At 71.6% G+C, this 85,770-nt stretch carries 74 protein-coding genes and 6 pseudogenes; 42 read left to right on the top strand and 38 right to left on the bottom strand.

Annotated features, from left to right (window positions below):
• Positions 1 to 113: 113 nt before the first annotated feature.
• Both ACI2K4_RS34685 and ACI2K4_RS34680 read right to left on the bottom strand, forming a co-directional pair.
• Complete coding sequence (locus ACI2K4_RS34685) at positions 114 to 908, bottom strand: class I SAM-dependent methyltransferase (protein WP_404517406.1); 795 nt, start codon at positions 906 to 908, stop codon at positions 114 to 116.
• Positions 908 to 1,672, bottom strand: coding sequence for an SDR family oxidoreductase (locus tag ACI2K4_RS34680; RefSeq protein WP_404517405.1), 765 nt, complete (start codon positions 1,670 to 1,672; stop codon positions 908 to 910). Before ACI2K4_RS34680 ends, ACI2K4_RS34685 begins: the two co-directional genes overlap by 1 nt.
• 260 nt (positions 1,673 to 1,932) lie before the next feature.
• On the opposite strand from ACI2K4_RS34680, the gene mshA reads away from it, so the two are divergent.
• A complete protein-coding gene (gene mshA / locus ACI2K4_RS34675) occupies positions 1,933 to 3,318 on the top strand; it encodes a D-inositol-3-phosphate glycosyltransferase (RefSeq protein WP_404517404.1) in 1,386 nt (461 codons plus the stop codon).
• Entirely contained in the window at positions 3,315 to 3,866 is a 552-nt protein-coding gene (locus ACI2K4_RS34670) for a YbjN domain-containing protein (protein ID WP_404517403.1), read from the top strand. The genes mshA and ACI2K4_RS34670 overlap by 4 nt, the downstream gene beginning before the upstream one ends.
• A 218-nt stretch (positions 3,867 to 4,084) precedes the next feature.
• On the opposite strand, the gene ACI2K4_RS34665 is transcribed toward ACI2K4_RS34670, so the two are convergent.
• On the bottom strand, positions 4,085 to 4,552 hold the full coding sequence (locus ACI2K4_RS34665) for a hypothetical protein (RefSeq protein ID WP_404517402.1): 468 nt from the start codon (positions 4,550 to 4,552) through the stop codon (positions 4,085 to 4,087).
• A 1-nt stretch (position 4,553) separates the two neighbouring features.
• Here ACI2K4_RS34665 and ACI2K4_RS34660 point away from each other — a divergent pair, with 1 nt between their 5' ends.
• Positions 4,554 to 4,904, top strand: coding sequence for a hypothetical protein (locus ACI2K4_RS34660; protein ID WP_404517401.1), 351 nt, complete (start codon positions 4,554 to 4,556; stop codon positions 4,902 to 4,904).
• 366 nt (positions 4,905 to 5,270) lie between these two features.
• Here ACI2K4_RS34660 and ACI2K4_RS34655 read toward each other — a convergent pair whose 3' ends face one another.
• Together ACI2K4_RS34655 and ACI2K4_RS34650 are read right to left on the bottom strand one after the other, a co-directional pair.
• Positions 5,271 to 6,533: an MFS transporter gene (locus tag ACI2K4_RS34655; RefSeq protein ID WP_404517400.1), complete on the bottom strand. Its 1,263-nt coding sequence runs from the start codon at positions 6,531 to 6,533 to the stop codon at positions 5,271 to 5,273.
• A 93-nt stretch (positions 6,534 to 6,626) separates the two neighbouring features.
• Positions 6,627 to 7,925, bottom strand: coding sequence for an MDR family MFS transporter (locus tag ACI2K4_RS34650; protein WP_404517399.1), 1,299 nt, complete (start codon positions 7,923 to 7,925; stop codon positions 6,627 to 6,629).
• Between the two features lie 140 nt (positions 7,926 to 8,065).
• On the opposite strand from ACI2K4_RS34650, the gene ACI2K4_RS34645 reads away from it, so the two are divergent.
• Positions 8,066 to 8,824, top strand: a complete 759-nt coding sequence (locus ACI2K4_RS34645; protein WP_404517415.1) for a phosphoglyceromutase — start codon at positions 8,066 to 8,068, stop codon at positions 8,822 to 8,824.
• 89 nt (positions 8,825 to 8,913) lie between these two features.
• Here ACI2K4_RS34645 and phoU read toward each other — a convergent pair whose 3' ends face one another.
• Positions 8,914 to 9,573, bottom strand: a complete 660-nt coding sequence (gene phoU, locus ACI2K4_RS34640) for a phosphate signaling complex protein PhoU (protein WP_404517398.1) — start codon at positions 9,571 to 9,573, stop codon at positions 8,914 to 8,916.
• 283 nt (positions 9,574 to 9,856) lie between these two features.
• On the opposite strand from phoU, the gene ACI2K4_RS34635 reads away from it, so the two are divergent.
• Positions 9,857 to 11,083 (top strand): sensor histidine kinase, encoded by a 1,227-nt coding sequence (locus ACI2K4_RS34635; protein ID WP_404517414.1) that lies wholly within the window; start codon positions 9,857 to 9,859, stop codon positions 11,081 to 11,083.
• A 31-nt stretch (positions 11,084 to 11,114) separates the two neighbouring features.
• Positions 11,115 to 11,798 (top strand): response regulator, encoded by a 684-nt coding sequence (locus ACI2K4_RS34630; protein ID WP_396811816.1) that lies wholly within the window; start codon positions 11,115 to 11,117, stop codon positions 11,796 to 11,798.
• A 60-nt stretch (positions 11,799 to 11,858) separates the two neighbouring features.
• Here the strand turns inward: ACI2K4_RS34630 and ACI2K4_RS34625 are convergent, their stop codons facing one another.
• Both ACI2K4_RS34625 and ACI2K4_RS34620 read right to left on the bottom strand, forming a co-directional pair.
• On the bottom strand, positions 11,859 to 13,124 hold the full coding sequence (locus tag ACI2K4_RS34625; RefSeq protein WP_404517397.1) for an MFS transporter: 1,266 nt from the start codon (positions 13,122 to 13,124) through the stop codon (positions 11,859 to 11,861).
• Between the two features lie 149 nt (positions 13,125 to 13,273).
• Positions 13,274 to 14,128 carry a hypothetical protein gene (locus ACI2K4_RS34620; protein WP_404517413.1) on the bottom strand — a complete coding sequence of 285 codons (855 nt, stop codon included), beginning with the start codon at positions 14,126 to 14,128 and terminating at the stop codon, positions 13,274 to 13,276.
• Between the two features lie 131 nt (positions 14,129 to 14,259).
• On the opposite strand from ACI2K4_RS34620, the gene ACI2K4_RS34615 reads away from it, so the two are divergent.
• Both ACI2K4_RS34615 and ACI2K4_RS34610 read left to right on the top strand, forming a co-directional pair.
• On the top strand, positions 14,260 to 15,204 hold the full coding sequence (locus tag ACI2K4_RS34615) for a hypothetical protein (protein ID WP_404517396.1): 945 nt from the start codon (positions 14,260 to 14,262) through the stop codon (positions 15,202 to 15,204).
• 141 nt (positions 15,205 to 15,345) lie between these two features.
• Positions 15,346 to 16,146, top strand: a complete 801-nt coding sequence (locus ACI2K4_RS34610; RefSeq protein WP_404517395.1) for a sugar phosphate isomerase/epimerase family protein — start codon at positions 15,346 to 15,348, stop codon at positions 16,144 to 16,146.
• 144 nt (positions 16,147 to 16,290) lie between these two features.
• On the opposite strand, the gene ACI2K4_RS34605 is transcribed toward ACI2K4_RS34610, so the two are convergent.
• Entirely contained in the window at positions 16,291 to 16,896 is a 606-nt protein-coding gene (locus tag ACI2K4_RS34605; protein WP_404517394.1) for a CGNR zinc finger domain-containing protein, read from the bottom strand.
• A 372-nt stretch (positions 16,897 to 17,268) separates the two neighbouring features.
• Between ACI2K4_RS34605 and ACI2K4_RS34600 the strand changes: the two genes are divergently transcribed.
• From ACI2K4_RS34600 to ACI2K4_RS34575, 6 genes are all read left to right on the top strand, one after another.
• Entirely contained in the window at positions 17,269 to 18,186 is a 918-nt protein-coding gene (locus tag ACI2K4_RS34600; protein ID WP_404517393.1) for a proline dehydrogenase family protein, read from the top strand.
• 172 nt (positions 18,187 to 18,358) lie between these two features.
• On the top strand, positions 18,359 to 19,636 hold the full coding sequence (locus ACI2K4_RS34595; protein ID WP_404517392.1) for a hypothetical protein: 1,278 nt from the start codon (positions 18,359 to 18,361) through the stop codon (positions 19,634 to 19,636).
• 517 nt (positions 19,637 to 20,153) lie between these two features.
• On the top strand, positions 20,154 to 20,366 hold the full coding sequence (locus ACI2K4_RS34590; RefSeq protein ID WP_121157347.1) for a helix-turn-helix domain-containing protein: 213 nt from the start codon (positions 20,154 to 20,156) through the stop codon (positions 20,364 to 20,366).
• Positions 20,367 to 20,617: 251 nt separating this feature from the next.
• Positions 20,618 to 20,719, top strand: coding sequence for a 30S ribosomal protein bS22 (locus ACI2K4_RS34585; protein ID WP_020520584.1), 102 nt, complete (start codon positions 20,618 to 20,620; stop codon positions 20,717 to 20,719).
• A gap of 117 nt (positions 20,720 to 20,836) precedes the next feature.
• Positions 20,837 to 21,940 carry an NAD-dependent epimerase/dehydratase family protein gene (locus tag ACI2K4_RS34580; RefSeq protein WP_404517391.1) on the top strand — a complete coding sequence of 368 codons (1,104 nt, stop codon included), beginning with the start codon at positions 20,837 to 20,839 and terminating at the stop codon, positions 21,938 to 21,940.
• Positions 21,937 to 22,842: a lysophospholipid acyltransferase family protein gene (locus ACI2K4_RS34575; RefSeq protein ID WP_404517390.1), complete on the top strand. Its 906-nt coding sequence runs from the start codon at positions 21,937 to 21,939 to the stop codon at positions 22,840 to 22,842. The genes ACI2K4_RS34580 and ACI2K4_RS34575 overlap by 4 nt, the downstream gene beginning before the upstream one ends.
• Before the next feature lie 56 nt (positions 22,843 to 22,898).
• Here the strand turns inward: ACI2K4_RS34575 and ACI2K4_RS34570 are convergent, their stop codons facing one another.
• The 4 genes and pseudogenes from ACI2K4_RS34570 to ACI2K4_RS34555 form a co-directional block, all read right to left on the bottom strand.
• Positions 22,899 to 23,999 (bottom strand): hypothetical protein, encoded by a 1,101-nt coding sequence (locus ACI2K4_RS34570; RefSeq protein ID WP_404517389.1) that lies wholly within the window; start codon positions 23,997 to 23,999, stop codon positions 22,899 to 22,901.
• On the bottom strand, positions 23,996 to 24,871 hold the full coding sequence (locus ACI2K4_RS34565) for an HAD family hydrolase (protein ID WP_404517388.1): 876 nt from the start codon (positions 24,869 to 24,871) through the stop codon (positions 23,996 to 23,998). Before ACI2K4_RS34565 ends, ACI2K4_RS34570 begins: the two co-directional genes overlap by 4 nt.
• A 386-nt stretch (positions 24,872 to 25,257) precedes the next feature.
• A pseudogene (locus tag ACI2K4_RS34560) lies at positions 25,258 to 26,121 on the bottom strand (DUF5667 domain-containing protein); the annotation flags it as partial.
• 255 nt (positions 26,122 to 26,376) lie between these two features.
• Entirely contained in the window at positions 26,377 to 27,348 is a 972-nt protein-coding gene (locus tag ACI2K4_RS34555; RefSeq protein ID WP_404517387.1) for an ECF subfamily RNA polymerase sigma factor, BldN family, read from the bottom strand.
• A gap of 592 nt (positions 27,349 to 27,940) precedes the next feature.
• On the opposite strand from ACI2K4_RS34555, the gene ACI2K4_RS34550 reads away from it, so the two are divergent.
• Both ACI2K4_RS34550 and ACI2K4_RS34545 read left to right on the top strand, forming a co-directional pair.
• Entirely contained in the window at positions 27,941 to 28,204 is a 264-nt protein-coding gene (locus ACI2K4_RS34550) for a glutaredoxin family protein (protein ID WP_404517386.1), read from the top strand.
• A 30-nt stretch (positions 28,205 to 28,234) separates the two neighbouring features.
• Positions 28,235 to 28,888 carry an HAD family hydrolase gene (locus tag ACI2K4_RS34545; protein ID WP_404517385.1) on the top strand — a complete coding sequence of 218 codons (654 nt, stop codon included), beginning with the start codon at positions 28,235 to 28,237 and terminating at the stop codon, positions 28,886 to 28,888.
• Here the strand turns inward: ACI2K4_RS34545 and ACI2K4_RS34540 are convergent.
• Together ACI2K4_RS34540 and ACI2K4_RS34535 are read right to left on the bottom strand one after the other, a co-directional pair.
• Entirely contained in the window at positions 28,873 to 29,535 is a 663-nt protein-coding gene (locus ACI2K4_RS34540) for a response regulator transcription factor (protein WP_404517412.1), read from the bottom strand. The genes ACI2K4_RS34545 and ACI2K4_RS34540 overlap by 16 nt on opposite strands.
• Positions 29,536 to 29,660: 125 nt before the next feature.
• A complete protein-coding gene (locus tag ACI2K4_RS34535) occupies positions 29,661 to 30,953 on the bottom strand; it encodes a sensor histidine kinase (RefSeq protein WP_404517384.1) in 1,293 nt (430 codons plus the stop codon).
• A gap of 389 nt (positions 30,954 to 31,342) precedes the next feature.
• On the opposite strand from ACI2K4_RS34535, the pseudogene ACI2K4_RS34530 reads away from it, so the two are divergent.
• The 5 genes and pseudogenes from ACI2K4_RS34530 to hemB form a co-directional block, all read left to right on the top strand.
• Positions 31,343 to 32,095 (top strand): annotated as a pseudogene (locus tag ACI2K4_RS34530) (redox-sensing transcriptional repressor Rex); the annotation flags it as partial.
• Positions 32,096 to 32,166: 71 nt separating this feature from the next.
• Positions 32,167 to 33,516 (top strand): glutamyl-tRNA reductase, encoded by a 1,350-nt coding sequence (locus ACI2K4_RS34525; RefSeq protein WP_404517383.1) that lies wholly within the window; start codon positions 32,167 to 32,169, stop codon positions 33,514 to 33,516.
• Complete coding sequence (gene hemC, locus ACI2K4_RS34520) at positions 33,513 to 34,478, top strand: hydroxymethylbilane synthase (protein WP_404517382.1); 966 nt, start codon at positions 33,513 to 33,515, stop codon at positions 34,476 to 34,478. Before ACI2K4_RS34525 ends, hemC begins: the two co-directional genes overlap by 4 nt.
• The gene (locus ACI2K4_RS34515; RefSeq protein ID WP_404517381.1) at positions 34,475 to 36,055 is read left to right on the top strand and encodes a uroporphyrinogen-III synthase; all 1,581 of its coding nucleotides are present in this window, start codon (positions 34,475 to 34,477) and stop codon (positions 36,053 to 36,055) included. The genes hemC and ACI2K4_RS34515 overlap by 4 nt, the downstream gene beginning before the upstream one ends.
• A gap of 73 nt (positions 36,056 to 36,128) precedes the next feature.
• Positions 36,129 to 37,115 carry a porphobilinogen synthase gene (gene hemB, locus ACI2K4_RS34510; RefSeq protein ID WP_404517380.1) on the top strand — a complete coding sequence of 329 codons (987 nt, stop codon included), beginning with the start codon at positions 36,129 to 36,131 and terminating at the stop codon, positions 37,113 to 37,115.
• 24 nt (positions 37,116 to 37,139) lie between these two features.
• On the opposite strand, the gene ACI2K4_RS34505 is transcribed toward hemB, so the two are convergent.
• A complete protein-coding gene (locus tag ACI2K4_RS34505) occupies positions 37,140 to 38,171 on the bottom strand; it encodes a GNAT family N-acetyltransferase (protein ID WP_404517411.1) in 1,032 nt (343 codons plus the stop codon).
• An 83-nt stretch (positions 38,172 to 38,254) separates the two neighbouring features.
• Positions 38,255 to 39,805: a murein transglycosylase gene (locus tag ACI2K4_RS34500; RefSeq protein ID WP_404517379.1), complete on the bottom strand. Its 1,551-nt coding sequence runs from the start codon at positions 39,803 to 39,805 to the stop codon at positions 38,255 to 38,257.
• Between the two features lie 56 nt (positions 39,806 to 39,861).
• Here ACI2K4_RS34500 and ACI2K4_RS34495 point away from each other — a divergent pair, with 56 nt between their 5' ends.
• Both ACI2K4_RS34495 and ACI2K4_RS34490 read left to right on the top strand, forming a co-directional pair.
• Positions 39,862 to 40,080, top strand: a complete 219-nt coding sequence (locus tag ACI2K4_RS34495; RefSeq protein WP_404517378.1) for a zinc ribbon domain-containing protein — start codon at positions 39,862 to 39,864, stop codon at positions 40,078 to 40,080.
• Positions 40,081 to 40,305: 225 nt separating this feature from the next.
• Positions 40,306 to 43,170, top strand: coding sequence for an NB-ARC domain-containing protein (locus ACI2K4_RS34490; protein WP_404517377.1), 2,865 nt, complete (start codon positions 40,306 to 40,308; stop codon positions 43,168 to 43,170).
• A 168-nt stretch (positions 43,171 to 43,338) separates the two neighbouring features.
• Here the strand turns inward: ACI2K4_RS34490 and ACI2K4_RS34485 are convergent, their stop codons facing one another.
• Positions 43,339 to 43,875, bottom strand: coding sequence for a phospholipase (locus ACI2K4_RS34485; RefSeq protein ID WP_404517376.1), 537 nt, complete (start codon positions 43,873 to 43,875; stop codon positions 43,339 to 43,341).
• 352 nt (positions 43,876 to 44,227) lie between these two features.
• On the opposite strand from ACI2K4_RS34485, the gene ACI2K4_RS34480 reads away from it, so the two are divergent.
• Entirely contained in the window at positions 44,228 to 45,244 is a 1,017-nt protein-coding gene (locus tag ACI2K4_RS34480; RefSeq protein WP_404517375.1) for a potassium channel family protein, read from the top strand.
• Positions 45,245 to 45,302: 58 nt separating this feature from the next.
• Here ACI2K4_RS34480 and ACI2K4_RS34475 read toward each other — a convergent pair whose 3' ends face one another.
• From ACI2K4_RS34475 to ACI2K4_RS34465, 3 genes are all read right to left on the bottom strand, one after another.
• On the bottom strand, positions 45,303 to 46,337 hold the full coding sequence (locus ACI2K4_RS34475) for a 2-oxoacid:ferredoxin oxidoreductase subunit beta (RefSeq protein WP_404517374.1): 1,035 nt from the start codon (positions 46,335 to 46,337) through the stop codon (positions 45,303 to 45,305).
• Positions 46,330 to 48,177: a 2-oxoacid:acceptor oxidoreductase subunit alpha gene (locus ACI2K4_RS34470; RefSeq protein WP_404517373.1), complete on the bottom strand. Its 1,848-nt coding sequence runs from the start codon at positions 48,175 to 48,177 to the stop codon at positions 46,330 to 46,332. The genes ACI2K4_RS34475 and ACI2K4_RS34470 overlap by 8 nt, the downstream gene beginning before the upstream one ends.
• A gap of 449 nt (positions 48,178 to 48,626) precedes the next feature.
• A complete protein-coding gene (locus tag ACI2K4_RS34465) occupies positions 48,627 to 50,099 on the bottom strand; it encodes a hypothetical protein (RefSeq protein WP_404517372.1) in 1,473 nt (490 codons plus the stop codon).
• A 168-nt stretch (positions 50,100 to 50,267) separates the two neighbouring features.
• On the opposite strand from ACI2K4_RS34465, the gene ACI2K4_RS34460 reads away from it, so the two are divergent.
• Both ACI2K4_RS34460 and ndhC read left to right on the top strand, forming a co-directional pair.
• Positions 50,268 to 50,486 carry a helix-turn-helix domain-containing protein gene (locus ACI2K4_RS34460; protein ID WP_404517371.1) on the top strand — a complete coding sequence of 73 codons (219 nt, stop codon included), beginning with the start codon at positions 50,268 to 50,270 and terminating at the stop codon, positions 50,484 to 50,486.
• A 30-nt stretch (positions 50,487 to 50,516) separates the two neighbouring features.
• The gene (ndhC, locus tag ACI2K4_RS34455; protein ID WP_404517370.1) at positions 50,517 to 50,897 is read left to right on the top strand and encodes an NADH-quinone oxidoreductase subunit A; all 381 of its coding nucleotides are present in this window, start codon (positions 50,517 to 50,519) and stop codon (positions 50,895 to 50,897) included.
• 98 nt (positions 50,898 to 50,995) lie between these two features.
• On the opposite strand, the gene folP is transcribed toward ndhC, so the two are convergent.
• On the bottom strand, positions 50,996 to 51,865 hold the full coding sequence (folP, locus tag ACI2K4_RS34450) for a dihydropteroate synthase (protein ID WP_404517369.1): 870 nt from the start codon (positions 51,863 to 51,865) through the stop codon (positions 50,996 to 50,998).
• Between the two features lie 128 nt (positions 51,866 to 51,993).
• Here folP and ACI2K4_RS34445 point away from each other — a divergent pair.
• From ACI2K4_RS34445 to ACI2K4_RS34430, 4 genes and pseudogenes are all read left to right on the top strand, one after another.
• A pseudogene (locus ACI2K4_RS34445) lies at positions 51,994 to 52,338 on the top strand (DivIVA domain-containing protein); the annotation flags it as partial.
• Positions 52,339 to 52,811: 473 nt separating this feature from the next.
• Positions 52,812 to 53,309 (top strand): SRPBCC family protein, encoded by a 498-nt coding sequence (locus ACI2K4_RS34440; protein ID WP_404517368.1) that lies wholly within the window; start codon positions 52,812 to 52,814, stop codon positions 53,307 to 53,309.
• A gap of 56 nt (positions 53,310 to 53,365) precedes the next feature.
• Positions 53,366 to 53,923, top strand: a pseudogene (locus ACI2K4_RS34435) (DNA-3-methyladenine glycosylase I); the annotation flags it as partial.
• Positions 53,924 to 54,086: 163 nt separating this feature from the next.
• Positions 54,087 to 54,659, top strand: a complete 573-nt coding sequence (locus ACI2K4_RS34430) for a hypothetical protein (protein ID WP_404517367.1) — start codon at positions 54,087 to 54,089, stop codon at positions 54,657 to 54,659.
• A gap of 20 nt (positions 54,660 to 54,679) precedes the next feature.
• Here the strand turns inward: ACI2K4_RS34430 and ACI2K4_RS34425 are convergent, their stop codons facing one another.
• Positions 54,680 to 55,471, bottom strand: a complete 792-nt coding sequence (locus ACI2K4_RS34425) for an enoyl-CoA hydratase-related protein (protein WP_404517366.1) — start codon at positions 55,469 to 55,471, stop codon at positions 54,680 to 54,682.
• 5 nt (positions 55,472 to 55,476) lie between these two features.
• Positions 55,477 to 56,295 carry a PaaX family transcriptional regulator C-terminal domain-containing protein gene (locus ACI2K4_RS34420; protein WP_404517365.1) on the bottom strand — a complete coding sequence of 273 codons (819 nt, stop codon included), beginning with the start codon at positions 56,293 to 56,295 and terminating at the stop codon, positions 55,477 to 55,479.
• 190 nt (positions 56,296 to 56,485) lie between these two features.
• On the opposite strand from ACI2K4_RS34420, the gene ACI2K4_RS34415 reads away from it, so the two are divergent.
• From ACI2K4_RS34415 to ACI2K4_RS34405, 3 genes are all read left to right on the top strand, one after another.
• Positions 56,486 to 56,653, top strand: a complete 168-nt coding sequence (locus ACI2K4_RS34415; RefSeq protein ID WP_007455245.1) for a DUF3117 domain-containing protein — start codon at positions 56,486 to 56,488, stop codon at positions 56,651 to 56,653.
• 155 nt (positions 56,654 to 56,808) lie between these two features.
• Complete coding sequence (locus ACI2K4_RS34410) at positions 56,809 to 58,368, top strand: leucyl aminopeptidase family protein (protein ID WP_404517364.1); 1,560 nt, start codon at positions 56,809 to 56,811, stop codon at positions 58,366 to 58,368.
• 146 nt (positions 58,369 to 58,514) lie between these two features.
• Positions 58,515 to 59,357: an MBL fold metallo-hydrolase gene (locus tag ACI2K4_RS34405; RefSeq protein ID WP_404517363.1), complete on the top strand. Its 843-nt coding sequence runs from the start codon at positions 58,515 to 58,517 to the stop codon at positions 59,355 to 59,357.
• A 9-nt stretch (positions 59,358 to 59,366) separates the two neighbouring features.
• Here ACI2K4_RS34405 and ACI2K4_RS34400 read toward each other — a convergent pair whose 3' ends face one another.
• Positions 59,367 to 59,957 carry an O-methyltransferase gene (locus ACI2K4_RS34400; RefSeq protein WP_404517410.1) on the bottom strand — a complete coding sequence of 197 codons (591 nt, stop codon included), beginning with the start codon at positions 59,955 to 59,957 and terminating at the stop codon, positions 59,367 to 59,369.
• A 305-nt stretch (positions 59,958 to 60,262) separates the two neighbouring features.
• Here ACI2K4_RS34400 and ACI2K4_RS34395 point away from each other — a divergent pair, with 305 nt between their 5' ends.
• A complete protein-coding gene (locus ACI2K4_RS34395) occupies positions 60,263 to 61,588 on the top strand; it encodes a S1C family serine protease (protein WP_404517362.1) in 1,326 nt (441 codons plus the stop codon).
• A gap of 75 nt (positions 61,589 to 61,663) precedes the next feature.
• The gene (locus tag ACI2K4_RS34390) at positions 61,664 to 62,125 is read left to right on the top strand and encodes a preprotein translocase subunit TatB (RefSeq protein ID WP_404517361.1); all 462 of its coding nucleotides are present in this window, start codon (positions 61,664 to 61,666) and stop codon (positions 62,123 to 62,125) included.
• A gap of 127 nt (positions 62,126 to 62,252) precedes the next feature.
• Here the strand turns inward: ACI2K4_RS34390 and ACI2K4_RS34385 are convergent, their stop codons facing one another.
• The 3 genes and pseudogenes from ACI2K4_RS34385 to ACI2K4_RS34375 form a co-directional block, all read right to left on the bottom strand.
• Positions 62,253 to 63,404 (bottom strand): Mrp/NBP35 family ATP-binding protein, encoded by a 1,152-nt coding sequence (locus ACI2K4_RS34385; RefSeq protein ID WP_404517360.1) that lies wholly within the window; start codon positions 63,402 to 63,404, stop codon positions 62,253 to 62,255.
• A gap of 401 nt (positions 63,405 to 63,805) precedes the next feature.
• A complete protein-coding gene (locus tag ACI2K4_RS34380; RefSeq protein ID WP_404517359.1) occupies positions 63,806 to 64,399 on the bottom strand; it encodes a DUF1003 domain-containing protein in 594 nt (197 codons plus the stop codon).
• Positions 64,400 to 64,514: 115 nt separating this feature from the next.
• Positions 64,515 to 65,774, bottom strand: a pseudogene (locus tag ACI2K4_RS34375) (magnesium transporter MgtE N-terminal domain-containing protein); the annotation flags it as partial.
• A gap of 33 nt (positions 65,775 to 65,807) precedes the next feature.
• Between ACI2K4_RS34375 and ACI2K4_RS34370 the strand changes: the two are divergent.
• Positions 65,808 to 66,677 carry a PhzF family phenazine biosynthesis protein gene (locus ACI2K4_RS34370; RefSeq protein ID WP_404517358.1) on the top strand — a complete coding sequence of 290 codons (870 nt, stop codon included), beginning with the start codon at positions 65,808 to 65,810 and terminating at the stop codon, positions 66,675 to 66,677.
• Between the two features lie 297 nt (positions 66,678 to 66,974).
• On the opposite strand, the gene ACI2K4_RS34365 is transcribed toward ACI2K4_RS34370, so the two are convergent.
• Complete coding sequence (locus tag ACI2K4_RS34365; protein ID WP_404517409.1) at positions 66,975 to 67,445, bottom strand: hypothetical protein; 471 nt, start codon at positions 67,443 to 67,445, stop codon at positions 66,975 to 66,977.
• A gap of 238 nt (positions 67,446 to 67,683) precedes the next feature.
• On the opposite strand from ACI2K4_RS34365, the gene ACI2K4_RS34360 reads away from it, so the two are divergent.
• Positions 67,684 to 71,952, top strand: coding sequence for a GH92 family glycosyl hydrolase (locus ACI2K4_RS34360; RefSeq protein WP_404517408.1), 4,269 nt, complete (start codon positions 67,684 to 67,686; stop codon positions 71,950 to 71,952).
• Positions 71,953 to 72,058: 106 nt separating this feature from the next.
• On the opposite strand, the gene ACI2K4_RS34355 is transcribed toward ACI2K4_RS34360, so the two are convergent.
• Positions 72,059 to 72,823 carry an HAD family hydrolase gene (locus ACI2K4_RS34355; RefSeq protein WP_404517357.1) on the bottom strand — a complete coding sequence of 255 codons (765 nt, stop codon included), beginning with the start codon at positions 72,821 to 72,823 and terminating at the stop codon, positions 72,059 to 72,061.
• A 136-nt stretch (positions 72,824 to 72,959) separates the two neighbouring features.
• Between ACI2K4_RS34355 and ACI2K4_RS34350 the strand changes: the two genes are divergently transcribed.
• From ACI2K4_RS34350 to ACI2K4_RS34340, 3 genes are all read left to right on the top strand, one after another.
• Positions 72,960 to 73,928 (top strand): DMT family transporter, encoded by a 969-nt coding sequence (locus ACI2K4_RS34350; RefSeq protein ID WP_404517356.1) that lies wholly within the window; start codon positions 72,960 to 72,962, stop codon positions 73,926 to 73,928.
• Between the two features lie 230 nt (positions 73,929 to 74,158).
• A complete protein-coding gene (locus tag ACI2K4_RS34345; protein ID WP_404517355.1) occupies positions 74,159 to 76,393 on the top strand; it encodes an APC family permease in 2,235 nt (744 codons plus the stop codon).
• A 113-nt stretch (positions 76,394 to 76,506) separates the two neighbouring features.
• Positions 76,507 to 77,019: a pyridoxamine 5'-phosphate oxidase family protein gene (locus ACI2K4_RS34340; protein WP_404517354.1), complete on the top strand. Its 513-nt coding sequence runs from the start codon at positions 76,507 to 76,509 to the stop codon at positions 77,017 to 77,019.
• A 143-nt stretch (positions 77,020 to 77,162) separates the two neighbouring features.
• Here ACI2K4_RS34340 and ACI2K4_RS34335 read toward each other — a convergent pair whose 3' ends face one another.
• Together ACI2K4_RS34335 and ACI2K4_RS34330 are read right to left on the bottom strand one after the other, a co-directional pair.
• Positions 77,163 to 78,500 carry a hypothetical protein gene (locus ACI2K4_RS34335; RefSeq protein ID WP_404517353.1) on the bottom strand — a complete coding sequence of 446 codons (1,338 nt, stop codon included), beginning with the start codon at positions 78,498 to 78,500 and terminating at the stop codon, positions 77,163 to 77,165.
• A gap of 305 nt (positions 78,501 to 78,805) precedes the next feature.
• Positions 78,806 to 79,687: an SDR family NAD(P)-dependent oxidoreductase gene (locus ACI2K4_RS34330; RefSeq protein WP_404517352.1), complete on the bottom strand. Its 882-nt coding sequence runs from the start codon at positions 79,685 to 79,687 to the stop codon at positions 78,806 to 78,808.
• 87 nt (positions 79,688 to 79,774) lie between these two features.
• Here ACI2K4_RS34330 and ACI2K4_RS34325 point away from each other — a divergent pair, with 87 nt between their 5' ends.
• The gene (locus ACI2K4_RS34325; protein WP_404517351.1) at positions 79,775 to 80,728 is read left to right on the top strand and encodes an HpcH/HpaI aldolase/citrate lyase family protein; all 954 of its coding nucleotides are present in this window, start codon (positions 79,775 to 79,777) and stop codon (positions 80,726 to 80,728) included.
• 115 nt (positions 80,729 to 80,843) lie between these two features.
• On the opposite strand, the gene ACI2K4_RS34320 is transcribed toward ACI2K4_RS34325, so the two are convergent.
• The gene (locus ACI2K4_RS34320) at positions 80,844 to 81,524 is read right to left on the bottom strand and encodes a DUF4190 domain-containing protein (protein WP_404517350.1); all 681 of its coding nucleotides are present in this window, start codon (positions 81,522 to 81,524) and stop codon (positions 80,844 to 80,846) included.
• 191 nt (positions 81,525 to 81,715) lie between these two features.
• Between ACI2K4_RS34320 and ACI2K4_RS34315 the strand changes: the two genes are divergently transcribed.
• Complete coding sequence (locus tag ACI2K4_RS34315; protein ID WP_404517407.1) at positions 81,716 to 82,561, top strand: SDR family NAD(P)-dependent oxidoreductase; 846 nt, start codon at positions 81,716 to 81,718, stop codon at positions 82,559 to 82,561.
• A 34-nt stretch (positions 82,562 to 82,595) separates the two neighbouring features.
• Here the strand turns inward: ACI2K4_RS34315 and ACI2K4_RS34310 are convergent, their stop codons facing one another.
• The 5 genes and pseudogenes from ACI2K4_RS34310 to ACI2K4_RS34290 all read right to left on the bottom strand — a co-directional run.
• Entirely contained in the window at positions 82,596 to 83,171 is a 576-nt protein-coding gene (locus ACI2K4_RS34310) for a DUF4190 domain-containing protein (protein ID WP_404517349.1), read from the bottom strand.
• Positions 83,172 to 83,262: 91 nt separating this feature from the next.
• Positions 83,263 to 83,943, bottom strand: coding sequence for a TetR/AcrR family transcriptional regulator (locus tag ACI2K4_RS34305; protein WP_404517348.1), 681 nt, complete (start codon positions 83,941 to 83,943; stop codon positions 83,263 to 83,265).
• Between the two features lie 92 nt (positions 83,944 to 84,035).
• Positions 84,036 to 84,443, bottom strand: coding sequence for a CoA-binding protein (locus ACI2K4_RS34300; RefSeq protein ID WP_404517347.1), 408 nt, complete (start codon positions 84,441 to 84,443; stop codon positions 84,036 to 84,038).
• 25 nt (positions 84,444 to 84,468) lie between these two features.
• Positions 84,469 to 85,517 (bottom strand): annotated as a pseudogene (locus tag ACI2K4_RS34295) (Rv2578c family radical SAM protein).
• A gap of 65 nt (positions 85,518 to 85,582) precedes the next feature.
• The coding region (locus tag ACI2K4_RS34290; protein ID WP_404517346.1) for a substrate-binding domain-containing protein at positions 85,583 to 85,770 on the bottom strand (188 nt) is incomplete at its 5' end.

The following is an 85,770-nucleotide window of genomic DNA, read 5'->3' as shown; positions in this document are numbered from 1 at the left end:
CTCTTCCGACCCTGCGGCCGACGATCGCTGCGAACCTCGAACATCACAACCCCTGACACGATCAGGCGTTGCAACGATCCCTAGAACCCGAGGCGATAACAAGGGGCCCTTCCTTACCCCGGGGCGACGGTGGGCCAGGGGACGGTGATCTCGCCCAGGCGCCAGCGGGCGGGGCGGTCGAGTACGGGCCAGCCACCGGCCCGGACCGCCTCGACCGTACGGAGCCAGCGCTGGCGGGGACCGAAGGTGGCGTACGGCGCCGCGTCCCGCCACCCGTCCTCCAACGCCCGCAGCAGCGCGTGCACCCCGGTCCCGGGCACGTTGTGGTGGATCAGTGCCTTCGGCAGCCGTTCGGCCAGCGCCGCCGGGCTCTCCAGGGTGCCGAGCCTCGGTGCCAGGGTGAGCGACCGGGGTCGACCCGTGCGGTCCACCAGCAGCCAGGTGGCGAGCCGCCCCAACTCGTCGCAGGTGCCCTCGACGATCAGCCCGTCCGGGGCGAGCGCGTCGGCCATCGTCCGCCAGGCGTCCGCGACCTGTGCCTCGTCGTACTGGCGCAGCACGTTGAAGACCCGGACCAGCACCGGGCGGAGCCCGGCCAGTTCGAAGCCGCCCCGGGCGAAGGTGAGTCCGGGCGGGTCGGCCGCGTACCCGGCGGCGGCCACCCGTACCGGGTCGATCTCCAGCCCGACCACCCGTACGTCCGGCCGGACCGCCGTGGCCAGCCGGGCCCGCAGTTCGACCGCGGTGACCGGGGTGGCGCCGTAGCCGAGGTCGACCACCAGCGGGTCGACCGCGTCGCGGAGCACCCCGGCGCAGCTTGCCGCGATCCAGTTGTCCACCCGGCGCAGCCGGTTGGGGTTGGTGGTGCCCCGGGTGACCACCCCCATCGGCCGGCGTGGCGGTCGCATCAGCTCACCCGGTGCACCTTGTGCTGGGCCGCCTGGGCCAGCGGGCGGACCACCAGCCGGTCCACGTTGACGTGTTGCGGTCGGGTGGCGCACCACGCGATGCAGTCCGCGACGTCGTCGGCGACCAGCGGGTCCGGCACCCCGGCGTAGACCGCCTCCGCCCGTTCCGCGTCGCCGCCGAACCGGTGCAGGGCGAACTCGTCGGTCCGGACCATGCCCGGGTCGATCTCGACCACCCGGATCGGCCGGCCGAGCAGTTCCAGCCGGAGCGTACGGGCCAACGCGGTCTGCGCGTGCTTGGCCGCCGTGTAGCCGCCACCGCCCTCGTACACGTCGATCCCGGCGGTCGAGCTGACCACGATCACCGTGCCGGCACCGGACGCCTCCAGCAGCGGCAGCACCGCCCGGGTCACCCGGAACGTGCCGAGCACGTTCACGTCGTACATCCACTGCCAGTCCGCCACCGAGCCGGACTCGACCGGGTCGAGCCCGAGCGCGCCACCCGCGTTGTTGACCAGCAGGGTGACCGGGCCGGGCAGGTCGCTCGCGGTCGCGGCCAGCGCCGCCACCGCGTCGTCCGAGGTCACGTCGCAGGTGGCGGCGGTCGCCGTACCGCCGTTCTTGGCGATTTCCTCGACCAGTTCGGCGAGTCGGTCGGCGCGCCGGGCGGCGGCGAGGACGTGGAAACCCTCGGCGGCGAGCCGGCGGGCAGTGGCCGCGCCGATGCCGCTGGAGGCGCCGGTGACGATGGCGACAGGAGTCATCCCGGCATTGTTGCCCATCGACCGGGGCCCACCGGACCCGAGGGACGCCGGTGGCGACCCGGGAACGGCCGTTGCGTGACCAGCCGGTGTCCGCCAGGTGGACAACGGGGGCGACCGATGGATGAGGTCGGTCACCTATGCGGGTACCGGGATGAATGGTTGTGGCGTGATCGGGAAGATGACGATCAGCGTGGCGGTTGTTGTCCTGGGGCGCCCGGATACGTGCCCGACCGTATTTCACTGTGACCGAAGGAGTGGATGTGGCGGAATCCCACACGGGCGTCGGGCGGCAGCGGGGCGCCCGGCCATGGCCGACGCCGAACCGGATCGCCACCCTCTCGGTGCACACCTCGCCCCTGGACCAGCCGGGCACCGGCGACGCGGGCGGGATGAACGTCTACATCGTCGAGGTGGCCCGGCGTCTGGCCGACGCCGGTGTCGAGGTGGAGATCTTCACCCGGGCCACCGCGAGCGACCTGCCGCCGGTGGTCGAGATGGCGCCCGGGGTGCTGGTCCGGCACGTCACCGCCGGACCCTTCGAGGGGCTGGCCAAGGAGGAACTGCCGGGCCAGCTCTGCGCCTTCACCAACGGCGTGTTGCGGGCCGAGGCGGCGCACCCACCCGGCTGGTACGACCTGATCCACTCGCACTACTGGCTCTCCGGACACGTCGGATGGCTGGCCAAGGAGCGGTGGGGGGTGCCCCTGGTGCACACCGCGCACACCCTGGCCAAGGTGAAGAACTCCCGGCTCGCCGACGGGGACCGGCCCGAGCCGAAGTCCCGGATGATCGGCGAGGAGCAGTTGGTGGCCGAGGCCGACCGGCTGGTGGCGAACACCGCCGTCGAGGCCCGGGATCTGATCTCCCGGTACGGCGCCGAACCGGCCCGGGTCGCCGTGGTCGAGCCCGGTGTGGACCTGGACCGGTTCCGGCCGGCGACCGGCTCGGTCGACGCGGGTCGGCTCGCCGCCCGTCGCCGGCTCGGCCTGCCGGAGTACGGCTACGTGGTGGCCTTTGTCGGCCGCATCCAGCCGCTCAAGGCCCCGGACGTGCTGATGCAGGCGGTGGCCGCGCTGCGGGACCGTGACCCGTCCATTGCCGAGCAGTTGACGGTGGTGATCGCCGGTGGTCCCAGCGGAAGTGGCCTGGACCAGCCGACCGCCCTGATCGAACTGGCCACCTCGCTCGGGATCGGCGACTCGGTCCTGTTCCGGCCGCCCTACACCGGGGAGGACCTGCCCGCGCTCTACCGGGCCGCCGACCTGGTCGCGGTGCCCTCGTACACCGAGTCGTTCGGGCTGGTCGCGCTGGAGGCCCAGGCGTGCGGCACACCGGTCGTCGCGGCGGCGGTCGGCGGACTGGTGACCGCTGTCCGGGACGGGGTGAGCGGCATCCTGGTCGACGGGCACGACCCGGTCGACTGGGCCCGTACACTCAGCGGCCTGCTCGCCGCGCCGGGGCGGCGGGCCGCGCTCGCCGAGGGCGCGGTCCGGCACGCCCAGAACTTCTCCTGGACCAGGACCGCCGAGAACCTGCTCGCGGTCTACCGTGATGCGGTGACGGAGCACCGGAGCTGGCTGGCCGCCCAGTTGGCGGGCGATGCCGAGCCGGTCACGCCGCCGGTCCTGCCGGTGGGGATCCGGTGACCGGGCGGGATCCGGCGACCGGGCGGGACGACCGGCGGGCGGTCGCGGAGCTGGTCGAGTCGGTCTGCGCCGAACGCGAGCTGCCCTGCGAGGCGACCGGCGAGTTCGCGTACGCGGTCACGCTGCCCGGCACGCACAAGCTGAAGACGATCTGCAACCTGATCGTGGGGGAGCACGCGCTGCGGATCGAGGCGTTCGTGATGCGCCAGCCGGACGAGCGGCGTGAGGAGCTCTGGGCCTGGCTGCTGCGGCGCAACGCCCGGATGTACGGCGTGGCCTTCTCGATCGACGCGGTCGGCGACGTGTATCTCACCGGGCGGGTCGGGCTGACCGGGGTGACCGAGACGGAGCTGGACCGGTTGCTCGGGGCGGCGCTCAGCTACGCCGACGACTCGTTCGACACGATGTTGGAGATCGGGTTCGGCAGTTCCATCAAGCGGGAATGGGAATGGCGCCTCAAGCGGGGTGAATCGGTGGCGAACCTCGCGGCGTTCACCCATCTCTTCGAGCCGTCGAAATCCGCCGAACCGGATTTGGACCGCCCCTGACGGGTATGGCACGGGTGGCGCACGGACGACGCACGCACGACGAGCGACGCGCGCCGCATGCCGATGACAGACTGTCCAAGGGAGCGTGAGAATCTCATGGCTCAACGAAGCAGTTCGAGTCGCGGCGGCACCGCGACCGCGACCAGAAGCCGGACAACCAGCGCGCGGAGCAGCAGTCCGAGCGATATCGCCATGATGACCGCCGACCAGATCCGGGGTCAGCTCCGCAAGCGCGGGATCACCGGCATTTCCGCTCTGCGCAAGGGTGATCTGGTGCAGGCGCTCTCCCGGGCGCTGCGCTCCGAGGGACGGCGCGGTGGCGGTTCGGCGAGGACGAGCAGGGGACCGGCGAAGCGGACCGCCACGGCGTCGGGGCGGACCAGCCCGGCGCGCAAGAGCACCGCGTCGGCGCGTACCGGGGCCGTGTCGGCCCGCAAGAGCACTTCCGGTACGGCACGGAAGTCCACCTCCACGGCGGCACGGAAGTCCACCTCCACGGCGGCACGGAAGTCCACCTCGGCCGCCCGGAAGAGCACGTCGTCGGTGCGCCGGACCACGTCGGGCGGGGTGAGCGCGACCGCCAGGCAACGTCGTTCGTCCCCGGCGAAGGCGGCGCCGAGCACGGCCGCCCGTACCGCCGAGCGGGCGAAGGCCGCGGCGGCGAGCGGGATCAGACTCGGCCGCACGATGTCCCGGTCGCTGAAGTACGCCCAGCCGATCGCGTCACCGGACCAGCGTCCGGAACGGCTGGGACGGAGCCTCGTCACCACCAGCCACGCGGTGATCCAGCGCTGGGCGCGGGCCCGGAAGGCGAAGCCGGCGACGATCGCCGGGACCGAGCGCGATGGCCGGGTGGGCGTACTGACGTTCAATTTCCCGGGGTGGCGGGAGGGCGGCCGGCTGAAGCAGATCACCTGGGATCAGTGGTTCAAGACGTTCGACCTGCGCCGGCTGAACTTCATCTATCAGGAGCGGCGTTCGGACGGTAAGCAAAGTAACTTCTTCAAGCCGGAATCACCGGACCGCGAAGATGGCTGAACAGTGCGGGACGTTGGTTCATCAGTGGTGGCACAAATTCGTGTGACGGGCAAGACAGTTACGCGGCTTGTGCCGGTTCCGCAGGGCGAACTACCGTAATCGCGGGCGTGACGCTTGGAACGGTTCGGGGGAACCGCGAGTCGATCAGATTCGAGCACCGAGCGGGCGCGCCCGGGGGACGGGTGGCACGAAGCCGTTGGGGGACGGCGCCACCTGAGACCGGCGGTGTGAGCGGGCGATGCTTACGGGGGTGAGTGTCGCCCGCCGCCGCCGGGCCGACCTGCGCCCTCACGCAAGGAAGGGCCCCTTGTTAACGCATAGCGTTAACAAGGGGCCCTTCCTTGCACTGGGCGGGACGGTCGCGGGTCAGGCCTTCTCGGCTACCAGTGGTGTGGCGGTGGAGGTGGTCCGCCGGATGGCGGCCACCCGACGCTCCCGGGGCGGGCCGGCGAGCAGGTGCCCGAGTGCCGCCGCCAACCCGAGACCGCCGGCGACCACCCAGTGCCAGTCGCCGAGATGTTGCAGGCTCAGGCCGCCCAGCGCGGGCGCGACGAAGGCCGCGGCCGGGAAGGTCAGGTAGAACACCGACTGGTAGCGGGCCCGCAGCACGGCCGGGGCCAGTTCGGCGTTGATCTCCGCGTTCGGCGGCGCGGCCAGCATCGAACCGATCGTCCAGACGACCGAGGCGGCCAGGTAGACCGGTAGGTGGTCGGCGAGGGCCAGTGCGCCGAAGCCGAACGCGAGCAGGGCGGTCGAGCCGGCCAGCACCAGATGCTTGCGGTAGCCGTCGATCAGCCGGGGCACGAACAGTTGCCCGAGCACGATCAGCCCGCCGCCGAGCGCCACCACCGCGCCGTACGACGCCGCGCTGAGCCCGTCGGCCCGCATCGCCAACGGCATGATCGTCGAGGTCTGGGTGGTGAGCACGGCCAGCACGAAGGTGAGCCCCACGAAGACCATGAACGTACGGTCGGTCAGCGCCGTACGCAGCCCCGGTCGCCGCCGTCCGGTCCGGTTCGGGGCCTCGGGGGAACGTCCACCGGCCGTACGCCGCAACGTCTCGGGCACCTTCCAGGCGATCAGCACGGTGGTGACCAGGGTGGCGCCCGCGTCGACCAGGAAGAGTGCCAGGTAGCTGCTCTCGGCGAGCAGACCCGCCAGGAACGAGGCGGCGGCCATGCCGAGGTTGAAGGCCCAGAACTGGAGGTTGAACGCCCGGGAACGGCGATCCTCGGGCACCACGTCGATGATCGCCGCGACAAACGCCGGACCCGGCATCGAGTGCGTGACGCCGACCAGGGCGGCGAGCACGGCGATCGCGACCAGGTGCTCGGTGAACGCGAGTGCCAGCATGCCGAGCGCGGCGGCCAGGTGCGACCAGACCAGTGTGGAGCGTCGCCCCCAACTGTCGGCCAGCAGTCCGCCGAGCAGCACCCCGACCGCGCCGCCGGCACCGTACGCGCCGACCACCAGCCCGGCGAGACTCTCGCTGGCACCCCGGCTGCTGGTCAGGTAGAGCGACAGGAAGAGCATCGCGAACGCGCCGACCTTGTTGATCAGCAGTCCGGTCCAGAGGTACCAGTAGGTGGCGGGGAGGCCCCCGGCGGTTTCCCGCAGCCAGCGGCGCACCGCGTACCTCTTTCTTAAGGTTTCTTTCCAGTTTCGGGCTCGATCATAGGAACGCCGCGCGTCCGGGCACCAGCGTGCCCCGCGTCACCCGGGTCAGGCGGCCTGCGGGGCCAGCTCGGCGGTCGAGGTCGACGCGTCGTCCTGCGACACGCTGGCCGAGCGCCGCAGCTCCGTCGCCCGGCGTTCGCGTACCGGGCCGGAGAGCAGATGGGCGAGCGCGAGTGCCGCACCGAGCGCGGCGCAGCCGAGCCAGAGCGCGGAGTCGCCCAACTGCTCGCGTACGAAGCCGCCCAGGATCGGCGCGGTGAACCCGGCCACCGACCAGGAGAGCGAGAAGACGCCCTGGTACCGCCCGCGCATCCCGGGGCGGGAGAGTTCCGCGATCAGGGTCGAGTTGGACGGGGAGTTGAGCATCTCGCCGAGGGTCCAGATCAGCACGGTCAGCGCATAGAACCAGGCCGCGTCGGCGAACGCGGTCAGGCCGAACCCGATCCCGGTGACGAGCGAGGCCAGGGCGAGCACGTACGACCGGTTCCGGCCCTTGATCAACCGAGGTACGAAGAGCTGGCCGGCGACGATCAGGATCCCGTTCAGCGCGATCACCGTGCCGAAGGTGGACGGTGCCAGCCCGTCCGCGCCCATCGCGATCGGCAGCATCGAGATGTGCTGGAGGAAGATCAGCGCGGTGAAGATGTTGATCAGCACGAAGCCGAGGAACACCCGGTCACCCAGCACGCTGAGCAGGCCGTTCTCCCTCCGGCCGGTACGCGTACCCGGGGTCGGTGTGGTGCGTACGGTGGCCACCCGGCTTGGCTCGCGGACCTTCACGAAGATGACCGCGGCGGTGGTCAGCGTGGTTGTCGCGTCCACCAGGAAGAGCAGCTCGTAACTGACCTGGGCGGCGAAGCCGGCGAGGATGGCCGCGCAGGCGAAGCCGAGGTTGATCGCCCAGTAGTTGAGCGAGAAGGCCCGCAGCCGGTCCCGCTCCGGCACCACGTCGACCATCATCGCGGCGAACGCCGGCCGGGCGGCCTCGGCGAACATGCCGAGCAGCAGCGCCCCGGCCGCGATCACCCAGAGCCCTCGGGTGAAGCCGAGCGCCACCATCATCGCCGCGGCGCCGACGTGCGCGGTGAGCAGGGTCGGCCGCCGACCCCAGCGGTCGGCCAGGATGCCGCCGGTGAGGGTGCCGACGGCACCGCCGGCACCGTAGAGCCCGATCACCAGACCCGCCTCGACCGAGGAGAAACCGCGCGCGGTGGTGAGGTAGATGGCGAGGAAGATCAGGACGAACGAGCCGAGGCGGTTGATCAGGGTGCCGGTCCAGAGGTACCAGAAGGTGGTGGGTAAGCCGCCAGTCGTCTCCCTGACCCAGCCCCGTACCGCCCTCACGCCGCCCCCTCGATGTGTAATGACCGGCAAACGATCAATGCCTTACAACCTAGTCGGAGTGGTCACCCGGGGTCATCTCGATTTACACGTGGCGGTTGTCACGGCGGGTGTCGGCGCGTCCGAACCGGGGCTGCGCGAAGATGTGGGGCATGACAGTTGGGACCCTCGTGCTGCTGCGGCACGGCGAGAGTGATTGGAACGCCAAGAACCTCTTCACCGGCTGGGTCGACGTGGACCTGACCCCGAAGGGTGAGGCCGAGGCGCGTCGGGGCGGCGAGCTGCTGCGCGAGCACGACCTGCTCCCCGACGTGGTGCACACGAGCGTGCTGCGCCGGGCGATCCGCACCTCCGAGTTGGCGCTCAGCGCCGCCGACCGGCACTGGATCGCGGTCCGCCGGTCGTGGCGGCTCAACGAGCGGCACTACGGCGCGCTCCAGGGCAAGGACAAGAAGCAGACCCTGGCGGAGTACGGCGAGGAGCAGTTCATGCTCTGGCGTCGGTCGTACGACACCCCGCCGCCGCCGATCGCCGACGACGACGAGTGGTCGCCGGCCGGGGACCCGCGCTACGCCCTGTTGCCACCGGAGCTGATGCCCCGCACCGAGTGCCTCAAGGACGTCGTCGAGCGGATGCTCCCGTACTGGTACGACTCGATCGTGCCGGACGTGCTCGCCGGCCGTACGGTGCTGGTCGCCGCGCACGGCAACTCGCTGCGGGCGCTGGTCAAGCACCTCGACCAGATCTCCGACGAGGCGATCGCCAAGCTCAACATCCCGACCGGCATCCCGCTGCGCTACGACCTCGACCCGCAGTTGCGCCCGGTCACCTCGGGGGGCACCTACCTCGACCCGGAGGCCGCCAAGGAGGCCGCCGCGGCCGTGGCCAACCAGGGGCGCTGACCCGCTGCCCGTGACCTGGACGAGGGGCCCCTCCCACCCGTTTCCGGTGCGGGAGGGGCCTCTCGGCGATCGGGGTCGGCGCGGACGACCTAGACGGGCTGGGTGTTCTCGGAGTACTCGCCGGTGATCAGGTAGACCACCCGCTGGCCGGCGTTCACCGCGTGGTCGGCGTAACGCTCGTAGAAGCGGCCGAGCAGGGCACCGTCGATGCCGGTCTCGACCCCGTACGGCCAGTCGTCGCTGAGCAGCACGGCGAAGAGCTGACGGTGCAGGTCGTCCATGGCGTCGTCGTCGCGGTCGAGTTCGGCGGCGAGTTCGGCGTCGGGGTTGGAGAGGACCGAGCCGATCTTGTGGGCGATCCGGTCGGCCACGCCGGCCATCTCGGTGAAGACGCCGCGCAGTTCGGCGGGTACGGCCGGCGACGGGTGCCGGCGCAGCGCGGTCTTGGCCACGTGGTCGGCGAGATCACCCATCCGCTCCAGGTCCGCCGCGACGGTCAGGGCGGTGATCACGGCGCGCAGGTCGGAGGCGACCGGCGCCTGCCGGGCGAGCAGGTCCACCGCCCGCTCCTCGACCTGGCGGTAGATGCTGTCGACCTCGGCGTCGCGGGCGATCACGGCCTCGGCCGCCGCCCGGTCGGCGGTGAGCAGCGCCTTGGTCGCCTTGCTCATCGCCGCGCGGACAGCTTCCGCCATGTCGACCAGTAGCTGGCTGACGATGTGCAGATCGGTCCGGAACTCGTCGCGCATGATCACGTCCTGGGGTCGGTGGGCCGCCGGGAGACCAGCGCCGCCGACGCACCCGCACGGGGTTGGGGCAGGTTGCCCGCCCACCGTAAGGGGTCGCGGACGGCGCGTAGGTGAACGTAGGTTAACGACGCTAGACCGGGGTGTGAATTTTGCCAATCTGGCGCCTGATTTGTCCTATTGTGTAGGGCCGCTTGGATAACAATGACCCTACGATCGCCCAGTGGAATGGGGGGTCGTAGCCGGCGTGGCCGGTGGACTGGTGATCGGACTGATCGCCGGTCCCATGCTGGTACGCGCCATCCGGCGAGAACCGGAGCGCGACGGGCGACGACTTCCGGGCGGGGGCGACCTCTCCCCAGCCGACGGGAGGCCGGCGATCGCGAAACACCAGAAGGCCGAAGTCTCCGGGCTCGGCCGCAAGAGCATCGACTCGCTCCGGGTCGGCGTCGTGGTGCTGGACACCGAGGACGTACCCGTCCTGATCAACCCAGCCGCGCGGGCGATGGGGCTGCTGCGAGCCGGGGCGACCCCGGGCACCATCGCGGCCCACCCGATCATCCGTACCCTGGCCGGCCAGGTGCGGCGGACCGGCGTACGGCGCGAGGTCGAACTCGACCTGCCGCGCAGCCGGGACGGCGGGGTGCACGACCCGCTCGGCGTACACCTGCGCGCGATGGGGATCGGCAACGGCTTCGTCGCGGTCGAGGCCGCCGACGTGACCGAGTCGCACCGGGTGGCCCGGGTGCGCCGGGACTTCGTGGCCAACGTCAGCCACGAGCTGAAGACCCCGATCGGCGCGCTGCAACTGCTCGCCGAGGCGCTGCTGGACGCCACCGAGCCACCGGTCGAGGACGGTGGGGTCGAGCCCTCCGAGGACGTGGTGGCGGCCAGGCGCTTCGCCGAACGGATCCAGCACGAGTCGACCCGGCTCGGCCGGCTCGTCAACGAGCTGCTCGAACTGACCCGGTTGCAGGGTGCCGAGCCGCTGCCCGAGCCGGAACCGGTCGCGGTCGACTGGGTGATCGCCGAGGTGATCGACCGGACCCGGACCACGGCGTCCGCCCGCAAGGTCGAGATCGTGGTCGAGGGCCAGCGCGACCTGACCGTGTACGGCAGCGACAGCCAGGTCGCCACGGCGGTCGGCAACCTGGTCGAGAACGCGATCGCGTACTCCGGCGAGGAGAGCCGGGTGACGGTGACCACCCGGGGTGACGACGACCACGTCCAGATCTCGGTGGCCGACCAGGGCATCGGCATCTCGCCGAGCGAGGTCGACCGGATCTTCGAGCGCTTCTACCGGGCGGACCAGGCCCGTTCCCGGGCGACCGGGGGCACCGGGCTCGGCCTGGCGATCGTCAAACACATAGCCACCAACCATGGCGGACGGGTGGAGGTGTCGAGCACGCTTGGTGGAGGGTCGACGTTCACCCTGCGGCTGCCCTCCCGTCCTCCGGACGCCGTCCTACCGCTACCCCCGTCAATTGAGATCGATACCGGTTCGGCCGAGTAATCCCAGGTCGGACAGAGGAAAGGAAAGACCGTTGGCCCGCGTTCTCGTGGTCGAGGATGAGGAGTCGTTCTCCGACGCCCTCTCCTACATGCTGCGCAAAGAGGGTTTCGAGGTATCGGTCGCGCCGACCGGGCTCTCGGCGCTCACCGAATTCGACCGCACCGGCGCGGACATCGTCCTGCTTGACCTGATGTTGCCCGAGATGTCGGGTACGGAGGTGTGCCGCGAACTGCGGCAGCGCTCTCACGTACCGATCATCATGGTGACCGCTCGGGACAGTGAGATCGACAAGGTGGTCGGCCTGGAGATCGGGGCGGACGACTACGTCACCAAGCCCTACTCGCCCCGCGAACTGGTCGCCCGGATCCGGGCGGTGCTGCGCCGCAAGAGCAGCGAGACGGTCGACCTGGCCGCGCCCACCCTGGCCGCCGGCCCGGTCCGGATGGACATCGAGCGGCACGTGGTGACGGTCGACGGGGCGGCGGTGCAGTTGCCGCTCAAGGAGTTCGAGCTGCTGGAGCTGCTGCTGCGCAACGCCGGCCGGGTGCTGACCCGGGGGCAGTTGATCGACCGCGTCTGGGGGGCCGACTACGTCGGCGACACCAAGACCCTCGACGTGCACGTCAAGCGCCTGCGCTCCAAGGTCGAGCCGGAGCCCTCCACCCCCCGCTACATCGTCACGGTCCGCGGCCTCGGCTACAAGTTCGAGCCGTAAACCGCCCCACCCCACCGGTGCCGTCCCGCCGCCGACGGGAACGGCTGGCTCCCGGCCGCCTCAGGCGGGTAGGGGGCGGGGGCGGGCCGGGCGGGTGAGCAGGAGGCCGAGCAGGGCCAGCGCGGCCAGCGCCATCACGGCGACGCCGTACTCGCGGGCGGTGGTCAGCACGCCGCCCGCGTGCACCACCAGGAAGCCGGCGATCACCGCGGGCAGCCCCATGGCCAGGTACGACACCACGTAGATGAGGGAGAGCACCCCGGCCCGCTCGTGTGGGCTGGCCAGCGGGATGACGGTCCGGATCGCGCCCTGGAAGCCGGCGCCGAAGCCGGCGCCCGCCACCACGGTCCCGGCGAAGAAGAGCGTCTCCGAGGTCACCGCGATGGCCAGCAGGGTGAGGCCCACGCCGACGAAGAGGCCCACGGTGCCGACGAACATCAACGTACGGGGTGCCCTGGCCCGCAGGAGCAGCACCACCGCGCCGCCGCTCGCGGCGAGGGCGAACAGGGCGAGCCCGCCCAGGACGAACGAGTTGGAGCCGGCCACCATCCGGACCACCGTCGGGCCGAGCGAGCCGTAGAAGCCGGCCAGGGCCCAGGCCGCGGTGAGGGCCGGGACGGCCAGCAGCAGCGGTCGGCGGGCCGCCGGTGGCAGGGCGAACTGGAGCCGGAGCGAGGCGAGCGCACCCGGGCGCGGGGACGAGGTTTCCGACATCAGGAGCACGCCGACGCCCTGGAGCACGAAGATCCCGAAGAGCGCCAGGTAGACCAGGTGGGTCGGGGCGGGGAGGTACTGGACCAGCAGGCCGGAGCCGAGGGCGCCGGTCGCCGTACCGAGCATCGGTCCGACCGCGTTGGTGATCGCGCCCTTCGCCTGGTTCAGGTCGAGCATGCCCGCGCCGATGGCACCCGCCGCCGCGCCGGTCGAGAGCCCCTGGAGCACCCGGGCGGCCATCAGCGCCGGTACGCCGTCCGCCGCCGCGAACGCGATCATGGTGGCCGCCTGGACGGCGATCGCGGCGATCAGCACCGGCCGGCGGCCGACGTGGTCGGAGAGCGAACCGACGGTCAACAGCGCGGCCAGTACGGCCAGCGCGTACACGCCGAAGACCAGCGTGACGGTGATCGGCGAGAAGCCCCACTCGGCCTGGTAGATGGCGTAGAGCGGGGTGGGCGCGCTGGAACCGGCGAGGAAGGCGACGACGATCGAGGCCAGGAGGTAGAAGCTGGCGGTCCCCGGCAACCGCCGGGACCGGCCCGGGATCTGTGGCCGTCGGGACCGGCGCGGTCTGTTGAGGTCGGGCAGGGTGGCGGTCGGGGAGGTCATCGGGGCTTCTCTCGCGACGGGCGATGAACAGACGAGTCTGTTTGGCCTACGTACCGTAGACAGATCTGTCTGCTAGCGTCCAACCGCTGTCATGAACGCCACTCGACCCCGGGTGAAGCCGAAAACGGACTCCGGGGAGGCGGAGTCGCTCAGGGCGCGATCGTCGGGGCGACCACCTTGCGACCGCCGTTGACCCGGCGGGTCGGCGGGGGCTCCGGTGCGGCGGGGCTCGCCGGGTGCGGCGCCACCAGGCCGGCCTTGGCCCGCGCCGCGCAGAGTTCGGCGAGCTTGCCGTACGCCGCGACGCCGATCAGCGCGGTCAGCTCCGCCTCGTACGACAGGTACATCGCCTCCTGCCCGACGTGGGCCTCCGGCGACGAGGTGCACCACCAGTCGAGATCGTGGCCGCCCGCGCCCCAGCCGCGCCGGTCGAACTCGCTCAGCGTCGAGACCAGCACCTTGGTGCCGTCCGGTCGCTTGCTCCACTCCTGGTCCCGGCGGACCGGCAGTTGCCAGCAGACGTCGGGCTTGTACTCCAGCGGATGCACCCCGTCGCGCAGCGCCTGGGCGTGCAACGCGCAGCCGCCGCCACCGGCGAAGTCGGCGTCGTTGAGGAAGACGCACGGACCGTCCTCGGACCGGGTGGCGGTGCGCCGGGCCGGCGTCTTGCCGTCGACCGTGTCCATCTCGGTGTACTTCTTGAAGCCCCGCCGGTAGTGCTGCCAGGTCTGCGGGGTGAGCCGAGCGGCGGCCGACTTCACCCGCTGCTCGTCGTCGTCGTCCGTGAAGAACGCGCCGTGCGAGCAGCAGCCGTCGCTGGCCCGTCCGGCGATGATGCCGTGACACGCCTTGCCGAAGACGCAGGTCCACCGGGACAGCAACCAGGTCAGGTCGGCGCGGACGAGATGCTCGGCGTCCGCCGGGTCGAGGAACTCGATCCACTCCCGGGGGAAGTCGAGGTCGACCTCCCGGCTACGCGGATCGGTCGGATCCTGGACCAGGATGCGGAGTTGGGTACGAGCTGCCACCCGGTCAGCCTACGCCCGGTGGCTCTACCAGGACGGATAGCCGCCTTTCCGGGCGTGCTGCATTACCCGCGACGGGACCGGTCATCGGCGAGTCTAGGGTTTCGGGCATGCGCCTCGGAGTGCTCGACGTCGGTTCCAACACCGTCCACCTGCTGGTGGTGGACGCCCACCATGGCGCACACCCGTGGCCGGCGCACTCGGAGAAGGCGGTGCTGCGCCTGGCCGAGCAGATCGGCGGGGACGGGGCGCTGACCCGCAACGGTGAGGACGCGCTGGTCGAGGCGGTCGCCGAGGCGAAGGCGGCGGCTGCCCGGCTGATCGTCGACGACCTGCTCGCCTTCGCCACCTCGGCGGTCCGGGAGGCCACCAACGCCGCACAGGTGCTGGCCCGGGTACGCGCCGAGACCGGCGTACGGCTGGAGGTCCTCTCCGGTGCGGACGAGGCGCGGGCGACCTTCCTCGCGGTCCGGCGCTGGTTCGGTTGGTCCGCCGGCCGGCTGCTGGTGCTGGACATCGGTGGTGGCTCGCTGGAGGTGGCCGCCGGTATCGACGAGGACCCGGACATCGCACTCTCGGTGCCGCTCGGTGCCGGTCGGCTCACCCGGGAACGGCTCCGGGTCGATCCCAGCACCAACGAGCCGCCGTCGGCACTGGCGGTCGAGGAGCTGCGGGAGTACGTCGAGTCGACGCTCGATCCGGTGGTGGAGCGGATGACCCAGGTCGGCTGGGAGCGGCCGGTGGCCACCTCGAAGACGTTCCGGATGCTGGCCCGGCTGGCCGGGGCGGCGCCGTCGGGGGCCGGGCTCTGGGCCCGGCGCACCCTCTCCCAGAACGGGCTGCGGCAGATCATCGGATTCATCCGGCACATCCCGCCGTCCAAGCTCTCGGAGCTGGAGGGGGTGAGCAGCAGCCGGGCGCACCAGTTGTTGGCGGGCGCCCTGGTGGCGGAGGCGGTGATGCGCCGGCTCGAGGTCGACTCGTTGGAGATCTGCCCCTGGGCGCTGCGCGAGGGAGTCATCCTGCGCCGGTTGGACCAGCTCGAACCGGCGTGAGCGCGGGGGCTCCCCGCATCGACGGGGGCCGGTCGGAGTGGCTCCGGCCAACTCGTACAGATCGGTCCTGACTTGCGGATACGGGTGGTTTAGCCCATCTTGTCGGTGGCGGTCGCGCGGCCGAGAGCTACGCTGACAACCGTGGCCACCCCTGTTCTCCTGTCCAGCTCCTCGGTCTTTCCCGAGCCGACGGCCGCCGCCTTCGAGCTGGCCGCGGCGCTCGGGTACGACGGGGTCGAGGTCATGGTCTGGACCGACGCGGTGAGCCAGGACCCGGGGGCGCTGCGCGGCCTGGCCGAGCACTACGGCGTACCGGTCCTCTCGGTGCACGCCCCCTGCCTGCTGGTGACCCAGCGGGTGTGGAGCAACGACCCGGCCGAGCGGCTGCGCCGCGCCGTCCGGCTGGCCCAGGCGTTGGAGGCGCCGACGGTGGTCGTGCACCCGCCCTTCACCTGGCAGCGCGAGTACGCCCGAGGCTTCGACACGCTCCTGGCCGAGCTGGCCGAGCGCCATCCCGACATCCGGGTCGCGGTGGAGAACATGTACCCGGTCAGGATGGCCGGCCGGCGGTTCGTCCCGTACGCGCCGAGCTGGAACCCGACCGACACCGGTTACGACGCCTACACCCTGGACCTGTCGCACTGCGCCGCGTCGCACACCGACTCGATGGAGATGGCCGACCAGATGGGGGCGAAGCTCGCCCACGTACACCTGGGTGACGGCACCGGTGAGGGACGGGACGAGCACCTGGTGCCGGGACGTGGCAACCAGCCCTGTGCCGAGGTGCTGGCGTCGTTGGCCGGTCGCGGGTTCACCGGTGCGATCGCGGTCGAGGTCTCGACCCGGGGGGCCAAGAGCCGGGCCGGTCGGGAGGCCGACCTGGGCGCGGCCCTCGCCTTCGCCCGCGAACACCTCGCCGCCGCCCGGACGCTCAAGCGCTGAACGGGTACGCCCAGACTCCACGGGCCCGCCCGGACGCGTGGGCGCCGGACGGGCGGCTCCGGCCGGTGGTGTTCGGCCCACGGGCTCACCGCCGACGACGCCCGAGCGGGTGCGGGGGCGCAGTCGGCTCGCGCCGTTGCCGGCTCAGACCTTGGTGAGGGTCTGGCTGGGCAGGGTGGCCTTCGGCACGCTCGGCTTCGGTACGGCCGCCGCCTGCACCGCCTCCTCCACCGCTGCCCGCTTCCGGGCCCGGTGGGCGGCGACGTGCGAACGGGTGGCGCAACGCTCCGAGCAGAACCGGCGGCAGCAGTTGGACGAGGTGTCCAGGTAGACGTTGCCGCAACGGTCGTCGGCGCAGACCCCGAACCGCGCGCTGCCGTACTCGCAAAGCCAGACCGAGAGGCCCCAAACCGCACCGGCCAGATACTCCGCGCTGACCGAGGCACCCCGGCTGCTCACGTGCATGTGCCAGTCGCTGGATCCGTGACCGGAAATTCGCGGCTGAACGGGAAAGGTCTCGAGTAGCGAGTTCAGTTCGGCCACGGCGTCCACGTCGCGGCCCGAGGTGCCGAATTCGAAGACGTCCCGCAGCCGCTTCTGTGCGCGGCGGAATATCACCACGTCGCGTTCGGCAACCTCGTCCCGCATCCAGAGGTTTTCGTCGGCGAAGAGCGCCTTCAGGTCGTCGAGGTCGTCCAGTCGCGCGTTGACAAGGTCAACTCCGGTCCGGGCGTACGCGTCGAAGTTCACCCGACAACCGTAGACGATTCAGGCCCGTAGTGGCGCGTCCCCGTAGTGAGCGCGAAGCGGGCGTACGCGTCGGTGATAAGGCTTTCACTTCCTGAATGCGCGCTACCCGGCCGGTGTCTGACTCGGCGGCAGACTTCGTCATCCGGTGCGATGAATCGAGAAATGCCGGCAACAGGTATGGGAGGTCCGGAAAAATTCCTACAACGCGCTGAGCGGCGCCTTCCTCGCGTCGATCGCGGTCCCCACGAGGTGGTCGCGCCGAACGGCGCGGTGGATCCGGTGCCGCCATTTCATGATCGTCTGGGTCCGGGCCGGACGTCGTACCTGCCCGCTGCCCGGTTCCGGCGCGTCGACGGACGTTACGCTCCCAGCATGCGTTCGGTCATCCTCGCCGCCTCCCGGTCATCCCGGGTCGAGCGGCTCGTCGAAACGGCCCCCTACACCCGGGACGTCGTACGCCGGTTTGTCGCCGGCACCACCACGGACGACGCGCTTCGCGCCACCCGCGAGCTCGTCGGCAGTGGCCTGGCGGTGACCATCGACCACCTCGGGGAGGACACCGTCACCCCCGAGCAGGCCACCGCGGTCCGGGAGGAGTACCTCACCCTGCTGACCGTGCTCGCCGGGGCCGATCTGACCCCGGCCGCCGAGGTCAGCGTCAAACTCTCCGCCCTCGGGCAGAAGTTCGACGAGAAGCTCGCCTACGACAACGTGCGGGCGATCTGCACCGCCGCCGCGGCGGCCGGCACCACCGTGACCCTCGACATGGAGGACCACACCACCACCGACTCGACCCTGGACATGCTGGCGCGGCTGCGCAAGGACTTCCCGTCCACCGGCGCGGTGCTCCAGGCGTACCTGCGGCGGACCGAGTCGGACTGCCGCGAGCTGGCCACCGCCGGTTCCCGGGTACGGCTGTGCAAGGGCGCGTACAAGGAGCCGGAGTCGGTGGCCTACCAGTCGGCGCGCGACGTGGACAAGTCGTACGTCCGCTGCCTCAACATCCTGCTCTCCGGCGCCGGTTATCCGATGCTCGCCACCCACGACCCGCGCCTGATCGCGATCGGCCAGGACCGGGCCCGCTGGTTCGACCGCTCGCCGGACGAGTTCGAGTTCCAGATGCTCTACGGCATCCGGCCGGAGGAGCAGACCCGGCTCGCCGGTGAGGGCCACACGGTGCGGACCTACCTGCCCTACGGCAGCGACTGGTACGGCTACCTGATGCGCCGGCTCGCCGAACGCCCGGCGAACCTGGTCTTCTTCGCCCGCGCCCTGCTCTCCCGGAGCTGAACGGCGACCGTCCGTCCTGTTAGCACACTCCCGATGCCCCGGCCGGCAAGAGTCGTACGGGCGATCGACGTACGGGGGATATCCGGGCATCTCACGTACAGCCGGATGTCGTACTCTCCCGGAGGTGATCGACGGGGTGGACACGCGGCCGGCGCGCCGTTGGCGATGGCCGTTGTGGGTTGCGCTGGGCGTGGTCGCGGTGCTGCTCTTCTGTGGCGTGCCAGCCGGGCTGGCGGCGGTGCTGATCGCCCGCATGCCGCAGACGCCGGCTCTGCCCGACGCCGCCGCGAGCGCGGCACCGGCCCGCAGCCCGGTGGCCGGCGATCCGCCCGAGGTGGTCGGGGCCTGGCTGGCCGAACGCATCGACCTGCTGCTGGACCAGCAGGCGCAGGCCCTGCTCCGTGGGGACGAGCAGGGCTTTGTCGGGGTGGCCGACCCGGCGTCACCGGCCGCGGCCGACCTCAAGCGGCAGTTCCGGGTGCTCCGGTCGATGAAGGTGGCGGCCTGGGACCCGTCGCGCAACGGCCCGCTCGCCCGGATGGCCGGCAACACCGCCGAGTGGCGGGTGCTGGTCACCGTCGAACACTGCTTCGTGGTGCCCGGCTGCGACCCCGGGCCGGTGACGATCGGCACCCGGTGGGTCGACGACGGTCGGCAGCCGCGTCTGGTCGCGGTGGAGCCGTCGATGTCGGGCGTGGAGGGGCCACGGCCGTGGGAGGTGACCGACCTCGCGGTCGCGATCGGCACCCGGACCCTGGTCGCGGTGCCGCAGAGCGTACGCAACCAGCTCCCGGACCTGCTGAAGGCGGCCGAGCAGGCGGCGACGGTCGCCGACCGGTACGCGGTCGACGGGTCGAAGCCGGACCTCTACCGCGTCTTCTACGCGCTCAAGCCGGACTGGGAACGGTGGTACGGCGGCGGTCGCCCGGCCTGGACCGGCGGTTACGCGGTCGGCATCGGGGGAGACCGGTTCGACGTGGTGCTCAACTCCGACGGGCTGCACCGTACCGCCGTGGACGACCTGCTCCGGCACGAGATGACCCACGTGGCGTCGCTGCCCGAGCGGGGGCACGCCAGCGGCGAGAGATGGTGGCTGGTCGAGGGCATCGCGGAGTACGCCGGTGCCGGCGGCCGCCCGGTCCGGGAGTACGACCGGCTGGAGGACGTGACCCGGCTGCTCGGCACCACCTCGGGTGGTTGGAACGGGCGGCTCGAATCGCTCGAGCCGGCCGCGGGCGCGGAGGACTGGCGGGTCTCGGGCAGCTACGGGGTCGGTTACCTGGCGACCCGTTACCTGGTCGACCGGTTCAGCGAGGAACGGCTGCTCGCCTTCTTCAAGGCGGTCGTACACGACGGTCGGTCGGAGGAGGACGCGAGCGTCGAGGTGTTCGGGGTGGAGTGGAGCGTGCTGCACCAGGAGTGCGTGACGTACGCGCGCAGTGCCCGCTGACCGGAGCGCCCCGGTCGGGTACGACGGCTCGCCGGCCGTACGCGCCGACAGGTCATCATCCGGGATGGCCTGATCGCGGTCGACGTACCGGTGCCGCCACGGGCGGCCGGGGCACCTGAGATAGTGGACGCCGCTCCCAGCGCGGAGCCCCGAGTCGCGTCCGGAAGCGAGTCGGGGCACCCGTCCGGTGGCTCCGGTGGCGCCGCCGGAGCCGCCGGGCGCCTTCGCCCGCGGCTGCGCCGTCCAGGTCGTGCGGCTGGCGGTCGCCATGCGCGCTGAGTGAATGGGTCATCACCCGAAGTGTGGGTGCCCCCTGTTGGCTTCATGTTCCCCGATGAGTGGAAAATGCCTGCTCAGCCCGGTGTGGCTGCTTGACTACCTATGATCAACAGCGTGAAGGGATCGCGCAGGTCACAGCCGTCCCGCTACCGTACTGGTAACACGCGCGTTGCCCACCGTGGCGCGGGAGCAGCCCGCCCGGGGGAGCGCGCCGGGGAATGGGATGGGTCGGTGGGCCATGACGGGATCACCACAGTCCGACGCTCGGCTGTCGGAGGTCAGGTTCCTGACCGTCGCCGAGGTGGCGACGCTGATGCGGGTTTCGAAGATGACCGTCTACCGGCTCGTGCACTCCGGTGAACTCACCGCGGTGCGGGTCGGCCGGTCGTTCCGGGTGCCGGAGCACGCGGTGCACGAGTACCTGCGCGGCGCCTTCCAGGAAACCGCCTGACCCACCGGCGGCACCGGTCAGCGTCCCGGCGACGCAGGCCGGGATGGTCGCGGCCGGGGTCGTGACGGGTGTGCATGGGGTCGCGTTGGCCCTGTGCAGGGGCGACGGCTACCCTGGACCGCGACCGTGATCCCGCCCTGGTGCGTCCGACACCCACCGGCCGGATCCGGTCCGTTGTCCAGCTCGGTTTCCGGAGCCATCCGACGATGGCTCCCGGACCGACCCGCACGTTGTATCGGAAGGGCTGTCGTATGGGCTCGGTGGTCAAGAAGCGCCGCAAGCGCATGGCTAAGAAGAAGCACCGCAAGCTGCTGCGCAAGACCCGCGTCCAGCGTCGCAAGCTCGGCAAGTGACCCGGGCCGGGCAGCCGCCCGGCCGATGGTCCCACTTGCCACCCGTCGACCCTCGGAGGCACCCGTGACGCGGTGGTCCGGGCCGCAGCGCCCGTACCCGCTGACGAGGAGCATGGGATGACCCCCGGCCGCACCCCAGGTGCACCGGGGGTTGTCGTCGTCACCGGGGTCAGTCGTTACCTCGGGGCCCACGTCGCCGCCCGCCTCGCCGCCGATCCACGGATCGAGCGGGTGATCGGGCTGGACGCCGCCGACCCGACCCCCGAACTGGCCCCCCTGCTCGACCGGGTCGACCGGGTGCGCGCGGACGCCGCGTCGGTCGGCACCGTCATCGACGACCTGGGCGCCGACTCGGTGGTCCACCTCGCCCTGGTGACCGCGCCCGACCAGCAGCACGGCGGGCGGTCGGCGATGAAGGATCAGAACGTCATCGGCACCATGCAGCTCCTCGCCGCGTGCCAGCGCGCGCCGAGCCTGCGCAAGCTGGTGGTCCGTTCGTCCACCGCCGCGTACGGGGCGTCGTTCCGCGACCCGGCCGTCTTCACCGAGGAAACCGAACCGCACGCGGTCCCGCGCGGCGGTTTCGCCCGGGACATCCTCGACATCGAGGGTTACGTACGCGGCTTCCGGCGGCGCCGGCCGGACGTCACCGCGACCGTGCTGCGGTTCGCCCCGTTCATCGGCTCCACCGCCGACACCACCCTCACCCGCTACTTCGCCCAACCGGTGGTGCCGACCGTGCTCGGGCGGGACCCCAGGTTGCAGTTCCTGCACATCTCGGACGCGCTCGAGGTGCTCTTCCGCTCGGTCACCGAGGAGCACGGCGGGACGTACAACGTCGCCGGTCCGGGGGTGCTCGCGCTCTCGCAGGCGATCCGGCGGTCCGGTCGGGTCGCCGTACCGGTGCTCGAACCCGGCCTCTCCAGCGCCGCCGGCATCGCCCGTACGCTGGGGTTCGGGCGCTACGGCCTGGACCAGGTCGACCTGTTCGTGCACGGCCGGGTGGTCGACACCAGCCGGCTGACCAAGGAGTACGGCTTCACCCCGCGCTCCACCGCCGCCGCGTTCGACGACTTCATCAGCGGGCACACCGACCGTACGGTGGTCCGCGCCGACCAGATCGCCTCGGCCGAGCGGGCGATCCTCGACGGGATCCGTCAGGTACGTGCCGCGGTTGCCCATGCCCTCGACGAGCGACCACCGGTGAGTGACGGTAGATGAGTGAGAACGGCCGGTCGCCCGGTCCGGAACCGATCGACCCGGCAGTGACCGACCAGCCCGGCGACGTCTGGGACCGGCGCGTCGCCTCCGGGCTCGCCTTCCTGCGCCGCCGGCTGGCCGGTCAGTACGAGATCGACGACTTCGGTTTCGACCCGGAGCTGACCGACCGGGTTTTCCACCCGCTGCTTCGCCAGCTCTACCGGGAGTGGTTCCGCACCGAGGTCAGCGGGGTGGAGAACCTGCCGGTCGAGGGCGCCGGCCTGGTGGTCGGAAACCACTCCGGCACGGTCGCGCTGGACGCGCTGATCCTCTCCACGGTGCTGCACGACCATCACCCGGCCCACCGCTACCTCCGCCTGCTCGGTGCCGACATCGTGTTCCGGATGCCGGTCGTCTCCGAGCTGGCCCGCAAGACCGGCGGCACGATGGCCTGTAACTCGGATGCCGAGCGGCTGCTCGGTCGGGGAGAGCTGGTCGGGGTCTTCCCCGAGGGTTTCAAGGGCGTCGGCAAGCTCTACGCGGACCGCTACAAGCTCCAGCGGTTCGGCCGGGGCGGTTTTGTCTCGGCGGCGCTGCGCACCGGGACCCCGATCGTCCCGGTGGCGATCGTCGGGGCGGAGGAGACGTACCCGATGCTCGCCGACATCAAGCCGCTGGCCCGGCTGCTCAAGCTGCCGTACTTCCCGGTGACGCCGACCTTTCCCTGGCTCGGACCGCTGGGCATGGTGCCGCTGCCGAGCAAGTGGCTGATCGAGTTCTGTCCACCGATCTCGACCGAGGGCATGGCCGACCAGGCCGACGACCCGCTGGTCGTGTTCAACCTGGCCGACCAGGTACGCGAGACGATTCAGCAGACCCTGCACCAGTTGCTCGAACGCCGACCGGACCCGTTCGGTCCCTGACCGTCCGGCTCCTGAGCCGTTCGGCTCCTGAGCCGTTCGGCCGCCGGACCGACGGGTTAGGAGAGGGCGCGCAGGTCGAGGCTGTGCCAGGCGGTGACGTCGCTGCCACCGGTGGACCACCAGAGGATGCCGTCCCGGCAGAGCACCAGACCGCTCCCCTCGGCCACCACCACGGTCTGCTGGTCGCGTACGTCGTAGAGCAGTAGCTGCTGGTTGTCGGTGGCGGTCCGTTGCGCGTCGGCGAGAGTGAGCACCTCGAACCGGTCGAGGATCGCCACGTCGATCACCGCCGAGGTGGCCACCCCACCGGCGACCCGCTGACGGGCGGAGCCGTCCGGGCGCATCAGCTCGATCCCGCCGGGCCCGTCGGCCGCGAGCACCAGCACCCGGCACCAGGTCGGGCTACAGGTGACCAGCTCGGAGCCGGTGGCGTCGATCTCGATCACCTTGCGCTGTTCCGGGTTGCGCAGCAGCACCGGCCCGCTCGCCCCGGTGCCGGCACTGGCCAGCCACGGGTAGGCGGAGATGGACCAGGCACCCTGCTCGGTACGGACCGAAACCGGACCGCCACCCAGCGCCACCGAACGGATCTCGGTCGCCGGCTCCTCGCCGGGCGCCACCGCCGCCCAGTAGAGCCGGCCGGAGTTGATCACCATGTCGTACTGGGAGTTGAAGAAGACCACGTCGCCGCTGTCGGCGGTGACCCGGCGGGCCGGTTCGGCCGAGGCCAGGTTCGCCGTCCACAGCTCGGTACGGCCGGTCCCGTCGTCCAGGGAGACGGACTCGGCCCAGGCGAACTGGTCCCCGTCCCGGGCGAAGCCGCTGTACTGCGGCGCGTCCGCGATCGGCAGCCGGCGCAGCTCGCGGATCGCGCCGTCGGCGGCCCTGAGGACCAGCCGCAACTGGGTCCCGTCCGGGCTCGGCGAGGTGCCGACCGAGTTGGTCGCGTCCAGGAAGTAGACCGGGCTGTACGCCGGACCGTCGGCCAGCGAGGACGGGATCTCCACCGGCCGGACGTCGGGCCAGACCTGCGCGATCGTGCTCACCTTCGGACCGGGCGCCGGCTCGGGGCCGGCGGCGGGGAGGCCGAGCAGGACCCCGCCGGCCGCGAGCGCCGCCGCCAGGCCGAGCAGTTGCCGGCGTACGGGAAGGTTCATTGCCCCTGCCTGCGTCGACGTACGGCGAGCCCGGCGGTGACCGCACCGGCGAGCACCCCGGCGGCGACCGTAGACGGTACGGCGATCCGGGCCGCCTTCCGCCCGGTACGGAAGTCGCGCACCTCCCAGCCGCGCAGCCGGGCGGTCTGCCGCAGGGCGTTGTCCGGGTTGATCGCCACCGCCCGTCCCACCGAACCGAGCATCGGCAGGTCGTTGGCGGAGTCGCTGTAGGCGACGCAGCGGGTCAGGTCGAGCTGCTCCACCTCGGCGAGCTGACGTACGGCGTCCGCCTTGGCCTGGCCGTGCATCAGGTCACCGACCAGCCGTCCGGTGTACGCCCCGTCGCAGATCTCGGCCACCGTGCCGATCGCGCCGGTCAGGCCGAGCCGGGCCGCGATCACCCGACCGATCTCCACCGGCGCCGCGCTGACCAGCCAGACCCGCTGGCCGCCGTCGAGGTGCCGTTGGGCCAGAGCCCGGGTGCCGGTCCAGATCCGGGGCGCCATCAGCTCGTCGAAGATCTCCTCGCTCAGCCGCTCCACGTCCTCCACCCGCCAGCCCTCGACAAACGCCAGCGCCGCCTGCTTGGCCCGCGACATGTCGCCCGCGTGCTCGGTGGCGAGGAGCCGGAACCGCAACTGCTGCCAGGCGAACCGGGCGAGGTCACCGGTGGTGAAGTAGTTGCGGGCGGCGAGCCCTCGGGCGAACCAGTAGATCGAGGCGCCCTGCATCATCGTGTTGTCCACGTCGAAGAACGCGGCGGCGGCCGGGTCGGCGGGTGGGACCAGATCGGATGCCAGGTCCGTCGGGGCCCAGCCGGCGGTGTGACCGCGTACGTCCGTACTGACGGTCACCTTGCGGGTACGGGCCACCCGCGGACCTCCCTCCGCTCGACGGATGCGTGCCGGTGCCTCCAGCGAGCCTAACCGGACCAGCGGGGTGGGACCGAGGTCCCACACGACGGTGGGGGTCCAGACCCCCAAAGGTCTGGACCCCCACCGGTGTTGCCTGGGCGGTACGCCGCCACGGCGACCTATTCGGCCGGCCGCCCGTCCACCGGGGCGGTCGTGTCGACCACCGGCTTCTTCGCCGTCGGCCCCTGCTCCAACTGCCGCCCCTGGGTGCTGCTCGGCACCACCTCGGCGTCTTCCGACGTCTCGGTGTGTGGCGGGTCGGTGACCCGGGCGGTGGGGGTCGGTGTCGGGCGGCCTTCCTGGGACGAACTCTGCTGTTGCCCGGAGGCGCTGCGCCCGGAGGCGCAGGCTCGTGGCAACGGTCCCAGTTGGTCGACCCGGGCGGCCGGTTCCGCGCCGCACTGGAGCGCGGTGCGGAGCAGGTCGGCCCGCTTGCCGATCGAGTCGAGCAGGGCGAGCGAGTCGCCGACCCGCTGGCTGTCGGCGGCGCTCCCACCGGTCAACAGCCCGGTGATCTGCCGCCGTTGCCCGCTGAGGAAATTGCCGATGGCGTCCAGCGCCGCCACGTCGCGACGCTGGGCTGCCGAGGTGTTGAGCAGTTTGATGCCCTGGCGTGTGTCGGCGTCCATGTCGTCGAGGACGGCGGCGAAGCCGGTCGTGTCGCCCTGCACCGCGATCGCCTCGGCGAGCCGGGTCTGGGCGAAGTCGAGGAACAACTGGCCCCGGCTCAGGTCCGAACTGGCCAGTGCCAGTTGCGCCCGTTCGGTGGAGCGCTTCACGCCGTACAGGGCGTCGCCGGGCAGGGCGTTCTCGCTCGCCGCCGACATGCCGGAGACGGCGATCGCCCCGGCCGCGACGCCGACGATGATCGAGCCCCGCACCCTTGCCCGGGTACGTTGCCCGCCCCGGGTGGCGCGGCTGCCCGCTCCGCCCGCTCGTCGGGCACCCTGCTCGGCACCGGTCGCGGCGGACAACGTCGCCTGCTCGGCGGCGGCGACGAGCATCAGTCGCAGTCCGGCTCGGAAATCGGGGTCGACCTCGACCTCGACGGACGGTTGGGCGCCGCGCACCCGCTGTCCGACCGTCACCAGTTCGGCCAGGTCGTCGTCGGCACGGGAACGGATGTGGTGTCGACGGCCACCGTTGGCTTCGTCGAGAAGTTGCGCGAAGCGCTCGGCGCGCCAGCGGCGGAATATGTTCAGATTCACCGCGGGCACCTCCCTTCGCTGGTCACGGCCGTACGGACGGCATCGTCGCCGACCGTGCGACGGCGGCTCGGGTCCGGTCCGTGACGGTCGTGACCGATCAGTCGGCCGGACCGACGGGCCGGTGGTGTGTCAAGGCATCCGTCCGTCGCACCGGGACAAACGGCCGGTAAGCCCGGCCGGTTACGGGCCGTTCGGTCGCAGTATCACGATGAGTGATCGGTGTTGCCGCGCGTGAGTAGCCGCCACCGATCGGACTCACGGCTGGAACCCGTCCGGCAGCAGCCGGGCCAGGGCCCGTACGGCACGGTACTGGAGCGCCTTGATCGCGCCCTCGTTCTTGCCCATCGTCTGCGCCGTCTCCGCCACCGAGAAGCCCTGTAGGAACCGGAGCACGATGCACTCCTGCTGCTCGGGGTTGAGCTGCTTCACCGCGCCGAGCAGGGCCATGTTGGTGATGTGCTCGACCACCGCGGACTCCGGGCTCCCCTCCGGCCCCCGGTCCTCGCGATCGGCGTCGAGTACGTCACCCGTGGTCACCTCGAGTCGGTAGCGGCCGGACTTGAAGTGGTCGGCGACCAGGTTCCGGGCGATGGTGACCAGCCAGGCGCCGAGGTCCCGGCCCTGCCAGGTGAAGCTGCCGATCCGTTTGAGGGCACGCAGGAAGGTGTCCGAGGTCAGGTCCTCGGCGAGTTGCCGGTTGCCGACCCGGAAGTAGACGAACCGGAACACGGTGTCCACGTACCGGTCGTAGATCAGCCCGAACGCCTCGGACTCACCCTGCTGCGCCCGCTCGATCAGCTTCCACACCTCGGTCGCCGGGTCGGACGGGTCCGGCCGGTCCGGGTAGCCGGTCGGCGGCGGGGCGGCCGGACCCGGGGACGGGTCGACGGCGGGCACCACCGGCAGGATCGCGGTCTCGGTCTCGGGGGTGTCGGGTCGGGGTCCGGTCTGGCCGGGTCCCGGTTGGGCCGGCATCGTCGGCCGGGTCGGGCTGGTCACCCGACCGCTGATCGGCCGGGCGTTGCTCCCCGGCGGGGTGTGCCGCGACGGGGTCTCGTTCGGATGTGGCCGGTTGCGGGTCCGTTTCGGACTGCCCTCGCCGCGTACGGCCAGGCTCAGCATGTCGTCCATGGACATCCGCAGTTGCGTCAGGCCCTGGTTCAGCGCGACGCGGGCGGACCGGACCTCGCGGCTACGTGCCGCGTCCGCGTATCCGTATGTGCTCACAGGCCCTCCCCGAGCCGGTACGCCAGCGGGGCCGGTCGCCGCGATGTCGCGGCGACGATGCCGCGACCCGGTCCTGGACCGGCACGATCCACCACACCGGGGGCAGGGTGCCCCGGTTGGCGGCACGCACCCATGAGGTGCTGGTGCAGTGCAGTTACAGGCACGGCGGCCTCCTCGGGCTGAGGGGTGTCGACTCACAGCAAAACGGGTGAGCTGACCCGAGTGATGATAGGGCCAACGTCACCCACGCGTGGCGAGTCCGTTACACAGAGCCAAAGTATTTCCCAGATTTGCCGATCTGGACCGGACCAATTGTGCGTTGTCGGATCCCGGACAGTCCGGTCATGAGAGGTGTGACCTGGGAAAACGCCGCAACACGCCGAAGGAAGGCACGACTTGGCGTGCCGCCGGCAAAGGTGCTAGCGGTGCTGGCACGTCCCGCCGGTGATATTTCCACGCGGGGACGTGGTCTCGTGGACGGTACCGTGACGCTCCGGTGGTGTCGAGGGGGCGTCGGCCGTCGATGCCCGCGGGCGCGCGGGCCCCTCCTGTGCCAAACTGCTGCGATCAGCGCCGGACCTGGGAGAACACCATGGCGAGCGAGCCGCGACTGACCCTCATCACCCGTCCCGGGTGCCATTTGTGCGAGGTGGCCAAGGAGGCCGTCGACCGGGTGGTGGCCGCCACCGGCGACCGCTGGGTCGAGGTCGACGTCACCGCTGACCTCGAACTGGAACGCGAGTACGGCGACCGGGTGCCGGTGGTCCTGCTGGACGGTAAGGAGCACGGCTACTGGCGGGTCGAGGAGGCACGGCTGCTGCGCGACCTCGGTGCCACCGGACAACCCCTCGCCTGACCGACCGGCCGTTCTGGCTATTGTTCGGCGATGACGTCGGCACGTAGGCACCTGGTGTGGGACTGGAACGGCACGCTGCTCAACGACCTGAGTCTGGTCGTCGCCTCGACCAACGTCGCCTTCGCCAGCGTCGGCGGGCGGGCGGTCAGCGTGGACGAGCACCGGATGTCGTTCCGTCGCCCGATCTCCGACTACTACGCCGAGGTGCTCGGCCGGACGGTGGACGCCGAGGCGTTCGGCGCGCTCGACAAGATCTTCCACGACGCGTACCGGACCGGGTTGACCACCTGTGAACTCGCCGAGGACGCCACCAGTGCGATGCGGTCCTGGACCGGCACCCAGTCACTGCTCTCCATGTGGTTCCACGACGAACTGGTCCCGGCGGTGGGGACGTACGGGCTGACCGGCATGTTCAACCGGGTCGACGGCCTGCGGGGCACCGTCGGTGGCGACCACAAGGCCGAGCACCTGGCCCGCCACCTGGCCGAACTCGGCATCGAGGGCAGGGACACCGTGCTGGTCGGCGACTCGATCGACGACGCCGACGCGGCCGACTCGGTCGGCGCGGCCTGCGTCCTCTACACCGGCGGCTTCACCGCGCCGGCCCGGCTGCGGGCCTCCGGCCGCCCGGTCGCGGAGACCCTGACCGAGGCGGTCCGGCTGGCGGCTCAGCCCCGCAGGTAGGCCAGCACGGCCAGCACCCGCCGGTGCTGCTCCTCGTCCGGTGGGAGGCGCAGTTTGGTGAAGATGTTGCGTACGTGCTTCTCCACCGCGCCGTCACTGACCACCAGGGCGCGGGCGATGGCGGTGTTCGACCGCCCCTCGGCCATCAGACCGAGCACCTCCCGCTCACGCGGGGTCAGCTCGCGCAGCGGGTCATCCCGGCGACGACGGACCAGCAGTTGGCCGACCACCTCGGGGTCCAGCACGGTGCCGCCACCGGCGACCCGGCGCAGCGCGTCGAGGAACTCGTCGATCGCGGCCACCCGGTCCTTGAGCAGGTAGCCGATCCCGCCGCCGGCCCCCGGCCCGGGATTGACCGTGGCGAGCAGGTCGTCGGCGTACGACACCTCGACGTACTGGGAGAGGACCAGGATCGGGGCCCGGGGGACCAGTCGTCTGGCCTCCACGGCGGCCCGGAGACCCTCGTCGGTGTGGGTCGGCGGCATCCGTACGTCCACGATCGAGACGTCCGGTCGGTGCTCGACCACCGCCTCCACCAGGGCGGTACCGTCCCCGACCGCGGCGACCACGTCGTGTCCGTGTTCGGTCAGCAGCCGGACGAGTCCCTCGCGGAGCAGGAAGGCGTCGTCGGCGATCACTACGCGCATGGTCCGGTTGTCTACCACGTCGCCGTCCGCCGTGAGGCCCGTCGCCCGGTCCGGCCCGTCGTCCGTCGCCCGGTCCGGCCCGTCGTCCGGCTGCCGGTCCGGGTCCCGGTTCGAGGTGTCCCCGGTCAGCACGGGAGCTCGGCGCGGACCTCGGTCGGGCCGCCGGTCGGGCTGATCACGGTCAGGGTGCCGCCGGTCGCGCGTACCCGGTCGGCGATGCCGGCCAGGCCGTGCCCCTTGGAGAGGTGGGCGCCGCCCTCGCCGTCGTCGATCACCTCGATGTTCAGCTTCCGGTCGACCCGGGTGACGGTGAGCCAGCACTCGCTGGCCCGGCTGTGCTTGGCCACGTTGGTCAGGGCCTCGGCGACCACGAAGTAGGCGGCGTTCTCCACCGCCGGGTCGAGCCGGCCGGTGGGCGTGCCGAGCTCCGGGTCGACGGTCAGTTCGACCGGGATCAGCCCACGCCCGGCGAGCGCGGCCAGCGCGCTGGGCAGCCCCCGGTCGACCAGGATCGGCGGTGCGATGCCCCGGGAGAGAGCGCGCAGTTCGGCCAGGGTGTCCCGGGTCTGGGTCAGGGCCTCGTCGAGGGTGCGCCGGGCCGCCTCCGGGTCGCTGGAGAGCTGGTGCTGGGCCCGGCTGATGTCCATCGCGAGCCGGACCAGGCGTTGCTGTGGGCCGTCGTGGATGTCGCGTTCGAGCCGGCGCAGGGCACTGGCCTCGGCGGAGACCGCGGCCCGCTTCTGCTCCTCCAGCACCGTGATCCGGTTGCGCATCTCGGCCACCCCGGTCAGCAGCGCCCGACCGAAGCTGGCCTGGAGCAGCGCGCAGCCGCGTACCACGACCGGGAGGGTGATCAGGAAGAAGAGGCCGATCGCGCTGTTCAGACCGATCCGGGCGCCGGCCGAGTCGCCGAGTCCGAGCAGTACGTTCAGACCCTCGTCGCCGTCGCCCTGGGGCAGCGTCCAGTCGTACGCCCAGTAGAGCGAGCCGCCGACGGCGCCGGCCCACCAGATCACCGTCACCACGAAGGTGGCCAGTGCCACCACCAGCTTGCCGATGCCGTGGGCCAGGTCGAGCCAGGACTGGGCGTCGGCGATCGGGACGAAGATCCGCCGCCAGGCGCTCGCCCCGCTCTCGGCGGTGCGGTACTGCGGGCGGATCCGGGGCTGGTGCAGTACGGCCGGGATGCGCAGCCGCTCGATGTCGGCCCAGCCCCGGGCGACGAAGAGGGTGCCGGCCAGGATCGGCAGCCCGATCACGGTCACCATCAGGCCCGCGCCGAGCGCCAAGCCGGCGATCAATATGGCGAAACTCGCCAGTGCGAGCGGAAGCCCGAGCAGTACGTACACCGAATCGACGCCGAGCTGGCGCAGAATGGTGGACGGTGCCGGTTCGGCGTTGGCGGTGACGGTGGTCATGTCCTCCACGCTAGGCAACCGGACGCGCGGTTCCATATCCCGTCGGCCCGCCTATTTCCGGTAGGGCTGGCCCCACCTGAGCGGCCCGCGAGCAGGTTGCGGGCAGTCGGTGGCGACTCACGATAGCTTGTCAAGTTGGCAAGAATAGTCGGAATTGAGTAATAATCGCCACGCGGACGGATCCCGCGATGAAACCGATCTTGTGAATGGAGTGGCTGGTGAGGCCGTGTCGCGGTGCCTCAAGATCGCGATTTGTGCACGTCTTCACAAGCGCCTACTCTGTTACTCCGACGAGCCCTGCTAGCACAGCCGGTCACAGCGGCCGCAAGCGGGCGCCCGGTAATGGCCCGCCGCTCCGGCTGGTCGAGGATCGCACCGCACGGAGTCACATGAGTCAGCACCGCCCCGCAGGCGCGTCCGGGCGCGCCGGTGCCGTTCCGGCGCTTCCGGATCTCCCTGAGGCGACGGTCGCCCGGCTTCCCGAGTACCTGCGCGCACTCCACAATCTCGCCGAAACCGGCGACGACACGGTCTCCAGCGAGGGATTGGCCGCCGCGGCCGGGGTCAACTCGGCGAAGCTGCGCAAGGACCTCTCCCACCTCGGCTCGTACGGTACCCGGGGCGTCGGCTACGACGTCGCCCTGCTGATCGACCAGATCGAGTACGTCCTCGGACTCACCCATCGCCGCGCGGTGGCGCTGGTCGGAGTGGGTAACCTCGGTCACGCTCTCGCCGGTTACGCCGGCTTCGCGAGTCGCGGCTTCCGGATCGCCGCCCTCTTCGACGCCGACCCGGCCCGGGTGGGCGAGGAGATCAACGGGTTGACCGTCCGGCACATCGACGACCTGCTCCGCACCGCGGTCGAGGAGCGGATCGCGATCGGCGTCATCGCCACCCCCGCCTCCGCCGCGCAGCGGGTCACCGACCTGCTGGTGGCGGCCGGTGTGACCAGCATCCTGAACTTCGCGCCCTGCGTGCTCTCGGTGCCGGAGGGAGTCGACGTACGCAAGGTCGACCTCGCCATCGAGCTCCAGATCCTCTCCTTCCACGAGCACCGCAAGGCGTCGCTCACCGCGCTCCCCGGCGGTCGGGCCGAGGTGGAGGCCGATCCGGACCTCGCCGCCACCGGCACCGAGGACGCCGCCGCCCCCGGCACGACGGAATCCGTTCCGCCGGGCCGCACCCGTCCGAACCGTACGGAGGTGCTCGGCTCGTGAACCTGCTCGTAGTCGGCGCGTCCCACCGCACCGCCCCGGTCGCCACCCTGGAGCGACTCTCCGTCTCCACCGCCGACCTGCCGCGCATTCTGGACCGGCTGCTCGCCCAGACCTACGTCGGCGAGGCGGTGGTGGTCTCCACCTGTAACCGGGTCGAGGTCTACGCGGCGGTCGCCGGCTTCCACGGCGGCCTCGGCGACATCTGCGCGGTGCTCGCCGCCGAGGCCGGCTGCGCGCCGGCCGACCTGGCCAACCACCTCTACGTGCACTACGACGAGGCCGCGGTCGAACACGTCTTCCGGGTCGCCACCGGGCTGGACTCGATGGTGGTCGGCGAGGCGCAGATCCTCGGCCAGCTCCGGGACGCCTACCACGTGGCGACCGAGGCCGAGGCGACCGGTCGACAGTTGCACGAGCTGATGCAGCAGGCGCTCCGGGTCGGCAAGCGGGCGCACGCCGAGACCGGCATCGACCAGGCCGGGCAGAGCGTGGTGACGGCCGGTCTGGAGATCGCCGGTAACCGGTTCGACGGTTCGCTCACCGGTCGGCCGGCGCTGGTTGTCGGCGCGGGTGCGATGGGAGCGCTTGCCGTGGCGACGCTGACCCGGACCGGCATCGGTTCGGTGGCGGTCACCAACCGGGGCGCGGGTCGCGCGACCAGGTTGGCCGAGGCGTACGGCGCCACCGCCGTACCCTTCGATGATCTTATCGTAGCCCTGTCCACTGTGGACATCGTGGTCACCGCGACCGCGGCGATCGAGCCGGTGCTGACCCGGGAGACGGTGGCCGCCGCCCTGGCGCTGCGGGCCAACAGCCGGCCGGACACCCCACTGGTCCTGCTCGACCTCGCGGTCCCCCGGGACGTCGACGCGGAGGTCGCCGAGCTGCCCGGCGTACTCGTGATCGACATCGACCGGCTCGCCGCCGAACTCGCCGACGGACCCGCCGCCACCGACGCCGCCGCGGTCGCCGAGATCGTCAGCAGCGAGGTCGCCAGCTTCCTGGTCTGGCTGCGCGGTGCCGACGTGCTCCCCACCGTGGCCGCGCTGCGGGCGCGGGCCGACGAGGTGGTCACCGCCGAACTGCGCCGGCTGGCCCAGCGCCGCCCGGACTTCACCGACGAGCAGCGGGCCGACGTCGCGCACACCGTGCACCGGGTGGTGCAGCGGCTGCTGCACTCGCCGACCGTACGGGTCCGGCAGCTCGCCGCCGAGCCCGGCGGCGACCAGTACACCGCCCTGCTGCGCGAGCTCTTCGACCTGGAGGTGCCGGGCACCTCACAGGTCGACACCGTCCCCGACATCGCCGCGCACGTGTCGCACCCCTCCGAAGGAGCGCAACGGTGACCGCACTACGCCTGGGCACCCGGGGCAGCGCCCTGGCCCTGGCCCAGTCCGGCCGGGTGGCCGCCGCGGTCAGCGCCGCGACCGGGCGCGAGGTCGAACTGGTCGAGGTGGTCACCGCCGGCGACCGCTCCAGCGCGCCGGTGAGCCGGCTCGGCGTCGGGGTCTTTGTCTCCGCGCTGCGCGACGCGCTCACCGCCAGGGAGATCGACTTCGCCGTCCACTCGTACAAGGACCTGCCGACGGCGGCCGCGGCCGGGCTGCACATCGCCGCCGTGCCGGAACGCGAGGACCCGCGCGACGCGCTGATCGCCCGGGACGGCCGCACCCTGGCCGAGCTGCCCCCCGGCGCGACCGTGGGCACCGGCGCGCTGCGCCGGATCGCCCAGCTCCACGCGCTCGGCCTGCAGTTGACGGTCACCCCGATCCGCGGCAACGTCGACACCCGCGTGGCGCGGGTGCTCGGCCCGGACGCGGACCTTGACGCGGTGGTACTGGCCCGGGCCGGACTGACCCGGCTCGGCCGTACCGCCGAGATCACCGAGACGCTCGATCCGATGCTGATGTTGCCGGCGCCCGCCCAGGGTGCCCTCGCGGTCGAATGCCGGGCCGACGACCCGGATCTGATCGAGCTGCTCGCCGTACTCGACCACGCGCCGACCCGGGCCGCGATCACCGCGGAACGGGCGTTGCTGGCCACCCTGGAGGCCGGCTGTAGCGCTCCGGTCGCCGCATTCGCGGAACTCGCCGAGGGCGACGACGGCGATGAGATCTACCTGCGCGGGGCGGTGATCAGTCCGGACGGCTCGTTCGACCTCCGGCTGTCCCGCACCGGTACGCCCGCCGAGGCGGTGGAGATCGGTAAGGCGCTCGCCGCCGAACTCCTCGACCTCGGCGCCGACTCGATCCTCGGTACGCCTACGCACCCCGGCGCGAGGACCCAGCATTTTGGAGCACAGCCATGATCCGCACCCGTAAGCCCGCAGGCCACATCGCGTTCGTCGGGGCCGGTCCCGGCGACCCGGGTCTGCTGACCCGCCGGGCGCACGACGCGCTGGTCGAGGCCGATCAGGTCATCTTCGACCGGGGAGTCCCCGAGTCCCTGCTCGACGTCCTGCGCGCCGAGGCCAAGGAGGACGCCCAGTTCAGCCCGGCCGAGGGCGCTCCCGGGGACGTCGCAAAGGTGTTGATCTCCGCGGCCCGCTCGGGCCTGTCGGCGGTACACCTCGTCGCCGGTGACCCGTTCGGCCACGACTCGGTGGTCAAGGAGGTGCAGGCGGTCGTCCGTACCGCGGTGCACTTCGAGGTGGTTCCGGGCATCGGCCAGGCCGAGGGCGTGGCCAGCTACGCCGGGGTCCCGCTGCCGGGCGTACGCACCGCCGCCGACGTCGACGACGTCACCGCGCTCGACTTCGAGGCGCTCGCCGGGGCGATCAACCGGGGTTCGCTGGCGCTCGCCGTGGACGCCGGTGACCTCGCGGCGATCCGGGACGGACTGCTCGCGGTCGGCGTCGACGGCACCACCCCGGTCGGGGTGACCGGCGACGGCACCGGCGAGACGCAGTACACCACCACCTCGACCGTGGACAGCTTTGTCGCCGCCGCGCTCGGCTTCACCGGGCGGGTCGTGCTCACCCTGGGCGCCGGGGTCAGCCAGCGGGACAAGTTGAGCTGGTGGGAGAACCGCCCGCTGTACGGCTGGAAGGTGCTGGTGCCGCGGACCAAGGAGCAGGCCGGTGTGATGAGCGCCCGGCTGCGCGCGTACGGGGCGATCCCGTGCGAGGTGCCGACCATCGCGGTCGAGCCGCCGCGTACCCCGGCCCAGATGGAGCGGGCGGTCAAGGGCCTGGTCGACGGCAGGTACGCCTGGGTGATCTTCACCTCGGTCAACGCCGTACGCGCGGTCTGGGAGAAGTTCGCCGAGCACGGCCTGGACGCCCGCCACTTCGGCGGCGTCAAGATCGCCTGTATCGGCGAGGCGACCGCCGACGCGGTCCGTGCCTTCGGCATCCAGCCCGAGCTGGTCCCGGCCGGGGACCAGTCCTCGGAGGGACTGCTGGCCGAGTTCTCGCCGCACGACGAGATCCTCGACCCGGTCGGCCGGGTGCTGCTGCCGCGCGCCGACATCGCCACCGAGACGCTCGCGGCCGGGCTCACCGAGCGCGGCTGGGAGGTCGACGACGTGACCGCCTATCGGACCGTCCGAGCGGCGCCGCCGCCGGCCGAGATCCGGGACGCGATCAAGTCGGGCGGGTTCGACGCGGTCCTGTTCACCTCCTCATCGACGGTGCGCAATCTGGTGGGTATCGCGGGCAAGCCGCACCCCCGTACCGTGGTGGCGGTGATCGGACCGAAGACGGCCGAGACGGCGACCGAGTTCGGCCTGCGGGTGGACGCCCAGCCGACCAACGCCTCGGTGCCCGACCTGGTGGAGGCGCTCGCCTCGTACGCCGTCGAGCTGCGCGAGAAGCTGGCCGCGATGCCGGCCAAGCAGCGCCGTGGCTCGAAGGTGCAGGGGCCGACCGCGCTGCGGTTCCGCTGACCGAGTGATGGGATCCGGGCGGCGGTCGTAGCCTGGAGTGGTGACCCGTGAGCCACGGGTCGTGGGAGGAACCATGTCTTACCCGGACATCCGGCCGCGCCGGCTGCGGCGTACGCCGGCGATCCGTCGGCTGGTGACCGAGACCCGGGTGGCCCCGGCCGACCTGGTGCTGCCGATGTTCGTCAAGGAGGGGTTGACCGAGCCCCGCCCGATCGGCACCCTGCCCGGGGTGCTCCAGCACTCGCGGGACTCGCTGCGCAAAGCGGCGGTCGAGGCGGTCCGGGCCGGGGTGGGCGGCATCATGCTCTTCGGCGTGCCGGAGACCCGGGACGAGCGGGGCTCCGGCGGGCTCGACCCGGACGGCATCCTCAACATGGCCCTCCGTGACCTCGCCGCCGAGCTGGGCGACAGCACGGTGCTGATGAGCGACCTCTGCCTGGACGAGTTCACCTCGCACGGGCACTGCGGCCTGCTCGGCCCGGACGGCGGCGTGGACAACGACGCCACCCTGGCCGCGTACGCCGAGATGGGGGTGGCCCAGGCCGCCGCCGGGGCGCACATGGTCGGCCCGTCCGGGATGATGGACGGCCAGGTCGGCGTGATCCGCAAGGCGCTCGACGACGCCGGCTACACCGAAACCTCGATCCTCGCGTACGCGGCGAAGTACGCCTCGGCGTTCTACGGCCCGTTCCGGGACGCGGTCGAGTCACCGCTCCAGGGCGACCGGAAGACCTACCAGCAGGACCCGGGCAACCTGCGCGAGTCGCTGCGCGAGGTCGAGCTGGACATCGCCGAGGGCGCCGACCTGGTGATGGTCAAGCCGGCGCTGCCGTATCTCGACGTGCTCGCCGCGGTCCGCGCCACGGTCGACGTCCCGGTCGCCGCCTACCAGGTCTCCGGCGAGTACGCGATGGTCGAGGCCGCCGCGGCGAACGGCTGGGTGGAGCGGGAGCGGGCGATTCTGGAGACGCTCACCTCGATCCGGCGTGCCGGGGCCCAGGTCATCCTCACCTACTGGGCCGTCGAGGCGGCGGAGCTGCTGCGCCGCGAGGGCCACTGACCCGGGGCGTCGCCGCCCGCCGGGTCAGGGGGCGGTGACGCCGGTGGCGTCGAGCCGGTGCACCAGTTCGGCCACGTTCACGCCGTACTCGCACCAGTCTCGCTCGGCCCGGAACCCCAGCTCCGCGTTGACCTTGAGCATCGGCTCGTTCGCCTGCGCGTTCCAGGTCTGCACCTCGGCCAGGTCGGGCTCGGCGGCGCGCAGCTCGAAGAGCATCCGGGCCTTCATCGCCCGGTCGATGCCGTAGCCCCGGTGGTCCCGGACCACGATGGTGTCGTACTGGTCGGCCCGGGTCGGGTGCTGGGCCGGCACCACCACCTCGGTCAGGCCGGCCACCTCGCCGCTGCGCTCGTGCACGGCCAGCACGATGTAGGGCTTCATGCCCCGGCGGTGCAGGCAGCTCAGGCTGTCCCGCAGCCGCTGCGGATCGTACGAACTCGGCCGCAGATCGAGGTCGCCGTCGTCGATGTCGCGGATCTCGGCCTTGGCCCGCGCGTACGCGTCGAGCATCTCGTCCGGCGGGCCGCCGGGGAAGAACTCCAGCCGGTAGCCGGAGCTGATCCCGCGCGCCATCTCCTCCAGGGTCACCCAGTCCACCGTGGACAGGCGTAGCACGCTGCGGGTCTCGACATACTCCCGGGCGAAGCCGAGCGCCTCGAAGAAGCCGATCGCCGGAGTGTCGCCGATGACCTCCACCCCGATGAGGGAGAAACCCTCCTGATAGGTGCGTCGGGCGGCCTTGGCGATCAACTTCCGCCCCAGCCCCTGCCGGCGCTGTTCAGGATGAACGAGCACGTCGATCACGCCGATGTCGCCGAGTAGCAGGACGTGAACGTGTCCCATGATCCGGCCCGGGGTGCCGTCGGCGGTCTCCTCCTGGGCGATCCAGGAGATCCGCCGCTCGCCCGGCATCACCTCGGCCAGATACTCCCGGAGCGAGCTGTTCCGCCACTGGGGATCGGCCGGGAGGTCCGCCGCGAAGGCCGCGTTGACAGTGTCCAGCAACGACTCGATCTCGGCCGACGACGCGGTCCGGGGATCCCACTCGCGCACCATCACCAGTACAGCTTGCCGCTAACCGCAGTCCGGCGAAAGTGGCCAATTCTTCAATGTACGTGGGCCATTACGCTACGTCCAGACTACGCTCGGCTGTTGGCGCCGTACTCGTTGGCCTTGTTGAACACGTCCTGAGCGTAAACCCGCACGTCGTTGTAGGAGAGGATGGCGTTCCACCAGTCCTCGGCGACGGAGAGGTTGCGGCTGCCCTTGCACAGATAGTTACCGGCCGCAAGTGCGGCGTCATCGAGATCCTGAGGGTTCTTCACGCCGTCGTTGTCGGCGTCGGCCCCGTTCTCCTGCCAGGTGGTGGGGATGAACTGCATCGGCCCGACCGCCCGGTCGTAGGTGAGGTCCCCGTCGAGCCGGCCGTCGTCGGTGTCCATGATCCGCATCCGGCCGCCGTTGCCGTCCAGCGGATCGCCGATGATGCCGGGGGTGGAGACACCCTTGGCGTCGACCGTGTTCTGGTTCGCGCTGCCGTGCCTCGACTCGACGTACCCGATCGCGGCCAGCGTGGTCCAGGTCAGCTTGCAGGCCGGGGTCGTCTGCGCCAACACCAGCTCGGCGTAGCCGTACGCCTGCATGGCGACCGGCGGGATGCCGGTACGGGTCGAGGTCTGCTGCGCCCAGCCGGTCAGTACGTCCGCCGGGCGAGCGGTCGGCGCCGGTGCCGTACCGGTGGGTCCGGTGCCCGGCAGCCCGGTCGGCGGCAGGCCGGCTCCGGAGGGTGCGGCCGATCCGCCCGGCAGGTTCGGGGCGGCGGTGCCGAGGTCGACGCCCGACGGATCGCCGGCGCCGGCACGCGAGGGCGGGGTGTGCGCCGTCGCCGGGATCAGCACTCCGCCGGCCAGTCCGGCCGCCGCGACCAGCACCAGGATGAACATCGCGGGCAGCACGAGCCGCCCGCTGCCTCCCCTGGACCAGGTGCGGACCGCTCGGGCCGACCGGGCGGGTAGCTGACGGACCGGCGGAACCCGGCGCAGGGCGTGCGCGAACGGCACCCGGCTGCGTCGGCCCCGGTTCGCCGGGGCCGACTCGCCCGACCCGTCCGGGCTCGTCCCCGACCCGTCCGGGCTCGTCCCCGTCCCGTCCGGGCTCGTCCCCGTCCCGTCCGGGCTCGTCCCCGTCCCGTCCGGGCTGGTCGTCGTCCCGTCGGGGGTCGCGTCGGCCTTGTCCGGGGTCTGCTCGGTCCCGTCCGGGCTGGTGGTCGTTCCGCCGGGGGTCGCGTCGGCCTTGTCCGGGGTCTGCTCGGTTTCGGCCGGGCTGGTCTCCGTCGCGTCAGGAGCCGCCTCGGTGCCGTCCGGAGTTTTCGTCGTCAGTTCAGGAGTTGTTCTCTGGGCCGGCACGGCGGGCGTCGGCGCGGTCGCGGCGGCGGTGGAGCCCGCCTCGGGAGCGGCGCCGGAATTGGCTAGCGGGGTGTCGAACGCCGGTGCGGCCGCCGAACGGGTGACCTGCCCGTCGCGGACGGGTGTGGGCCCGGAGACCGGACGTGGCCCGTCGGGGCCGGGCGCGGCACCGGAGCTGGCGAGCGGCCCGTCGAGTGGTCCGTCCAATGCTGGCGCGGCTGGCCGGAGCTGCCGAGCCGTCGTACCGTCCGCCCCGTTCACCACGCGCCCCTCCCGGTCCGCCACGCGTCGAGTATTACCCATCCGGGGAAAAACGTCAGGCGCGGTCGTACCCTGTTGGCATGCCCCGGTACGAGTTCCGCTGCCGCGCGTGCGGCGACACTTTCGAGATCAATCGACCGATGGCCGAGGCGTCCGCGCCCGCCTCCTGCCCGCAGGGGCACGACGACACGGTGAAACTGCTATCGGCGGTCTCGGTGACCGGGCGCGGGGGATCGGCGTCGGGCGGTCCGGTCAGCCCGGCCGGTGGCGGTTGCTGTGGTGGTGCCTGCGGCTGCTGAGCACCGGGCTCCGCCCAACGTGGAGGGCGTCCGACCGATCTGCCACTATTAGGTGGTCTGTCGTGATCGTCCAAATGCTCGGGAAGCATGCGTTAAGTCGTTGTTCCATGGTCACGTAGCGGGTTAGCACCTTGGGGCCGTCTCGCCCCGTCCGTTCCTACGATGCGCTGTGACGTCGAAATGCGGCAGCATGAACGCGACTTCCAGGGGGCGGAGGTTCCACGCATGTCGGTACGGATCCACCTGCCGAGTGGGCTGGTGACTTTCATGTTCACCGACATCGAGGGGTCAACCCGGTTGGCCCAGATGCTCGGTTCGGGTTATCGACCGGTGCTCAGCGAGCACCGAAGACTCCTCCGATCGACGCTGGCCGCGAGCGACGGCACCGAACTGTTCACCGAAGGTGACTCGTTTTTCATCGCGTTCGCTGACGCCGCCGCGGCGCTGGACGCGTGCCTGACCGCCCAACGCGCGCTGGCCAGCCACGAGTGGCCGACCCCCGAGGCCGCCCCGAGGGTCCGGATGGGACTGCACACCGGGCACGCCGAGCCCCTCGCCGGGGAGTACGCCAGCGCCGAGGTGCACCGGGCGGCCCGGATCGCGGCGGCGGCGCACGGTGGGCAGGTGCTCTGCTCCGGCGCCACCGCCCGGCACGCGGCACCGCTGCCGCCCGGCGCCTCCCTGCTCGACCTGGGGCTGCACCGGCTGCGTGGCTTCGACGACCGGGAGCGACTGTTCCAACTCGTCGCCCCGGGCCTGGAGCGGCAGTTCCCCCGGCCGCGTACCGCCGATGCCGTACCGCACAATCTGCCGACCCAGGTCACCTCGTTCGTGGGGCGCAGGGCCGAGCGGGCCGAGTTGGACCGGCTGGTCAACGAGCACCGGCTGGTGACCGTGGTGGGGGCCGGGGGCGCCGGCAAGACCCGGCTCGCGGTCGAGGTGGCCGGGGCGGACGTGGAGACGTACCCGGACGGGGTCTGGTTTGTCGACATCGCGGCGGTCACCGACCCGGGGCTGGTCGCGTTTGCCATCGCCGCGGTGCTCGGGCTGCGTCCGGAGCCGGGTCGGCCGATGGCCGAGACCCTGGTGGAATACGCCGCCTCACGGCGGATGCTGGTCCTGCTCGACACCTGCGACGCCCAGCCGGCCGCCTGCGCCGAGGTCATCGCCCGACTGCTCACCGGCGGCAGCGGGGTACGGGTGCTGGCCACCAGTCGAGAATCCCTCGGCCTGCCCGGTGAGGTGGTGTGGCGGATTCCACCGCTCTCGGTCGACCCGGGGCCGAACGGCGCACCGAGCGACGCGATCGCGTTGCTGCTGGACCGTACCGTCGCGGCGCGGGGCGGTCGCCGGTCCACCCCGGCCGAGGCGGCCGACCTGGAACGGGTGGTGGCCCGGCTGGACGGGTTGCCGCTCGCGATCGAGCTGGCCGCGGCCCGGCTCCGGGTCCTCTCGGCCAGTCAGCTCGCCGGGCGGCTCGACGACGTACTCGGCGCGCTGGACGCCGGACGGGACGAACCCGAACCGCCGACCGTGCAGGTGCCCCGCTGGGTGGCCAACCAGCACGACACGGTCGACCTGGCCGCCGCCGCGCTCGGTGTCGCCCCGGTGGCCGCCGCCCGTGCCGCCCAGCGCTCGGCCACCCAACGGCACAACACCATGCAGGCGACCGTCACCTGGTCGTACCGGACCCTGGGGCCCCGGGCCGCCCGGCTGCTGCGCTGGCTGGCCGTCTTCTCCGGCCCGGTGGACCTGGCCACCGTGGAGTGGCTGCTCGACGACGACCCGCTCGACCCGCTCTCGGTGCTGGCCGACAAGTCGATGATCCAGGTCGAGCCGAACATCTCCGGCAGCACCTACCGGATGCTCGACCCGATCCGCGCGTACGCCGCCCGGCGGCTGGTGGACGCGGGCGAGGAGCAGGGTGCCCGGGACCGGCACGTCGCCTGGTCCCTGCACGCGCTGGAACGGGCCTACCTCGGTCCGGACGACCGACCGGTGACCCTGTCGCTGTACGCGCTCGACCCGCTCGCCGACGAGATGCGCGCCGCGCTGCGCTGGACCGCCACCGGCGGCAGCGCCCGGCAGGGGCTGCGGCTGGCCAGCGGGCTCGACCAGTGGTGGCGTGAGCGGGGTCTGGCCCGGGAGGGGCGACTCTGGTTGTTCCGGCTCTACGGGCGGATCGCCGAGACCGGTGAGCGGATTCCCGAGGCGGAGCTGGCGGCGGCGTACCACATGCATTCGCTGCACGCCGGCGCGGACGGTGAGTTCGCCGAGGAGCTGAGGTTCTCCCAGCGGGCCGAGTCGGCCGCGCGACAGGCCGGCGACGCCGGGCTACAGGCCCGGGTGCTCGCCGGCCGGGCCGCACCGTTGATCGACATGGGTCAGCTCGCCGAGGCCGAGCGGGTCTGCCGTGAGGTGATCGCCTGGGCCCACCAGAACGACGTGTCGGGCGACGCGCTCTTCGCCGTCTACAGCCTGGCCGAGCTGCTCTGGCGCCGCTGCGAGCTGGACGAGGCCGCCGAACTGCTCGGTGCGGCCCGGCCGGTGGAGGCGGCCCGGCCGACCGAGCGGGCCCGCCGATCGGTCGACATGCTGCTCGGCATGGTGGCGCTCTCCCGGGGTGACCTGGTCGCCGCGCACGACCATCTCGTGGTGGCGCTCCGGTCCCGGATGGCACACGGCTTCCACGGACGGGCCTGCGACACGATCAACGCGATCGCGGTGCGCTGCGCCTGGGGCGGTGACCCGGTCACCTCCGCCCGGTTGTTCGGCGCGGCTCAGGCGACCCGGTCGGCGATGCGCAGCACCCCCGGGATGTTCGGTCCCTACTGGCTGGAGGAGCAGGCGGGGTTGCGGGGCGTGCTGGGCGACGCGGCGTTCGACGCGGCCTATGCCGAGGGGGCCGAGCTGACCCTGGAGGAGGCGGCGGCCGTGGCGCTCGCGGTGGACCACCCGGACCTGGCCGCCGGTTCGATGCGGTTCTCGGCGGTGGAACCGCCGACGCAGCGTACGTGGTCGACCCGGGAGGCCATTCCCGCCGAGTCGCCCGGCGACGTTCTCGACCGGCGCGAGCAACCCGGCTCCTGACCGGTCGCCCACCGTACGGATCAGGGTGCCGCCACCCGCCGGCACCTGGCCCGCCGCCACCTGCCGGAACTCGCCGGCACCCGCCGCCACCTGCCGGAACTCGCCGGCAGGTGGCGGTGCCTGTCCCGCCGGCACTCGGCGGGACAGGCTTGCTGCCGGCGACGTGAGTTAGTGGACCAGTCCGGCGGCGCGTTCGGCGTCGGACTTCATCTTGGCCACCCGGTCCAGCTCCGCCTGGCTGACGACCACCTTGCCGAAGACGTTGACCGCCTGGTAATAGATCCAGGCCAGGCTGACGCAGGCCGGTCGGACCACCGAGTTGTACGTTGCGCAGACCCGCTTCAGGTCCTCGTAGAAGGCACTGTCCACCCGGGACTTGTTGGCCGGGAACTGGCCGACGGCCTTGAAGTTGCGGTACCCGAAATCGTGCCGGTAGCAGGAGAGCTCGAAGTTGAACCCGAGGGGGTTGTCCGGGCTGGTCGAGCAGTAGTCGGTCGACCAGTCGAACTGGTACTCGGCCCACGGGGCCCGGTTGGTGCGTGCCGCGTTCCAGGCGTTGTAGCTGCTCGCGCTGGTCTGGGTCCAGCTGGTGAGCACGGAGAGCTTCTGCGCGGGCGTCACCGCGGCTGCGGGCGAGGCGACACCCAGCAGGCCGAGCAGCGCGAACGCGGCTCCGGCGAACAGGGTGGTGATCCGACGGGGCATGGGGGATACCTCCGAACAGGGATGCCATTGGTGGGGCATCGGAAAGGGGTTTGTTACCGGCGGGTCACCGGATTGGGCAAGTTTCCGCGAATCGCAGGACGTCGATCTCTATGGCGCGTGAATATTTGACGACATGCGTTGAAACAGGCGCATGTGCAGGGCGGTCGGCGTTTTGTTGCCGGGTGGCGTGCCGACGCGGCGCCCGGGGTGTGTCGGCGGATCGGGCGGATGGCGGTCGCCCCGGCGGTCGGACGTCCGGGTACGTCGTGTCGACCGCCCGTGCGTCCGCGAGCGCCCGTACCCGCTATGTTGTGGGCGTGCAGCTGATCGTGGTGACCGCAACGAGCCTGCGGTGATCCATTTCCCCGCCGTCCGGCAGGGGCCGTTACGCGCCCTCAGCCTGCGGGTCCTCGCCGCGGTCGGCCTGGTGCTGATCATCGTGTTCGTGGTCTGGCTGGACCGGGACGGCTACCGGGACGTCAACGAGGACAACCTCACCCTGCTCGACTGCGCCTACTACGCGGTGGTCACCCTCTCGACCACCGGGTACGGCGACATCACACCGATCTCGCCCTCGGCCCGACTGGTGAACGTACTGGTCATCACGCCCGCCCGGGTGCTCTTCCTGATCATCCTGGTCGGTACCACGCTGGAAGTCCTGACCGAGCAGTACCGCACCAACCTCCGCATGACGCGGTGGAGGAGAACTGTGAAGGACCACGTCATCATCTGCGGCTACGGCACCAAGGGCCGCAGTGCCATCAGCGCGCTGCTCGAAACCGACTTCGACAAGTCGAGGATCGTGGTGGTCGAGCGGAGCGCGACCGCCGTACGGCAGGCCACCTCGGCCGGGCTGGTCGCGATCGAGGGCTCCGCGACCCGTTCGTCGGTGCTGAACGAGGCGCACGTCAAGAACGCCAAGGCGGTGATCATCGCGACCGACAGCGACGACGCCTCGGTGCTGGTCGCCCTGACCGTACGTCAGCTCACCGCCGGCCAGGTGCGGATCATCGCGGCCGTACGGGAGGCGGAGAACGCGCCGCTGCTGAAGCAGAGCGGTGCGCACCACGTGATCGTCTCGTCGGCCACGGCCGGTCGCCTGCTCGGCCTCTCCACCTCCGCGCCGCCGCTGATCGACGTGGTCGAGGACCTGCTCACCCCCGGTCAGGGCATGGCGCTGGCGATGCGCTCGGCCGAGCGGCACGAGGTCGGTACCTCGCCCCGTGAGGTGGAGGCGCTGGTCATCGCGTTGATCCGGCGGGGCAAGGTGGTCTCCGTGGTGGAGCCGGCCGGGGTCAAAATCGAGACCGGGGACATGCTCGTCTACGTACGCGACGACCGTCCCAACTCCTCCACGCCGCCCGCCTAGGTGTAAGGAAGGGCCCCTTGTTAACGCATAGCGTTAACAAGGGGCCCTTCCTTACACCTCAGAGGATGGTCCAGGTGTCGCCGCTGTTGAGCAGGCCGGCGAGCTGCTGTTCCGGGGTCTCGGTGGTGCTGGCCCGAGCGGTGGCGACCTGCTCCTGCACGATGCTGTCGTAGGAGGGGCGGGAGACGTCGCGCAGCACCCCGATCGGGGTGTTACGCAGGTCGAGGCCGGGCAGCCGGGAGAGCGCGAACGCGTACGCCGGCTCGTCCACGGCGGTGTCGTGGACCACGATCTGCTCCGGGCGTACCGAGGCGGTCTCCCGGACCTCCAGGCCGAAGCCGCCCGGTGTCTGTACGACGCAGAACCGGCCCTCGGCACCGAAGGTGATCGGCTGTCCGTGCTCCAGCCGGATCAGGTAGTCGTCCCGGGTCGCCGGCTCCTTGAGCTGGTCGAACGCGCCGTCGTTGAAGATGTTGCAGTTCTGGTAGATCTCCACGAACGCCGAACCCTCGTGCTCGGCCGCCGCCCGGAGCACCGACTGGAGGTGCTTGCGGTCGGAGTCGATGGTGCGGGCGACGAAGGTCGCCTCCGCGCCCAGCGCCAGCGAGAGCGGGTTGAACGGCGAGTCCGCCGAGCCGACCGGCGTCGACTTGGTGATCTTGCCGACCTCGGAGGTGGGAGAATACTGCCCCTTGGTCAGCCCGTAGATCCGGTTGTTGAAGAGCAGGATCTTCAGGTTGACGTTGCGGCGCAGCGCGTGGATCAGGTGGTTGCCGCCGATCGAGAGGGCGTCACCGTCGCCGGTGACCACCCAGACCGACAGGTCCGGCCGGGAGACCGACAGGCCGGTCGCGATCGCCGGCGCCCGCCCGTGGATCGAGTGCATCCCGTACGTGTTCATGTAGTACGGGAAGCGGGAGGAGCAGCCGATGCCGGAGACAAAGACGGTCCGCTCGCGCGGGATCTTCAGCTCCGGCATGAACGACTGCACCGCGGCCAGGATGGCGTAGTCACCGCAGCCGGGGCACCAGCGCACCTCCTGGTCGGACTTGAAGTCCTTGGCGGTGAGCTTCAGGGCGACGGGCTCAGGCATTCTTGACAACCTCTTCCAGCATGGTCTCCAGCTCGGTGGCGGTGAACGGCAGACCCCGGACCTGGTTGTAGCTGATCGCGTCGACCAGGAAGCGGGCCCGGATCACGTGTGCGAGCTGACCGAGGTTCATCTCCGGGATGACCACCCGGTCGTACGCCCGCAGCACCTCGCCGAGGTTCGCCGGCATCGGAGACAGGTGGCGCAGGTGTGCCTGGGCCACGGAGAGTCCGCGCTGGCGCAGGCCACGGCAGGCTGCCCCGATCGGCCCGTAGGTCGAACCCCAGCCGAGTACGAGCACCCGCGCGTCGCCGTCCGGGTCCTCCACCTCCAGGTCCGGCACCGGGATGGCCTCGATCCTGGCCGCCCGGGTACGCACCATGAAGTCGTGGTTCGCGGGATCGTACGAGATGTCGCCGGTCTTGTCGGCCTTCTCCAGCCCACCGATCCGGTGCTCCAGACCGGGCGTGCCGGGAATGGCCCACGGCCGGGCCAGGGTCACCGGGTCGCGCAGGTACGGCAGGAAGGTGGTGCCGTCCTCGCCGTTGGGCTCGGTGGCGAAGTCGACCCGTAGGTCGGGCAGCGACTCGACGTCGGGCAGCAGCCACGGCTCGGAGCCGTTCGCGACGTAGTTGTCCGACAGCAGGATCACCGGAGTGCGGTACGTCAGCGCGATCCGGGCCGCCTCGATCGCCGCGTGGAAGCAGTCCGACGGGGACCGGGGCGCGATCACCGCGACCGGCGCCTCGCCGTGCCGGCCGAACAGGGCCATGTTCAGGTCGGCCTGCTCGGTCTTGGTCGGCATGCCGGTGGACGGGCCGGCCCGCTGCACGTCCACGATCACCAGTGGCAACTCCAGGGCCACCGCGAGCGAGATCGTCTCGCCCTTGAGGGCCACGCCGGGGCCGCTGGTGGTGGTGACGCCCAGCGCGCCGCCGTACGACGCGCCGAGTGCCGCGCCGATCGCCGCGATCTCGTCCTCGGCCTGGACCGTGGTGACACCGAACCGCTTGTGCTTGCTCAGCTCGTGCAGGATGTCCGAGGCCGGGGTGATCGGGTAGGCGCCGAGGAAGACCGGCAGCTTCGACCGGACACCGGCGGCGACCAGCCCGAGCGAGAGTGCCGCGTTGCCGGTGATGTTGCGGTAGTTGCCGGGGCTCATCTTGGCCGGCTTGACCTCGTACCGGACGCCGAAGTCCTCGGTGGTCTCGCCGAAGTTCCAGCCGGCCTTGAAGGCGGCGGTGTTCGCCGCGATCAGCTCGGGGCGCCGGGCGAACTTGGTCTCGAGGAAGCGGATCGTGGACGCGTACGGCCGGGAGTACATCCAGGAGAGCAGGCCGAGGGCGAACATGTTCTTGGCCCGCTCGGCGTCCTTCTTCGAGACGTTCAGCTCGGCCAACGCGCCGATGGTCATCGAGGTCAGCGCGACCGGGTGCAGGGCGTAGCCGTCGAGCGAACCGTCCTCCAGCGGGCTCACCGCGTAACCGACCTTGGCCAGGTTGCGTCGGGTGAACTCGTCGGTGTTGACGATGATGTCCGCGCCCCGGGGCAGGTCGGCCAGATTGGCCTTGAGCGCGGCCGGATTCATCGCGACCAGGACGTTCGGCGCGTCACCCGGGGTGAGGATGTCGTAGTCGGCGAAGTGCACCTGGAAGCTCGACACCCCGGGCAGGGTGCCGGCGGGCGCCCGGATCTCGGCCGGGAAGTTCGGCAGGGTCGAGATGTCGTTGCCGAGCTGCGCGGTTTCCGAGGTGAAACGGTCGCCGGTGAGCTGCATCCCGTCGCCGGAGTCGCCGGCGAACCGGATCACCACCCGATCCAGTTGACGGACCTGCTTGGTCACGTGACCTCCTGTCGCCGGCGGCGGTTCGTACGTCGTCGGTCTATTCCCCGACTGTCTCTCAACCGAGAGCCTACGTCGGACCGTTAGGTAAACCTTCCCCCAGGTCCGTTCGGTGGGAAGGGCAAGAAAGGGCATTTGCCAGCATTTGGTGGGTCAAACTCGATTGACGTAACTCAGATCACTGGGGTTTCGGTCCGGTTTCCGATCCATCATCGCCCCGGGTCCGGGATCGCCACCGGCGATTGCGCCGGCCCGCCGACCGCCCGCCGGACCACCGCCGACCGCCCGCCGGACCACCGCCCGGGTCGCCGCGACCGGGCGCGCGAACACCGGCGTGGCGCCACGCCGATCGGGGTCGAGCCGGGTCAGGGATCGGCCGGGTCAGCAGGGCCAACAGAGTGAGGGGGCGGCCAGGTCAGCAGGGCCGGCGGGATCAGGGATCGGCCGGGTCAGGGGGACTGGCGGCGCAACGTCACGGCGGCCAGGGTGAGTGCGAGCACGACCAGCAGCCCGGAGACCACGATCAGCCCGATCGCCGTCCGCTTCACTCCGGTGAGCCCACCGTCCGGCTGCGACACCGGCCGGACCAGCGGCAGCAGGCCCTGGGAGCCGGTCGGGGCCGCGCCGTTCTGCCCCGACGGCTGCGCGGCCGCCGCCGTGATCCGGAAACTCATCTGCATCCGACCCGTCCGCCCCTGTGCCGAGGTGAGGGTGCCGGCGACGGCCCCGGAGAGGGGTGCCATCCGCTGGGCGGCCGGGGTCGCGGCGACCGGCATCCGTACGGTCACCGTCCGGCCCGCCGGCACCCGGCCCAGGTCGCAACCGACGTGCGTCGTGCCACCGCGCTCCGGGTCGGTCGGCGCGGGGTCGCGCGGGTCCGGTGCCGTCGACCGGCAGCCGGGCGGCGGAGTGGGTACGGTGACGCCGGGCGGCAGGGTGACCTCGATCGAACCGTCGGCGTCGCTCGTGCCGGTGTTGCCGAGCCGGGCCACCAGCGTCGCCGGCTGCCCGGTCACGTCGAAGCCGACCTCGTCGGCCGAGAGGGTCAGGCCGGCGGCTGGTGGACCCGGCGGGAACAGCACCGCGAACCCCTCGTCGTCGGTGATTCCGGGTACGTCGGGCCGGGTCGGATCGGTGGCGGTGACCTGTACCGAGCCGGAGAGCGGCATGCGCTGCCAGGCGTCGGCGTCGACCAACACCCTGATCCGGGTGGTGAACTGGGTGCCGGCCCCGACGCTCCAGGCGGCACACCGGTACGTCCCGCCCCCGAGCACCGCGCAGCCGGCGGTGCCCGCGTCCGTGACGCCTGGCGGCAGCGTGTAACGCATCCGGAGGAGCTGCCCCGTCTCGCCGGTGTTGCGGACGGTCACCTGGAGGTCGGTGGTGGTGCTCGGTGCGCCCCAGTAGCCGCTGCCGAGGGTGACGTCGCCGGTGGCGACCAGCACGCCGAGTCGGGGCTGTCCCGGTTGCGGCGGCCTCGGGACGGTGGTGGGCGGCTGGCTCGACGAGGCGGGGTCTGGGTCGCCGGTGGTGGGCGGGTCGGCTGGTGTGGGGGTGTTGACACTCGGCTCCGACGTGGGGTGCCCGCTGCTCGGCCCGACGGTGTCCGAAGGGGTGGTGGGCGCGGGTGTGCCGGTCGGTGGCTCGGTGAAGGGCGGCGTCGTCGGCTCCGGTTCGTCGGTCGCCGTCCCCGCGCTACCCGGCTCCGCCGGCTGGAGCCGGCCACCGGCCGGGCCGGTCCGGCTCGCCGCCTCGGCGGCGGAATGACCGGCGTCCGCGATCGTCGACGAGATCGCCCCGGTGAGGCTGAGCAGGGTGAGCAGGAGGAGCGGCGGCACCACCCCGACCCGGGCCGGGGCAACCGCTCGGGGACGGGTGTGCCGGGGCGCGCGAGTACGCCGTCCGAACTCGACACCTGTCATCGTTCCTCCGCCCCCGGCCCTGACCAGGTTCATTATTCGGCGTGGCCAGGCCGGGGACACCACACCCAACGCGGAACAAATCAGTAACGGGCCGGGAACAGGCGTCAGCATGTGTTGACGGGAAGGGGTATCGTCAACGTACGTTGACGACGGAGGGGGAGGGTTTCCATGCCACAGGTCGCGTTGCAGCCCGATGACGACCCGAGGCGGGCACTGCGGGCCGCCGGAGATCTGCGCCGCGGGGCGGAGCGGGCCGAGGCGCTCCAGGTGCGGCGCGCCCGCAACGCCGGCCTCGACTGGGAACAGATCGCGCTGGCGCTCGGCGTCTCCACCCGCGAGGCCCGCCGCCGGTACGGTCGCCGGCTGCTCGGCTCGGGTCGGCCCTGACCACCGGCCGGTACGGGTAGGCTGCCGCGCATGAGCGGCTACCTCGGGTCGTACGCGACGCTCGGGCTCCTGTTGCTCGCGAGCGTCCTGGTCTTCGTCGGCGCCTTCTCGGCCAACCGGCTGCTCCGCCCGGCCAACCCCGCCGACCCGCCCGGCAAGCGGGCCACCTACGAGAGTGGCGTCGACCCGGTCGGCAGCGGCTGGGCCCAGGTGCAGATCCGCTACTACGTCTACGCCTACCTCTACGTGCTCTTCGCGGTCGAGGCGGTTTTTCTCTTCCCCTGGGCGGTTGTCTTCGACCGGCCCGGCTTCGGCCTGGTGACGGTCGTCGAGATGGCGATCTTCGTCGCGGTGCTGGCGCTCGGCATCCTCTACGCCTGGCGCAAGAACATCCTCCGCTGGACCGACTGAGGTGTAAGGAAGGGCCCCTTGTTATCGCTTTCGGTATAGGAAGGGCCCCCTCCTAACCCCGCTGCGGGGCGGCTCTGGCGCGATGGGGGGGCGGGCTTTCAGGCGAGGCCGCGGCGGGAGACGGTCGGCGCGCGGTCGCCCCGGATCGAGGCGACCATGTCGAGCGCGCGGCGGGTCTGGCGTACCTGGTGGGCCCGGAAAACCCGGGCGCCCAGCCACGCCGAGACCACCGTCGCGGCCAGCGTTCCCTCCAGCCGCTCGTCCACCGGCAGGTCCAGGGTCTCGCCGACAAAATCCTTGTTCGACAGGGCGACCAGCACCGGCCAGCCGGTAGCGGCCAGTTCGTCGAGCCGCCGGGTGGTCTCCAGCGAGTGCCGGGTGTTCTTGCCGAAATCGTGGGCCGGGTCGATCAGGATGCCGTCCGGCCGTACCCCGAGGGCGACCGCCCGGTCGGCCAGCCCGGTGACGGTGGACACGACATCGGCCACCACGTCGTCGAAGCCCGCCCGGTGCGGCCGGGTACGCGGTGCCAGCCCGCCCGCGTGCGAGCAGACCAGGCCCGTACCGGTGTCGGCGGCGACCTGGGCGAGTGCGGGATCGGCTCCGGACCAGGTGTCGTTGAGCAGGTCCGCACCGGCGGCCACCGCCTCGACCGCCACCTCGGCCCGCCAGGTGTCGATCGAGATCACCACGTCCGGGAAGGCGGCCCGTACGGCGGCGATGGTGGCCACCGTACGGCGGATCTCCTCGGCCGGCCCGACATCCGCCCCGGGACCGGCCTTGACCCCGCCGATGTCGATGATCCGAGCGCCCTCGGCCACCGCCTGCTCCACCGCCCGCAGCGCGGCGTCGGCCGCGTACGTCGCACCCCGGTCAAAGAAGGAATCGGGCGTACGGTTCACGATCGCCATCACGATCAGCTCCTCCGGGGCGAAGGACTGCCCACCCAGTCGTAGCGTCCGCTGCACCGCAGAGCCTCCTCGAATCCGATCCGCCGTCGCCACGACGCTAACCGGCGGTGGGTCCGCGGCGGCGACGGGAGTCCCGGCGGGGTGGCGGGGTCGCCCGGCCGGGCCCGCCGTGACACGATCCTTCTATGGGCCAGTTTCTCCTCCTCCTGGTTGTGGCGCTGACCGCCGCAGCGGTTGTCTTCGGCGTGACCGTGCTGCTCACGGGCAGCGATCCGGGCATGACGCCGGCCGAGCCGGATGGTCGTGCGATGCCGCTGCCGACCAGTCGGCCATTGGCGGAGTCCGATGTAAGCGAGCTGCGGTTCGACACCGCTCTGCGCGGGTACCGGATGAGTCAGGTCGACCAGGCGTTTCAGCGCGCGGCCTACGACATCGGCTACAAGGACGAGCTGATCGGCGTACTGGAGGCGGAGGTGACGGCGTTGCGTGAGGGCCGCAGCGCGGATGCCGAGGCGCTGCGCCAGGCCCGCCTGGCGGCGCTCGCGCCCGCCACCGCGACCACGGCCACCGACGCCACCGACGCCACCGATACCACCGCTGCGACGGATGCCACCGATACGACCGGTTCGGCCTCGGCGGCGGACGGGGCCGTGCGACGTCCCGGTGTCGACGGTGCCGACGCCCAACCGGAGAAGGACGGGGTCGCCGCCGGGACGGAGAAGGACGGGGTTGCCGCCGGGACGGAGAAGACCGGAATCATCGCCCAACCGGAAAAGAACGAGGTCGCCACCGGGACGGGGAAGGACAAGGCTGATTCGGCGACGGCGACGGCGACGGCGACGGCGGGGGACGGGGTCAGCCCCGGTGCCGGGAAGGCCACCTCCGGTGCTGGGACGGCCACGTCCGGCGCCGGTGAGGTCGACGGCGGCCCGGCCGAGGCCCCGGAAGAGCCGGCGACGGTCCGGTCCGAGGGTGGCGGGCAGGCGTTGCGTACGGAGCGCGGGTGACCGGGTCGGAGGTTCCCGACGGCTGTGACGAGGTGGCACAGCCGGGTGCCGGCGAGGTCACCGCGACGGTGATCGTCCGGGCCCCGGCTGCGACGGTGTTCGCCGGCTTCACCGCCTGGGAGCGGCAGTCGGACTGGATCCCGTTCACCCGGGTCCGGGTGGTGAAGGGCGACGGTGGCGAAGGCAGCCTGGTCGAGGCGGTCACCACGGTCGGGCCCGCGGTGCTGCGCGACGAGATGCGAGTGGTCCGGGTCGACGCCCCGTACGAGCTGCGGGTCGTGCACTGTGGACGTCTGCTGCGTGGTCCGGGTGTGCTCCGCTGCACCCCGATGGACCGGGAGCGAACCCAGGTGGTCTGGCACGAGTGGTTCCACCTGCCCGGCGGCACCGTGGGCCGATGGGCCTGGCCGGTGCTCTGGCCCGGCTCCAAGATTAGTCTCGGCCAGGCGCTCAGGCGGTTCGCCCGGCTGGTGGAAAGCGGGCAGTTGCCCTGATCACGGCGGTGTCGGCGGGTTAGCGGCGGCCGGCGGGCTGACCTACGGTAGTGACCGTGACGGATCTGGTGATCGGCTCGGACGGCCTGGCCCGGTGTGGCTGGGGCGCCAGCACCCCCGACTACGCGCTCTACCACGACGAGGAGTGGGGTCGGCCGCTGCGCGGCGACGACGCCCTTTTCGAGCGGCTCTGCCTGGAGGCGTTCCAGTCCGGGCTGTCCTGGCTGACCATCCTGCGCAAGCGGGAGGCGTTCCGGGTCGCGTTCGACCGGTTCCACCTGGAGACCGTCGCCGGTTATGGCGAGTCGGACGTGGATCGCCTGCTGGAGAATGCCGCTATTGTCCGTAATCGCAGCAAGATCGAGGCGGCGATCAACAACGCCCGCGCCGCACTCGACCTGCCGGACGGGCTCTCCGCGCTGCTCTGGAGCTTTGCCGGGGCGGCCCGGCCGGTCCAGCCGCGCTCCCTCGCCGACGTCCCGGCCCGTACGCCGGAGTCGACCGCCCTGGCCAAGGAGCTCAAGCGGCGCGGCTTCCGGTTCGTCGGCCCCACCACCGCGTACGCGCTGATGCAGGCGACCGGGATGGTCGACGACCACCTGCTCGGCTGCCACGCCCGCCGAACCGGGATCGCCACGGTGGCCGACCCGATCGGGGTCGGCACGGCGGCCGACCCGACCAGGGGCGTCACGGTGGCCGACCCGACCGGTCGTTCCGAGCCGCCGATCACCGCCGTGATGGGATAGGGGCCATGGGGCAGGCGAACGGGGCGCGTACATGAGCGCCTGGGCGGTGGTCATCACCGACGAGCGGTACGAGGCAGAGCGGCTTTTCCACCACGAGACCCTGGAGCTCACCGGACTGGACGGGCGGCACCGCCCGGCCACCGGCGACCCGGTGCTGGTGGTGCGTGACGGCGACGTTCCGCTGCTGGTGGCGGTGGGCCGAATCGGTCCGTACGAGTTGGATCGGGACCCGGACGACCCGCTGGCGGGCAACGGGTTCGGCGGGCTGGTGGTGACGTACGCCCGACGGATCTTCGACAGCCCGGTCGAGGCCGACCAGCTCGACCTCGACGGGCCGCTGACCCCGGTCGACCCGGCGACCTACCGGGCGCTGGCCGACCGGATCGGCCCGACGCCCGATCGCAGCACCTGGCTGGTCAGCCTGGACCTGCCGATCGAGGCGGCGTCACCGGCCGAGGCGGTCCAGATCTTCTGGTCCTACGTGCGCGAACTCGGCCCACGGGAACTTCCCACCTTTGTCTCGCCGGCTGGCAACGAGCTGGCCATGCAGGCGTTCGTGCTCGGGGTGGAGGCCAACCAGGACCCGGAGGAGGACGACGACTGATCCGGCCAGCAGGAGGCGGGTCAGCGGCCGACGAAGGCCGCGCGCTGCTTGTTGACGAAGGCGTCGGTGGCGGTCCGGTGGTCCTCGGTCGCGCCACAGATCGACTGCGCCTGGGCCTCGGCCGCGAGCGCCTCGGAGAGCGTCCCGGCGTCGCCGACCGAGAGTTGCCGCTTGATCGCCCCGTACGCCACCGTCGGTCCGGCGGCGAGCCGGGCGGCCAGCTCCTGCGCGGCCGGGAGCACGTCCTCGTCGTTGTCGACCAACTTGGTGAGCAGGCCCAGCCGGTTCGCCTCGGGCGCCGGCACCGACTCGGCGAGCATCAGCAGCTCGACCGCCTTGGCGTGGCCGACCAGGCGGGGCAGCGACCAGGAGGCGCCGGTGTCGGCGGCGAGGCCGACCTTGGCGAAGGCCATCAGGAAGCTGGTCCCCGGGCCGCCGACCCGGAAGTCGGAGAGGAAGGCCAGCGAGGCGCCCGCCCCGGCGGCCATGCCGCGTACGGCGGCCACCACCGGTTTGGGCAGGTTGCCCAGCCGGGCGGCGATCGGGTTGTAGTGGGACCGTACGGTGCCGAGCGGGTCGGGTCGGCCGCTGTGCAGCGTCTCGACGTGTTCGCGCAGGTCCTGGCCGGCGCAGAAGGCCCGTCCGGCGCCAGCCAGCACCACCGCCCGGCAGCTCCGGTCGGTCTCCAGCATCGCCAGGGTGTCGCGGAGCGCCACCTTGAGCGGCACGTCGAGCGCGTTCATCGCCTCGGGGCGGTTGAGGGTCAGGGTGACGACGGCGTCGTCACGCTCGATGAGCAACGGCTCGGTCACGATCTCTACGGGCCTTTCTGTCGGAGGAGCTTGCCGCTGGCGTCGAGACAGTGCTCGACGTAGCGGTCGGCGGCGGGACGGAGGCGGGCGGCGTGCCGGTCGAAGAAGGCGGCCGCGCTGGTGCCGGGCCACCGTTCCGGTAGCAGCGCCGGGGGGAGCTGCGGGTCCCGAAAAAGGAAGGTACGCCAGGCGTGCACGAGGCGGAAGCGGGCCGCGTACGCCTCCTCGTCGCCACTGCGTACGGTCACCGCGCTGAGCAGGCTCCGCTGTTCGGTGACGAATCCCTCGTACGCCTGGCCGATCTCGTCGAGGTCCCAGGCCTGGCGTACCAGCCCCATCGCGCCCGGCGTGCCGGCGGCGTGGGCGGCGGAGAACCGCTCGAACCGGACACCGGCCTCGCTGAGCAGAGCGTCCACCTCCTCGCCTGGGCGGGGAGCGACCCAGGTCTGCTCGTCGAGCATGCCGTAACCGAGGTAGGCGAGGCTGGTGTCGAGGCGTTGCCGGTCCCGGCGGGCCGCCGGTGGGCGAAGCACGATCAGATCGAACCGTCCGTCCCAGCCGATCTTGCCGGTGCGGTAGATTCGAGCTGCTGCCTCGTCCAGTCGTCGGTTGGCCTTGGGACTCAGCAGGTAGCCGGGACCGGAGCTGAGCCGGGCCGGATACAGCCAGCCCTGACGGACCATGCGGGAGACCGCTGTCCGTACCGCCGGTGGCGCGATCCCGAGCGGTGCGAGAAGCTTGACCAGGGCGGCGACCGGTGCGCGGCCACCCCGGGCGCGCAGATAGTCGCCGTACAGGTCGAAGAGTGCCGACCGTGCCTGCATGACCGCACATTGTGACAGCCTCTCGCAAGATATGCTAGACGCTGTTACAGCGTTGCTGGTTCGGTTTGGGTCCGGCGGTGTTCATCAGGGAAAATCGTTGGTCGGCACCGCGGGCCGTGAGCGCGGTGATGTCGACGAAGTAGACGTGGGGCAACCCACCGACCCTGGTGAAGGTCTGAGGGGAGACAACATGGCGGCGATGAAGCCGCGGACGGGCGACGGTCCGCTGGAAGTCACCAAGGAGGGCCGGGGCATCGTCATGCGGGTTCCGCTGGAGGGTGGTGGCCGGCTCGTCGTCGAGATGACTCCAGACGAGGCCAACGCGCTCGGTGACGCGCTGAAGGCCGCCGCGGGCTGAGTGACCAGACGAAGGTCCGGGCGCGCCGCGTGCCCGGACCTTCGGCCGTGCTGGGCCGCCGGTCACGCCGGCGGCCCAGCACGTCATACCGGCCGTGAGCGCGCTCCGTGCGGCGCGGCCCACCCCTGTCAAGATCTACTGGAGGTACGGTCGGCGTGCTCAGCATCCGTCTCGTCGCCGATCCCACCGGGTTCGACGCCCTCGTTCTGCCGGTCCGCCCGGTCACCCCGACCGCCGGTGGTACGGACCCGAACGGCACCGCCCCGGGTACCACCCTGAGTAGCGCCGACGACACCTCGGGCGGCACCGGCGACGCCCCGGTAGCCGAGCTGGCGCCGACCACCCTGGCGGTACCGGCCGACCTGGTCGCCGAGGCCACCGCGCTGCTGCCGCTGGTCGAGCTGACCGGCTCCGCCGGGTCCACCCACCTCTCGGTCCGACCGCTGCGCGAGCCCGCCCGGCTGCTGTTGGCCGGTGTGGGCAGCGGGGACGAGAGCGGCTGGCGCAGTGCCGGAGCGGCAATCGCCCGCGCCGCCGCCCGTGAGACTTCGATCACTATAGCGATGCCCTCCGATGTCACCGCCGAGGCGGTACGGGGGCTGGCCGAGGGGCTCTGGCTCGCCTCGTACCGGTTCCGGCTACCCGACCCGTCCGGGGCCGGCGACGAGGCCGGCACGCTCGGTGAGGTGCTGGTCGCGGTCGCCGACCCGGAAGCTCACCGGACCGCCCTGGTCGCCGCCGAGGTGACCGCCCGGACCACCCGCCTCGCCCGTGACCTGACCAACACGCCCTCCTCGGTGAAGTCGCCCGGGTGGCTCGCCGACCAGGTGGTGGCCCTGGCGGCGGAGCACCCCGAGCTGACCGTCCGGGTCCGCGAGCCGGCCGAACTGGCCGCCGAGGGCTTCGGCGGCATCCTGGCCGTCGGGGCGGGCTCGGCCACCGGTCCGCGCCTGGTCGAACTGACCTGGCAACCGGCCGACGCGCGTACCCACGTGGTGCTGGTGGGCAAGGGCATCACCTTCGACACCGGCGGCATCTCGATCAAGCCGCGCGAGGCGATGAAGCTGATGCGCAAGGACATGGCCGGTGCCGCCGCCGTCCTCGCCACCACCATCGGGGCCGCCGCCCTGCGCCTGCCGGTGCGGATCACCGCCCTGGCCCCGCTGGCCGAGAACATGGTCAGCGGCTCGGCGTTCCGCCCCGGTGACGTGGTGACGCACTACGGCGGGCTCACCAGCGAGACGACCAACTCCGACGCGGAGGGACGGTTGGTGCTCGCCGACGCGCTCGCGTACGCGGTGGAACGGCTGGCGCCGGACCTGCTGGTCGACGTCGCCACCCTCACCGGCGCCAACGCGGTGGCGCTCGGCAAGCGGCACGGCGCCCTCTACAGCGACAACGACGAGCTGGCCGAGGCGTTGATCGACGCCGGTCGGCAGGCCGGTGAGCTGGCCTGGCGGATGCCACTGCCGAACGACTACGTCGAGTACCTCGGCAGCGACATCGCCGACCTCTACAGCGCGCCGGCCACCGGTGCCGGCTCGGTGACCGCCGCGCTCTTCCTGCGCGAGTTCACCGGGGCGTTGCGCGACCGCTGGGTGCACATCGACATGTCCGCGCCGTCGTGGGCCGAGGGGAACGACGGCGTGCTGGCCAAGGGGGCCACCGGCTACGGCGTCCGGACGCTGCTGCGCTGGCTGGGCGGCCTGGCCTAGCCGGCAAACCCGGCCAGGACCGGAGGGCGGCCGGTTATCCGCCTGGTGTGTCCCGTTGCGCCACGAGGAACCCGTCACGGGTGGTTATGTGTGGTGGTGGGTCGGCTTCGGCGCCGCAGCGGCGGGACAACCGGGGGGACTGGAAGATGCCATCGCTTGGATACTCGACCTTCGTCGCGCCGCCGAAGCCGGTCGTCTCCGACAGTTTGGCGCCGGGTGAGAAGGTGCGGAACTGGTCGCCCACCACCGCCACCCTGGTCCACGGAGAGCGGGACGCGATCCTGGTCGACGCGCTGATGACGGCAGACGAGGCGCGGGACCTGGCCGAGTGGGTGGCGGCCAGCGGGAAGAATTTGACCACGATCTACATCACCCACGGTCACGGTGACCACTTCTTCGGTGCCTCGGTCGTCCTGGACCGCTTCCCCGAGGCCAAGATGGTGGCAACCGTCCGGGTGGTGCGGCGGATGCGCGTGCAGTGCGCGCCGCAACAGCTCGACGGCTACTGGCGGCCGCGTTTCCCGGACCAGCTTCCCGAGCGGTTGGTGGTCGCCGAACCGATGTCGGACCACGCGCTGCTGCTGGAGGGCGAGCGGCTGGTCGCGGTCGAACTCGGCCACAGCGACACCGACGACACCACGGCCCTCTACGTACCGTCGATCGGGCTGGTCGTCGCCGGTGACTCGGTCTACAACGACGTCCACCCGCACCTCGCCGAGTCCACCGGCGGCGGTGCCGAGGCGTGGCTCGACGCCCTGGACACCGTCGAGTCGCTGCACCCGGAAAACGTGGTCGCCGGCCACAAGCGCGACGGCACCGACGACGGTCCGCAGAACATCGACCGGACCCGCGACTACATCCGGGACTTCCAGAACGAGACCGCGCGGACGGGCAGCGCGGTCGAGCTCTACGAGGCGATGCTCGCGCGTCATCCCGACCGGGTGAACCGGGGCGTGCTGTGGGACTCCGCGCAGGCGGTGAAGGGATAGCGCCCGGCCTCAGCCCCGCTTGATCGCCGCCAACAGGCCCTCGCCGGCCGGGAGCAGGGCGGGAATCCAGTCGTCGGACTCGCGTACCGCCTTGACTATCTCGCGGACGGTGACCGTGGTCAGGTCCCGGGCGGCGGGATCACCGATCCGCCCGCCGGCCAGCGCGCCGTGCAGCACGAGCGCGCCGCCCGGACGGAGCAGCCGAAGCGCGGCCTCCACGCACGCGCTGTACTCGGTCGCGTCCGCGTCGGCGAAGACCAGGTCGTAGACACCGTCCGCCAGTCGCGGCAGGACGTCGAGCGCCCGGCCGGTGATGATCCGGGTACGTCCAGCCGGGAACCCGGCCTCCTGGAAGATGCGCCGGGCCATGCGTTGGTGCTCGACCTCGACGTCGATGGTGGTGAGTACGCCGTCCGGCCGCATTCCGCGCAGCAGCCAGAGCCCACTGACGCCGGTGCCGGTGCCGATCTCCACCACCGAACGGGCGCTGCCGGCGGCGGCGAGCAGTCGCAGCGCGGCACCGGCACCGGGCGTGATGGCGGGCAGCCCGACCTCCCGGGCCAGACTGCGGGCGGTTTGCAGGACGAGGTCCTCGGCCACGTACCCCTCGGCGAATCCGAGTGTCTGGGCGGTCATCGTGACGACTGACCGATCGACCATGGCGATGGGGCACCTCCGCTGAGCGGCGAGGTTGGACAGGGGCGGTTGCGGTATGAGCCTAAGGGCGTGGCTAGCCGATCGACACCCGTCCCACCGGTTCCGCGTCCACGCCGGACCCAACCACTGAATGCTCTTCGGCTATCCGTGCAATCCTGGAGGCGGAAATCCGCGCGCCCGACCGGAGGACGGTTCATGCCGTCGTCGGCGGCGGGCGGTTTTCGGGACGGACTGGGAGGGCACCGAACGTGACCGACGGCTGGAACTGGCGCCAGCCCGACGGAACCCCGGCGACGGCACACGTGCCGCCGGCCCCGGGTCCGTCGGTAGGCCCGTCAGCGGGACCTGGCGGCATCGGAGGCGCGGCACCCTCCGCCTGGTGGTCCGACGCGTTGCACGACCCGTGGCGCAACCCGGGGACGTACACCGAGGTGGTGGTGAAGGCGCCGCCGCTGGCCGTTTCCATGTTGCCGGAGCCGGTCACCGACCCGGATGTCCCTCGGCCCCGTGCCACCGGTCCGATCTTCCTGGTCACGCTCGTCACCGCGCTGCTGGCCGGTGCCCTCGGCGGTGCGCTCGGGTTTGCCTTCGCCGCCCGGGGCGGGGCTGGCGGCGGCACGGTGTTGGGCGCTCAGGGCGGTGAGCCGGCGCCGATGCAGCAGCGCCGGCCGGACACCCTGGCCGGGGTGGCCCAGCGGCTGGCGCCCAGCGTGGTGACCGTACGGGTCAACGGCGGCGGCGGTTCGAGCGTCGGCTCCGGCTTCGTGGTGACCGCCGACGGTTACGTGATCACCAACGACCACGTGGTGGAGGCGAGCAGCGGACGCGCGACCGTGGCCTTCAACGACGGCTCGGTGGAGTCCGCCACCGTGGTCGGCAAGGACCCGGAGTCCGACCTCGCGGTGATCAAGGTCTCCCGGTCCGGTCTGACGCCGGTCGAGTTCGGCGACTCCGAGTCGATCGCGGTCGGTGACCCGGTGCTGGCCTTCGGGACGCCGTTGGCCCTGGCCAACACCGTGACGGCGGGCATCGTGAGCGCCCTGGACCGGACGATCAGCGCCGGTGAGCCGGGCGGGCAGGTGCGGTATTACGCGGCGATCCAGACCGACGCGGCGGTCAACCAGGGCAATTCCGGCGGCCCGCTGGTGGACGGCGCGGGCCGGGTGATCGGCGTGAACTCGGTGATCAAGTCGTTGGCGGTGGACGAGTCGGCGGCGGGCAACATCGGTCTTGCCTTCGCCATCCCGATCAACCAGGCGAAGCGAGTCGCACAGGAGATCATCGACACCGGCAAGGCGCGCCGTACGGTGATCGGTGCCCAGGTCGGCGGCGCTGGGGCCGGCGCGGAGGGCGGCGTACGGATCGCCGCCGTCGACCCGGCCGGGCCGGCGGCCGGTGCCGGTCTGCGGACCGGTGACGTGCTGCTCCGGCTGGACGGCCGGGTGCTGGAGGAACCAACTGATTTGATCGCGTTGGTCCGCAAATACGCGCCGGGTTCGGTAGTGACCGTCGAGTACCGGCGCGGCACCGATCGGCAGAAAGCCTCGGTGACCCTTGCGGCGGATGCGAAGTAGGTCTCCCGAACCCCCTGCCGGATCCGGCCCTGGCGTGCGTAGTCTTGCCGGGGACCGGCACGAGGAGGCAGCGGGGTGTTCGACAACCTGAACTGGTGGGAGATCGGCGCGCTGTTGCTCCTCGCGCTGCTGATCTTCGGTGACAAGCTGCCGAATGTGATCAACGATGGCCTGCGAATGTTGCGCAACCTGCGCCAGATGGCCAGCAACGCGACCGGTGACCTGAGCCGTGAGCTGGGCACCGACATTCAGCTCGAGGATCTGCACCCGAAGGCGTTCATCCGCAAGCACCTGCTCAGCGAGGACGACGAGGCGGCGCTCCGCAAGCCGTTGCAGGGGCTCTACGAGAACGTGAAGTCCGACCTCAGCGGCGTACACGACGAGCTGAAGGACGTCGCCTCGGCGACCGACCTGCGCTCCGGCTCCCGGGCGGCGACCGCGAGTGGTGCCGACACCACCGCGCCGGCCGCCACCGGCCCCGCTGCCGGCACCCCCTCGGCCACCGCGCAGCCGCGCTCGTACGACGACGCGACCTGATCCCCGTACGTCAAAACCGCCGAACGACAGCGGTCCCGCTCGCCGGTGCGGCCGGCGGACGGGACCGTGGTGTCGTGGTGCGGGGGTGAGTTGCGTTGACCGGTCCGCGTGGCGCGGGGTTGACCGGTCAGCGGCCGGCGGGACGCAGTCCCAGTGACTTGCCGATCAGCGACTCCCGGCGGACCGCGAGCCGGTCGGCGACCGCGTTGAGCGCCACCGCGGCGGGTGCCGACGGCTCGGCCAGCACGATCGGGTTGCCCCGGTCACCGGCCTCGCGTACGCGGGTGTCGAGCGGGACCTGACCCAGCAGCGGAACCTGCGCACCGACCACCCGGGTGAGCGACTCGGCCACCGCCGTGCCGCCACCGGACCCGAAGACCTCCATCCGGGACCCGTCGGGCAGCTCCAGCCAGGACATGTTCTCGATCACGCCGACCAGACGCTGGTGGGTTTGCAGGGCGATCGCCCCGGCCCGCTCGGCCACCTCGGCGGCGGCCGTCTGCGGCGTGGTGACCACCAGGATCTCGGCGTTCGGCAGGAGTTGGGCCAGCGAGATGGCCACGTCACCGGTGCCCGGCGGCAGGTCGAGCAGGAGCACGTCCAGGTCGCCCCAGTAGACGTCGACCAGGAACTGCTGCAACGCCCGGTGCAGCATCGGACCCCGCCAGACCACGGCGGCGTTCCCGTCGGTGAACATGCCGATCGAGATCACCTTCACGCCGTGCGCCTGCGGCGGCATGATCATGTCCTCGACCCGGGTGGGCCGGGCCTCGGTGCCGAGCATCCGGGGCACCGAGTGGCCGTAGATGTCGGCATCGACCACACCGACGTTCAGGCCCTTGGCGGCCAGGGCAGCGGCCAGGTTGACGGTGACGCTGGACTTGCCCACGCCGCCCTTGCCGCTGGCCACCGCGTACACCCGGGTCCGGCTGCCGGCCTGGGCGAACGGGACCACCGGCTCCTCGGCCGCCGGACCGCCGCCGCGCAGCCGCTGCTGGAGCGACTGCCGTTGCTCCGGGGTCATCACCCCGAAGTCGATCTCCACCCCGGTCACGCCCGGTACGGCGCCGACGGCGGAGGTGATGTCCGTACGCAGCTTGTCCCGCAACGGACAGCCGGCCACGGTGAGCAGGAGTTCGACGCGTACCAAACCGTCCGGGCCGACCACGGCGGAGCGCACCATGCCGAGCTCCGTGATCGGACGGCGGATCTCCGGGTCGTCGACGGTGGCCAGGGCGGCCTGGACCGCTTCCTCGACGGTGCTGACGGGTGCTGACATGACCCCCATCGTACGTCGCCCCCCATTCCCCCCGTACCGCTCCCGCCCACCCACTGTCACCGACCCAGGTAAGGAAGGGCCCCTTGTTATCGCATTTTGTATAGGAAGGGGCCCTTCCTAACCGGGCACGGGCGCGCGCCGAACCCGGTGAGGGATGTGGATGCACCGATTCGAGGATGGACGCCGTACCGGTCCGGGTGTAACGATCGTTGCGGTACGCCGCGCGCCTAGCCCCTTGAGGCGCGCGGCTCCATTTCCAGCCCCGCGCGGCCGATCTCCGCCGACTTCCCGGCCGGGGCGAACGCGGCGGCGGCGTCTCCCGAACGGCCACGCCGCCCCGACGGCTGGTCCCGGCAACTAATCCTGGTGGCTAATCCCGGCGGCCGGTCCCGACGGGGCGGTCAGTCGGCGTCCAGCTCGTCGAGCGGCTCCTCGATGCGCTCGGCCGGCACCGGTCGGCCCGAGTGCTGTTGCCGGTCCTTGCGGTACTGCCGCTGCTCCAACCGCTGCCGGCGGTGCGCGTGCTCGTCCAACTCCTCGGCCAGGCGGCCGAGCTCCGACCGGAGGAAGTCGCGCGTGGCCACCTCGCCGAGCGCGATGCGCAGGGCGGCGATCTCCCGGGCCAGATACTCGGTGTCCGCCTTCTGTAGCGCCGCCCGCCGCCGGTCCTCCTCGGCCGCGAGCCGGTCCCGCGCCGCCTGCCGGTTCTGCGCCAGCAGGATCAGCGGCGCGGCGTACGACGCCTGCAACGACAGGAGCAGGGTCAGGAACGTGAAGGTGTACGGATCGAAGCGCAGCTCGGCCGGGGCGAGTGTGTTCCAGGCCAGCCAGAGTGCGATCACCACGGTCATGTAGACGATGAAGTTCGCCGTGCCCATGTACCGGGCGATTCCCTCGGACCAGCGGCCGAACGCCTCCGGGTCGAACCGGGGCAGCCGGAGCCGACGCGGTTCGCGGGGCTGGTCGAGCCGTTCCAGCCGGCGTGGCTCAGTCATCGTCGCCAGCCAGGGTCGAATCGCTCGCCCGACCGTTGACCGAGCCGCCGCCGGGAGCGCCCTGTTCACGGCCGCCAGGAGTGGCCTGTGCGGCACTGCCGGAGCCGGCCCGTACGGCGGCCGTCGTCGGGCTCAGGGCCGTGTCCCGGTCACGCCAGTCAGACGGCAGCGAATGGTCGAGTACGTCGTCCACGGTCACCGCACCGACCAGCCGGCTGGACGGATCGACCACCGGAAAGGCGACCAGGTCGTAGGTGGCCATCCGGCGGGTCACCTCGGGCAGCGGAGTGGTCGGCTGCAACGGGTCGATGTCGTTGATCAACATGCTGCCGATCAGTTCGGCCGGTGGCTCGCGGAGCAGCCGCTGGAAGTGCACCATGCCGAGGTAGCGGCCGGTCGGCGTGGCCATCGGTGGGCGTACGACGAAGACCTGGGCGGCGATGGCGGGGGAGAGCTGCGGCTCGCGGATGCGGGCCAGCGCCTCGGCGACCGTGGCGTCCGGCGGCAGGATCACCGGTTCCGAGGTCATCAGGCTGCCGGCGGTCCCGGGTTGGTATTTCAGGAGCTGGCGGACCGGGTCGGCCTCGTCCGGCTCCATCATGTCGAGCAGGATGTCCTGCTCCGGTGGCGGCAACTCGTTGAGCAGGTCGGCGGCGTCGTCCGGGTCCATCTCCTCCAGCACGTCGGCGGCCCGCTCCCGGTCCAGCCCGGCCAGGATCTCCACCTGGTCGTGCTCGGGCAGCTCACCGAGCACGTCGGCCAGGCGGGCGTCGTCGAGCGCGGCGGCGACCTCGTTGCGGCGGGCGTCGGGCAGGTCCTGGAGCGCGTTCGCCAGGTCGGCGGGGCGCATGTTCTCCAGCACCGAGAGCAGGTTGGCGGTGCCCCGGGTCTCCGGCAGCCCGAGCAGGCCGCCGGCCCGGTCCCAGTCGAGCTGGTGCAGGTGGCCCCGGCGGCTGAGCCGGCTGGTCTGCTCGCGTACGGCGACCCGGGTCAGGGACCACTCGCCCTGGCGGTTCGACTCCATCGCCACGTCCACCACCGTGCCCGGTCGGCCGGTCGGCTCGATCACCACCCGGCGGTCCAGCAGGTCTTCGAGCACCAGCAGCTCGTTCGGGCGTTTCTCGAACCGACGCAGGTTGAGTGTGCCGCTGGCCAACAGCACCGATTCCGCGTCGATGGTGGTGATCCAGTTGATCGAGAGGAAGATCCGTCGGCGCATCGCCAGCTCCGCCACCAGCCCGACAACCTGGGGGTTGCGGCTGGTGGTCCGCAGGCGTGCCACGGCGTCCCGAATCCGGCCGACCTGGTCCCCGTTGGGGTCGTAGACGGCCAGTCCGGCAAGACGGGCGATGTACACCCGGGTCGGCGTGGTCACGTGAGCCAGCCTATGCGCCTAGTGTTTATCAACATGTCGACCTTGGCGTACGAGATCGTTGACGTCTTCACCGACCGCCCGTTCGCCGGCAACCCGCTCGCGGTCGTCTTCGACGGGCAGGCACTGGCCACCGAGCAGATGCAGATCATCGCGCGGGAGTTCAACCTCTCCGAGACGGTGTTCGTGCTGCCGTCGAGCGCCGACACCGCGACGTACCGGGCGCGGATCTTCACCCCGGAGCGGGAACTGCCGTTCGCCGGGCACCCGAGCATCGGCGCCGCGGTGACCGCCGGCCGCCGTGGCTGGTACGGCTCCGGCCAGGTGATCCAGGAGTGCGGCGCCGGCCTGCTGCCGATCGAGGTAACCGACGACCGGGCCACGGTCACCGGGGCGGGACCGACCCTCGGGCCGGAACTCGACGTGGAACCGTTGCTGGCGATGGTCGGGTTGACCGCCGAGGACTTCGTCGGACCGGCACCCCGGGTGGCCGGTTGCGGATTGGAGTTCCCCTACCTTTCCGTACGACCGGAGGCGCTGCCCCGGGTGGTGCTCAACGCCCCGGCGGCGGTACGCGCCGGGGTCGAGCACCTCAGTGTCTTCGCCTGGCGGCCGGAGGAGCGGACCGCGTACGCCCGGGTCTTCGCGCCCGGCGTCGGCGTGCCGGAGGATCCGGGCACCGGTTCGGCCGCCCTCGGCCTCGGGGTGTGGCTGGTCACCAGCGGTCTGCTGGCGCCGGACGGGCAGTCGTCGTACACGGTGCGGCAGGGGGTGGAGATCGAGCGGCCGTGCCTGCTCGAGTGCACGGTCACGGCGGCCGGTGGGGTCGCGCTCGGCGCCACCGTCGCCGGTCAGGTGGTCGCCATCGCCAGCGGCCAGATCACCGTCCCACCCTTCGTCGGCTGACCGAGGTTCGTGGGTTGACGTTCGTGTGATCGCGTTGCCGTCGGACCGCGACACCCGGCCGGGGATGCCGGCGGCATGACTTACCAAACCCGTACATGGAAGAACGTGTAGCTACATGTTTTTCCATGTACGGGTTTGACAAGTCATATCCCGGCCCCGCAGCCGTTCCCCTGTTGGTAACAGTTCCCTCTTGGAATTTTCAGCCTCGTTCGACGGCACGTCCATGTCGACTGCGAGACTGACCTTCAGCCCGGACGCGTGGCGCGCGTCTGTCGGGCTGGCCGGGGCGTCCGGCGATCAACGGCGGCGACGGACCCGGTGCAGGCGGAACGGCTTGCGGGTCTGACGTACGGCCGGCGACTCCCTCGGCACCTCGGCCCCCGACCCGGCCGGCAGTGAGCCGCCCTCGGCGAGCGGGACACCGGCCGGTGCCAGCCGGTTCAACGCGCACCCGTCCGCCGCCCAACGCTCGACCAACTGTGCGGCCGTGCCGGCCGCGTTCAGCCGCTTCGCGGCCACCAGCGGGGCATTCGCCTCCCACTGCTCGGTGCCCGGAACGAGCCGGGTCACCTCCGCCGGCCAGGTCACGATCTGCCCACCGTGGTCCCCGCGCAGCGTGACGGTCGCGGTGGTCGCGTCGGAGAGCCCGGGGGCACGCTGCTCGCCCGGCCCGCTGACCACGTAGAGGCCGCCCTCCAGTGGCAGACACCACAGTGCCAGGCCGGGGCCGCCGTCGACCGACACCCAGGCGATCGATGCTTTTTTCATTGCCTCTTCGACCAGCGGCGATGGCGTGACCTCCGCCACCGTCGGGCTCCGGTCGCCATCCTCGTCGGTCACCCCTGCATCCTGCCCCAGTTCCCGGCCCCGTGTCGCCGAACACCCCTCCCCGACTCTTGACAGGATCGTCTCAAGATCGAAACGCTGTGTTGATCTCCATCGGGTGCGGCCTCCGTACCCGACCAAACCCCCATGGGAGATCTACATGATTGTGTCCAAACGCGCCCTGCCGGTGGCGCTCACCGTCGCGATCGGACTGGCGATACCCGCCGTTCCGCTCCCGGCGATGGCCGCACCGGCCGACTCGACCGGGTTCCGGTCCTCACTGGAGCCCGGTGACCCGCAGCCGACCTGGACCAACACCGCCGAGGTCGACGCCGCGGGCCGGAAGAAGATGTCCGGGGTCACCGGCAGTCCGGTGACCGGCATCCCGGGCAACGTCACCGACCGGGCGATCGAGGTCACCGGCAGCGGCGAGAACCCGCCGAACGAGATCGCGCAGCGGGTCGTGGACCAGAACATCAGCACCAAGTGGCTGGTGTTCGCCTCGTCCGGCTGGATCCGGGTACGCCTGGACGCCCCCGTCGCGGTCGTGCACTACGCGCTCAGCTCGGCGAACGACGCCCCCGAGCGCGACCCGAAGGACTGGACCCTCGAAGGTTCCGTCGACGGGCAGGACTGGACCACCCTGGACACCCGTACCGGGCAGACGTTCACCGAGCGGTTCCAGACCAAGGAGTACCGCTTCGAGAACACCACCGCGTACGCGTACTACCGGTTGAACATCACCGCCATTGCCGGCGGCGGGATCACCCAGTTCGCCGAGTTGCAGCTCTCCGACGGTGACACCACCCCGCCGCCCGCGACCGACATGCGCAGCTTCGTGAGCGGCGGCCCGGTGAACGGCCCGACCATGAAGCCGAACGTCGGCTGGACCGGGCGCAACGCGTTGCAGTACTCCGGCGGCCAGACCACCGACGGGCGCGGGTACGCGTACAACAAGGTGTTCGACGTCAACCTGCCGATCACCCCGGACACCGAGCTGTCGTACGCGATCTTCCCCGAGCTGAGCGCCCAGGACCTGGACTACCCGAGCACGTACGTCGCGGTGGACCTCGCCTTCGACGACGGCACCTACCTCAGCGACCTCGGCGCGGTCGACCAGTACGGCTTCGGCCTGAGCCCGAAGGGGCAGGGCGCCTCCAAGTCGCTCTATGCCGACCAGTGGAACCTGAAGCGGTCCCGGATCGGCGGCGTCGCCGCCGGCAAGCGGGCCGTACGCGTCCTCGTCGGCTACGACAGCCCGACCGGCACCGGCGTCTTCAACGGCTGGCTGGACGACATCCGGATCACGCCGAGCCCGGTCAAGCCGCCCCGCGAGCGGCTCTCCGACTACGTGCTGACCACCCGGGGCACCAACTCGACCGGGGGCTTCTCCCGGGGCAACAACATCCCGGCCACCGCGCTGCCGCACGGGTTCAACTTCTGGACCCCGATGACCAACGCCGGCTCGATCGACTGGCTCTACGACTACCAGCGCAACAACAACGCCGACAACCGGCCGACGTTGCAGGCGTTCACGGTCAGCCACGAGCCGAGCCCGTGGATGGGTGACCGGCAGACGTTCCAGGTGATGCCCTCGGCGGCGGCCGGGGTGCCGGACGCCAACCGGAACAACCGGGCACTCTCCTTCGACCACGCCAACGAGACCGCCCGCGCCCACTACTACGGCGTGACGTTCGACAGCGGCCTGGTCACCGAGATCGCGCCGACCGACCACGCGGCGATGTTCCGGTTCACCTTCCCCGGTGACCGGGGCAACCTGATCTTCGACAACGTGAACAACAACGGTGGCCTGACCCTCGACGCCAGCGGCGAGATCAGCGGCTACTCCGACGTACGCAGCGGCCTCTCCAACGGTGCCACCCGGATGTTCGTCTACGGCGTGGTGGACCGGCCGGTGGTCGCCAACGGCCGGCTCGCCGGCGGCGGCGGCTCCAACGTCACCGGCTACCTGGCCTTCGACACCAGCGCCTCGAAGCAGGTGCACCTGCGCATCGCCACCTCGCTGATCTCGGTCGAGCAGGCCCGGAAGAACCTCGGCAACGAGATCTCCACCGCCGACACGTTCGACTCGGTGAAGGAGCGGGCCCAGCGGCTCTGGGACGACCAGCTCCGGGTGATCGAGGTCGAGGGCGCCAGCGAGGACCAGCTCACCACCCTCTACTCCAACCTGTACCGGCTCTTCCTCTACCCGAACTCGGGTCACGAGAACGTCGGCACCAACGCGGCGCCGCACTGGAAGCACGCGGTGCAGTCCTCCACCTCCGGGACGAACCCGCCCGGCACCACGCCGACCCAGACCGGTGCCGACGTGGTCGACGGCAAGGTGTACGTCAACAACGGCTTCTGGGATACGTACCGGACCGCCTGGTCGGCGTACACGCTGTTCAGCCCGAAGATAGCCGGTGAGCTGGTCGACGGGTTCGTGCAGCAGTACAAGGACGGCGGCTGGGTGTCACGCTGGTCCTCGCCGGGTTACGCGAACCTGATGACCGGCACCAGCTCCGACGTCGCGTTCGCCGACGCGTACGTCAAGGGTGTGCGGAACTTCGACGTGAAGTCCGCGTACGAGGCGGCGGTGAAGAACGCCACCGTGGCCCCGCCGGGCAGCAACCCGAACAACACCAGCGTCGGCCGGAAGGGGTTGCAGACCTCGATCTTCACCGGCTACACCTCGTCGGCGGTCTCCGAGGGCGTCTCCTGGGCGCTGGAGGGGTACATCAACGACTTCGGCATCGCCAACATGGCACAGGCGCTGGCCACCGACCCGGCGACGCCGGAGGCGGACCGGGCCGGTTACCGCTCGGACGCGGTCTACTTCCGCAACCGGGCACAGAACTACGTGCACATGTTCGACCCGGCGGTGGAGTTCTTCCAGGGCCGGGACGCGGCCGGGAACTGGAAGTCGACCCCGGAGGAGTTCGACCCGAGGGTCTGGGGCCACGAGCACGACTACACCGAGACCAACGCCTGGAACTTCGCGTTCCACGTACCGCAGGACGGGCAGGGACTGGCCAACCTGTACGGCGGGCGCGACGCTCTCGCCGACAAGCTGGACGAGTTCTTCGCCACCCCGGAGACGGCGAAGTTCCCGGGTTCGTACAACGGCACGATCCACGAGATGGTGGAGGCGCGGGACGTACGGATGGGCATGTGGGGTTTCAGCAACCAGGTGTCGCACCACATCCCGTGGATGTACAACTACGTCGGCCAGCCGTCGAAGACCCAGGCCAAGGTGCGTGAGGTGCTGTCCCGGATGTACCAGGGCAGCGAGATCGGCCAGGGCTACGCCGGTGACGAGGACAACGGCGAGACCTCGGCCTGGTACCTGTTCGGGGCGCTCGGCCTCTACCCGCTCCAGGTGGGCAGCGCGGACTACGCGATCGGCTCGCCGCTGTTCCGCAAGGCCACGGTGCACCTGGAGAACGGCCGGGACCTGGTGGTCAACGCCCCGCAGAACAGCACGTCGAACGTGTACGTGCAGGGACTGAAGGTCGACGGCGTGTCGTACGGCAAGACCTCGATCTCGCACGCCGACCTGGTCGACGGGGCGGTGCTGGACTTCCGGATGGGCTCCTCGCCGTCGAGCTGGGGCACCGGCGCGGCGAACCTGCCGACCTCGCTGACCGCGCCCGGCGCGCCGGCCCGGCCGCTGGCCGACATCACCGTCGACGGCGGCCCGGCCGCGCTGCGGGACAACACCTCCGGCAGCGAGGCCACCCTGGACACCCCGGTCACCTGGGCGGTCACCGGTACGCCCGAGCGGGTCACCCAGTACACGCTCACCTCCGGGGCGAACCCGGCCGACCCGCAGGACTGGCGGTTGGAGGGCTCGTACGACGGCAAGCGGTGGGCGGTCGTCGACACCAGGGCGGGCGAGAAGTTCCCCTGGCGGTCGCAGACCCGGGCGTTCACCGTCGCCCACCCGGGCCGGTACGCGCACTACCGGTTGACCACGGACGGGGCCGGACCGGTCGCGCTCGCCGAGGTCGAACTGCTGGCGAACCCGTCGCCGTCGTGCACCTCGACGGTGACCGGCACCCGGAACGGCCCGCTGACCGTCTCCTCGGGCGTGACCTGTCTGGACGGGGCGACCGTCAAGGGCCCGGTGACGGTGAAGGCCGGCGCCGCGCTCTACGTCGACGGCGGTGCCATCAACGGCCCGGTCGCGGCCAGCGGGGCGGCGGCCGTGGTGCTGCGTGGCGTCGCGGTCGGCGGGCCGGTCGCGTTGACCGGGACCACCGGCGAGGTGAGCGTCGAGCGGGCCACCATCGGCGGCCCGGTGACCCTCACCGGCAACGCCGGACCGCTGCTCGCGGCCACCGAGGTCGGTGGACCGCTCGCCTGTACGGGCAACCAGCCGGCCCCGGTCGGCAACGGCCTGGCCAACACGGTGCGCGGCCCGGTCTCCGGGCAGTGCGTCGGGCTCTGACCGGGATGTCCTGACGACGATCGGTACGAGCGGGGCGTCCGGTGCGACCACACCGGGCGCCCCGCGTCCGTCCGCCCGCAGACGGCAGCACAGCGCCCGGGAGCGGTCAGTGGGTACGCAGCGCCGGGCGGCGCCGGCCCCGGCCGGTGAGGCGTACCCGTGCGACCGTGCGGCCGGAGCCGGCCAGCGCCGGTTCGACCAGGCCGATCACCTCGCGCAGCGAGGTCAGCGCCGGCCCGGTGAAGTCGCTGTCCGGGTCGAAGACAAGATGGTCGCCGAGGTCGGGGGCGGCCAACCGGACCGCGTCCAGCCCGGCGGCGACCGCGCCGGTCAGCTCCCGGCTGCCGCCGTCGCCGACGTAGAGGCAGTCGGCCGGCAGCACGCCGAGCCGTTCGCAGGCGGTCAGGTACATCATCGGGTCCGGCTTGCAGCGGCCGAGCTGGACCGAGAAGATCCCCGTGTCGAGCAACGGCGCGACCGGCAGCCGGGCCAGCAGCACGGGTAGTTCGTGGGTGCAGTCGCTGACCACGGCGGTGGCCACCCCGAGCCGGCGCAGCGCCCGCAGCGTGGGCACCGCCTCCGGGCGCAACCGGGTGTCCGCGCCGACCGCCTCCAGTCGGGCGGTGAGCGCGGCCTCGATCCGGCTGTCCGCCGGTTCGATGCCGATCCGCTCGCAGACCCAGCGCAGGGTCGCCTCGGCGTCGCCGAGCACACCGCTGGCCCGCAGGTAGAACGACTGGTCCAGGACGTCGAGCAGTTGCCCCGTGGTGCAGCCGAGCTGGTCGGCGACGAGGGTGTGCCGCCGCCCCCGGTTCGCCGGGCAGGTCAGGGTGTTGAAGAAGTCGAAGAGCACCGCCCGGTATGCGGGCATGGTGTACCAGCCTCCGGAGAGGGGATCGGCGTACGCGGACCGGCCGATGGTAACGAAGAGTTGATCGTTTCGTGGCCCCGTGTAAGCGATTCGTGGAACTTTCAGTCTGCAAGACGGGGCGTGTGAGGATCTTCCCGTGCCATTTCCGCAAGTCACGCCCACCGGACGCCCACCGGTCGATCCGTTGAGCGTCGGGGCGTTGGCCCTCGCCGTCGCCGCCGTCTCCTCCTCGGCACCGCTGATCGCGTACGCCGCCGCACCCGCGCTGGCCGTCGCGTTCTGGCGGAACACCATCTCGGTCGGCCTGCTCAGCCCGGTCACCCTGCTCCGGCGGCGGGCCGAACTCCGTACGCTCACCCGGGGTGCCGGGCGCCGCGAGGGACTCTTCTGCGTGCTCTCCGGGGTGGCGCTGGCCGCGCACTTCGCCACCTGGATGCCGAGCGCCCAGCTCACCACGGTCGCCGCCGCCACCGCCCTCGGCGCCACCCAGCCGGTCTGGCAGGGGCTGATCGCGCTCGGGCAGGGCCGCCGGCTGCCCACCCTCGCCTGGGTCGGCATCGGGGTGGCGGTGGCCGGCGCGGTGCTGGCGACCGGCGCCGACTTCGGGCACTCCCACCGGGCGGTCACCGGTGACCTGCTCGCGGTCCTCGGCGGCATCGCGGCGGCGGTCTACACCGCGTTCGGCGAGCGGGCCCGCGCCACGATCAGCACCACCACGTACACCACGATCTGCTACGGCGTCTGCGCCGCCCTGCTGCTCGTCGTCTGCCTGGTGGGCGGGGTGCGGTTGACCGGGTTCGCCGGTACGACCTGGCTGGCCGTACTGGGGTTGGTGGCCGGTGCCCAGCTGCTGGGGCACTCGATGTTCAACTACGCCCTGCACCACTTCTCGGCCACCACGATCAGCGTCCTGATCCTGCTGGAGGCCCCCGGCGCGGCACTGATCGCCTGGGTCTGGCTCGGGCAGTTGCCCCGGACCGCCGCCCTGCCCGGACTGGCCCTGCTGCTGGTCGGGGTCGCCATCGTGGTGCTCGGCGGCGCCCGCGCCAAGCGCCGGACCGAACCGATCCCCGCCCCGCCCGAGGTCGCCCCGCTCCCGGACTGAGCCGATCCCCCCGCTTCCGGATCGAGCCGATCCCCCCGCTTTCGGGCAGGGCCCTGTCCGCCCGGCTCCCGGGCCGAGCCATGTCCGCCCCGCCGTGGTCGCCTCCGCCACCCGGCGCACTTGCCGTGAAATGTCGCGGTTCGCATGCCGATGGGCGCGCTTTCGGTGAAAGTGCGAGGGGCAGGGGTCGGATGCTGCACCGGGCGGGGCGAGCTGAGGGGGACGAGCGGATGGGGCGGCGAGGGGACGGCGACCGGGACGGGAAGGACGCGTCGCCGGACCACCCCACGGTCACGTTCAGCCCGCTGGCCGAGTTCCCACCGCTGGGCGAGGACGAGTTGGCGGTGTTGCGCGAGGTCGGCCAGCGCTGGTCGGCGGCGCTGCGGGCCCGGCCGGCGGACTGGGACGAATTACCCCTGGACCCCGGCCTCGGGCAGTACGGGCACCGGCCCACCCCGAGCCGGTTCGGCCGCCTGGCCCGGGTCGAGATGTTCCGGGCCGAGGAGCCCCGGCAACTGCTGGCGACCGAGTCGACAAACCTGCCACGAGGACGGCTGGGGCGGCTCCTCGCCCCGCTGCGGCGGGGTGTGCTGGGTCCGCCGCTGGCCAGTACGGCGGTGCTGCAGGAGCGGATGCGCAAGCTGATCGCCCTGCCGGTGCTCTCCTCCGACCTGCTCTCCTCGGTCGCGTACGGGCCGGAGGCGATGCTCGCCATCCTGGTGCTGGCCGGCAGTTCCGCGCTCGGACTCTCCCTGCCGCTGACCGCCGTGCTGGTCCTGCTCATGATCATCGTGGGCATCTCGTACCGGCAGACCGTGTACGCCTACCCGCACGGGGCCGGGTCCTACCTGGTGGCCAGCGACAGCCTCGGCCCGCGTTTCGGGCTGGTCGCCGCGGCCGGGCTGATCCTCGACTACGTGCTCACGGTCTCCGTCTCGATCGCGGCCGGCGTCGGCGCGATCACCTCGGCGCTGCCCGGGCTGGAGCCGCTGGCGGTGCCGCTCGGGCTGCTGGCGATCGCGGCCCTGCTCGCCGGCAACCTGCGTGGCGTACGCGTCGCGGGCAACCTGTTCGCCGCGCCGACCTACCTCTTCGTCGCCGTCATACTGCTGCTCCTGGTGGTCGGGTTCGCGCAGGCGGGCGGGCGCGGATTCGCCGCCCTGCCGCCGCCGCAGGTCACCGCCGTGGAGGGGCTGAGTGTGCTGGTCATCCTGCGCGCGTTCGCCTCCGGCGCCAGCTCGATGACCGGCATCGAGGCGGTGTCGGACGCGGTGCCGGTCTTCCGGCGGGTGGAGTGGCGCAACGCCCGTACGACGCTGACCTGGATGGTGAGCATCCTGGTCGTACTCTTCGCCGGGCTGACCCTGCTGATCCACCTCAGCGGCGTGGTGCCGAGGGGCGGCGAGACGCTGCTGTCCCAGGTGGCCCGCCAGACGTTCCCCTCCGGTCCCTGGTACGGCCTGGTCCAGGCGTCCACCGCGATGATTCTGCTGCTGGCGGCGAACACGGCCTACAACGACTTTCCCCGGCTGCTCTTCTTCATGGCCCGGGACGACTACGCGCCCCGGCGCTTCCTGCACATGGGCGACCGACTGGCGTTCAGCAACGGGATCGTCGCCCTCTCGGTCACGGCGGCGGTTGTCTTCCTCGCCTTCGGTGGCCAGACCCAGTCGCTGATCCCGCTCTACGCGGTCGGGGTCTTCCTCGCCTTCACCCTCTCCCAGGCCGGGATGGTGGCGCACTGGCGGCAGCACCGTGGCCGGCGCTGGCGGCGGCGGGCGGCGATCAACGGGCTCGGCGCGGTGCTCTGCGGCCTGGTCCTGCTCACCGCCGCGGTGACCAAGTTCGGCGAGGGCGCGTGGGTGGTGGTGCTCGCCGTCCCGCTGCTGGTGTTGCTGGCGACGCGGATTCGTCGGCACTACGACCGGACGCACCGGGCGTTGGCGTTGCACCAGCCGTCGGTGCCGGCACCGGAGCGGAGCGAGCCGATGTCCGCCGATGGTGCCCGCGACCGGGCGGTCGGCGGGGACGACCAGGAGAGCGAGGAGAGCCCGCAGGACGTACGGCACCTGGTGCTGGTGCCGGTCGCGCGGCTGAACCTGGCCGCGTTGCGGGCACTGGCGTACGCGGCGTCGCTCGGGCCGCCGGTGTTCGCCGTCCATCTCAGCCCGGAACAGGAGGAGGCGGACCGGTTCCGTGAGGCGTGGCGGGTCTGGGGCGACCACCTCCGGCTGGAGACCATCATCTCGCCGTACCGCGCGGTCACCGCGCCCCTGGTGCAGTACGTCGACGCGCTGCACACGCTCCGGCCGGACGTGGTGCTCACCGTGGTGGTGCCGGAGCTGATGGTCCGTCGGCCGTGGCACCGGCTCCTGCACACCCCGCTCGACCGGCGGCTGCGCCGCGCCCTGCGCGGCCTGCCCGGCGTGGTGATCACCAGTGTGCCGGTGCACCTGCCGGAGTGAGTGGCCGTCAGCCCTTGAGTTGTCGCCGCGTGAGTCGTCACCGCTTGACCAGCGCGAACGCCCGTGCCCCGCGTTTCCCCGCCGGGGGCGGGCGCTCCGGTTACGTTGCTCAGGTGACGGATGACCGGGAGTTGCTGCGGGAGTACGTCCGCGCGGGGCAGTTGATGCAGTTGGCGACCGTACGGGCGGACGGCTCGCCGTCGGTGGGCAACGTCTGGTACGACCCGCACTTCGCGCCGGACGTGCTGCGGTTCGTCGCCCGGCACGACGGGTGGCACTCGGCCGACGGGCACCGGGTGGGTGGTCACGGTCCGGACGGGCCGGGTGACGGTCGGGTCGGCGGCAGCATCGTCGCCGTACCGCCGGACGTGCGCGCCGGCACCGTACGCGGGGTGACCTTCACCGGCACCGTACGGGCGCTGCCGCCGGTCGGGGCGGAGGAGGCGGCCCGCGCCTTCCTGGAGCGCTGGCCGAGCGCGGAAATGGCGATCGACCCGGGGCGGTTGGCCCGGCACGAGACCCCGAGCCGGCTCTACGAGGTGGTGGTGGCGCAGTGGGTCCTCTTCGACGAGCGGCGCTTCCCGCACGAGTCCCGGCACGTGCTCGCCGCCGCCCGGACCGGGTGAGTCCCGTCGACGCGAGCGACCGTTCAGTCCCGTTGACGCGAGCGACCGTTCAGTCCCGTCGGCGGGAGCGGCCGGGCGACCGACCGCCTGAGCGGTCCGTCTCCGGGGGTGGGGTGCCGTCGGACGGACCGCTCAGGTGGTGGTCAGCGAACCACCGGGAGGCCGTTGTCGAACCAGACGTTGGTCGCCCGGTCCCAGAGGATGCCGGTCTGGTTGGGGCGGGCGATCACGCCGAAGCGGTAGTTGCGGCCGAACTTGTTGTTCCGGAACACGATGTTCGAGGCGACCAGGTCGTCCCGGACACCGATCGAGTAGTTGCCGCCGTTGCAGTAGTTGTCCTCGAAGGTCAGGTTCCGTACGGCGTCGGCGGTGGTCGAGCCGATCATGATGCAGGCGTTGTGCGGGTCGTTGGTGCTCGCCTTGTACGGCTCCAGTCGGTTGTGCCGCACGGTGATGTTGCTGCCGCCGGTGGTCTGGAGCGCGTCGTTGTGCGAGTTGGGCACCCGGGCGAGGTCGTGGATCCAGGAGTCGACGACGGTGCTCCTGCTGCTCAGCCGTGGCCCGTCGACCATGTTCCAGATGTTCGCCCGGCGCAGGGTGTAGTTGCCGCAGCAGACCGAGGCGGAGTTCCGCCCGCCACCGTTGATCTCCACGTCCTCGACCAGCAGGTTCGTCGCCGTTTCGTAGATCCGGATCGAGTAGGTCGGGCTGTTGCAGGTGATCCGCGACTTGCGGATGACGATGTTGCTGGCGCGTACGGTGACGCAGCCGACGATGTTCAGATTGGTGATCACCTGCCCGGCCTTACGCAGGTCCAGTGAGCCCGAGTTGGTCAGCACGGTGCCGACCGGGACACCGGTGGTGGTCGGTCCGGGCCAGTAGCTGAGCGGGGTGGGCGGCGTGGCGTTCGGGCTCCGGCTGGGGCTCGGCAGTGGGAGTTCAGGGCCGAGGGCGGGCGGTGTCGGTGTGACGGGGGCGCCACCGGGCACGTCCGGGGAGTACGCCTCACCGTTCTGCTCGGAGTCCACGACGGTGGCCGGGGTGGCGGCGCTCTGGACGAACGCCCGTCGGCAGCCCTGCACCGTCACCCGCGTCGCCGCGTAGTCGCCGGGAACCACACCGTCGGTCTTGGAGTCGGTGCAGTGGATGTCGGTGTCGGTGATGGTGGCGCCGGAGACGCCCGGACGGATCCGGATCGCCGCCGCGCCGCCGGTCCGGACGGTGACCCGTTGCAGGGTGACCTGGTCGGCTGCGATCTCGATCGGACGGTCGAAGGTCTGTCCGGCGACGATGGTGCCCGCCTGGTCGAACACGATCGGAGCCGGTTCACGGTTCGCGACGATCGCGTATCCGGTTCCGGCGATCGCGGCGAGCCCGACGGCACTGGTGGCGGCGATCATCCGGATACGTCCGGTGCGGCGCGGGGTGGGGGCGTCCGGCGATTGTGGATCACCCGATGGGTTCAGATCGGTGTTGTTCATGGTTCGCCCTTGGGAGTGGCGGCGCACGGCGCGGCTGCGCTGCCCGTCCTGCCTAGATAGCCCACCTCGGTCGACGGCGTCGATGCCGTGTCGAGTGTCAAGGTCGGTGCACAAGGTCGATGATCGAGGGCCCTGCCGCCCCGGAAGCGACTAACTGCTTCTACACGAAGACTACTCTTCGTGTCCTATCGATTACGATGTACGATCTGACGGATTATGGACAGAAAACGGCATTCATCACCGTGACTGCCGACAAAACAGTCGTATCGGTCGATTCGCGACTGCCCGGCGACCCCGTACCGGGCTCAGCGCAGCCCGACCGCCCGCTCGCTGGCCCACCACAACCGGGCGGCCAGATCCGGGTCGGCCGCGTGCGGCCCCGGCTGGCGCAACTCGCGGTCGGCGTAGTACCCGCCGTTGGTCAGCGCACTCGGAGCCAGGTGTGCGAGCCAGACCAGCGTCTCCGCTCCCTTGGCCGGCGTACGCATGAACCAGGCGCGTTTCATCGCGAAGGCGATCAGCCGGCTCTCGTTGGCGAACCGGGTTCGTACCATTCCCGGGTGGTACGACACCGCCAGCGGTTCCGACCAGCGCCGGGCCGCCTCGGCGGCGCTGAGGATGTTCGCCTGCTTGCTGGTGCCGTACGCGCGCAGCGGTTGGTAGTCGCGCAGGGTGGCGGAGAGGTCGTCCGGGTCCAGTACGCCCCACCGGTGCGCCCCGGACGCGGTTGTCACGATCCGGGCCACCCGGTCCCGCAGCAACGCGCTCAGCAGGAACGGCGCCAGGTGGTTGGCCTGCATGGTCAGCTCGATACCGTCCACCGTGGTCACCGGGCGGGGGCTCACCGTGCCGGCGTTGTTCGCCAGCACGCCGATCCGGTCGTAGCCGGCGCGCAGCTCCTCGGCGAGCCGCCGCACGTCGTCGAGTACGGCGAAGTTGGCCAGGAACCCGGCCGGGCGGAAGCCGCTTGCGTCGTACACCTGGTCGGTCGCGGCGGCCAGCCGGAGCTGGTCGCGACCGACCAGGACCACCTCGTCCCCCCGGCGGGCCAGCTCGACCGCGGCGGCCAGGCCGATGCCCGAGGTGGCGCCGGTTATCACTACTCGTACGGGTTCCCGCTCGGGCTCGGCGGGGGAGGGGGATGTTGCTCGGGTGACATGTTCCGTGGGTCGGTCATCGCCACTCATGACGCGAGGTTACCGTGTGGTCACAATGATCGTCGTCATCGTCCGAACCGGCCTGACCCCGGCCGGAGCAGAAAGGGAGCTGATCCGATGAGCACAGCCGGCCGTCCCCGCCGGTCCTGCCTCGCGGTGCCCGGATCGAGCGTGAAGATGCTCGGCAAGGCCCAGGGGCTCGGCGTCGACCAGGTGTTCCTGGACCTGGAGGACGCCGTCGCGCCACTGGCCAAGTCGGACGCCCGTCGCAACGTCGTGGCCGCGCTCAACGAGGGGGACTGGGGCGGGAAGATCCGTGCCGTACGGGTCAACGACGTCACCTCGCCGTGGGCGTACCGGGACGTGGTCGACGTGGTCGAGGGGGCCGGTGCCAACCTGGACTGCCTGATGCTGCCGAAGGTGCAGAACGCCGGTCACGTCGAGTGGCTGGATCTGACCCTCACCCAGATCGAGCGCGCGCTCGGGCTGCCGGTCGGCGGGATCGGCATCGAGGCGCAGATCGAGAACGCCGCCGGGCTGGTCGACGTCGACGCGATCGCCGCCGCCTCGCCCCGGGTCGAGACCATCATCTTCGGCCCGGCCGACTTCATGGCCTCGATAAACATGCGGTCGATGGTGGTCGGCGCGCTCATCCCGGAATACCCGGGCGACCCGTACCACTACATCCTGATGCGACTGCTGATGGCCGCCCGCGCCCACGACCGGCAGGCGATCGACGGCCCGTTCCTACAGATCCGGGACGTGGACGGGTTCCGTGCGTCGGCCCGCCGGTCGGCCGCCCTCGGCTTCGACGGCAAGTGGGTGCTGCACCCCGGCCAGATCGACGCCGCGAACGAGGTGTACGCGCCGTCCCAGCAGGACTACGACCACGCCGAACTGATCCTCGACGCGTACGAATTCCACACCTCGGCGGAGGGGGGCCGGCGTGGCGCGGTGATGCTCGGCGACGAGATGATCGACGAGGCGTCCCGCAAGCTCGCCCTCGTGGTCGCCGCGAAGGGTCGGGCCGCCGGACTGCGCCGTACGTCCTTCTTCGAGCGGCCCAACTGAGCACCCGTACGTCCGCTCCGGCGGCCGACCCGGCTCGGCCGCCCGGCCGGCGGCCGGCGGCCGGCGGAACCGGCGGGTTGCCCGCCGCCCCGTCGGCCGGCGTAGACCGTCGGGGTCAGTACGTGGTCGAGGAGTCGAACACGTCCGGGTTCTGGGCCACGTAGACGAAGAAGATGATGATCGCGATGGTGGCGAGTACGGCGATGCCGGCGGCGATCCAACCGATGATGATGCCGGCGGTGGCCATGCCGCCGCCGCTCTCGCCCCGCTCGCGGATCTGCCGCTTCGCCACGTGGCCGAGGATCGCGCCGACGATGCCCAGGTAGCCACCGAGGCCGTAGCCGCAGAGACCGAGCACGCCCACGATGGAGACGACCAGCGAGGCGACCGCCATGCCGTTCTGCGGCGGCGTCGCCGGGTAGCCGTAGCCCGGCGGGTAAGCCGGCGCGGGATAGCCGGCCTGCTGGTACTGCTGGTAGGCGGCCGGGTCCGGGGCGCCCGCCGGGTACTGCTGGTAGGCGGCCGGATCCGGGCTGCCGGCCGGGTACTGCGGGTAGCCGGTCGGGTTCTGGTAGGCGGTCGGATCCGGCGCGTAGGCGGTCGGGTCCGGGGCACCGGTCGGGACCTGGTAGCCGGCCGGGTTCTGGTACGCGGTCGGGTCCGGCGCACCGGTCGGGTTCTGGTACGCGGTCGGGTCCGGCGCACCGGGCGGCGGCTGGTAGGCCGGGCTCTGCGGGCTCTCCGGCGCGGAGCCGGGTGGTGCGTTCCAGTTGCCGGGCTGCTGGGGGTCGCTCATCAGGTTTCTCCGTCTACGCAGGGATGCGCCGCCAGGGTAGTCCGCGATCGCCACCGATATCCGCCCCGTGTCGGTGGGGGTGCCGCGTTGCCCGAGTTGACCGGACCGGGCAGGATCGCGGCATGGCATTCGACGCGCGCGCTGGTGAACGTGCCGGCAGCCGACCTCGGCGGGACGCTTCGCGTACCGCGCTGGCTCGACGTAACCGCACCCTGTCCCCGGGCGCGGGCCCGACCGACTCCGACGAACCCGAGTCCCTGCCCGACACCGAGCCGATCACCCTCCGGCTCGACGGTCGGGTCGCGCTGGTCACCGGTGCGGGCAGCCCGGACGGCATCGGGTACGCGACCGCCCGCCGGTTGCGCGACCTCGGCGCTCGGGTGGCGATCGTGTCGACCACCCGGCGGATCCACGACCGGGCCACCGAACTCGGGGCGACCGGCTTTGTCGCCGACCTCACGGACGAGGCCGAGGTGGGCGCGCTCGCCGACGCCATCGCCGAGCAACTCGGAGAGGTGGAGGTGCTGGTCAACAACGCCGGCCTGGCGAGCCGGGCGAGTCCGGAGGTGCTGCGCCCGGTCGCCCAGCTCAGCTACGACGAGTGGCACGGCGAGATCGAGCGGAACCTGACCACCGCGTTCCTGTGCAGTCGGGCCTTCATCGGCGGCATGGCCGAGCGGGGCTGGGGTCGGATCGTGAACCTGGCCGCCACCGCCGGACCGGTGAACGCGTTGCCGACCGAAGCCGCCTACGCCGCCGCGAAGGCCGGCGTGGTCGGGCTGACCCGGGCGCTGGCGATGGAGATGGTCGCCGACGGGGTCACGGTGAACGCGGTGGCCCCGGGCACGATCTACACCGCCGCCTCCACCATGGCGGAGCTCAAGCAGGGCCTGGGTACGCCGGTCGGCCGCCCCGGCACGCCGGACGAGGTAGCGGCGGCGATCACCTTCCTCTGCTCACCCGCGGCCTCGTACATCACGGGTCAGATGTTGGTGGTGGACGGCGGCAACAGCGTGCGGGAGGCGCAGTTCCGGTAGCCGGAGGCGTGTGCCCGGATTCTCCGGTGGGCGGTCAGAACGATCCTCCGTCGAGGTCGTCGCCACCCCAGATACCCAGGGCCAGCCAACCGCAGCAGAAGATCAGGTAGAGCGCGGTGAACAGGTAGCTCAGCACCAGCCCGGCGGTGGCCAGGCCGCTGCCCTGTTCGCCGCTCTGCCGAATCTGCCGCCGGGCGACGTGCCCGAGCACGATGCCCGCCGGGGCGAAGACAAACGCGAAGACCAGCGACAGGATCGCCAGTACGTTCGTCCCGGCCGGTCGGCCGTAACCGGGCGGGTAACCGCCGGGGGGCGGCTGCCCGTACAGCCCGGGTTGCCCGTACTGCCCCGGCTGGCCGTAGTAGCCGTACTGGCCGTACTGCTGGCCGTACTGGCCGGGCTGCTCGGGTGGCGGGCCGTACTGGCCGTACTGCTCGGGCGGGGCGGACTGCTGGCCGTAGGGGTCGGGCAGACCGTACTGGCCGGGTTGCTGGCCGTACTGCTCGGGCGGGTCGTACCGGTCAGGCTCGGTGTCGTCCCGACCCGGGTGGTCGGGTGGGCCGTACGGCTGTCGCGGATCGGGATTCTCGCCCGGTGGTGGATAGCTCATACTTCCGCCTCCTCGCCCCGGACGCTACTTGACCAGGGATGACGTGGACGGCGGTTGAGTCGACTGGGTGCCGCGTGCTTCGGGTCGCGGCTCAGGACCGCGGTGCCACCCCGCGTAGGCCGGCGACCGCGAGGTCGAGGCCGAGCCGGTAGTAGTCGTCCTGGCGGTCGGTCGTGGTAAGCGCCTCGGCAGCGGCGGCGACGCGGGGGAAGCGCCGTGGTGGCAGCGCCGCCAGGGTGGCCCTCTCGGCGTGCAGCGCGTCGTCGCGTTCCTCGGGGTCGCCGTGCTGCCCGGCCCCGGGCTCGTTGCTGACCATGCCGACCAGGGCGCAGAGCACCTGCCGGCCGATTCGCGCCGCCTGGTCCGGGGCATACCCGGCGATGTCGAGCAACGTGAGGGTCCGCTCGGCCAGCATCAGGCCCGGCACCGAGGTGAGGATCCGGTCCAGGGTGAGCTGGGCGACGTTCGGGTGCGGGCGCAGCGCGGCGAGGAAGGCGGCGAGCAGGTCCCGCATCTGCTCGTGCCAGGGCCGGCCGTCCGGCTCGGGCAGGGCGATTTCGCCGAGCAGTCGGTCGGCGACCGCGTCGAGCAACTCCTCCTTGTCCCGGAAGTGGCGGTAGAGCGCCATCGGAGTGACATCGTGCTGCTGGGCCAGCCGACGGATCGTCACCGCGCCCAGTCCGTCGGCATCGGCGACGGCGAGCGCGCTGTCCACGATCCGGTCGGGGTCGAGCCCGCGATGGACGGTCGCCGCTTTCCTGGTGCCTACCACGGGACAAGTCTACTACGTAGACATCCGCCCGCCCCGGCTCGCGTACGGGACCACCCGGGGCCGCGCCCGCCGGTTCGGTCGGCCCGACCGGTTCAGGTACGTGGGCTGAGGTTGCCGGCGGCCCGCTCGATCAACAGACAGCGGTCCTCGACGTAGTCGATGCCGGCCTGCTCGGCCAGTTGGCGTGCCTCGGCCGAGACGATGCCGAGCTGCAACCAGACGGCCGGGGCGCCGATCGCGATCGCCGATCGGACCACGTCGACGGCGTCCCGGGCCGGGCGGAAGATGTCGACCAGGTCGACCGGGTGCGGGATGTCCGCCAGGGACCGGTAGACCCGCTCACCGAAGAGTTCGTCCGCGTACGGGTTGACCGGGATGATCCGCCAGCCGTACCGCTGGATCTGGAGCGGCACCCGGTGGGCCGCCTTGCCGGGATCGCGGGCGGCGCCCACCACCGCGATGACCTTCGCCTCGGCCAGGATCTGTTGAGCGTCTCGCACCCGCCGACTCTAGCTCCGCCGCCGCTCAGAGCAGGGTTAGCTGTTCGGCCGGCGGTTGGGGCGCGGGCTCCGGCACCTGTCGGGTGTCGCCGGATTCGGCGCGGAGCAGGCCGTGTCGTCGGGCCGCCGTCCGAACCCGGGCGACGATCTCGCGTTGGTAGCTCTGCGGCAGGTAGGAGCCGTTGCCGTACAGCTCCCGGTAGCGCGGCACCAGCCTCGGGTGCTCCCGGGAGAGCCAGCTCGCATACCACTCGCGGGCGCCGGGGCGCAGGTGCAGCGGGATCGGGGTGATGCTGACCGCCCCGGCGGCGGCGACGGCCGAGACGGTTTCCTCGATCGCGTCGTCGGTGTCGCCGAGGCCGGGCAGGATCGGGGCCATCAGCACACCGACCGGGAAGCCGGCCTCGGTCAGTTGCCGGACCGCGTCCAACCGGCGCCGGGGGCTCGGGGTGCCCGCTCGACCGAGCGCCACAGCTCCTCGTCGACGAACCCCACCGAGTACGAGATGCCGACCCTGGTCACGGCGGCGGCCTGGCGCAGCAGCGGCAGGTCACGCAGGAGCAGGGTGCCCTTGGTGAGGATCGAGAACGGGTTGGCGAAGTCGCGCAGCGCCGAGATGATCTGCGGCATCAGCCGGTATCTGCCCTCGGCCCGCTGGTAGCAGTCGACGTTGGTGCCCATCGCCACGTGGTCGCCCCGCCACTTCGGCGCGGCCAGCTCGCGCCGGACCAACGCACCCGCGTTGACCTTGACCACCACCTTGCGGTCGAAGTCCTGCCCCGCGTCCAGGTCAAGATAGGTGTGGGTGTTCCGGGCGAAGCAGTAGACGCACCTGTGCGAGCACCCCCGGTACGGGTTGATCGTCCACTCGAACGGAACCCGGGAGGCACCGGGCACCCGGTTGATGATTGATTTCGCCCGCACCTCGTAGAAGGTCATTCCGGCGAACCCGGGGGTGTCGAAGGTCCGGGCGACCGCGTCGGGCAGGGCCAGCGGCAAGGGTGGCGCCGCAGGCGCCGACGGGTCGGTCGCCCCGGCCCCGACCGTGGCGAAGGAAAGATTCTCCCAGCGCATGAGGCTGATACGAACATATGTTCGACTGCTCGCGCAAGTCGCCGCACCGCTCCGTCCGGGTACGGCTACCCGGCGGCGGGTGGGGCGGTGCTCTCCCGGCGGATCAGCTCGGCGGCCACGTGCTCGACCTGGTGGTGGTGGCTCGGGTCGGGCTCCTGGAGGGCGAGGGTCATGGCGCGGGCGCCCATGTCGGCGAGGGGGAGGCGGACGGTGGTGAGGGTGGGGGTGACGTCGCGGGCGATGGGCATGTCGT

This window comes from Micromonospora sp. NPDC050397 (assembly GCF_044901685.1).
Lineage (GTDB): Bacteria > Actinomycetota > Actinomycetes > Mycobacteriales > Micromonosporaceae > Micromonospora_G.
The sequence above is the reverse complement of the archived record's forward strand: the minus strand, read 5'-3'. Positions and strand labels throughout refer to the sequence as shown.

Excerpts from the sequence above, each read along its gene's own strand:
- ACI2K4_RS34685 (WP_404517406.1), bottom strand. The coding sequence starts at position 908 with ATGCGACCGCCACGCCGGCCGATGGGGGTGGTCACCCGGGGCACCACC.
- ACI2K4_RS34680 (WP_404517405.1), bottom strand. The coding sequence starts at position 1,672 with ATGACTCCTGTCGCCATCGTCACCGGCGCCTCCAGCGGCATCGGCGCG.
- ACI2K4_RS34660 (WP_404517401.1), top strand. The coding sequence starts at position 4,554 with ATGTCCCGGTCGCTGAAGTACGCCCAGCCGATCGCGTCACCGGACCAG.
- ACI2K4_RS34645 (WP_404517415.1), top strand. The coding sequence starts at position 8,066 with ATGTGGGGCATGACAGTTGGGACCCTCGTGCTGCTGCGGCACGGCGAG.
- phoU (WP_404517398.1), bottom strand. The coding sequence starts at position 9,573 with ATGCGCGACGAGTTCCGGACCGATCTGCACATCGTCAGCCAGCTACTG.
- ACI2K4_RS34635 (WP_404517414.1), top strand. The coding sequence starts at position 9,857 with ATGCTGGTACGCGCCATCCGGCGAGAACCGGAGCGCGACGGGCGACGA.
- ACI2K4_RS34625 (WP_404517397.1), bottom strand. The coding sequence starts at position 13,124 with ATGACCTCCCCGACCGCCACCCTGCCCGACCTCAACAGACCGCGCCGG.
- ACI2K4_RS34615 (WP_404517396.1), top strand. The coding sequence starts at position 14,260 with ATGCGCCTCGGAGTGCTCGACGTCGGTTCCAACACCGTCCACCTGCTG.
- ACI2K4_RS34600 (WP_404517393.1), top strand. The coding sequence starts at position 17,269 with ATGCGTTCGGTCATCCTCGCCGCCTCCCGGTCATCCCGGGTCGAGCGG.
- ACI2K4_RS34590 (WP_121157347.1), top strand. The coding sequence starts at position 20,154 with ATGACGGGATCACCACAGTCCGACGCTCGGCTGTCGGAGGTCAGGTTC.
- ACI2K4_RS34585 (WP_020520584.1), top strand. The coding sequence starts at position 20,618 with ATGGGCTCGGTGGTCAAGAAGCGCCGCAAGCGCATGGCTAAGAAGAAG.
- ACI2K4_RS34580 (WP_404517391.1), top strand. The coding sequence starts at position 20,837 with ATGACCCCCGGCCGCACCCCAGGTGCACCGGGGGTTGTCGTCGTCACC.
- ACI2K4_RS34575 (WP_404517390.1), top strand. The coding sequence starts at position 21,937 with ATGAGTGAGAACGGCCGGTCGCCCGGTCCGGAACCGATCGACCCGGCA.
- ACI2K4_RS34570 (WP_404517389.1), bottom strand. The coding sequence starts at position 23,999 with ATGAACCTTCCCGTACGCCGGCAACTGCTCGGCCTGGCGGCGGCGCTC.
- ACI2K4_RS34550 (WP_404517386.1), top strand. The coding sequence starts at position 27,941 with ATGGCGAGCGAGCCGCGACTGACCCTCATCACCCGTCCCGGGTGCCAT.
- ACI2K4_RS34545 (WP_404517385.1), top strand. The coding sequence starts at position 28,235 with ATGACGTCGGCACGTAGGCACCTGGTGTGGGACTGGAACGGCACGCTG.
- ACI2K4_RS34540 (WP_404517412.1), bottom strand. The coding sequence starts at position 29,535 with ATGCGCGTAGTGATCGCCGACGACGCCTTCCTGCTCCGCGAGGGACTC.
- ACI2K4_RS34535 (WP_404517384.1), bottom strand. The coding sequence starts at position 30,953 with ATGACCACCGTCACCGCCAACGCCGAACCGGCACCGTCCACCATTCTG.
- ACI2K4_RS34515 (WP_404517381.1), top strand. The coding sequence starts at position 34,475 with ATGATCCGCACCCGTAAGCCCGCAGGCCACATCGCGTTCGTCGGGGCC.
- hemB (WP_404517380.1), top strand. The coding sequence starts at position 36,129 with ATGTCTTACCCGGACATCCGGCCGCGCCGGCTGCGGCGTACGCCGGCG.
- ACI2K4_RS34505 (WP_404517411.1), bottom strand. The coding sequence starts at position 38,171 with ATGGTGCGCGAGTGGGATCCCCGGACCGCGTCGTCGGCCGAGATCGAG.
- ACI2K4_RS34495 (WP_404517378.1), top strand. The coding sequence starts at position 39,862 with ATGCCCCGGTACGAGTTCCGCTGCCGCGCGTGCGGCGACACTTTCGAG.
- ACI2K4_RS34490 (WP_404517377.1), top strand. The coding sequence starts at position 40,306 with ATGTCGGTACGGATCCACCTGCCGAGTGGGCTGGTGACTTTCATGTTC.
- ACI2K4_RS34485 (WP_404517376.1), bottom strand. The coding sequence starts at position 43,875 with ATGCCCCGTCGGATCACCACCCTGTTCGCCGGAGCCGCGTTCGCGCTG.
- ACI2K4_RS34475 (WP_404517374.1), bottom strand. The coding sequence starts at position 46,337 with ATGCCTGAGCCCGTCGCCCTGAAGCTCACCGCCAAGGACTTCAAGTCC.
- ACI2K4_RS34465 (WP_404517372.1), bottom strand. The coding sequence starts at position 50,099 with ATGACAGGTGTCGAGTTCGGACGGCGTACTCGCGCGCCCCGGCACACC.
- ACI2K4_RS34460 (WP_404517371.1), top strand. The coding sequence starts at position 50,268 with ATGCCACAGGTCGCGTTGCAGCCCGATGACGACCCGAGGCGGGCACTG.
- ndhC (WP_404517370.1), top strand. The coding sequence starts at position 50,517 with ATGAGCGGCTACCTCGGGTCGTACGCGACGCTCGGGCTCCTGTTGCTC.
- ACI2K4_RS34430 (WP_404517367.1), top strand. The coding sequence starts at position 54,087 with ATGAGCGCCTGGGCGGTGGTCATCACCGACGAGCGGTACGAGGCAGAG.
- ACI2K4_RS34420 (WP_404517365.1), bottom strand. The coding sequence starts at position 56,295 with ATGCAGGCACGGTCGGCACTCTTCGACCTGTACGGCGACTATCTGCGC.
- ACI2K4_RS34415 (WP_007455245.1), top strand. The coding sequence starts at position 56,486 with ATGGCGGCGATGAAGCCGCGGACGGGCGACGGTCCGCTGGAAGTCACC.
- ACI2K4_RS34405 (WP_404517363.1), top strand. The coding sequence starts at position 58,515 with ATGCCATCGCTTGGATACTCGACCTTCGTCGCGCCGCCGAAGCCGGTC.
- ACI2K4_RS34385 (WP_404517360.1), bottom strand. The coding sequence starts at position 63,404 with ATGTCAGCACCCGTCAGCACCGTCGAGGAAGCGGTCCAGGCCGCCCTG.
- ACI2K4_RS34380 (WP_404517359.1), bottom strand. The coding sequence starts at position 64,399 with ATGACTGAGCCACGCCGGCTGGAACGGCTCGACCAGCCCCGCGAACCG.
- ACI2K4_RS34370 (WP_404517358.1), top strand. The coding sequence starts at position 65,808 with ATGTCGACCTTGGCGTACGAGATCGTTGACGTCTTCACCGACCGCCCG.
- ACI2K4_RS34365 (WP_404517409.1), bottom strand. The coding sequence starts at position 67,445 with ATGAAAAAAGCATCGATCGCCTGGGTGTCGGTCGACGGCGGCCCCGGC.
- ACI2K4_RS34355 (WP_404517357.1), bottom strand. The coding sequence starts at position 72,823 with ATGCCCGCATACCGGGCGGTGCTCTTCGACTTCTTCAACACCCTGACC.
- ACI2K4_RS34345 (WP_404517355.1), top strand. The coding sequence starts at position 74,159 with ATGGGGCGGCGAGGGGACGGCGACCGGGACGGGAAGGACGCGTCGCCG.
- ACI2K4_RS34335 (WP_404517353.1), bottom strand. The coding sequence starts at position 78,500 with ATGAACAACACCGATCTGAACCCATCGGGTGATCCACAATCGCCGGAC.
- ACI2K4_RS34330 (WP_404517352.1), bottom strand. The coding sequence starts at position 79,687 with ATGAGTGGCGATGACCGACCCACGGAACATGTCACCCGAGCAACATCC.
- ACI2K4_RS34325 (WP_404517351.1), top strand. The coding sequence starts at position 79,775 with ATGAGCACAGCCGGCCGTCCCCGCCGGTCCTGCCTCGCGGTGCCCGGA.
- ACI2K4_RS34320 (WP_404517350.1), bottom strand. The coding sequence starts at position 81,524 with ATGAGCGACCCCCAGCAGCCCGGCAACTGGAACGCACCACCCGGCTCC.
- ACI2K4_RS34310 (WP_404517349.1), bottom strand. The coding sequence starts at position 83,171 with ATGAGCTATCCACCACCGGGCGAGAATCCCGATCCGCGACAGCCGTAC.